The organism is Variovorax sp. NFACC27, assembly GCF_048301545.1.
GTDB lineage: Bacteria > Pseudomonadota > Gammaproteobacteria > Burkholderiales > Burkholderiaceae_C > Variovorax > Variovorax gossypii.
The window spans coordinates 6174070-6287463 of sequence record NZ_CP157613.1 but is presented as its reverse complement, the minus strand read 5'-3'; the positions used below and the strand labels follow the sequence as shown (position 1 = coordinate 6287463).

At 69.1% G+C, this 113394-nt stretch carries 100 protein-coding genes (2 of these 100 cut by a window edge); 57 read left to right on the top strand and 43 right to left on the bottom strand.

All coding sequences use genetic code 11. The features are described from left to right. The 14 genes from ABL840_RS29410 to ABL840_RS29345 all read left to right on the top strand — a co-directional run. A protein-coding gene (locus ABL840_RS29410; RefSeq protein ID WP_093199808.1) for a LysR family transcriptional regulator crosses the window boundary here: on the top strand, positions 1-30 show its final stretch. The gene continues 972 nt to the left of window position 1, outside the view; the window shows 30 of its 1002 coding nt (coding positions 973-1002); the start codon falls outside the window, past its left edge; the stop codon is at positions 28-30. Between the two features lie 75 nt (positions 31-105). Then, positions 106-1506: an NCS2 family permease gene (locus ABL840_RS29405; protein WP_093199811.1), complete on the top strand. Its 1401-nt coding sequence runs from the start codon at positions 106-108 to the stop codon at positions 1504-1506. Positions 1507-1620: 114 nt separating this feature from the next. After that, entirely contained in the window at positions 1621-3159 is a 1539-nt protein-coding gene (locus tag ABL840_RS29400; RefSeq protein WP_093305519.1) for an ABC transporter ATP-binding protein, read from the top strand. Continuing rightward, a complete protein-coding gene (locus ABL840_RS29395) occupies positions 3152-4300 on the top strand; it encodes an ABC transporter permease (RefSeq protein ID WP_093199815.1) in 1149 nt (382 codons plus the stop codon). Before ABL840_RS29400 ends, ABL840_RS29395 begins: the two co-directional genes overlap by 8 nt. Positions 4301-4302: 2 nt before the next feature. Continuing rightward, entirely contained in the window at positions 4303-5223 is a 921-nt protein-coding gene (locus ABL840_RS29390) for an ABC transporter permease (protein WP_093199818.1), read from the top strand. 49 nt (positions 5224-5272) lie between these two features. After that, on the top strand, positions 5273-6445 hold the full coding sequence (locus ABL840_RS29385; protein WP_093199820.1) for a BMP family ABC transporter substrate-binding protein: 1173 nt from the start codon (positions 5273-5275) through the stop codon (positions 6443-6445). A 92-nt stretch (positions 6446-6537) separates the two neighbouring features. After that, entirely contained in the window at positions 6538-7041 is a 504-nt protein-coding gene (locus ABL840_RS29380) for a hypothetical protein (RefSeq protein ID WP_093305517.1), read from the top strand. Between the two features lie 216 nt (positions 7042-7257). After that, positions 7258-11295, top strand: coding sequence for a TOMM system kinase/cyclase fusion protein (locus ABL840_RS29375; protein ID WP_093305515.1), 4038 nt, complete (start codon positions 7258-7260; stop codon positions 11293-11295). A gap of 18 nt (positions 11296-11313) precedes the next feature. Then, complete coding sequence (locus ABL840_RS29370; RefSeq protein WP_093305513.1) at positions 11314-12096, top strand: BMA_0021/BMA_0022 family TOMM bacteriocin; 783 nt, start codon at positions 11314-11316, stop codon at positions 12094-12096. A 64-nt stretch (positions 12097-12160) separates the two neighbouring features. Then, entirely contained in the window at positions 12161-12979 is an 819-nt protein-coding gene (locus ABL840_RS29365) for a class I SAM-dependent methyltransferase (protein WP_093305511.1), read from the top strand. Beyond that, positions 12972-15176, top strand: a complete 2205-nt coding sequence (locus ABL840_RS29360) for a TOMM precursor leader peptide-binding protein (RefSeq protein WP_176947573.1) — start codon at positions 12972-12974, stop codon at positions 15174-15176. Before ABL840_RS29365 ends, ABL840_RS29360 begins: the two co-directional genes overlap by 8 nt. 21 nt (positions 15177-15197) lie before the next feature. Continuing rightward, complete coding sequence (locus ABL840_RS29355; protein WP_093199835.1) at positions 15198-16136, top strand: FHA domain-containing protein; 939 nt, start codon at positions 15198-15200, stop codon at positions 16134-16136. Between the two features lie 99 nt (positions 16137-16235). Then, positions 16236-16892 (top strand): hypothetical protein, encoded by a 657-nt coding sequence (locus tag ABL840_RS29350; RefSeq protein WP_256228401.1) that lies wholly within the window; start codon positions 16236-16238, stop codon positions 16890-16892. A gap of 132 nt (positions 16893-17024) precedes the next feature. Then, positions 17025-17396, top strand: a complete 372-nt coding sequence (locus ABL840_RS29345; protein WP_418116048.1) for a hypothetical protein — start codon at positions 17025-17027, stop codon at positions 17394-17396. A 135-nt stretch (positions 17397-17531) separates the two neighbouring features. Here ABL840_RS29345 and ABL840_RS29340 read toward each other — a convergent pair whose 3' ends face one another. The 5 genes from ABL840_RS29340 to ABL840_RS29320 form a co-directional block, all read right to left on the bottom strand. Beyond that, complete coding sequence (locus tag ABL840_RS29340; protein ID WP_093305507.1) at positions 17532-17924, bottom strand: nuclear transport factor 2 family protein; 393 nt, start codon at positions 17922-17924, stop codon at positions 17532-17534. An 89-nt stretch (positions 17925-18013) separates the two neighbouring features. Continuing rightward, the gene (locus tag ABL840_RS29335) at positions 18014-19294 is read right to left on the bottom strand and encodes an NAD(P)/FAD-dependent oxidoreductase (protein ID WP_093305505.1); all 1281 of its coding nucleotides are present in this window, start codon (positions 19292-19294) and stop codon (positions 18014-18016) included. Next, on the bottom strand, positions 19291-20052 hold the full coding sequence (locus tag ABL840_RS29330) for an amino acid ABC transporter ATP-binding protein (RefSeq protein WP_093199846.1): 762 nt from the start codon (positions 20050-20052) through the stop codon (positions 19291-19293). The genes ABL840_RS29335 and ABL840_RS29330 overlap by 4 nt, the downstream gene beginning before the upstream one ends. Then, positions 20049-20720 (bottom strand): ectoine/hydroxyectoine ABC transporter permease subunit EhuD, encoded by a 672-nt coding sequence (gene ehuD / locus ABL840_RS29325; protein ID WP_093199848.1) that lies wholly within the window; start codon positions 20718-20720, stop codon positions 20049-20051. Before ehuD ends, ABL840_RS29330 begins: the two co-directional genes overlap by 4 nt. A gap of 14 nt (positions 20721-20734) precedes the next feature. Then, complete coding sequence (locus ABL840_RS29320) at positions 20735-21502, bottom strand: ABC transporter substrate-binding protein (protein ID WP_093199851.1); 768 nt, start codon at positions 21500-21502, stop codon at positions 20735-20737. 195 nt (positions 21503-21697) lie between these two features. Between ABL840_RS29320 and ABL840_RS29315 the strand changes: the two genes are divergently transcribed. Both ABL840_RS29315 and ABL840_RS29310 read left to right on the top strand, forming a co-directional pair. After that, on the top strand, positions 21698-22501 hold the full coding sequence (locus ABL840_RS29315) for an IclR family transcriptional regulator (RefSeq protein WP_093305503.1): 804 nt from the start codon (positions 21698-21700) through the stop codon (positions 22499-22501). 84 nt (positions 22502-22585) lie between these two features. After that, positions 22586-23647: an adenosine deaminase gene (locus ABL840_RS29310; RefSeq protein ID WP_093305501.1), complete on the top strand. Its 1062-nt coding sequence runs from the start codon at positions 22586-22588 to the stop codon at positions 23645-23647. Here the strand turns inward: ABL840_RS29310 and ABL840_RS29305 are convergent. Further along, positions 23608-24915, bottom strand: a complete 1308-nt coding sequence (locus tag ABL840_RS29305; protein WP_093305499.1) for an MFS transporter — start codon at positions 24913-24915, stop codon at positions 23608-23610. The two genes, ABL840_RS29310 and ABL840_RS29305, sit on opposite strands and share 40 nt — an antisense overlap. Before the next feature lie 106 nt (positions 24916-25021). On the opposite strand from ABL840_RS29305, the gene ABL840_RS29300 reads away from it, so the two are divergent. From ABL840_RS29300 to ABL840_RS29285, 4 genes are all read left to right on the top strand, one after another. Further along, on the top strand, positions 25022-26047 hold the full coding sequence (locus tag ABL840_RS29300; RefSeq protein ID WP_093305497.1) for a LysR substrate-binding domain-containing protein: 1026 nt from the start codon (positions 25022-25024) through the stop codon (positions 26045-26047). Continuing rightward, a complete protein-coding gene (locus tag ABL840_RS29295) occupies positions 26013-26819 on the top strand; it encodes a helix-turn-helix domain-containing protein (protein WP_093199862.1) in 807 nt (268 codons plus the stop codon). Before ABL840_RS29300 ends, ABL840_RS29295 begins: the two co-directional genes overlap by 35 nt. 116 nt (positions 26820-26935) lie before the next feature. Beyond that, positions 26936-29473, top strand: coding sequence for a penicillin acylase family protein (locus ABL840_RS29290; RefSeq protein WP_093305495.1), 2538 nt, complete (start codon positions 26936-26938; stop codon positions 29471-29473). 141 nt (positions 29474-29614) lie between these two features. Next, positions 29615-32098, top strand: coding sequence for a penicillin acylase family protein (locus ABL840_RS29285; protein WP_093305494.1), 2484 nt, complete (start codon positions 29615-29617; stop codon positions 32096-32098). Positions 32099-32125: 27 nt separating this feature from the next. On the opposite strand, the gene ABL840_RS29280 is transcribed toward ABL840_RS29285, so the two are convergent. Then, positions 32126-33370 (bottom strand): MFS transporter, encoded by a 1245-nt coding sequence (locus ABL840_RS29280; RefSeq protein ID WP_093305492.1) that lies wholly within the window; start codon positions 33368-33370, stop codon positions 32126-32128. 110 nt (positions 33371-33480) lie between these two features. Next, positions 33481-34326: a hypothetical protein gene (locus ABL840_RS29275; RefSeq protein WP_093305490.1), complete on the bottom strand. Its 846-nt coding sequence runs from the start codon at positions 34324-34326 to the stop codon at positions 33481-33483. A gap of 315 nt (positions 34327-34641) precedes the next feature. Here ABL840_RS29275 and ABL840_RS29270 point away from each other — a divergent pair, with 315 nt between their 5' ends. The 3 genes from ABL840_RS29270 to ABL840_RS29260 all read left to right on the top strand — a co-directional run bounded on the left by ABL840_RS29270 (position 34642) and on the right by ABL840_RS29260 (position 37723). Continuing rightward, entirely contained in the window at positions 34642-35589 is a 948-nt protein-coding gene (locus ABL840_RS29270) for a GlxA family transcriptional regulator (RefSeq protein WP_093305489.1), read from the top strand. A gap of 108 nt (positions 35590-35697) precedes the next feature. Next, positions 35698-36513, top strand: a complete 816-nt coding sequence (locus ABL840_RS29265; protein ID WP_093305487.1) for an SDR family NAD(P)-dependent oxidoreductase — start codon at positions 35698-35700, stop codon at positions 36511-36513. A gap of 100 nt (positions 36514-36613) precedes the next feature. Next, positions 36614-37723, top strand: a complete 1110-nt coding sequence (locus tag ABL840_RS29260) for a BMP family ABC transporter substrate-binding protein (RefSeq protein ID WP_093305485.1) — start codon at positions 36614-36616, stop codon at positions 37721-37723. Here the strand turns inward: ABL840_RS29260 and ABL840_RS29255 are convergent. The 3 genes from ABL840_RS29255 to ABL840_RS29245 all read right to left on the bottom strand — a co-directional run bounded on the left by ABL840_RS29255 (position 37720) and on the right by ABL840_RS29245 (position 39904). Next, complete coding sequence (locus ABL840_RS29255; RefSeq protein ID WP_418116047.1) at positions 37720-38409, bottom strand: nucleotidyl transferase AbiEii/AbiGii toxin family protein; 690 nt, start codon at positions 38407-38409, stop codon at positions 37720-37722. The two genes, ABL840_RS29260 and ABL840_RS29255, sit on opposite strands and share 4 nt — an antisense overlap. A gap of 28 nt (positions 38410-38437) precedes the next feature. Then, positions 38438-38908 carry a helix-turn-helix transcriptional regulator gene (locus ABL840_RS29250; RefSeq protein WP_093305607.1) on the bottom strand — a complete coding sequence of 157 codons (471 nt, stop codon included), beginning with the start codon at positions 38906-38908 and terminating at the stop codon, positions 38438-38440. A 114-nt stretch (positions 38909-39022) separates the two neighbouring features. Continuing rightward, complete coding sequence (locus ABL840_RS29245) at positions 39023-39904, bottom strand: LysR family transcriptional regulator (protein ID WP_093305481.1); 882 nt, start codon at positions 39902-39904, stop codon at positions 39023-39025. A gap of 104 nt (positions 39905-40008) precedes the next feature. Here ABL840_RS29245 and ABL840_RS29240 point away from each other — a divergent pair, with 104 nt between their 5' ends. The 6 genes from ABL840_RS29240 (at position 40009) to ABL840_RS29215 (ending at position 46199) form a co-directional block, all read left to right on the top strand. Further along, the gene (locus ABL840_RS29240) at positions 40009-40614 is read left to right on the top strand and encodes a short chain dehydrogenase (protein WP_093305479.1); all 606 of its coding nucleotides are present in this window, start codon (positions 40009-40011) and stop codon (positions 40612-40614) included. Continuing rightward, positions 40611-41603 (top strand): hypothetical protein, encoded by a 993-nt coding sequence (locus tag ABL840_RS29235; protein WP_418116046.1) that lies wholly within the window; start codon positions 40611-40613, stop codon positions 41601-41603. The genes ABL840_RS29240 and ABL840_RS29235 overlap by 4 nt, the downstream gene beginning before the upstream one ends. A 76-nt stretch (positions 41604-41679) precedes the next feature. Continuing rightward, the gene (guaD, locus tag ABL840_RS29230) at positions 41680-42966 is read left to right on the top strand and encodes a guanine deaminase (protein WP_093305477.1); all 1287 of its coding nucleotides are present in this window, start codon (positions 41680-41682) and stop codon (positions 42964-42966) included. A gap of 76 nt (positions 42967-43042) precedes the next feature. Beyond that, complete coding sequence (gene dcd / locus ABL840_RS29225; RefSeq protein WP_093199891.1) at positions 43043-43609, top strand: dCTP deaminase; 567 nt, start codon at positions 43043-43045, stop codon at positions 43607-43609. A 110-nt stretch (positions 43610-43719) separates the two neighbouring features. Then, on the top strand, positions 43720-44604 hold the full coding sequence (locus ABL840_RS29220) for a neutral zinc metallopeptidase (RefSeq protein WP_093305475.1): 885 nt from the start codon (positions 43720-43722) through the stop codon (positions 44602-44604). Between the two features lie 131 nt (positions 44605-44735). Then, entirely contained in the window at positions 44736-46199 is a 1464-nt protein-coding gene (locus ABL840_RS29215) for a DEAD/DEAH box helicase (protein WP_093199897.1), read from the top strand. A 235-nt stretch (positions 46200-46434) separates the two neighbouring features. Here ABL840_RS29215 and ABL840_RS29210 read toward each other — a convergent pair whose 3' ends face one another. The 5 genes from ABL840_RS29210 to ABL840_RS29190 form a co-directional block, all read right to left on the bottom strand. Further along, complete coding sequence (locus ABL840_RS29210; RefSeq protein ID WP_093199899.1) at positions 46435-46668, bottom strand: hypothetical protein; 234 nt, start codon at positions 46666-46668, stop codon at positions 46435-46437. Between the two features lie 139 nt (positions 46669-46807). Next, positions 46808-48439, bottom strand: coding sequence for a rhodanese-related sulfurtransferase (locus ABL840_RS29205; protein WP_093305474.1), 1632 nt, complete (start codon positions 48437-48439; stop codon positions 46808-46810). Then, on the bottom strand, positions 48436-49050 hold the full coding sequence (locus ABL840_RS29200; protein WP_093305472.1) for a cysteine dioxygenase: 615 nt from the start codon (positions 49048-49050) through the stop codon (positions 48436-48438). The genes ABL840_RS29205 and ABL840_RS29200 overlap by 4 nt, the downstream gene beginning before the upstream one ends. Further along, positions 49047-50030 (bottom strand): ABC transporter substrate-binding protein, encoded by a 984-nt coding sequence (locus tag ABL840_RS29195; protein WP_093305471.1) that lies wholly within the window; start codon positions 50028-50030, stop codon positions 49047-49049. The genes ABL840_RS29200 and ABL840_RS29195 overlap by 4 nt, the downstream gene beginning before the upstream one ends. Beyond that, positions 50027-51268 (bottom strand): acyl-CoA dehydrogenase family protein, encoded by a 1242-nt coding sequence (locus ABL840_RS29190; RefSeq protein ID WP_093305469.1) that lies wholly within the window; start codon positions 51266-51268, stop codon positions 50027-50029. Before ABL840_RS29190 ends, ABL840_RS29195 begins: the two co-directional genes overlap by 4 nt. 111 nt (positions 51269-51379) lie before the next feature. On the opposite strand from ABL840_RS29190, the gene ABL840_RS29185 reads away from it, so the two are divergent. The 8 genes from ABL840_RS29185 to ABL840_RS29150 all read left to right on the top strand — a co-directional run bounded on the left by ABL840_RS29185 (position 51380) and on the right by ABL840_RS29150 (position 59130). Then, positions 51380-52381 carry an ABC transporter substrate-binding protein gene (locus ABL840_RS29185; protein ID WP_093305467.1) on the top strand — a complete coding sequence of 334 codons (1002 nt, stop codon included), beginning with the start codon at positions 51380-51382 and terminating at the stop codon, positions 52379-52381. 38 nt (positions 52382-52419) lie between these two features. Beyond that, positions 52420-53541 carry an LLM class flavin-dependent oxidoreductase gene (locus ABL840_RS29180; RefSeq protein ID WP_093199914.1) on the top strand — a complete coding sequence of 374 codons (1122 nt, stop codon included), beginning with the start codon at positions 52420-52422 and terminating at the stop codon, positions 53539-53541. A gap of 149 nt (positions 53542-53690) precedes the next feature. After that, positions 53691-54518, top strand: coding sequence for a class II aldolase/adducin family protein (locus tag ABL840_RS29175; RefSeq protein ID WP_093305465.1), 828 nt, complete (start codon positions 53691-53693; stop codon positions 54516-54518). 16 nt (positions 54519-54534) lie between these two features. Beyond that, positions 54535-55536 carry an ABC transporter substrate-binding protein gene (locus ABL840_RS29170; protein ID WP_093305463.1) on the top strand — a complete coding sequence of 334 codons (1002 nt, stop codon included), beginning with the start codon at positions 54535-54537 and terminating at the stop codon, positions 55534-55536. A 17-nt stretch (positions 55537-55553) separates the two neighbouring features. Further along, positions 55554-56507: an ABC transporter substrate-binding protein gene (locus ABL840_RS29165; protein WP_093305602.1), complete on the top strand. Its 954-nt coding sequence runs from the start codon at positions 55554-55556 to the stop codon at positions 56505-56507. 85 nt (positions 56508-56592) lie between these two features. Next, complete coding sequence (locus tag ABL840_RS29160; protein ID WP_093305462.1) at positions 56593-57282, top strand: fumarylacetoacetate hydrolase family protein; 690 nt, start codon at positions 56593-56595, stop codon at positions 57280-57282. A 101-nt stretch (positions 57283-57383) separates the two neighbouring features. Beyond that, positions 57384-58301 carry a helix-turn-helix transcriptional regulator gene (locus ABL840_RS29155; protein ID WP_256228416.1) on the top strand — a complete coding sequence of 306 codons (918 nt, stop codon included), beginning with the start codon at positions 57384-57386 and terminating at the stop codon, positions 58299-58301. A gap of 115 nt (positions 58302-58416) precedes the next feature. After that, positions 58417-59130: a GNAT family N-acetyltransferase gene (locus tag ABL840_RS29150; protein WP_093305460.1), complete on the top strand. Its 714-nt coding sequence runs from the start codon at positions 58417-58419 to the stop codon at positions 59128-59130. A 27-nt stretch (positions 59131-59157) separates the two neighbouring features. On the opposite strand, the gene ABL840_RS29145 is transcribed toward ABL840_RS29150, so the two are convergent. Then, complete coding sequence (locus ABL840_RS29145) at positions 59158-60003, bottom strand: symmetrical bis(5'-nucleosyl)-tetraphosphatase (RefSeq protein WP_093305458.1); 846 nt, start codon at positions 60001-60003, stop codon at positions 59158-59160. A 23-nt stretch (positions 60004-60026) separates the two neighbouring features. On the opposite strand from ABL840_RS29145, the gene ABL840_RS29140 reads away from it, so the two are divergent. From ABL840_RS29140 to ABL840_RS29105, 8 genes are all read left to right on the top strand, one after another. After that, positions 60027-61340, top strand: coding sequence for a hemolysin family protein (locus tag ABL840_RS29140; protein WP_093305456.1), 1314 nt, complete (start codon positions 60027-60029; stop codon positions 61338-61340). A gap of 10 nt (positions 61341-61350) precedes the next feature. Next, a complete protein-coding gene (locus tag ABL840_RS29135) occupies positions 61351-62346 on the top strand; it encodes a lipopolysaccharide kinase InaA family protein (protein WP_093305454.1) in 996 nt (331 codons plus the stop codon). Positions 62347-62387: 41 nt separating this feature from the next. Beyond that, positions 62388-63368: a hypothetical protein gene (locus ABL840_RS29130; RefSeq protein ID WP_093305453.1), complete on the top strand. Its 981-nt coding sequence runs from the start codon at positions 62388-62390 to the stop codon at positions 63366-63368. A 19-nt stretch (positions 63369-63387) separates the two neighbouring features. Beyond that, positions 63388-64740 carry an adenylosuccinate synthetase gene (locus ABL840_RS29125; protein ID WP_418116045.1) on the top strand — a complete coding sequence of 451 codons (1353 nt, stop codon included), beginning with the start codon at positions 63388-63390 and terminating at the stop codon, positions 64738-64740. A 20-nt stretch (positions 64741-64760) separates the two neighbouring features. Further along, the gene (locus tag ABL840_RS29120; RefSeq protein WP_093305450.1) at positions 64761-65186 is read left to right on the top strand and encodes a hypothetical protein; all 426 of its coding nucleotides are present in this window, start codon (positions 64761-64763) and stop codon (positions 65184-65186) included. Positions 65187-65243: 57 nt separating this feature from the next. Further along, positions 65244-65780, top strand: a complete 537-nt coding sequence (locus ABL840_RS29115) for a GrpB family protein (protein WP_176947572.1) — start codon at positions 65244-65246, stop codon at positions 65778-65780. Between the two features lie 31 nt (positions 65781-65811). After that, the gene (locus ABL840_RS29110) at positions 65812-67680 is read left to right on the top strand and encodes a sensor histidine kinase (RefSeq protein WP_093305446.1); all 1869 of its coding nucleotides are present in this window, start codon (positions 65812-65814) and stop codon (positions 67678-67680) included. Between the two features lie 64 nt (positions 67681-67744). Continuing rightward, positions 67745-68047, top strand: a complete 303-nt coding sequence (locus ABL840_RS29105; protein ID WP_256228418.1) for an I78 family peptidase inhibitor — start codon at positions 67745-67747, stop codon at positions 68045-68047. 46 nt (positions 68048-68093) lie between these two features. Here the strand turns inward: ABL840_RS29105 and ABL840_RS29100 are convergent, their stop codons facing one another. After that, complete coding sequence (locus ABL840_RS29100; protein ID WP_093305444.1) at positions 68094-69890, bottom strand: YadA family autotransporter adhesin; 1797 nt, start codon at positions 69888-69890, stop codon at positions 68094-68096. 240 nt (positions 69891-70130) lie between these two features. Here ABL840_RS29100 and ABL840_RS29095 point away from each other — a divergent pair, with 240 nt between their 5' ends. Continuing rightward, entirely contained in the window at positions 70131-71069 is a 939-nt protein-coding gene (locus ABL840_RS29095; protein WP_093305442.1) for a hypothetical protein, read from the top strand. Between the two features lie 21 nt (positions 71070-71090). Here ABL840_RS29095 and ABL840_RS29090 read toward each other — a convergent pair whose 3' ends face one another. Next, complete coding sequence (locus ABL840_RS29090) at positions 71091-72113, bottom strand: GlxA family transcriptional regulator (protein WP_093305440.1); 1023 nt, start codon at positions 72111-72113, stop codon at positions 71091-71093. 42 nt (positions 72114-72155) lie between these two features. Between ABL840_RS29090 and ABL840_RS29085 the strand changes: the two genes are divergently transcribed. Then, positions 72156-73310 carry a DJ-1/PfpI family protein gene (locus ABL840_RS29085; protein ID WP_093305438.1) on the top strand — a complete coding sequence of 385 codons (1155 nt, stop codon included), beginning with the start codon at positions 72156-72158 and terminating at the stop codon, positions 73308-73310. A gap of 92 nt (positions 73311-73402) precedes the next feature. Beyond that, positions 73403-75040: a phospholipase D family protein gene (locus ABL840_RS29080; protein ID WP_093305436.1), complete on the top strand. Its 1638-nt coding sequence runs from the start codon at positions 73403-73405 to the stop codon at positions 75038-75040. Positions 75041-75070: 30 nt separating this feature from the next. On the opposite strand, the gene ABL840_RS29075 is transcribed toward ABL840_RS29080, so the two are convergent. After that, complete coding sequence (locus tag ABL840_RS29075) at positions 75071-76981, bottom strand: GspE/PulE family protein (RefSeq protein ID WP_093305434.1); 1911 nt, start codon at positions 76979-76981, stop codon at positions 75071-75073. Positions 76982-77136: 155 nt separating this feature from the next. Here ABL840_RS29075 and ABL840_RS29070 point away from each other — a divergent pair, with 155 nt between their 5' ends. Both ABL840_RS29070 and ABL840_RS29065 read left to right on the top strand, forming a co-directional pair. Beyond that, positions 77137-77481, top strand: a complete 345-nt coding sequence (locus ABL840_RS29070; RefSeq protein ID WP_093199958.1) for a hypothetical protein — start codon at positions 77137-77139, stop codon at positions 77479-77481. An 80-nt stretch (positions 77482-77561) separates the two neighbouring features. Beyond that, the gene (locus tag ABL840_RS29065; protein WP_093305432.1) at positions 77562-77942 is read left to right on the top strand and encodes a phosphopantetheine adenylyltransferase; all 381 of its coding nucleotides are present in this window, start codon (positions 77562-77564) and stop codon (positions 77940-77942) included. 12 nt (positions 77943-77954) lie between these two features. On the opposite strand, the gene ABL840_RS29060 is transcribed toward ABL840_RS29065, so the two are convergent. The 10 genes from ABL840_RS29060 to ABL840_RS29015 form a co-directional block, all read right to left on the bottom strand. Beyond that, positions 77955-78416, bottom strand: coding sequence for a GNAT family N-acetyltransferase (locus ABL840_RS29060; RefSeq protein ID WP_093305600.1), 462 nt, complete (start codon positions 78414-78416; stop codon positions 77955-77957). 60 nt (positions 78417-78476) lie between these two features. Further along, positions 78477-79436: a CobW family GTP-binding protein gene (locus ABL840_RS29055; RefSeq protein WP_093305430.1), complete on the bottom strand. Its 960-nt coding sequence runs from the start codon at positions 79434-79436 to the stop codon at positions 78477-78479. Next, entirely contained in the window at positions 79436-81145 is a 1710-nt protein-coding gene (locus ABL840_RS29050) for an amidohydrolase (RefSeq protein WP_093305598.1), read from the bottom strand. Before ABL840_RS29050 ends, ABL840_RS29055 begins: the two co-directional genes overlap by 1 nt. Positions 81146-81150: 5 nt before the next feature. Further along, positions 81151-82188, bottom strand: coding sequence for an ABC transporter ATP-binding protein (locus ABL840_RS29045; RefSeq protein WP_093305428.1), 1038 nt, complete (start codon positions 82186-82188; stop codon positions 81151-81153). Further along, complete coding sequence (locus tag ABL840_RS29040; protein ID WP_093305426.1) at positions 82185-83240, bottom strand: ABC transporter ATP-binding protein; 1056 nt, start codon at positions 83238-83240, stop codon at positions 82185-82187. The genes ABL840_RS29045 and ABL840_RS29040 overlap by 4 nt, the downstream gene beginning before the upstream one ends. Continuing rightward, the gene (locus tag ABL840_RS29035; protein ID WP_418116044.1) at positions 83240-84133 is read right to left on the bottom strand and encodes an ABC transporter permease; all 894 of its coding nucleotides are present in this window, start codon (positions 84131-84133) and stop codon (positions 83240-83242) included. Before ABL840_RS29035 ends, ABL840_RS29040 begins: the two co-directional genes overlap by 1 nt. A 14-nt stretch (positions 84134-84147) precedes the next feature. Next, the gene (locus tag ABL840_RS29030; RefSeq protein ID WP_093199972.1) at positions 84148-85125 is read right to left on the bottom strand and encodes an ABC transporter permease; all 978 of its coding nucleotides are present in this window, start codon (positions 85123-85125) and stop codon (positions 84148-84150) included. A 15-nt stretch (positions 85126-85140) separates the two neighbouring features. After that, entirely contained in the window at positions 85141-86757 is a 1617-nt protein-coding gene (locus tag ABL840_RS29025) for an ABC transporter substrate-binding protein (protein WP_093305422.1), read from the bottom strand. A 219-nt stretch (positions 86758-86976) separates the two neighbouring features. Beyond that, positions 86977-88473, bottom strand: a complete 1497-nt coding sequence (locus ABL840_RS29020) for an FAD-dependent oxidoreductase (RefSeq protein ID WP_418116043.1) — start codon at positions 88471-88473, stop codon at positions 86977-86979. 30 nt (positions 88474-88503) lie between these two features. Next, positions 88504-88908, bottom strand: coding sequence for a nuclear transport factor 2 family protein (locus tag ABL840_RS29015; protein WP_093305420.1), 405 nt, complete (start codon positions 88906-88908; stop codon positions 88504-88506). A 151-nt stretch (positions 88909-89059) separates the two neighbouring features. On the opposite strand from ABL840_RS29015, the gene ABL840_RS29010 reads away from it, so the two are divergent. The 4 genes from ABL840_RS29010 (at position 89060) to ABL840_RS28995 (ending at position 94106) form a co-directional block, all read left to right on the top strand. Next, positions 89060-90598, top strand: coding sequence for a PLP-dependent aminotransferase family protein (locus ABL840_RS29010; RefSeq protein ID WP_093199978.1), 1539 nt, complete (start codon positions 89060-89062; stop codon positions 90596-90598). Positions 90599-91401: 803 nt separating this feature from the next. Then, the gene (tauA, locus tag ABL840_RS29005) at positions 91402-92415 is read left to right on the top strand and encodes a taurine ABC transporter substrate-binding protein (RefSeq protein ID WP_093305418.1); all 1014 of its coding nucleotides are present in this window, start codon (positions 91402-91404) and stop codon (positions 92413-92415) included. A gap of 16 nt (positions 92416-92431) precedes the next feature. Then, the gene (locus tag ABL840_RS29000) at positions 92432-93220 is read left to right on the top strand and encodes a taurine ABC transporter ATP-binding protein (protein ID WP_093305416.1); all 789 of its coding nucleotides are present in this window, start codon (positions 92432-92434) and stop codon (positions 93218-93220) included. Beyond that, on the top strand, positions 93213-94106 hold the full coding sequence (locus ABL840_RS28995; protein ID WP_093199990.1) for an ABC transporter permease subunit: 894 nt from the start codon (positions 93213-93215) through the stop codon (positions 94104-94106). Before ABL840_RS29000 ends, ABL840_RS28995 begins: the two co-directional genes overlap by 8 nt. Here ABL840_RS28995 and ABL840_RS28990 read toward each other — a convergent pair. Further along, positions 94024-95046, bottom strand: a complete 1023-nt coding sequence (locus ABL840_RS28990) for a LysR family transcriptional regulator (RefSeq protein ID WP_093305414.1) — start codon at positions 95044-95046, stop codon at positions 94024-94026. The genes ABL840_RS28995 and ABL840_RS28990 overlap by 83 nt on opposite strands. A 349-nt stretch (positions 95047-95395) precedes the next feature. Between ABL840_RS28990 and ABL840_RS28985 the strand changes: the two genes are divergently transcribed. Then, a complete protein-coding gene (locus ABL840_RS28985) occupies positions 95396-95707 on the top strand; it encodes a hypothetical protein (RefSeq protein WP_418116042.1) in 312 nt (103 codons plus the stop codon). Here the strand turns inward: ABL840_RS28985 and ABL840_RS28980 are convergent. After that, entirely contained in the window at positions 95700-97178 is a 1479-nt protein-coding gene (locus ABL840_RS28980) for an HD domain-containing phosphohydrolase (RefSeq protein WP_093305594.1), read from the bottom strand. The genes ABL840_RS28985 and ABL840_RS28980 overlap by 8 nt on opposite strands. Positions 97179-97348: 170 nt before the next feature. Between ABL840_RS28980 and ABL840_RS28975 the strand changes: the two genes are divergently transcribed. Continuing rightward, a complete protein-coding gene (locus ABL840_RS28975) occupies positions 97349-97936 on the top strand; it encodes a DUF308 domain-containing protein (RefSeq protein ID WP_093305412.1) in 588 nt (195 codons plus the stop codon). 250 nt (positions 97937-98186) lie between these two features. Beyond that, positions 98187-98738 carry a GDSL-type esterase/lipase family protein gene (locus ABL840_RS28970; RefSeq protein ID WP_093305410.1) on the top strand — a complete coding sequence of 184 codons (552 nt, stop codon included), beginning with the start codon at positions 98187-98189 and terminating at the stop codon, positions 98736-98738. A gap of 47 nt (positions 98739-98785) precedes the next feature. Here ABL840_RS28970 and ABL840_RS28965 read toward each other — a convergent pair whose 3' ends face one another. The 11 genes from ABL840_RS28965 to ABL840_RS28915 all read right to left on the bottom strand — a co-directional run. Beyond that, positions 98786-99211 carry a low affinity iron permease family protein gene (locus ABL840_RS28965; RefSeq protein WP_093305408.1) on the bottom strand — a complete coding sequence of 142 codons (426 nt, stop codon included), beginning with the start codon at positions 99209-99211 and terminating at the stop codon, positions 98786-98788. Positions 99212-99341: 130 nt separating this feature from the next. Beyond that, complete coding sequence (locus tag ABL840_RS28960) at positions 99342-101198, bottom strand: FAD/NAD(P)-binding protein (protein ID WP_176947571.1); 1857 nt, start codon at positions 101196-101198, stop codon at positions 99342-99344. Continuing rightward, positions 101188-102117, bottom strand: a complete 930-nt coding sequence (locus tag ABL840_RS28955) for a DMT family transporter (protein WP_093305404.1) — start codon at positions 102115-102117, stop codon at positions 101188-101190. Before ABL840_RS28955 ends, ABL840_RS28960 begins: the two co-directional genes overlap by 11 nt. Beyond that, a complete protein-coding gene (locus ABL840_RS28950) occupies positions 102110-105154 on the bottom strand; it encodes an AMP-binding protein (protein WP_093305403.1) in 3045 nt (1014 codons plus the stop codon). Before ABL840_RS28950 ends, ABL840_RS28955 begins: the two co-directional genes overlap by 8 nt. Then, positions 105151-106950 carry an NAD(P)/FAD-dependent oxidoreductase gene (locus tag ABL840_RS28945; protein WP_093305401.1) on the bottom strand — a complete coding sequence of 600 codons (1800 nt, stop codon included), beginning with the start codon at positions 106948-106950 and terminating at the stop codon, positions 105151-105153. The genes ABL840_RS28950 and ABL840_RS28945 overlap by 4 nt, the downstream gene beginning before the upstream one ends. Then, positions 106947-107972: an ABC transporter ATP-binding protein gene (locus ABL840_RS28940; RefSeq protein WP_093305399.1), complete on the bottom strand. Its 1026-nt coding sequence runs from the start codon at positions 107970-107972 to the stop codon at positions 106947-106949. The genes ABL840_RS28945 and ABL840_RS28940 overlap by 4 nt, the downstream gene beginning before the upstream one ends. Before the next feature lie 4 nt (positions 107973-107976). After that, positions 107977-108990 (bottom strand): ABC transporter ATP-binding protein, encoded by a 1014-nt coding sequence (locus ABL840_RS28935; RefSeq protein WP_093305397.1) that lies wholly within the window; start codon positions 108988-108990, stop codon positions 107977-107979. Then, complete coding sequence (locus ABL840_RS28930; protein ID WP_093305395.1) at positions 108987-109898, bottom strand: ABC transporter permease; 912 nt, start codon at positions 109896-109898, stop codon at positions 108987-108989. The genes ABL840_RS28935 and ABL840_RS28930 overlap by 4 nt, the downstream gene beginning before the upstream one ends. Continuing rightward, entirely contained in the window at positions 109895-110872 is a 978-nt protein-coding gene (locus tag ABL840_RS28925) for an ABC transporter permease (RefSeq protein ID WP_093305393.1), read from the bottom strand. The genes ABL840_RS28930 and ABL840_RS28925 overlap by 4 nt, the downstream gene beginning before the upstream one ends. Positions 110873-110910: 38 nt before the next feature. Next, positions 110911-111939: a M14 family metallopeptidase gene (locus tag ABL840_RS28920; RefSeq protein WP_093305392.1), complete on the bottom strand. Its 1029-nt coding sequence runs from the start codon at positions 111937-111939 to the stop codon at positions 110911-110913. Beyond that, positions 111936-113394: the 3' portion of an ABC transporter substrate-binding protein gene (locus ABL840_RS28915; protein ID WP_093305391.1), read on the bottom strand. 134 nt of this gene lie beyond the right edge of the window; only the last 1459 of its 1593 coding nucleotides appear in the window; its start codon lies off the right edge, out of view — the gene reads right to left on this strand; it ends in the stop codon at positions 111936-111938. The genes ABL840_RS28920 and ABL840_RS28915 overlap by 4 nt, the downstream gene beginning before the upstream one ends.

Sequence of the window (113394 nt, the reverse complement as noted above, 5' to 3'; positions counted from 1 at the left end):
CCCGCCGCACCTGAAACCTCGGATCCCTGAGAAATCCCCGTTCGCGCCGGCGTCGTGAGCGGGGTCAACGATGAAACCGCCACTACAACAGCTGGAGACAAGCGAATGAGTACGTTTGAACAGGCGCCGAAAGGCGCCGAGCCCCGCGCGCCGGGGCATGTCGAGTCCGCGCGCCCGCGTGCGGCTGTGGGCAGCGCAAGCGGCTCGGGTCTGCTTGAACGCCTGTTCAAGCTCGACGCGCACAACACCACGGTGCGCACCGAAGTCATCGCGGGGCTCACCACCTTCCTGACGATGGCCTACATCATCTTCGTGAACCCGTCGATCCTCGGCGACGCGGGCATGCCGAAGGGCGCGGTCTTCGTGGCCACCTGCCTCATTGCGGCGCTGGGCACGCTCATCATGGGCCTGTACGCCAACTACCCGATCGCGATGGCGCCGGGCATGGGCCTGAACGCCTACTTCTCCTACGTGGTGGTGCTGGGCATGGGCTACACATGGCAGGTGGCGCTGGGCGCGGTCTTCATCTCGGGCTGCCTGTTCCTGATCGTCACGGTCACGGGGCTGCGGGAGCTTTTCATACAGGGCATACCGCAGTCGCTGCGAACCGCGATCACGGTGGGCATCGGCATGTTCCTGGCGCTCATCGCACTGAAGAGCGCGGGCGTGGTGGCCGCTTCGCCCGCCACCTTCGTCACGCTGGGCGACCTGCATTCGGCGCCGGTGATCCTGGCGACGCTGGGCTTCCTCATCATCGTGGCGCTGGACAAGCTCAGGGTGCGAGGCGCGATCCTGATCGGCATCATCACCGTGACGGTGCTGTCGTTCTTCTTCGGCGGCAACAAGTTCCACGGCGTGTTCGACGCGCCGCCGTCCATCGCTCCCACCTTCATGCAGCTGGACATCCTGGGCGCGTTGAAGGGCGGCATCCTGAACGTGGTGCTGGTGTTCTTCCTGGTCGAGATGTTCGACGCCACCGGCACGCTGATGGGCGTGGCCAAGCGCGCCGGCCTGCTGGTGCCGGGCAAGATGGAGCGCATGAACAAGGCGCTGCTGGCCGACAGCGGCGCGATCTTCGCGGGCTCGCTGCTCGGCACCTCGAGCACCACGGCCTACGTGGAAAGCGCTGCCGGCGTGCAGGCGGGCGGCCGCACCGGCCTCACGGCCGTGGTGGTGGCGCTGCTGTTCCTGGCCTGCCTGATGATCTCGCCGCTGGCGGGCTCGGTGCCGGCCTACGCCACGGCTCCGGCGCTGCTCTTCGTGGGCTGCCTGATGCTGCGCGACCTGGTCGAGCTCGACTGGGAAGACACCACCGAGGTGATCCCGGCCGCGGTGACCGCGCTGGCGATGCCTTTCACCTACTCGATCGCCAATGGCCTGGCCTTCGGCTTCATCACGTACGCCGTGCTGAAGCTGTGCACCGGGCGGGCACGGGAAGTGCATGCGATGGTCTGGGTCATCGCAGCCGTGTTCCTCTTCAAGTTCGCCTACATCGGCGGGCATTGAAGCAGTGAGCTGAGCGGAGCGCCGTCGGGCGCCGAGGGTGCGGGGACACGCTATTAAACTGATAGCTGTTCCCGCTTTGTTGCTGATGAACGAGACAAATCCACGAAACCCGGCATGACAACCCCCAGACTCCAGCTCGCGAACATCACCAAGCGGTATCCCGCGGTGGTGGCGAACAGCGACATCTCCTTGAGCGTCGCGCCCGGCGAAATCCATGCCGTGCTCGGCGAGAACGGCGCCGGCAAGTCGACCCTGATGAAGATCATCTACGGCTCGGTGAAGCCCGACGAAGGCACGGTGATGTTCGACGGCCACGCCGTCAACCTGCGCAACCCGCAGCAGGCGAGGGCGTTGGGCATCAGCATGGTGTTCCAGCACTTCAGCCTGTTCGACACGCTCACCGTGGCCGAGAACGTCTGGCTGGGCCTCGACAAGTCGCTGCAGCTGGCCGAGGTCACGCGCAGCATCACCGCCAAGGCAAGCGAGTACGGCCTCGACATCGACCCGGCGCGGCCTGTGCACACGCTGTCGGTGGGCGAGATGCAGCGGGTGGAGATCATCCGCGCGCTGCTCACCAACCCCAAGCTGCTGATCCTCGACGAGCCGACCTCGGTGCTCACGCCGCAGGCGGTGATCAAGCTCTTCGCCGTGCTGAAGAAGCTCTCGTCCGAGGGCTGCAGCATCCTCTACATCAGCCACAAGCTGCACGAGATCCAGGAGCTGTGCAGCGCCTGCACCGTGCTGCGCGGCGGCAAGGTGACGGGGGTGTGCAATCCGCAGAACGAGAGCACGCAGTCGCTGTCGCGGCTGATGATCGGCAGCGAACCGCCGCCGCTGCAGCACCGGCCGGTGCACGCGGGCGCGGTGGCGCTGCGCGTCGACAGGCTGTCGCTGGCGCGCGAGGACCAGTTCGGTGTCGACCTTGACGGCATCTCCTTCGAGGTGCGTGCGGGCGAGGTCGTCGGCATCGCCGGCGTGTCGGGCAACGGCCAGAAGGAATTGCTCTACGCGCTGTCGGGCGAGGACGTGCGCGCCGAGGCGCCGATGGTCCGCGTGTTCGACAAGCCCGCCGGCCGGCTGCGTCCGCGCGCCCGCCGTGCGCTGGGCCTGCATTTCGTGCCCGAGGAGCGGCTGGGCCGCGGCGCGGTGCCCACGCTGGGACTCGCGCACAACCTGCTGCTCACGCGCGGCGAGGCCGTGGGCCGGGGCGGGTGGATCAGCACCGGCGCGCTCGAGCGGCAGGCCAAGGCCATCATCGAGCGCTTCAAGGTCAAGGCTGGCGGGCCGAAGGCGGCGGCGCGCTCGCTCTCGGGAGGCAACCTGCAGAAATTCATCGTCGGGCGCGAGATCGACGCGAACCCGAAGCTCTTCATCGTCTCGCAGCCGACCTGGGGCGTGGACGTGGGCGCGGCCGCGCTGATCCATGCCGAGATCCTCGCGCTGCGCGACGCGGGCTGCGCCGTGCTGGTGATCAGCGAGGAGCTCGACGAGCTGTTCAACATCAGCGACCGGCTGCACGTGATCGCCAAGGGGCGCCTGTCGCCTTCGATCGACCGGGCGGCTGCCACGCTGCCGCAGATCGGCGAGTGGATGAGTGGCTTGTGGCAGGGCGCGCAAGGCGCCGGCAAGACCACGGAGGCGGCCCATGCTTAAGCTCGAACCGCGTCCGGAGCTTTCCCGCTTCTGGAGCTATGCCTCGCCGATCCTGGCGCTGCTGATCACCGTGCTGATCGGCGTGGCGCTGTTCGCCGCGCTCGGCAAGGACCCGGTCAAGGGCCTGCTGGTGTTCTTCTACGAGCCCATCAAGAACGGCTACGCCATCGGAGAACTGATGGTGAAGGCGACGCCGCTGCTCATCATCGCGCTGGGGCTGGCGGTGTGCTTCCGCTCCAACGTTTGGAACATCGGCGCCGAGGGGCAGTTCGTGTTCGGCGCCATCGCGGCGGGCGGCGTGGCCCTGCTGGCCGACAAGAACACGGGGCAGTGGATCGTCGTGGCCATCCTGCTGGCGGGCATCCTCGGCGGCATGGTGTGGGCGGGCATCGTGGCGCTGCTGCGCGACAAGTGCAACGCCAACGAGATCCTGGTGAGCCTGATGCTGGTCTACGTGGCCACGCTGCTGCTGGGCTACATGGTCTACGGGCCGTGGAAGGACCCGCACGGCTACAACTTCCCGCAGACCAAGACCTTCGAGGCGGTCACGCAGATTCCGCGCCTGTTCAAGGGCTCGCGCGTGAGCATCGGCCTGGTGATCGCGCTGGTGGGGGCGGGGGCGCTGTGGGTTTTCCTGTTCCGCACGCGCGCGGGCTTCGCGCAGCAGGTCGGCGGACTGGCGCCGGCGGCCTCGCGCTATGCCGGCTTCTCGGCGCGGCGCGCGGTGTGGATCGCGCTGCTGACCTCGGGCGCGGCGGCCGGCCTGGCCGGTGCGCTCGAAGTGGCCGGGCCGCTCGGCCAGCTCACGCCCTACGTGCCGGCGGGCTACGGCTTCGCGGCCATCATCGTGGCCTTCGTCGGGCGGCTGCATCCGGTGGGCATGATCTTCTCGGCCATCCTGATGAGCATGTTCTACATCGGCGGCGAGCTCGCGCAGTCGCGGCTCGGCCTGCCGAAGTCGCTGACCGGCGTGTTCCAGGGGTTGCTGCTGTTCACGCTGCTGGCCTGCGACACGCTGATCGCCTACCGTATCAAGCGCAAGGCGGCTGCGAAGGCTGCTTCCTCCATGACCACCGCCTCGCTGCAGGCGAGCACGCCCATTACCGCACCCGTCGCGCGTGCCACCGAAGGGAGCAACTGACCATGGAAAGCTACGCACTCCTGCTGGGCTCGACCCTGAGCGCGGGCACCGTGCTCGCCATCGCGGCGCTGGGCCTGCTCATCAACGAGAAGGCCGGCATCGTCAACCTCGGCGCCGAGGGCATGATGCTGTGCGCCGCCATCGCGGGCTTCGCGACGGTCGTCGTCACGCACAACCCCTGGCTGGGCTTTCTCGCCGGCATGGCGGCGGGCGCGCTGCTCGCGGCCTTCTTCGGCGTGCTGGTGATCTGGCTCAACACCAACCAGTACGCGACGGGCCTCGCGCTGAGCCTCTTCGGCGTGGGCTTCTCGGCCTTCGCCGGCATCAGCTTCGTGCAGGCCAAGCTGCCGGAAAGCGCCTCGTATGCCATTCCCGTTCTGGGCGACCTTCCGCTGGTCGGGCCGGCGCTGTTCCGCCATCACCCGATGGTGTATTTCGCGGTGGTGCTGACCTTCGCGCTGATCTGGTTTCTCTACCGCACGCGCGCCGGCCTGGTGCTGCGCTCGGTGGGCGAATCGCCCGAGTCGGCGCATGCGCTGGGCTATCCGGTGCGGCGCATCCGCTTCATGGCGGTGATCGCGGGCGGCGCGCTGTGCGGGCTGGCGGGCGCGTACCTCTCGACCGTCTACACGCCGCTGTGGGTCGAGGGCATGGTGGCCGGCCGCGGCTGGATCGCGCTGGCGCTCACCACCTTCGCCACCTGGCGGCCGGTGCGCGTGCTTCTGGGGGCCTACTTGTTCGGCGGGGTGTCGATGCTGGGCTTCCACCTGCAGAGCAGCGGCGTCGACGTGCCGGCGCAGTTCCTCAGCATGCTGCAGTACATCGCGCCGATCGTGGTGCTGGCGCTGATCTCGCGCAACCCGGCATTCATCCGCGCCAACATGCCGGCTTCCATCGGGAAACCGTTCTACCCCGGCTCATAATCGCGTTTTTCGTTTTCCCGCCAACCTGTCCTTTTGAGGATTTCCGACAATGAATGATCTGAACAAGCGCTCCCTGCTCAAGCTGGCCGCCCTCACGGCGGTCGCTTCGGCGGCCCTGATCGGCTGCGGCAAGAAAGAAGAAGCGGCAGCACCGGCCGCGGCACCCGCGCCGGCCCCGGCACCCGCCGCTGCGGCTCCGGCCCCGGCAGCGCCGCTGAACATCGCATTCGCATACGTCGGCCCGGTTGGCGACGGCGGCTGGACCTTCGCGCACGACAACGCACGCAAGGCGCTCGAGAAGGAATTCGGCGACAAGATCAAGACCACCTTCGTCGAGAGCGTGCCCGAGGGCGCCGACGCAGAGCGCGTGTTCCGCGACATGGTCGGCCAGGGCAACAAGCTGATCTTCGGCACCACCTTCGGCTACATGGAGCCCATGCTGAAGGTCGCGGCCGACAACAAGGAAGTGAAGTTCGAGCACGCCACCGGCTACAAGACCTCGGACAACATGCGCACCTACGACAGCCGCACGTACGAGGGCGCGTACATGGCCGGCATCATTGCCGGCTCCATGACCAAGAGCAACACGCTGGGCGTGGTCGGCTCGGTGCCGATCCCCGAAGTGCTGCGCAACATCAACAGCTTCACGCTGGGCGCGCAGTCGGTGAACCCGAAGATCACGACCAAGGTCGTTTGGGTGAACGAGTGGTTCAGCCCGCCGAAGGAAACCGAGGCAGCTACCGCCCTCATCAACGGCGGCGCCGACGTGCTGTTCCAGAACACCGACTCGCCGGCCGTGCTCAAGACCGCGCAGGAAAAGGGCAAGCGCGCCTTCGGCTGGGACTCGGACATGACCGCCTACGGTCCCAAGGCCCACCTGGCGTCGGCCACCATCAACTGGGCTCCGTACTACATCAAGGCCACCCAGGAAGCCCTGGACGGCAAGTGGGCCACCGGCCAGGCCTGGTGGGGCGTGAAGGAAGGCGCGATCGACCTCGTCTCCATCGCCGAGGACGTGCCGGCCGAGACCAAGGCCAAGGTCGAGGAAGTGAAGAAGGGCCTGAAGGACGGCAGCTTCGTGATCTGGAAGGGCCCGATCCTCGGCCAGGACGGCAAGGAAGTGGTCGCCAAGGACGCGGTGGCCGACGACAAGTTCCTCTCGGGCGTGAACTTCTACGTCAAGGGCGTGGAAGGCAAGGTGCCGGGCGGCGACAAGAAGTAATCGCAACGGACAGGGCGCTCTGCGCCCCGGGCCATCATGGGTAACGCCGTGATGGCTTTTTTTTGCCCGAAGGAATGGGAGGGAAAGAAAAAATGGCTTCTGCAGTGGGGGGGGTCTTTCGACGGTGCGCGGCGCGTCTCGGCGCGCTGCTTGTCGCGGCCGGCATGGCTGGCGCGGCGTGGGGAATGGATGCCGCCGAGCGGCGCTCGATACTCGACGCGGCGCGCCCGGTGGCGGCGCGCGATGCCGGGCAGCCGGTGAAGATCAAGGTCGATGTCCTGAACGTGGATACCGGCTGGGCAGTGCTGGTCGGCGAACTGGTCTCGCCGTCGGGCGGCTCGCCCGATTGGGAGAAGGCCGGGCAATGCCATCCGGCCCTGGACAAGATGCTGTGGGTGGTCCTGAAGAAATCCGCGGGTGCATGGAAAGTCAGGCACATCGACATCTGTGCCAGCGAACCTCCCTACTGGTATCTCGACAGCCTATACGGGGGCCTCGTCTGGCCCTGCGGTGTTTACGCTGGCCTCGACGCCGGTTCGGAGGACGGGCCCCTCGAAAAACAGTGCCGGGCGCAGAGGGTGCGCCGTCGCCCGTGACCGGCGCGCCGCCTGTATCGCTGCGCGTATACACCGAAAAGTTCTAACAGCCCGCACGTGTTGCGGGTTTTCTTTTTTTAAGGGGTTACCTACCTGAAACCTCCCAGCCTCCGCTAAAGTAACAATTAGTGTCACTATTGCGTACCGTCGCAGGGCGGAACGCAGCCCGAGGCAAGTCCCGGAGGACCATCAACGCTCCATCACGACGAGACTGAAATGCAGGACGCAGTCACCAATCCCACGCACGCGGCGTCGCAGCCGAACTTGTCCGATTCGCTGGAGATCCCGGGCTACGAGTTGCTGGAGGAGCTGGGCGCGGGCGGCTACGGCACCGTGTATCGCGCGCTGCAGAAGAGCACGGGCACCGTGGTCGCGATCAAGGTCGTGAAGCTGCAGGTCGGCAGCCAGCGCGTGGCGCGCTTCCATCGCGAGACCAAGCTCTGCGCCTCGCTGCACCACCCGCACATCGTGCAATTGCTCGACAAGGGCGAGCAGGGCCCCAGCGTCTACGGCGTCTTCGAATACGTGCCGGGAGAAACGCTCACCAGCCTGATCCGCCGCAAGGGCTCGCTGACGGCCACCGAAACCGGCCACCTGATGGCCGAGGTGCTCGACGCGCTGGACTGCGCGCACAGCGCGGGCATCGTGCACCGCGACCTGAAGCCCGACAACGTGATGGTCACGTTCACCGGCGCAGTCCCGCACGCGAAGGTGCTCGACTTCGGCATCGGCACCGTCATTCCCTCGAACAGGGGCGACGAGTTCCCCACGCTCACGATGACCGACGAGGCCCTGGGCACGCCGGCCTACAGCGCGCCCGAGCAGCTGCGCGGCGAGCCGCCCGGCGTGAAGTCCGACCTCTACGCGTGGGGCCTGATGTTCATCGAGTGCCTCACCGGTGCGCCCGCCATCCGCGGCGCCTCTGCGGCCGAGATCCTTCACCAGCAGCTGAGCCCGCAGGAGGTGCAGCTGCCCGCCGAGATCGCCGGCCATCCGGTGGCTTCCGTGCTGCGCCAGGCCCTGAGGAAGAAGGCCGCCGACCGTTGCGATTCGGCCGCCACGCTGCTGGCCGAACTCGGCCGCCTGCGGCTGGACGACCTCGTCGGCGTGCTGCGCTCGGCCAAGCAGGCTCAGGACGACGCACTGGCGCAGACCGTCATCACCACGCGCGGCTTCTCCGAGAAGCGCCAGCTCACCGTGCTGTGCTGCAGCGTCTCGGTGTGGCCCGACGCGGCCGACGACGAGAGCGCCGACGACGCCTTGCCTTCCGACATCGAGAACCTCGAGCTGCTCCAGCGCAACGAGCTGGCGCTGTTCTCCGAGACCGCCACGCGCCGCGGCGGCCTGCTCGCGGGCACGCTGGGCGACCGGATGATCGTGCTCTTCGGCTACCCGCACGCCAGCGACACCGACGCGCGGCAGGCCGGCAGGACGGCCATGGAGCTGATCGCGCTGAGCCGCCAGCGCTCGGCCGCCATCGAGCAGGAGCACGGCGTGCACCTCGGTATCCGCATGGGCATGCACACCGGCATGGCGATCGTCGCCGCCGGCGAGATCCCGTCGGGCCATGCCGTCAACGTCGCGGTGCGGCTCGAAGGCGTGGCCGACACCGGCACGCTGCTCGCGAGCGAGAGCAGCTACCGGCTGCTGAGCCGCCACGCGCGCTTCGACAAGGCCGGCACCGTCACGCTGCCGGGGCAGTCCGGCGGCGTCCAGACCTACCGCCTCGGCGGCGAACAGCAGGCACCGGCGTCCGACGGTTTCGCCGAGCAGGCGCTGCACAAGGCCTGCATCGGCCGCGAGCCCGAGCTGCAGCAGCTGCGCTCGGCCTGGGCCCAGGCCCGCGAGGGCCAAGGCGGCGCGGTGTGGATCCGCGGCGAGCCGGGCATCGGCAAGTCGTGCCTCGCCGACGTGCTGCGCGATCAGGTCGCGAAGGAAGGCCTGCAGACCGTCATTGCGCAGTGCCAGCCCGAGAACCAGAACAACGCGCTCACGCCGTTCCTCGCGCTGCTGCGCCAGCGACTCGACGCAGCCCCCGACGCCGCCTCGCCCGATGCGCGGCGCGAGTACCTGCGCGAAGCCCTGCACGCCGCCGGCTGCGACGGCGAGGCGGTGCTGCCGATCTTCTGCGCGTGGCTTTCGCTCCCGCTGGGCGACCGCGCGCCGAGCCAGATGTCGCCGCCGATGCAGAAGGCGCTGCTGCTGCAGTCCACCGCGCAGTGGCTGCTGCACATGGCCGAGTCGGCGCCGCTCCTGCTGCTGCTTGAAGACGTGCACTGGGCCGACCCCACGACCATCGAGTTCGTCGAGCAGCTGATCGCGCAGCTGCCGCAGCGGCGCGTGCTGCTGGTGCTGACCGCCCGCCCCGAGTGGGTGAAGCCCGACGCCGTGCAGGCCGAATGCATCGAGGTGCGGCGGCTCGAAGACACCCAGGCCGCCGAGCTGGCGCGCCAGGCGCTGGCGCCCAGGGTCGTCGCGCCGCAGGTCATCGACAACGTGGTCGCGCGCACCGACGGTGTGCCGCTGTTCATCCAGGAGATGGCGCGCATGATGCTCGACGCCTACCTGGTCGAGAAGGACCACGTCTGGGTCTTCAAGGACACCGCGCAGCCGGCCGCCATTCCGGTCACGCTACGGGACTCGCTGGTCAGCCGCTTCGACCGCCTGGGCCCCGTCAAGGGCCTGCTGCAGCTGGCGGCCACCATCGGGCGCCAGTTCGAGGCCGAGCTGCTGTGCGCCTGCTCGGGCAAGACCGCCGAGACCATGGACCGGGACATGGCCGTGCTGCTCGACGCCGGCCTCGTCGCGCCGGCCGGCCTGCCGGGCAGCTTCATCTTCCGCCACGCGCTGATTCGCGACACCGCCTACGAAAGCATGCTGGTCGCGCAGCGCCGGCAGCTTCATCGCAACGTCGCGCAGACGCTGATGGACAGCCAGCCGCAGCACGTGGCGAGCGAGCCGGGCAGCGTGGCCCAGCACTGGGCCGACGCGGGCGAGCATGCGCAGGCCGTGGCGCTGGCGGTGCGGCAGCTGCGCATCACGCAGCACCGCTCGCTCAACGACGAAACGATTTCCTACGCCCAGCACATCGACAGCTGGATGGCGCACCTGGAAGGCGAGGCGCAGCGCGAGGCGCGGCTCGACGTGAACAGCTACGTCACGCAGGCGATGATGAACAAGTACGGCTGGGCGCACGCGCAGGTGGTCGATCGCATCGCGCTGTCGCAGGAGCTCCTGTCCGACGAGGTGCCCCGCGAGAAGCAGGTGCAGCACCTGTGGACGCTGATCACCTTCCACCACGTGGCGAGCAACCGCGCCGAGGTGCAGCAGCTGAGCAACCGGCTGCTCGACCACGCCACGCAGCAGCAGGACCAGGGCGTGTTCGTCGCGGCGCAGACCTACCTCGGGCTCGCGCACTATTCCGACGGCTACTTCGAGCGCGCCGAGCAGTCGCTGAGCGACGCCATCGAGGGCTACAACCCCGAGGCCCACGCGCACCACGCCGCCGACTTCGGCTTCGACACCCGCGTGTGGGCGACCACCGGGCGCGCCCTGGTGCGCTGGTTCGCCGGCCACGACGCGGCCGCGCGCGCCGACGCGACGAACTCCGTGCGCTGGGCCCGCGAGATGTCGCACATCCCGTCGCTGAGCATGGCGCTGCTGTACCAGAGCCTGGGCCACCAGGCCCGCAACGACAAGGCGCGCGCGCTGGTGAGCACGGGCGAGCTGCTGGGCATCACGCAGCGCTACGGCCTGCCGGCGTTCCAGGGCTACGCGGAAATCATCCGCTGCTGGGCCACCGGCGACGTCGACAGCATCGCGCAGGCCGACGGCTGGATCCAGGCGCTGTGGGGCATGGGCTGCCGCTATTGCCAGACCTACTACCGCGCCTTCGCCGCCGACACGCTGGCCGCCAACGGCCGCTGGAACGAGGCGCTGGAGCGCATCGACGAATCCCTGCGCCTGACCGACGAGCTCAAGGAAGGGCTCTACCGCTCCGAGCTGCACCTGCAGAAGGCCCGCTACCTGCAGGCAGCCGGCGGCGATCGTGAGGCCGTGGCTGCGTGCTTCGCGAAGGCTGCCGAAGTGGCGCGCGAAGGCGCCAAGCACAGAACCGAATACGAGGCCCTGGCGGCGTTGCAGGCACTGGCGGATTCCGCCGCGCCCGACGTTGCCGCGCGCCTGAAGGATCTGGCCGCGCTGCGGCCGGAATTGCCCGCGCGCATGCCCGTGCATGCGCCAATTTCTTCTTGAACCAAGGATGAAGTCACCATGACCTTTCAAAGCCAAGCCGGCGAACCGTTGCTCGAATTCCGCCTTGCCTACCTGCGGGCCATTGCCAAATCGTGGCAGGACGACGCCTACCGTCGCACCTTGCTCGATGCGCAGGACATCCAGCCGCTGCTGCACGAGGACTTCGCCCTGCCGACGCAGTGGCCGATGCTCGACGTGAAGCTCTTCCAGAGCCCCGATCCGGACCAGCGCGCCGAATGGAAGCCGATGCTGACGGCCGGTTGGGTCGGCCCCGACGATTCCTTCGTCATCGTGCTGCCGCAGGCGCCGTCCTCGCTTGCCACGGAAGCGCTGGCCGCCTACTACCAGCTATTCCCGAACTTCATGGGCCCCGCCGCCGGCTTCGAGCCGCCCTCCGGCCTCCTGGGTGGCGCGCTGCCCACCGGCCTGGGCATTCCCGGCGGCGGCGATGGTTCGCTGCTGGCCTTCGGCGGCGTGGTGCTGCGCGCGATCGCACTCGCATGGCAGTCGCCCGAGTTCTTTTTCGACCTCACGCGCAACCCCGATGCCGACAAGGCGCCCGTGATCAGCCAATGGCTGGGCTACAACAACCCGTTCAACTTCAAGATCCTGTTCACGACCAATTCGGCCTTCACCTGGGATGCGGCCACGGGTGTATGGAACCTGAAGAACGCCAACGGCACGCTGATCAAGAACAGCATCGTCCTCAACTACCCGACCGCGCCGGTGGAAGAGAACCTGCGTCCGATCGCGCTGACCTCGTACAACAACACGGGCGACGCCTATCCGTTCACCTGCTGAGTCAGCGGCCGGCCACCAAGGGCCGGTAGAAGAAGCAGGGGCGGGGAGCGCGCTGCAGGGCGCGATGGCCACGCTCCTGCTGACCCTGGCCGCGCGCGCCCGTTCGGGCAGCGTGGCCGATGCTTCGGTGTTTTCCGATCCCGAGGCGCGGCGCATCGCGGCGTCGCTGCCTTTCGACATCTCGGGCTACGCGGCGGACGAGGCCTTCGTCAGGAGCATCGTCCTGCGCGCCGCCTTGTTCGACCGTTTCGCGGCCGAATTCCTTTCCGCCCATCCGGACGCCCTGTGCATCTCGCTGGGCGCCGGCCTCTGCACGCGGCGCAGCCGTCTCGACGCAGCCCTGGTGGCGCGCTCGAGCTGGCTCGACATTGATCTGCCGGATGCCGTCGAGCTGCGGCAGCGCCACATCGCGCGCGCCGAAGGCGAGAGCGAGCTCGCATGCTCGGTGCTCGACCCGAGCTGGCTCGACGCCGCCGGCCTGCCCGGCGAACGCCCGGTGCTCGCGATGCTGGAGGGCGTGTGCCCCTACCTGCCGCAGGCCCCGCTGGAGGCCCTGCTGCGCAGCCTCGCCGGGCGCTTCGAGCATGCGAAGACCCCGTGCGTCCTCGTGCTCGACCACGTCCATCCGGTGCTCGCGCGCCAGTCCATGGCCGTGGGCGGCATGCGGCTGCCGGTGGTGTCGGGCTTCGAGAACGCGGCGCAGATCGCCGGCCTGCATCCGTCGATGCGGGTGCTGTCCGAAGACCACATCTACGCGCAGTTCTCGGAACGCCACAGCCTGTTCGAAGCGGCGTTCCGGGCCACGACGGGGGCCTGGCCCTACGGCGTGGTGCGTCTCGGGCTGGGTCCGCAAGACGACGAAGGCGATGAAGGCGATGAGTGAGGGCCCGGGCAAGGGCGCCCCGCCCGATTTCTTCGGCAACGTCTTCCGCTGGCACGACAGGTTCCTGCCGCCCGTGGTGCTGCGGGACCGCGTGCTGCTGGCGAGCGAGAACGACCTGCTGGTGCTCGGCTCGCCGGGCGTGATGGCCGTCGAGCGCGTGCTGCGCGAAGGCATGAGCCTCGAGGCGCATTGCCGTGCCGAGGGGGCGGCCGCGCCCCTCGCGCAGATGCTGCATGCGCTGGAGGCACTGGCGCGCCAGGGGCTCGTGCGGCCCGCGGCGACGGACGGTGCCGACTTCCATTTCGTGCCCGATTATTCGAAGGAGCATGCGCGCACGGCGCTTTCCGGCGACGTGGACGTCGTCGTGCTGTCGGGCGCGGTGAGCGGCGAGGCGGCGAGCCGCTGGGGACAGGCCCTGTCGCAAGGGCTGCCCGGCGGCACCGGCCTCACGCTCGTATTCTGCGACGACTACCTCGACCCCAGGCTCGGCACCATCGATGCGCAGCAGCGCGCCTCCGGTCGCGCCTGGCTGCTGGTCAAGCCGACGGGCGAGCAGGCGATGGTCGGCCCCGTCTTCAGGCCGGGCGCGACGCAGCCCGGCCCGTGCTGGCATTGCCTCGCTCACCGCTGGCTCAGGAACCGTCCGGCGCGCGCCTGGTGGCAGGCTCGGCACGGCAGCCCCGACATCGGACTCCCGGTACGGGCAGATGCCGGGCTGGTCGGCGAGCGGCTCGACCGGCTGCTGCCCGCCGCGCTGCGCATCGTCGCCCACGCGGACGAGGCGCAGGTCGAGGTGCTCGATTCGCCGCAGCCGCACCCCGTAGCCACCCGTCCGCAATGCCCGCACTGCGGAACGCCGGGGATGGTCGCGCGGCGGCAGCGCGAGCGCGTCGTGCTGGCGCCGGGCCTGCCCACCGCCAGCCACGACGGCGGCTGGCGCACGGTGCCGGCCCCGGTCACGGTGGAGCGGCTCATGCGCCACGTCAGCCCGCTGAGCGGCGTGATCGCGCGCATCGTGCCGCTCAATGCGGAGGCCGAGGGCGCGCTGACGGTCTATCGCAGCGAGATCTCCAGGACGCCGCCGACCGGCGACGACGAGCTTCCCGGTGTGCTGACCCAGGTGTGCCTGGGCAAGGGCATGTCGATGGCCCAGTCCCGCGCCAGCGCGCTGTGCGAGGCGGCCGAGCGGCATGCCGCCTTCTTCCAGGGTGACGAGGCGTGGGTGATCGCGCCTGCGTCGGAACTCGACGCGCGCTGCATCGAGCCGCAGGCGCTGGCCGTCTTCAGCGAGCGGCAGCGCGCCGGGTTCGATATCCGCAAGCCGCCGCACGCCGTGGCCCCGTCCGCTGCCCGGCAGCAGCAACAGCTGCCTTCCTGGTGGACCCCGGCCTGGTCGCTGACGGCCGATGAGCGCCGCTACCTGCCGCTGTCCTTCTGCTTCGCCAACGCGCCGGCGCAAAGCCAGTTCCACGTGAGCTGGACTTCGAACGGCTGCGCGGCGGGCAACACGCGCGAGGAAGCCATCCTCCAGGGCTTCCTGGAGCTGGTGGAGCGCGACGCCGCCGCCGTCTGGTGGTACGGCCGGGTGCCCAGGCCGGCGGTCGACCTTGGCGGCCTGCCGGACGAGATCCGGCAGCGCATCGAACGCACCTGCGGCCCGCGCTGGGAGCGCTGGGTGCTCGACATCACGCACGACTTCGGCATTCCGGTGGTGGTCGCCGTCGGCCGGCACCTCGACACGGGCGCCTGGGCCATCGGCTTCGGCTGCAGCCCCGATCGCTCGCTGGCCTGCGAGCGCGCGCTCACCGAAATGAGCCAGCTGATCGCGGCCGGCAAGACTCTTGCGGTTCAGGCCGACGAAGGCGCGGAGGAGGGCGCGCCGCCGGCCTTCCTCATGCCGGCGGGCACGGCCGGAGCCGCGACCTTCGAGTCTGCCGCGCCTGGGGAGAGGACGGACATCGCCGCCGAGATCCTCCGGTGCGTGGGCATCGCCGCCTCGCTCGGCCTGGAAACCATCGTCCTGGACCACACCCGCCCCGACGTGCCCCTGTGCACGGTGAAGGTGGTGGTGCCGGGGCTTTGCCATATCTGGCCGGAGCTTGGCAATCCGCGCCTGTACCGCGTGCCGGTCGACCTTGGATGGCGCGACACTCCGGTGCGTGAAGCCGACCTGAATCCGCAGGCGCTTTACGTCTGATATCGCGAAGGAGAAGAAAAGATGGCCATCTTCAGGAACAAGCTCGACCGGCGACCCACCGTGCTGCGGCCGGTGCATGCCTTCGGTCGCCGCGCCTCGGTGTGCCAGACGGTGCTGCAGGCGCCGGACGTGTCTCAGGTCCACGCGCTCGTGCGCTGGAACAGGCACACCTGGGAAATCGTCGACCAGAGCCGCAACGGCACCACGATGAACGGCGAGCGCCTCGCCAGCGGCCGTTGGACCGCGCTGTCCGCGGGCGCCGAGATCCGCATGGGCGTGGGCGACGAGTCGGTCTGGATCGCCGACGATCTGGCTCCGCCGGCCACCTGCCTCTTTCCCGTCGAGGGCGCCGGCGCCATGGTGTCGCTGAGCCTGCGCGAGAACCTGCTGCCGGACGACCAGCAGCCCGAGGCGAACGTCTACTTTCAGGACGGCAAGTGGATGCTGGAGCACATCGACGGCATCGAGCACCTGGGCGACGGCGCCATGGTCCGCACCTCGGGCAGCACCTGGGAGTTCGTGCTGTGCGACGACCTGGCCTTTACATCCGAGAACCCGATCGCCGCCCCGGCGCCGGCGGCGGCGGACGTGGCGCTGCACTTCGACGTCAGCCAGAACGAGGAGCACACGAGCCTGAACCTGGTGGCCGAGGGCAAGTCGGTGCCGCTGGGCGAGCGCATCCATCACTACACCCTCGTCACGCTGGCGCGCCTGCGCCAGAAGGACGCCCAGAGAGGCCTCGCGCCGCAGAGCCAGGGCTGGATCGGGCTGGACGAGCTGTCGCGCATGCTGGGCGTGGAGCCCTCCTACGTGAACATCCAGATCTTTCGCGCCAAGCACCAGATCCTGAATGCGCTGCCGCCGCACCTGGCGGAGCCGCCGCTGGTCGAGCGGCGCCGCGGCAACGTGCGCCTCGGTAACTACCCTTTCGAGATACGTGGCGGGGCGCAACCTCTGTAATCTTCTGTAATTCCGTTCATCCCCTGCACTCCCTAGAGTGACAGCACTCCGGAGCCATCGTGGCCCGGACTGTCAATCACTTGCTTGTGGGAAGTTGCCATGGGAATGATCTACTCCGTCGCGGTCAACAACCATGCGAGCCATCCGGGCTGCTTCATGGTGTTCCAGAACGACCCGACGCAGTTGGCGCCGAACGCGCTGTCGCTGGCCTGGTTCGTCAGGTACTCGAACCCGGGCCCGAACTCCCGCGTCAAGTTCCAGTGGAGCGTCGACACCGGCTTCTCCTGGGCCGAAACCGGCGAGCTGCAGCCCGGCGCCCAGTTCACGCCCACCGAGACCTACGTGCCGAGCGGCCCGAACAACAAGATCACGCTCGACTGCAATCGCACTTACCGGTTCATGAACGCCACGCAGGGGCCCGAGCAGTCGCGCTTCTATCTGGCGCAGTCGGCGGGCATCCCGGCCCGGTCGGCGGCCGCCGTGGGCGTGACCATGGGAGGCAGCACGGTGTACGCGGTGCAGGCGCGTCCCAACCAGAATCTGGTCATCGCGCCGCATCCGAAGTACTTCCTCGCCTACGGGGACTACCAGGAAGGCGACGTGATCGACGCGAGCTCGATCAACAACCCGCTGGAGCTGCGCTACCCGCCCGGCGTCTACGCACTGACCACGACGCTGAACGCGGACGACACCTGGGACCAGCCGGAGAGCCTGGCCCATTCGAACGCGAGCCGCCTGCGACTGCTCGCGGCCTGAAATTACTGCTGTCACACCTCCCGGTTCCGTTGAGGACGACGACCATGAGACCAACACGCCATGCTGCAAACCATCATTTCCCCATTTCTCGCGCCGCGTCGGTTGTTGCCAGCGAACTTGCGGAGTCCGGCCATGTGCCCGCAGCAAGCCGCGGTTGAACGGGTCGCGATGCGGCGCGTGTTCATGGTGCCCCCGGGCGCGCGCCTGGAGGATCCGGACGTCGACTGCCTGCCCATGGCCGAAGCGGTCTGGGAGCGCGGCTACACGCTCGTGATCGACGAGGTCAAGCGCGGCCTGCTGCAGGACTTCTGGAAGAACTACTACGGCGCCTCCGCCGAGATGGCGATGTCTGGCAACCGGCTGATGGAACTGCGCAAGGACATCATGGCGATCACGCCCGACTGCCTGGGCGAGCCGGCCGTGTTCCAGTTTCTCGTGCAGCTGACCCGCATGTGCGTGCGCGCGTACAGCGTGCAGGGCACGCTGCAGGTAATCGCAGAATAAATAGGCTCTCCCCCCAGGCTTCGCGCACTTCGTGTCGCTGCGCCAACCCCCTCGCCGGGGGGCGACACCGGCGGCCCGGCGAAGCCGGTTCCGCGGTGTCCCGCGAATGGGGGCGTGCGGGAGAGCCGGGCGAGACTAGGAGCCGGCTGCCTGCAGCTGCGCCCCCATCTTCTGGTGGATCAGGTTCACCGCCTTCAGCGGACGCAGCATCACCTTGAACTCGGTGATCTTTCCCTCGTCGTTCCACTTCATCATGTCGACGCCGTTGATCTGGATGCCATCCAGCTCGAGCGCGAATTCGAGCACCGCGTCGCGTTCGGACCGGAGCTCGCGCACGTAGCGGAAGCTCTCGTTGAAGAAGACCTGGAAGGCGGCCGCCAGGTATTTCTTCGTGATGCCCTTGCCGGCCTGGGGTGTGTGCACCACCGGCGAATGAAAGACGGCGTTGTCGTCGAGCAGGGCATCGAGCCCCGCCACGTCGCGTTCCTTGACGAGCCGGTGCCAGGTGGCGAGGGTGTCGATCGGCATGGGTCTCCTGAGGCTGTTGTGGTCGATGCCCGCCATTTGACGCACGCGCGCGCCGCATGGCAAGGCGTCGCGCGCGCCTAGGCGACTCTTCAGGCCAGCCGGTCGAGCAGGCTGTACCAGGCCACGCCGCCGGCGATGTAGAAGCGCTGCAGGCCGTGCAGCGGGATCGGTTGGATGGGAGTAACCGGATAGGGAAAGCCGTCCCGCGAGCCCGCGATCCGTGCCGCCACGTGCCTGCCCATGCTCGTCGCCAGCGCGATGCCGCGCCCGTTGTAGCCCAGCGCCACCGTCACGCCCGGCGCGGGCGTGTGCACGTGCGGCATGAAGTCGCGCGTGACCGCGATGCGGCCGGCCCAGCGGTATTCGTAGCGCAGCGGCCCGAGCTGGGGAAACAGCAGTTCGAGCGAGCGCTCGAGGTGCGCGAAATCGGCCGGCCCCGCCGGGTCGGCGAAATGGCCGCGCCCCCCCATCAGCAGCCGGCCCTGCGCGTCCTTGCGGAAGTACAGCAGCAGGCGTTGCGAGGTCGAGGCGGTTTCCCCACCCGGCAGGATGGCGTCGGCCGCGGCGCCTTTCAGCGGCTCGGTCGCGACGATGAAGCTGTTGGCGGCCAGCACGGTGCGCTGCAGCTTCGGCCACAGCGCGCCGGTGTAGCCGTTGGTGGCGATCAGCACCTGCTCGGCCGTGACGCTGGCGCCGGTCGAGGTGCTCGCGTGCCAGTGCGAGCCGCGACGCTCCAGTGCCGTGACTTCGGTGCCGCCGTGCACCGACGCGCCCGCCGCTTGCGCGGCGCACACCAGCCCGCGCGTGTAGGCCAGCGGCTGGATGCTGCCGGCGCGGCCGTCGAGCCAGCCGCCCGCGAAAGCCTCGGTGCCGAGCCGTGCGCTGACCGCGGCGTGGTCGAGCTGCTCCGTGCGGACGCCGAGCTTCGCCCACTGCCTGGCGCGCGCATGCAGGCCGGCGACGTCCTTCGGCGAATAGGCCACCTGCAGCCAGCCGTTGCGCACCGGCTGGCAGTCGATGCCGTGGCGCGCGATCAGCTCGAACACGAGATCGGCCGAGCGCGAGACCGCATCGATCAAGGGCTCGGCCCGCTCCGGGCCGTAGATGCGGACCAGGTCTTCGGGGTCGTGCTTGAGCGAAGGATTCACCTGCCCGCCGTTGCGCCCCGAGGCACCCCAGCCGGGCTCGTGCGCCTCCAGCACGCAGGCCTGCACGCCCGCTTCCGCCAGATGCAGCGCGGCCGAAAGGCCCGTGAAGCCGCCGCCCACGATCAGCACGTCGACCTTGCGCGATTCGGCCAGCGGCGGTGCCGGCGGGGCAGGGGGAGCGGTATCGGCCCAGAGAGAAGGAGGCAGCGCGCGAACGCTCATGCGCGCACCTCCGCGGACGCAACGGCACCAGATGGATGCAGCACGCGCCGCAAAAAGTCTTGCGTGCGAGCCTGGCGCGGCGCACCCAGCACCTGCGCGGCGGGGCCTTCCTCGACGATGCTGCCGCTGTGCAGGAAGCACACGCGATCGGCCACCTCGCGCGCGAAGCCCATCTCGTGCGTGACCACGATCATGGTCATGCCCTCGTCGGCCAGCGCGCGCATCACGCCGAGCACGTCGCCGACCAGTTCCGGGTCGAGCGCCGAAGTGGGCTCGTCGAACAGCATGGCCTCGGGCTTCATCGCAAGGGCGCGGGCGATGGCCACGCGCTGCTGCTGCCCGCCCGAGAGCTGCGCCGGGTATGCCTGCGCCTTCTCGGCCAGGCCCACCTTGGCCAGCAGCGCCAGAGCTTCCTCGCGCGCCTGCGCCGCGCTCTGGCGCAGCACGTAGACCGGGCCTTCCATCACGTTCTCCAGCACCGTGCGGTGCGGGAACAGGTTGAAGCGCTGGAACACCATGCCCATGCGGCTGCGCAGCCGGTGGATGTTCGGCGCGTTGCGGTCCACGCGCTCGCCGAAGGCGCGGATCTCGCCGCCCTCGTACGACTCCAGCGCGTTGATGCACCGAAGCACGGTCGACTTGCCCGAGCCCGAAGGGCCGATCAGGCACACCACCTCGCCCTTGTCCACGTGCAGGCTCACGCCCTGCAGCACGCGGTGCGCGCCGAAGCGCTTTTCGAGTCCCTCGACGTGGATCATGGTTGTTTCCTCCCGGCGGCGAAGCGCTTCTCGAGCCGGCGCAGGCCGTACACCAGCGGCAGGCTCATGAGCAGGTAGAGCAGGGCGACCAGCGTGTAGACGGTCATGTTCTGGAAGGTCGACGAGGCGATGAGCTGGCCGGCGCGCGTCATCTCGGCCACGGTGATGGTCGAGACCAGCGAGGAGTCCTTCAGCATCATCACCAGCGTGTTGCCGTAGGGCGGCAGCGCGATGCGGAAGGCCTGCGGCAATATCACGCGCCGCATGATCAGCGCCGAGCGCATGCCCATGGCCTGCGCGGCCTCGCGCTGGCCCGGATCGACCGCCTCGATGCCCGCGCGGAAGTTCTCCGCCTGGTAGGCCGAGTAGGCGATGCCCAGGCCGATCACGCCGGCCTGGAAGGCCGTGAGCTGCACGCCGAACTCCGGCAGCACGAAGTAGATGTAGAAGAGCTGCACGATGATCGGCAGCCCGCGGATCACGTTGATGACCACCGTGGCGGCCCAGGACAGGGCGCGCACCGGCGAGAGCTTCATCAGCGCCAGGGCCAGGCCGAGCAGGCTGCTCAGCAGGAAGGAGAGCACGGTCACCTGCACGGTGACCACCGCGCCCTGCAGGAGGATCGGCAGGAAGTCCTGCGCGTGCTGGAGGAAGGTGGGGGCAGCCATCGGTCAGCGCGCCTTCAGATGCCCCACTTCTGGACGATCTTTGCCAGGGTGCCGTCGGCCTTGATCGACGCGATCGCCTTGTTGATGCGCGCCAGCGTCTCGGTGTCGCCCTTGCGCACCACCAGGCACACGTCGCCCACGTTCACCGGCTTGTAGCTGTCGACCAGCTTCACGCCCGGGAAGGTGTTCTGGCGGATCTGGTAGGCCATGATGGGCTGGTCGCCGAGGCCGGCCTTGATGCGTCCGAGCGAGAGGTCGCGCGTCATGTCGGCCACCGAGTCGTAGCTGCGCACCTCCTTGAAGATGCCCTTCTTGTTCAGCATGTCGAGGAACACGGTGCCGACCTGCGCACCCACCACCTCGCCCTTGAGCTCGTCGAGCGAGACATACGCACGGGCGTCGTCGGCCTTGACGATCAGGCCCTCGCCGTACGAGTACACCGGGTCGCTGAAGTCGACCACCTCCTGGCGCGCCGGCGTCTTGAGCATGGCGGCCGAGACGATGTCGATCTTGCGTGCCGTGAGCGAGGGAATCAGCGCCGAGAAAACCGTCTGCTGCACGTTCACGCCGAAGCCGCCCGCCTTGCCCACGGCGGTGACGGTGTCGACCATCATTCCCTGGATGCTGTTGGTCTTCACGTCGAGGAAGGTGAAGGGCACGCCAGTGGCCGTGGCGCCCACGTTGTAGGTCGGCGCGGTGCCCTGCGCGGCCGCCAGCGAGGCGGCGCCGGCGATGCAAAGACCCAGGGCCAGGCGATGAAGGCGGCGAACGATGCGGTTCATGGAAGCACTCCTCGAAGGAAGGAAAGTTGAAGGAAAAGGAAAGTGGAGGTGAGCGAAAAAGTTCGGCATCCGCGATGCAACATGCATGCCAATATTCGATTCTTTTGAATCTCTAATCAATAAATGAAAACCACTAGTCGAATCTAAAGAATCGATATTCGATATTTCAAAGGACTGTGGCTATACTTCGCAGCCATGGACGCCACACCCGACACAGCCGCCGAAGACAGCCAGAGCCTGCTTTTCAACCAGTCGCTGGAGAAGGGTCTGGCCGTGCTGCGCGCCTTCAGCGCCCGGCGCCGCACCATGACGCTGGCGGACGTGGCCGAGGCCACCGACATCACCAAGAGCTCGGCCCAGCGCATGGTCTTCACGCTCGAGAAGCTGGGCTACGTGCGCAAGCACCCGAAGACGCGGCGCTACCAGCTCACGCCGCGCGTCATGGAGATCGGCTTCAACTACCTCGCGGCCCATTCGCTGATCGACGTGGCCAACCCCTTCCTGTCGGAGCTGACCAAGGTGACGACCGAAACCTCCTGCCTCACCGAGCCCGACGGGCTGGACATGGTCTACGTGGCGCGCTTCGTCAGCGCGCAGTTCGTGCCGGTGCACATGCCCATCGGCAGCCGCATTCCCATGTACTGCACCGCTTCCGGGCGCGCCTTCCTGAGCGCGCTGCCCGAGGAAGAGGCGCGCTCGCTCATCGAGGCGTCCGACCGAGTGGCCCACACCATGCACACCCGCACCGGCGTGGACGAGATCCTCGAGGCGCTGCGCGAGGCGCGCCAGCAGGGCTTCGCGACCAATGCGGAAGAACTGTTCCTTGGCGACATGACCATCGCTGCGCCCGTGCTGGGCGCCCAGGGCCGCCCGGTGGCGTCGGTGCACGTGGTGGCGCCGACGAGCCGCTGGACCATGGAGGAGGCCGTGCGCAGGCTGGCACCCACGCTGCTGCTGTGCGCTCGCTCGCTCACCAGTTCGGCGCGCAGCATCGACTGAGGCCTATACGTTTTCGTACATCGCGCGGTCGGTGGCTGGCTTTATGCTTTGCGGGATCACAACGCGGCAGCAGCCCCACCCACCATGACCGATTTCCGCCCCATCTACGACAAGAGCTTCGACCGCATCGCAGCCGACCGCCTGCCCGCGCTGCTGCGCGCCATGCCCAAGGCCGAGCTGCACATGCACATCGAGGGCTCGCTCGAACCCGAGCTCATCTTCGCGCTGGCCCAGCGCAACGCCGTGTCCATTCCCTACGCGAGCGTCGAGGAACTGCGCAAGGCCTACGCCTTCACCAACCTGCAGAGCTTTCTCGACATCTACTACGCCGGCGCCAGCGTGCTGCTCAAGGAGCAGGACTTCTACGACATGGCCTGGGCCTACCTGGAGCGCGCCGCCGCCGACAACGTGGTGCGCACCGAGATGTTCTTCGACCCGCAGACGCACACCGCGCGTGGCGTGTCGATGGAAACGGTGGTCAACGGCCTGCACCGCGCGTGCGCCGATGCGCAGGCGAAGCTGGGCGTGAGCGCGGCGCTCATCCTGTGCTTCCTGCGCCACCTGAGCGAGGAAGAAGCTTTCGAGACGCTGGAGCAGGCGCTGCCCTACCGCGACAAGTTCATCGGCGTGGGGCTCGACTCGAGCGAAGTCGGCCATCCGCCGGAGAAGTTCGCGCGCGTGTTCGCGCGCTGCCGCGAGCTGGGCTTCCACCTCGTCGCGCACGCGGGCGAGGAAGGTCCGCCGGCCTACGTGTGGAGCGCGCTCGACGTGCTCAAGGTCGAGCGCGTCGACCACGGCGTGCAGAGCACCAAGGACCCCGAGCTGATGAAGCGGCTCGCGCAGGACCGCATTCCGCTCACCGTGTGCCCGCTGTCGAACCTCAAGCTCTGCGTGTTCCCCGACCTGTCGAAGCACAACCTCGGCGCGCTGCTCGACGCGGGGCTGGTGGCCACCGTCAACTCGGACGACCCGGCCTACTTCGGCGGCTACATGAACCAGAACTTCACCGAGACCTTCTCGGCCACCGGCCTGAGCGTGCAGCAGGCCTGGCAGCTCGCGGCGAACAGCTTCGAGGGCAGCTTCATCGACGCGGCCGCCAAGCGCGCCTACGCCGACCGGCTCAACGCCGTCTTCGCGAGCTTCTGATCGGCCGCGGCGGGCCGCGCCACCAGCAGCGGCATCGCCACCAGCGCGCAGGCGCTGGCCGCCAGCCACACCAGCGGCCAGCCCTGCAGCGCCAGCAGGTGCGGAATGGAGAAGGGCGTGACGAAGCACACCAGGAACACGCTGGTGTTCGCCATGCCCAGCGCGGTGCCGGCACGCGCCGCGCCCGCCAGCGTGGCCAGCTCGGTGTAGGCCACGCCGTGCCAGGCCGACACGCACACGCCGCTCACGCCCAGCAGCACGACCAGTGCGATGCGCAGCGCCGCTGAATCGGCGGCGTGCGTGCCGGTGGCCAGCGCCAGCGCTGCGAGGCCCGCGAACAGCAGCACGGTGAGTGCGCTGCAGACGCGCAGGTAGGCCGGCCGGTTCCTGTTGCGGTCGGTCCAGCGGCCGCTCCACACGCGCATGACCATCGCGCCGACCTGCACGAACACCATCGTCGCGGTGATCGTCGCGAGGCCCGCGTGGCCGAAGTCGTGCAGGAACACCGTGCCGAAGGAGAGCACTGCGAACTGCGGCGCGCAGAGGATGCCGATGCCGGCCACGATGCGCCACACGCGAGCGTCGCGCAGCGGGCCGGTTTTCGGGGCGGCCGTTGCTTCCACGGCCTTGCTGCTGCCGCGCGGCGCAATCGGCGGCTCGTGCACCCACGCCCAGCTCATCGCCGCGCTCAGCGCGCACAGCAGCGCCAGCAGGCCGTACAGCGCCGCGAAGCCGAAATGCAGTGCCACGAAGGGCAGCACCAGCGCGCCGATGCCGCCGCCCATCGGCACGGCGGTCTGGCGGATGCTCATTGCAAGGCCGCGCTCGCCTGCATCGAACCACGTCATCACCGCGCGGCCGCTGGCGCCGTTGACGCTGCCGCCGAGCAGGCCGACCAGCAGCAGTCCGCCGCCCAGCAAGCCCAGCCCCGGAATGTGCGCGCCATCGGGTGCGGCCCACAGCGCCATCGCAACGAGCGCGACGGCGGTGCTGCCCAGGCCCGTCAGCAGCACCGGCCGGTCGCCCCAGCGGTCGGTCAGCAGGCCCCAGGGCAGTTCGCTCACCGCGATGCCCAGGCCCATGAGGCCGAGTACCAGCCCGAGCGTGGTGTTGTCGAGCTGGTAGCCGGTGCGCATCAGCACTGCCGTCATCGGGATGCCGCTGAAGGCCACCGAGAAAGCCGCGTTGGCGGCGACGCCCGCCGCCAGCACCTTCCAGCGGTGGCGCGGCGAGAACGAGGAAGAGGAGGAGGGGAGGGATTGCGTCATGTTGCGGCGCAGTTTCCGCCGCCGCAAAGGTTTTGAAAATCAGAAAATAATGCGCGAACCGTCCTGAAAATATGGACGATCAAGGCAACCACCGGAAGGACCCGAAATGAGCCAGGTGATGTTCGATCTCGACGTGCTGCGCACCTTCTCCACCGGCGTCGCGCTCGGCAGCTTCGCGCGCGCCGCCGACAAGCTGGGCCGCTCGACCTCCGCGGTGAGCGCGCAGCTGAAGAAGCTCGAATCGCAGGCCGGCACCGCGTTGTTCCGAAAGGCCGGCCGGGGCCTGGAGCTCACCGACGCCGGAGAGACGCTTTTGGCGTACGCGCATCGCCTGCTCGAGCTCAACGACGAGGCCAGCGCCGCCATGCGCGGTGTCGACCTGCAAGGGGCGGTGCGGCTAGGGCTGCAGGAAGACTTCGGCGAGACGCTGCTGCCCGCCGTTCTCGGCCGCTTCGCGCGCGCGCATCCGAAGGTGCGCATCGAGGCCTGCGTGGCACGCAGCGCGGAGCTGCGCGAGCGGCTCGAGCTCGGCCAGCTCGACCTGGCATTGGCGTGGGACGCGGGCGACCAGCCTCTGTCGCCGTATGCCGAGCGCGTGGCGCGCATGCCGCTGCTGTGGATCGGCCCGAGGGTGCCCGAGCGCGTCGATGCACCGTGGTGGACGGAGCGCGAGCATCGCGGCGCCGCGCGCCAGGCCAGGAGCAAGGAGCCGCTGCCGCTCATCATGCTCGACGCGCCGTGCCCGCTGCGCGAGATCGTCATCGCCGCGCTCGACCGCGCCGGCGTGCCCTGGCGCCGCGCCTTCGGCAGCGCCAGCCTGTCGGCGCTGTGGGCCGCCGCCTCGGCCGGGCTGGGCCTCACGGTGCGCACGCCCTTCGGCTTGCCCTCGCACGTGAGCGTTCTCGACCGCTCGGTGCTGTCGCTGCCTGCGCTGCCGCAGATATCGCTCGTGCTGTATCGCGCGCAGGCCCATCCGGAAGCACCCGCGAGCCGCCTGGCCGCGCTGCTGCTGGAGGCCGTTCGCCGGCAGGTGCAACCTGCCGGCCTGCCGATGCGTGAGAATCCGCCGCTGGAGACAAGAACAAAAGTGATACGGCATGGCAACGCAAAACTTCCTGCACCTGTGGGATGACAGGTTCCTCTACATCACACCGGCCATCCAGTCGGGCCTGACGGCCCGCTCGTCGGCCACGCTGCTGGCATCGGTCAGCGGGCATCCCTTCATGCTCGAGGCGGTCGACGGCACGCGCGTGCACTGCACCGCTGCGCTGGTGGCGCCGCATGTGTCGCGGCGGCTCGACGTCGACGGCTGTGGACTGCTTTCGCTGAACCTCGACCCCGCCTCGAGCGCCTACCGCATGCTCGCCAGGCGCATGGGCGGCCACGGCATCCAGCCCATCGACGCGCGCCGCTTCGGCGGGTTGCGCGACGAGTTCGAGCCGGCGCAGCATGGCGTGCTGCCCAGCGAGCGGCTGCAGGCGCTCAGCGCGAAGATGGTCGAGGCCATCACCGAGAGCGCCGAGCTCGCGGTGCCGCTCGATCCGCGCATCGACCGCGTGCTGCAGTCCATCCGCGCGCACGCGGGGCAGATCGCGCTGCGCGATCTCGCGGCCGTGGCCTGCCTCTCGCCCGACCGCCTCACGCATCTGTTCGCCGAGCAGGTGGGCGTGTCGGTCAAGCGCTATGCGCTGTGGACCAAGGTGCGCCGCACGGTGCAGCAGTTCACCGGGCAGCGTTCGCTGACCGACGTGGCGCTGATCAGCGGCTTCACCGACGCGGCGCACATGAGCCGCACCTTCCAGCGCTACTTCGGCCTGCCGCCGTCGTTCCTCGCGAGCCGCGTGCGCGTGACGGCGGACGAGCATGCGTCGCACGCCTGGGGCCAGAACGCGCCGCTGCACTGAGGTCCCCTAAACCTAAAGGAAGCCTTAAGCAATGCAGCGGCTGCGTACAAGCCGCGGGCCGCGAGGCTGCCTAAGCTCTGGGACGCTCCGCCAAGAGAGCATCAACTGGAGACATCATGAGACTTTCGATCCGTCGCGGCGTCGTGCCGCTGTCGTTGCTCGCGCTCGCCGCCGCGGCCGCCCTCACAGCCTGTGGAGGCGGTGGTGGCGGAGGCAGCGGCTTCCTGTTCTTTCCCTCTTCGCCATCCACGCCGACGAACCCGCCGGCCGAGGGCGCCTACAAGGCCGAGATCCGCCGTACCGCGATGGGCGTGCCGCACATCAAGGCCGACGACTGGCCCGGCGTGGGCTACGGATACGGCTACGCGCAGGCGGAGGACGACCTGTGCACCATGGCCGACTCGTTCCTCACCTACCGCGGCGAGCGCTCGCAGTACCTGGGCGCCGACGCGAAGCTGGTGGCCAGCAGCACCATCGGCCAGCCGGCGAACATCGAATCCGACTTCTTCCATCGGCATGTCATCTCGGCCGACGTGCTGAAGAAGATGATCGACGCGCAACCCGACAACCTGAAGAAGCTGGTCGAGGGCTTCACCGCCGGCTACAACCGCTACGTGCGCGACGTGAAGGCAGGCGGCACCGCGCATGCGGCCTGCCGCAACGAGGCGTGGGTGCAGCCCATCACCACCGACGACATCTACCGCCGCATGTACGCGGCCAACCTCGCGGGCGGCTACAGCAACTTCCTGGCGAACATCTCCAGTGCGACGGCGCCCGCGGCCACCGGGCCGACCAAGGTCTCCGCGCGCGGCCATGGCAGGAAGGCGCCGGCGGTGCACGTCGCGGCGCTCGACTACAAGACGCCCGAGCTGCAGGTGGGCGGCCACGAGGGCGTGGGCAGCAACATGATCGGCTTCGGCACGGCAGCCACAGGCGACGCGAGCCCGCTGCTCTTCGGCAATCCGCACTGGTACTGGCGCGGGCCCGACCGCTTCTACCAGGCGCAGCTCACCATTCCGGGGCAGCTGAACATCAGTGGCACCTCGTTCCTGGGCATTCCGGTGATCCTCATCGGCTTCAACGACAACATCGCGTGGAGCCACACCGTGTCGACCGCGCGGCGCTTCGGCTTCTACCAGCTGCAGCTGGCATCGGGCGACCCGACCAGCTACATGCGCGATGGCGCGGCCGTGAAGATGCAGCCCTCGACCATCACGGTGAAGGTCAAAGGCACGGACGGCGCGACGACGCAGGTCACGCGCACGCTCTACAAGAGCGAGTACGGTCCGATGGTCAACCTGGCGCCGATGAACGCGGGCCTCGCGTGGAGCCAGACCATGGCCTTCGCCATCCGCGACATCAACGGCGAGAACTACCGCACCTTCCGCAACTGGCTGCGCTGGAACCAGGCGAAGTCGCTCGACGAGTTCATCGCCATCCAGCGCGAAGAAACCGCCATTCCGTGGGTCAACACCGTGGCAGTGGGCCGCGGCAGCGCCAAGGCCTGGTATGCCGACATCGGCGCGGTGCCCAACGTGTCGCCGGCACAAGTCACCGACTGCACCACGCCGGCGGGCGCGTCGATGCAGGCGACCCTGCCGCGCGTGCCGATCTTCGACGGCTCGCGCAGCGCCTGCGACTGGCAGACCGACGCCGACTCGGCGCAGAAGGGCGCCATCGGCGCCTCGCGCATGCCGAACCTGCAGCGCGACGACTACGTCGCCAACATGAACGACAGCTACTGGCTCGCCAACCCGAAGGCCCCGATGACCGGCTATCCGGCCATCATGGGCCCGGCGGGCACCGAGGCCGTGAGCTTCCGCACCCGCATGGGCAATCTGCTCGCGCAGGGCCGCATCGACGGCAGCGACAGCTACGGCGCCAAGGGCGCGACGCCCGACACCGTGAAGCGCATGGTGCTCGACAGCCGCGTACTCACGGCCGAGCTGTTCAAGGCCGACGTGCTGCCTGTGGTGTGCGACGGCTCGCCCATCGCCGTCAGCAAGGATCCGCTGACCAACGAAGCCATCGGCCCGAGCATCGACGTGGGTGCCGCCTGCACCGCGCTCTCCGCATGGAACGGCACCGGCGTGAGCGGCGCGAAGGGTGCGCACCTGTGGGACGAGTTCTGGAGCCGTGCGTCGAAGATTCCGGCCGCCTCGCTCTACACCGTGGCCTTCGATCCGGCCGATCCGATCACCACGCCGCGCGGCCTGAACGTCGCTGCCGCCACGCAGCTGCGCGAGGCCTTCGGTGCAGCCGTGGCGCGCGTGCAGGCCAGCGGCTACGCGGTGGACGCACCGCGCGGCGACTACCTGTTCGCCACGCGCGGCGGCAAGAAGATCCCGCTGTACGGCGGCTGCGGCGGCCCGGGCTACTTCACCATCGCCTGCTCGGAGAACCGGCTCGACAAGGGCGGCTACACCATGGACGGCAATCCGAACGGCAACAGCTACATGCAGGTCGTGCGCTTCCCCGACGGCGGCGTGGAGGCCCACACCTTCCTGACCTTCTCGCTCTCGGACGACCCGGCCTCGGCGCACAACGGCGACTACACGCGCGCCTACAGCGAAGGCAAGTGGCTCAAGGTGCCGTTCTCCGAGGCGGAGATCAAGGCCGACGCGAGCTACACCAGCAAGTCGATCGCCGAATGACGATGAAGACCTGAAGAAGCAGGGAGAAGGGGGCGCGCGTGGCGCTCACCCGCCACCGCTCTTAAGATCGGCGGTGAACGCGCCACGCACGCCCTTCGTCGCCCACGCAGCTGCGTTCCTCATTCACAACAGGAACACTGCATGCGCCCGAAACTTCAAGGCGGCCTCGGGCCGCTTCTTCTCGTGCCCGTCGTCATGGCCCTCGCGGCCTGTACCGGCATTGCCGACCGGTCGGCACCTTCGTCGTCATCATCTTCTTCTTCTTCAATTTCTCTCCAGGATTCCCCGTCCCGCACCGGCTACCAGGCCGAGATCCGCCGCACCGCCATGGGCGTGCCGCACATCAAGGCCGACGACTGGGCCGGCGCGGGCTACGGCTACGGCTACGCACAGGCACAGGACGACCTGTGCACCATGGCCGACGGCTTTCTCACCTACCGCGGCGAGCGCTCCGAATTCTTCGGCGCCGAGGCCCGCCTGCCGGCTGCCAGCACCATCGGCCGGCCGACGAACATCGACTCCGATTTCTTCCACAGGCAGGTGATCGGCGCCGAGGTGGTCGATGCCATGGCCCGCGCGCAGCCGCCCGCCATCCAGCGCATGGTCGAAGGTTTCGCGGCGGGCTACAACCGCTACCTGCGCGACCTGAAGTCCGGGGCCGCCGGCAGCGCCCACGCGGCCTGCCGCAACGAGGCCTGGGTGCGTCCGGTGAGCGCCACCGACATCTACCGCCGCATGTACGCCACCAACCTGGCGGCGGGCTACAGCAACTTCCTCTCGAACATCGCGAACGCGGCGCCTCCCGCCGCAGGGGTGTCCTCGAACGGAGCGCACGGCGCGCAACTGCAGCCGCTGGCGCTGCAGGTCGGCGGCACGGCGGGCGTGGGCAGCAACGTGATCGGCTTCGGCACGGCCGCCACTGGCGACGCGAGCCCGCTGCTGTTCGGCAATCCGCATTGGTACTGGCGCGGTCCCGACCGCTTCTACCAGGCGCAGCTCACCATCCCGGGCAGGCTCGATGTGAGCGGCACCTCGTTCCTCGGCGTGCCGGTGATCCTCATCGGCTTCAACAACGACGTCGCGTGGAGCCATACGGTGTCCGCCGCGCGGCGCTTCGGCATCTACCAGCTGCAGCTCGCGCCCGGCGACGCCACCAGCTACATGCGCGACGGCACCGCCGTGAAGATGAGGCCCTCGACCATCACAGTGAAGGTGAAGGGCGCCGACGGCACGCTGACCCAGCTCACGCGCACGCTCTACGCCTCGGAGTACGGCCCGCTGGTGAACCTCGGCGCCATCGATCCGGCGCTGGCCTGGAGCCGCAACACCGCCTTCGCCATCCGCGACATCAACGCGGGCAACTTCCGCACCTTCCGCACGTGGCTGCGCTGGGCGCAGGCGAAATCGCTAGACGAACTCATCGCCGCCCAGCGCGAAGAAGCTGCGATTCCCTGGGTCAACACCGTGGCCGTGGGCCGCGGCAGCGCAAAGGCCTGGTATGCGGACATCGGCGCCGTGCCCAACGTCTCGCCCGAGCAGGCCGCGAACTGCACCACGCCCGCCGGCAAGGCCATGGCGGCGGTGCTGCCGCGCGTGCCGGTGTTCGACGGCTCGCGCAGCGCATGCGACTGGCAAAGCGATGCCGATTCCGTGCAGAAGGGAGCAGTCGGCGCCTCGCGCATGCCGAGCCTGCTGCGCGAGGACTACGTCGCCAACATGAACGACAGCTACTGGCTCGCCAATCCGAAGGCGCCGCTCAAGGGCTATCCGGCCATCTTCGGCCCGGCGGGCAGCGATGCGCAGACCTTCCGCACACGGCTGGGCCACCTCATCGCGCAAGGGGCGGGCAAGGGCGCGACGGTAAATGCCGTCGAGCGCATCACGCTCGACAGCCGCGCCTACACCGCCGAACTGTTCAAGGGCCCCGCGCTCGACATGGTGTGCGGCGTGCCCCGCATCGAGGTGAAGGGCGACGCGCAGACCGGCGAGGCGTTCTCGCCGCCGCGCGGCGTCGACACCGCTTCCGCCTGCGCGGTGCTGAAGGCCTGGAACAACACCGGCGCCGCCACGGCGCGCGGCGCCCATGTGTGGGACGAGTTCTGGGCGCGCGCCTCGCGCCTGCCCGCCGACAGGCTCTATGCGGTGCCCTTCGACGCCGCCGACCCGATCGGCACGCCGCGCGGCCTCAAGCCCTCTGCGGCCGACGAGCTGCGGCAGGCCTTCGGTGCGGCAGTGCTGCGCGTGCAGGCCAGCGGCTACGCGCTAGACGCGCCGCGCGGGGAAACCCTGTTCGTCACGCGCAACGGCCGCAGGATCCCGTTGTCCGGCGGCTGCGACACCCAGGGCTACTTCACGGTCATGTGCTCGGAGAACCGCCTCGACAAGGGCGGCTACGCCATGGACGAGAACCCCAACGGCAACAGCTACATGCAGATCGTGCGGTTCCCGGCCGCAGGCGTGGAGGCGCATACCTTCCTCACCTTCTCGCTGTCGGACGATCCGGCGTCGCCGCACCATGCCGACTACACGCGGGCCTACAGCGCCGGCAAGTGGCTGCGCATGCCGTTCTCGGAGGCGGAGATCAAGGCCGATGCCGGCTACAGCAGTCTGACCATCCGCGAGTGAGGCGACACGGAAGCTGGCGAGGCTTCCTCAGCGCCGCTTCGCCAGCCAGTTCCATGCGGCGCCGGCTGCCATCAGCACGCTGGTGCCAAGGAACACCGCGCGCATGCCGACATGGCCGCCCACGAAGCCGCCCAGCAGAGGGCCCGCCACCTGGCCTGCGTACTGCGCCGAGGTCGAATAGCCCAGCATGTTGCCGGCCACCCGCTCGGGCACGTTGTGGCGGATCACGCTCGCGATGCACGGCAGCAGGCCGCCGAGCGACAGCCCCATCAGGAAGCGCAGCACCACCAGCTGCCAGCCCGACGTGACGAAGGCCTGCGGCACCAGCAGCAGCGCCGACACACCGAGGCAGCCGACGATCACGTTCCAGTGGCCCACGCGGTCGGCCAGCTTGCCCAGCCGCGAGGCCGAGAGAATGCTGCCGAGCGCCGCCGCCGACATCACCAGGCCGGCCATCATCGTCACGCGGTCCGGGTCTTCGAGCAGCGTGGCCACGTAGACGGTGATGATCGGCTCGATCGACATGTTCGCGAGCATCAGCAGCATGCCGGTGAAGAGCATCGCCGCCAGCGGGCGCTTGTCGGGTACGGCGGCCCAGCCGGTCTGCCCGGAGGCGTCGCCCTGCTGCCTTCGGGCGGAAGGCGTCTTTCGCTCCTCGCGGATCAGGAAGGCCGTTGCGAGAAAGGCCACGAAGATGATCGCGCCCGCCGCGAAGAAGGTGTTGCGGATACCGACCAGCGGCGGCAGCGCGCCACCGATCAGCGGCCCCACGAGGTTGCCCGCCATGATCGCCGACGACATCGTGCCCAGCGCCCAGCCGGTGCGGTCCTTGGGCGTCTGCGTGGCGACAAGCACCATCGAGCCCGAGGCATAGCCGCCGAGCAGCCCCGCCAGCAGCCGCAGACCCACGAGCTGCCACACGTTCGCCGCGAGCCCGATCAGCGCCATCGCCACCGCCATGCCCAGGCTCGCGCGGATCAGCATCGGCTTGCGCCCGTAGCGGTCGGCCAGCCGACCCCACAGCGGCGCCACCAGCGCGGCGCTCAGGAAGGTGGCGCCGTACGCCGCGCCCGACCACTGCACGATGGCCGCATGGTCCTTCACGCCCAGCTGCTCGACATACAGCGGCAGGAAGGGCAGCAGCAGCGTCATCGCGATGATGGTCGTGAAGGAGCCGAACATGCAGACGGCGAGGTTGCGCTGCCAGTGTGCGTTGGCGCCCGTCTCGGCTGGCGGTGCGCCTGTTGTCGTGGTCGTCGTCGGATGCGTCATGGGGAACGCCCATTGTGGGACGACGCATGAGGGATGGCGCTTGCCGATTGGTGGGGGCACCCATCGTGCGAAGCGGGGGCAGGGGCCCGCACGGCCCCCGAGGCACCCCTTCAGCGGTTCTTCACTTGCGTGCGGGCGAACTCGAACACCGAGGTCTTCCCGCTGGCCGTCACCTCGAGCCGGATCAGGTCGTTGGCCTGGGGCTGGGGATCGCAGCAGTTCTTCAGGATGAGGTCGCCGGTCACCATCTGCAGCGGCTCCACGGTGTTCAGCTGCAGGATGGAGTTGGCCGACTGCTCCTGATTCTCGGCGTTGTATTCGATCTGCCTGATGCCCAGCACGGTGGCACCACCCACTGCCGCACCGGCCAGCATGCCGGCGACGGGGTCGTACACGCGCACGGTGTTCGAGCCGGCAAAGCTGGTCACGCCGCGGCGGCCGACCACCGAGCCGGAGTAGTTCGAGCGATAAGTCTGGCGCGAGGCGCCGTAGGCGGCAGCGCCCGCGGCCAGCCCGCCGATGATCGCCAGCGCGACCTGCTTGGCCTGCTTCTCCGACTGGATTTCCGCGATCCGCTCGTTGTACGTGTAGATCTGCACCGGGGCGCCGCGGAAGTACGCCTTGATGTTGTCGGTGCTGAAATTCACCGGCTCGGCGGTGTTGTTGGCATAGCCGATGGTGAAGGTCGGCTGCGTCGGCCCTTGCATCTTGAAGCGCGAGTAGACGAAGAGTTCGCGCGTTTCATCTTTTTCGGACAGCGTGCCGACGCCATCGGTGTACTTCAGCGTCTGCGGCACATCCTTGCCGGGGCGGGGCGTGTACGAGATGTTCGCCGTGGAGCAGCCGCTGACGAGAACGGCGAGTGCGACGAAGCAGCAGGTCTTGCGTGAGACCGCGCCTTGCTGGTTGAGTAAATCTCCAATTTGGCGCGGCAAGGCGCTGTCGAAAGCGATCACGAGAACTCCGTTTGTTGTGCTTGTTGGGCCAGGCGACCGAACTGACCGGAACCTGACCGCACAATCGTAACCTTGCGTATCAAAATGTCAGCAGAGAGTTTCCTGTTGCGGGCTCGTGCACCGAAATGGGGAATGGGTTTTGTGAAATTTTTCACGAATCAAAGCAGGCAGAGAGTGCCGCGGAGGTTTCGGCCATGCAGCGCTGCGGTAACGGGCGGTCTTTGCGTGTGAGGTCTCCCTTCCGCACGCGCGGTCGGTGCGAGTCACCTAAGCTCACGTCCTTCATCGCCCAAAACCTCTTTTCAGGACATCGCCATGAAACGCATCGGCGTGCTCGTCTTCCCCGGTTTCCAGATCCTCGACCTCGCCGCCATCGCAGCCTTCGAGCTCGCGAACATCCATGCGGGCAAGCCTGTCTACCAGGTCGAGCTGTTGTCGGAAGAGGGCGGCCCCGTGGTCAGCTCGTCGGGCGTGAGCACGGACAGCAAGCGCTTCGGCACGGCGAAGTTCGATACGCTCATCATGAGCGGCGCGCTCTTCATCACGCCCACTTCCGAGAAGATGTGCCGCTTCCTGCGCGCGGGGCTGCGCAACGCGCGCCGCGTGACCAGCATCTGCACCGGTGCCTTCGGGCTGGCCGATGCGGGCTTGCTCGACGGGCGCCGGGCGACCACGCACTGGTCCTTCGCGGGCGAGCTGCAGAAGCGCCATCCCGCGGTCAAGGTGCAGCCCGACCGCATCTTCATCAACGACGGACCGGTGTGGACCTCGGCCGGCATGACGGCGGGCATCGACCTCGTGCTGGCGCTGGTGGAAGAAGATCTCGGCGTGGAGGCGGCGCGCTTCGCGGCGCGGAAGCTGGTCGTCTACCACCGCCGCGCGGGCGGGCAGTCGCAGTATTCCGCGCTGCTCGAGCTGGAGCCCAAGTCCGATCGCATCCAGCAGGCGCTGGCGCACGCGCGGGCCAACCTGCGCGAGACGCTGTCGGTGGAGGAACTGGCCGAGGTCGCGCACCTGAGCCCGCGCCAGTTCAGCCGCGCCTTCAAGGCCGAGACCGGCCAGACGCCCGCGCACGCCGTGGAGAACCTGCGCGTGGAGGCGGCACGTGCGCTGATCGACGAGGGCAGCCTCGCGCTCGCCGTGGTCGCTCGCGAGACGGGCTTCGGTGATCCCGAGCGCATGCGCCGCGCCTTCCTGCGCACGCTGGGGCAGCCGCCCCAGAGCGTGCGCCGGGTGGCCCGGCGGGAAGCCGCCGTGGCCTGAGCGCCTGATGTCCTGAAAAGTGGCTTATATGACATTTACGCCATAGCCCTGCCGGAAGAGACTTCCCCCATGGCCGCGCATACCGCGCGGCGAAACAAAGGAAGCTTCATGACCACTGCAACTTCAGCAAATCCCGGCAAGGGCACGGCCCTCGTCACCGGCGCGTCGTCGGGCATCGGCGCCGTGTACGCGGATCGCCTCGCGCGGCGCGGCTTCGACCTGATCCTGGTCGCACGCAATCGCGGGCGCCTCGAGGCACTGGCCGCGAAACTCACGCGCGAGACCGGCCGCAAGGTCGAAGTCCTGCCAGCCGACCTCACCGACCGGAAGGACATCGCGCTCGTCGAGGCCGCGCTGCGCACCCGCGGCGACATCACCATGCTGGTGAACAACGCCGGCTTCGGCGCCGCCGCGCCGCTGCTCGGCTCGGACATCGAGAAGATGGCGGAAATGATCGAGCTCAACGTGAGCGTGCTCACGCGGCTCACCTACGCGGCCGTGCCCGGCTTCGTCGAGCGAGGTGCCGGCACGCTGGTGAACATCGCCTCCATCGTGGCGATCTCGCCCGAGACGCTCAACGGCGTGTACGGCGGCAGCAAGGCCTTCGTGCTCGCGCTGAGCCAGTCGCTGCAGCATGAGCTGAAGGACAAGGGCGTGCGCGTGCAGGCGGTGCTGCCCGGCGCGACGGCCACCGAGTTCTGGGGTGTCGCGGGCGTGCCGATGGAGCACCTGCCCAAGGAGATCGTCATGACTGCGGAAAACATGGTCGACGCGGCCCTCGCGGGGCTCGACCAGGGTGAGCAGGTCACGATTCCCGCGCTGCCGGATCTCGCGGAGTGGGATGTCTTCGACGCGGCGCGGCGCGCGATGTCGAGCCGGTTGTCGGCGACGCATCCGGCATCTCGCTACGGCGTTGCCAGCTAAGTGCCGGCCTGAGACCGCGGCACTAAAATCTTCACCCCGCAGCAGGGCGTCCCGGCCTGCTGCGGGGTTTTGCATTTCCGGGGCCATGTAGAGGAACACCATGTACAAAAACCTCGCGGGCCGCGCCGTTCTGGCGCTGGCAGCCGCCTGTTTTTTATCTCCCGCCTTTTCGCAGACACAACAGCCGCAGCAGCCGAAGACGCCGCTGAAGATCGGCTTCGTCTACGTCACGCCCGTCACCGATGCCGGCTGGGTACGCCAGCACGAGGAAGGCCGCAAGGCCGTCGACGCGGCGCTGGGGGCGAAGGTCAAGACCACCTATGTCGAGAACGTGGCCGAAGGCGCCGATGCCGAGCGCGTGATTCGCGATCTCGCGCAGCAGGGCAACACGCTCATCTTCACGCCCAGCTTCGGCTACATGGAGCCGACGATGAAGGTGGCGAAGGACTTCCCCGACGTGAAGTTCGAATCGATCACCGGCTACAAGACCGCGCCCAACGTCGCGACCGCCAATGCACGCTACTACGAGGGCCGCTACCTGGCGGGCATCGCGGCGGGGCGCATGACGAAGACCGGCATCGCAGGCTACGTCGCGGGCTTTCCGATTCCGGAGGTGCTGCAGGGCATCAACGCCTTCACCCTCGGCATGCGCTCGGTGAACCCGGCCGCGCAGGTGCGCGTGGTGTGGCTCAACGAGTGGTTCGATCCGCCGAAGGAACGCGACGCGGCGATGGCGCTGTTCAACCAGAACGCCGACGTGGTCGCCTTCCATACCGGCTCCACCGCGGTGATGGCGGCGGCGCAGGAGCGCGGCAAGCTGGCCGTGGCCTATCACTCCGACATGCGCAAGATCGCGCCCGACGCGCAGATCGTCGCGGTCACGCACCAATGGGGCGGCTACTACACGCAGCGCGCGAAGGCGGTGCTCGACGGCAGCTGGAAGAGCGGCAACCTCTGGGGCGGCGTGAAGGAGGGAATGATCCGCGTCGGCGACTTCGGCACGAAGGTGCCCAGGGCTGTGCAGGACGAGGTGCTGGCGCGGCAGAAGGACATCGCCGCGGGCAAGCTGCAGCCGTTCCGCGCCGCCGCGGCCGACGTGCGCGACAACGAGGGCCGCACGGTGATCGCCAAGGGCACGCAGCTGAGCGACGAGCAGATCCTGAAGATGAACTGGCTGGTGGAGGGCGTGCAGGGGCGCGTGACGCGCTAACCCAGCCGACCGGCGCGCGGAGTACGAGGCAACAGGGCCTTGATGCGCTGACGAAGCAGCGCGGGCGTGGTGGACGGCGTCATCTGCAGCACGGCCATGCATCGGTCCATGCGACCCGGCCGAGTAAGCAGCGCCTCGGCGGCCTTTGTGAGATCGGCATCGATGCTGTCGCCATAGGCGCGACCGGCCTTGATCTTCGCCTGGCGCAAAAGCGACGCGCCGGGTTTCATCATGGCCAGATCGATGATGTCGCGGCTGAAGACGCTGTCGTCGGCCCAACGGTCAGAGTTTGCGAGCAGCTTGCTCGCTGCCATGTCGAGCGGCGTGAGGGTTGCAATGTCGTCGATACGGTCCTCTGCGCCCGGCAACTCAAGTTCGATGCGCGCCTCGAGGGCGATCTCGAACTTGATCTCGATGTCGCTCACGAGAACCGACGACCGGATGCCGTACTGGTCAGCGCGTAGTTCAGCCGACTGCCGGATCTCGCAGCCGCGTCGGGCGAGCGCTCCGAGACCTTGAGTTCCCGTGATCAACTGGCGCAGGTGGCGATAGCCATCGATATCGGATACGAGAAAGTCGATGTCTACGGACTCGCGGTACTCGCCATGGCGAAGCGCAATGGCGGTGCCTCCGCCGAAGAGGCAACGGTTCTGGGCGAGCAGGTTTGCGTCGAGCGAAGCAAGCACTTGAGCGACGCGTTGATGGTGTGGCCGTTCAAACATTCAATGGCTTTCTGCCGAGGATGCGCGCAAGGTCTTGCAGCAGTTGGCGTTCTTTCGCATCCAGCATGGATGTGTCGACGTGGCGCCAGTTGCGCTCGTAGGTTCCCCATGCCTCTTCAGGCGTGAGTTCGGTGGCTGGAGCCAATTGCCAGGCAAGCCGGCGCAACTGGGGGTAATCGGCAATTCGAATACCTCCCGGGAGCGGTGCGAGGTCGGGCGGCTCCGTGGACATCACCACATCGACATCGAGACCCAAGGCCCCCAGCGCATTCATGTAGGCGCCCATCGTGACCGAGGGTTCGCCGCGCTCGATTCTGTGCAATGTCATGCGGGACATGCCCGCCGCCTCTGCAGCGGTGGTGGCGCTGACCTTCAGAGCCTTGCGACGCGCATGAATACGGCGGCCGAACGCTGCGAGGCGTTTGTCTGTTGCGGCGCTTGTTGGTGGAGAGGTGGAGGGCACGATGTATCTCATATTAGACAGTTTTGGGTATTTGTCCACAATGAGAGGCATTGAATGCCCTGAATGCCACCAGCCTGAACCCCAGTCGGCTCTGGATGCATGTTTCTCGTTTCTTCAGCCCAGCCGCTCGACCACGAAGTCGACGAAGGTCCGCAGCTTGGCACTCGGGCGCGCTTCGGGCAGCCGTATGATGTGCACCTGCCGCGTGGGCAGCTCCCAGTCGGGCAGCAACTGCACCACCTGGCCCGATGCGAGCGCGGGCCCCAGCAGCGCATCGGCCTGCACGATCACTCCCACGCCGGCCATCGCCGCGGCCAGCAATGCCTGGCCGTTGTTGGTGGTGAGCGGCCCGCGCACCGGCACGTGCACCGTCTGGCCGTTGCGCGTGAAGCGCCATGAATGGTTCGGCCCCCAGGCCGCGAAGCCCAACAGTGGGAAGGCCTCCAGCTCTGACGGGTGCTTCGGCTGCCCGTGGCGCGCGACCCATGCCGGGCTCGCCACCGCGTACATGCGCGCCAGCGCGAGCGGTCTTGCGATGAGCCGCTCGTCGATGGCCGCGCCCGAGCGGATGCCGCAGTCGAAGCCTTCCTCGGCCAGGTCGACCACGCGGTCGTTGAGGCTCAGGTCCACCTTCACCTGCGGGTAGGCGGCGATGTATTCGCCGATCACCGGCGTGAGGCGGTGCGCGCCGTAGGCCACGGGCGCGGTGACGCGCAGCACGCCCTGCGGCATGGCGCGCAGCGACTCGGCCACGCCGTCGGCCGTGTGCACGCTGGCCAGCACGTCGCGGCAGCGTTCGAGATACGCGGCGCCGATCTCCGTGAGGGAATGGCGGCGCGTGGTGCGCTCGAGCAGGCGGGCGCCCAGCTGGTCCTCGAGCGCACGGATGTGCTTGCCGACCATCACGGCCGAAAGGTCGAGCGCCTCGGCGGCGGCGGCGAAGCTGCCCGCGTCTACTGTCGCGACGAAGACTTCCATGGCGCGGAGCTTGTCCATATTACGAACTCCTGATTTCGAATGATCGAACCGGAAGGCAATTTATCAAATGGATGGTTCGCAAAACAATCGCCGCTTGTTGATTCACTCTGGCGAGGTTTTCCATGAAGGTTCTAGTTGTGGGCGCGACGGGCGCGGTTGGCAGCGCGGTGGCGCAGGCGCTGGATGCGCGAGGCCACGAGGTGATTCGCGCGGGTCGCACGCGCGGCGACCATCAGGTCGACATCACCAGCGATGCCAGCGTCGAGGCGCTGTATGCGGCGGTGGGGCGCGTCGATGCGATCGTCTCGACGGCGGGCGGGCTCTTCTTCGGGCCGCTGTCTGAAATGCGGCCGGCCGACTTCAACGTCGGCCTGCAGGACAAGCTGCTGGGCCAGGTGCGGCTCGCGCTGCTGGGCCAGCATGTGCTGCGCGATGGCGGCTCCATCACGCTGACCACGGGCGTCGCGGCCGACGATCCGGTTCGCGGCGGAGGCAACGCGGCCGCCGTGAATGCGGCGGTCGAGGGCTTCGTGAAGGGCGCGGCGATCGAGCTGGCGCGCGGTCAGCGCATCAACGCGGTGAGCCCGACGCTGCTGACCGAATCGGTGGCGGCATACGGCGCGCTCTTTCCGGGCGTCGAGACCGTACCAGCCGCGCGCGTGGCCCTGGCCTATGTGCGCAGCGTCGAAGGTCCTCTGACGGGGCGCGTCTTTCGCGTATGGCAATGAGGAGCGGGCGTTCACGGCTTGCAGGCGCGCTGCTTGCGCTCTCGACGACGGCGGCCGTCGCTGCCCCGCCCGTGGTGCAGGCGCTGCCCGAAGACTGGTATCCGGAAAGCGTGGCCATCGGGCCCGACGGCGCCTTCTACGTCGGCAGCTGGCGGCAGGGCGCGGTCGCGCGGCTGAAGCCGGGCACGGCGCCGAAGGCCGAGGTGCTGGTCAAGCCGGGCGCCAACGGCCTGGCGAACGGGCAGGGCGTGCTGGTCGATGCCGGGCATGGGGACTTGTGGATCTGCTCGGGCAACATCGGCTTCACCACTGTGCCGTCGACGCCGAGCGCGCTCAAGCGCTACGACCTCGCCACGGGCGCACCGCGTGCGAGCTACGCGATGCCCGACGACGGCTACTGCAACGACCTCGCGCAGGACGCGCGCGGCAATCTCTACGTGACCGACTCCTACCACCCGCGCGTGCTGAAGCTCGCGCCGGGCGCCGATTCGCTCGCGGTGTGGAAGGAGGATCCGGCGCTGGCCGGCCCGGGGCCGTACAAGGGCCTGAACGGCATCGCCATCGACGGCGGGCGCGAGGTTTACGTGAGCCTCGTGGCGGCCGCTTCGTACCTGCTGCGCATCGGCCTCGGCGCGGACGGCAAGGCTGGCGAGGTCACGCGCATCGAGGCGCCGCGCGAGCTGAAGAACGTGGACGCGATCCGCGCATGGAAGCCCGGGAGGCTCGTGCTGTTCGAAAGCAATGCCTTCGGCGAAAGGCCCTACGGCGGGCAGATCACCGTGGCACGCATCGAAGGCGCGAAGCTCGGCCTGCGGACGGTGGTGGCGGGGCTCAACGATCCGTCCTCTGGGGCGGTGTGGGGCAACCGCGTCTACTTCATCGAGTCGAAGTATTCGCTGCTCACGAAGCGCAAGGACGGAGATGGGCCGGTGCCGACGGGCGTGCCCTTCGACATCCAGTCGCGCGCGTTGCCTGTGTCGCCGAGGTGAGTGCGCTGCGCATATAGCACTCATATGCGCATGGAAATTGCGGCGGGGCGGGGGTGGATTACCCTCCGCACCCACGATGAAAAAAGCCTACCGCGCCTCCCTCCTGCGATTCGACGCCTCCGGCAAGCCCGTTTTCGATGAGGACGGCCTGCTGGTCGTCGCCCCCGATGCCACCGGCCGCCAGCGCGTGCTCGACGCAGGCAGCCATGCCGACGTCGCCGCGCGCCACCCGGGCGCGCACACGACCCACCTGCCGGGGCGCATCCTCGCGCCGGGCTTCGTGGACATGCACATCCACTATCCGCAGACCGACATCATCGGTTCGCCCTCGCCGGGGCTGTTGCCCTGGCTCGAGAACTACACCTTTCCCGCGGAAAGCAGGTTCGCCGACCCCGCGCATTCGAAGGAAGTGGCCGAGTTTTTCCTCGACGAACTGCTGCGCAACGGCGTCACCACCTCGCTGACCTTCGCGACCTCGCACGTGGCCTCGGTCGATGCGCTCTTCGAGGGCGCACAGCGCCGCGGCCTGCGCCTGATCACCGGCAAGGTGCTGCAGGACCGCAACTCGCCCGACGGCGTGCGCGACCAGACCGAGCAGAGCCTGGTCGACACCGAGGCGCTGATCCGCAAGTGGCACAACGTCGACCGGCTGGGCTATGCGATCACGCCGCGCTTCGCGCCTGCAAGCACCGATGCGCAGATGCACGGCGCGAGCGAACTGGCCGCGAAGTACGCCGACACCTGGATCCAGTCGCACGTGGCCGAGAACCGCGACGAAGTGAAATGGGTGCGCGAGCTCTACCCGAAGGCGCGCTCGTATCTCGACGTGTATGCAGGCTTCGGCCTGATGCGCGAACGTGCCGTGTACGCCCACTGCATCTACCTCGACGACGCCGACCGCGCCCTGCTGCGCGAGACGAAGACGGCGGCGGCCGTGAGCCCCACGAGCAACCTGTTCCTGGGTAGCGGCTTCTTCGACTTCGGCGCGGCCGACCGCATGGACTACCCCTACGGGCTGGCCAGCGACGTGGGCGGCGGTACCAGCTTCAGCCCCTTCCACACCATGATGGCCGCCTACTACGTCGGCCGCGAAGGGCAGACCAAGGCCGGCCTGAGCATCGCGCCATCGGAACTCTGGTGGCGCCACACCGGCGGCGCGGCGCGCGCGCTGGGGCTCGACGGCGTCGTCGGCAACCTGCAGCCGGGCTGCGAGGCCGACTTCCTGGTGCTGAACCCCGCGGCCACGCCGCTGCTGGCGCGCAAGACGAAGCAGGCGAACTCGCTGGAGGAAATGCTCTTCGCGATGATCGTGCTGGGCGACGACCGGCTGGTCGAGCGCGCGGTGATCTCGCAGGCGCTGTAGCCCCCGCGGCGGCGGGCGGGGTGGCCGCGCGTGCCACAATTCGCCCCCGATTTCCCCGCAGCAGCAGCGAGCGCATATGAGCATCAAGAGCGACAAATGGATCCGGCGCATGGCCGAGAACGAAGGAATGATCGACCCCTTCGAGCCGGGCCAGGTGCGCGAGGCCTCCGGCCACAAGATCATCAGCTACGGCACCTCGAGCTACGGCTACGACATCCGGTGCGCGCCTGAATTCAAGGTCTTCACCAACATCCACAGCACGGTCGTCGACCCGAAGAACTTCGACGAGAAGAGCTTCGTCGACATGCACGGCGACTACTGCATCATCCCGCCCAACAGCTTCGCGCTGGCGCGCACCGTCGAGTACTTCCGCATCCCGCGCAACGTGCTGACCATCTGCCTGGGCAAGAGCACCTATGCGCGCTGCGGCATCATCGTCAACGTGACGCCCTTCGAGCCCGAGTGGGAAGGCTACGTGACGCTCGAATTCAGCAACACCACGCCGCTGCCCGCCAAGATCTACGCGGGCGAAGGCTGCGCGCAGGTGCTGTTCTTCGAGAGCGACGAGGTCTGCGAGACCAGCTACAAGGACCGCGGCGGCAAGTACCAGGGCCAGCGCGGCGTCACCCTGCCGAAGACCTGAGCGCTTTCGCGGTATTCCTGGCATACCCGCTTACAGGGGCGGGCGGCTTCCGAAGTACCATCCTGCGACCGCCGGCAACTACTCCTGCAAAGGCCGGCAAGGAGAGCGCGATGAGATGGGAAGGCAACGAACAATCGGACAACGTCGAGGATCGCCGTGGTGAAGGCGGCGGAGGCGGTGGCGGCGGCTTCATCGGCGGCCGTGGCATCGGCATCGGGACCATCGCGGTCGCGCTGATCGCCGGCTGGGTCTTCGGCATCAACCCGCTCACGGTGCTGAGCCTGCTCAGCGGCGGCGGTGGCCCCGCCCAGGTGCAACAGCAGCAGGGACCAGCGCCCAAGCCGCCGTCGAACGACCGCGAGGCGGCCTTCGTCTCCACCGTGCTGAAGAACACCGAAGTGGTCTGGACGAACATCTTCCGCCAGAACGGTGGCACCTACCATCCGCCGCGCCTCGTGCTGTTCCGCAACGCGACGCCCACGGCCTGCGGTACCGGCCAGTCGGCCATGGGCCCGTTCTACTGCCCGGGCGACCAGAAGGTCTACATCGACCTCGGTTTCTACGACACGCTCAAGAACCAGCTCGGCGCGCCGGGCGAGTTCGCGCAGGCGTATGTCATCGCGCACGAAGTCGGCCATCACGTGCAGGACGAGCTCGGCATCACCGCCAAGGTCGACGGCATGCGCAGCCGCCTGAGCCAGACCCAGAACAATGCGATGAGCGTTCGCGTCGAGCTGCAGGCCGACTGCTTCGCGGGCGTGTGGGCCCACCATTCGCAGGAGTCGAAGAAGTGGCTCGACCCGGGCGACATCGAGGCCGCCATGAATGCCGCGCAGAAGATCGGCGACGACGCCCTGCAGCGCTCCGCGGGCCGCGCGGTGGTGCCCGACAGCTTCACCCACGGCTCCAGCGCGCAGCGCCAGCGCTGGTTCGGCGCGGGTTATCAAAGCGGCGACATCAAGGCCTGCGACACCTTCAACGCACGCAGCCTCTAGGCCGCGGTCTTCCGCAGGTGTTGCAGTTGCTGATTTGATTGCTATCGAATAAATAGCAATTCCGCTCGCGCGGGCGTTGTCATGCCGCAGTCACTGCCGTTTTTTGCGGCAATGCGACAATAGCGGGCTCAATGACAAGCTCCTTCTCCAATCTACTGCTGGCGGAACCGCTGGCGCGCGCCGTGGCCGAAATGGGCTACGAGACCATGACACCGATCCAGGAGCAGGCCATTCCGGTCGTGCTCGCGGGCCAGGACGTGATGGGCGCCGCGCAGACCGGCACCGGCAAGACGGCGGCGTTCTCGCTCCCGCTGCTGCAGCGCATGCTCAAGCATGAAAACGCCTCGACCTCGCCCGCGCGGCATCCGGTCCGGGCCCTGGTGCTGCTGCCGACGCGCGAGCTGGCCGACCAGGTCGCGCAGCAGATCAAGCTGTACGCCAAGTACACCAACCTGCGCAGCACGGTGGTGTTCGGCGGCATCGACATGAAGCCGCAGACGCTGGAACTGAAGAAGGGCGTCGAAGTGCTGGTGGCCACGCCGGGCCGCCTGCTCGATCACATCGAAGCGAAGAACGCGGTGCTCAACCAGGTCGAGTACGTCGTGCTCGACGAAGCCGACCGCATGCTCGACATCGGCTTCCTGCCCGACCTGCAGCGCATCCTGAGCTACCTGCCCAAGCAGCGCACCACGCTGCTCTTCTCGGCCACCTTCTCGCCCGAAATCAAGCGACTGGCCGGCAGCTACCTGCAGAACCCCGTCACCATCGAAGTGGCCCGGCCGAACGAAACGGCCTCCACCGTCGAGCAGCACTTCTACAGCGTGGCCGACGACGACAAGCGCCGCGCGCTCAAGCAGATCGTTCGCCAGCGCGGCATCACGCAGGCCTTCGTGTTCGTCAACAGCAAGCTCGGCTGCGCGCGCCTCGCGCGATCGCTCGAGCGCGACGGTCTTCGCACCTCGGCGCTGCACGGCGACAAGAGCCAGGACGAGCGCCTGAAGTCGCTCGCCGCCTTCAAGGCCGGCGAGGTCGACCTGCTGGTGTGCACCGACGTCGCGGCCCGCGGTCTCGACATCAAGGATGTGCCCGCGGTCTTCAACTTCGACATTCCGTTCAACGCGGAAGACTACGTGCACCGCATCGGCCGCACGGGTCGCGCCGGCGCATCGGGCCTGGCCGTGAGTTTCGCCAGCGGCGGCAACGATGCCCGCCTGGTGGCCGACATCGAGAAGCTGATCAAGAAGAAGATCGAACTCGAGCCGGTGGAGTTCGAGGAAGACCGCCCGCGCGGTCGCATCAACGACGGGCGCCGTCACTGGCGCGAGGAAGGCGAGTCGGGCGATGCACGCGACGTGCTCGATCAGCCTCGCGAACGCCGCGACGCCGACAGCCGCCGCGGCGGCGGGCGCCCGCACCGCGCTCCTTCGGCGCCGCGCGACCCCTTCTTCGACAAGCCCTACGAGCCGGGCCAGCCCGACGCGACGCCCGCATGGGAAGCCGCCGCCAAGGCCGCAACGCCCACGCGCGGCATCTCCAGCAACATCAAGCCCAAGCGCAAGGTCGCCGCCCTGTTCAAGAGCGCCGAGCCGAGCTGAGTTGAGTCGAACCGAGGCCCCCATGCTGCGTGGGCCTCAGGTAGTGATCCCCCTTCGCGAAACACCGAGGAACCGGCTCTGCCGGGCCTCAGGTGTTGCCCCCGGAAGGGGGTGGAGCAGCGACACGGAGTGCGCGGAGCCTGGGGGAGAGCCTAGTGCTCCGGGCCTCAGGTGTTGCCCCCGGTAGGGGGTTGGCGAAGCGACACGAAGTGCGCGGAGCCTGGGGGAGAGCCAATCACCTCCAGCCGCGATGCCAGCCGTATTGCGGATGGTGCCAGCCCCAGCCATAGCGCGGGTGGTAGGCCCACACGAAGCCGATGCCGGGCGACACGTAGGTCGGTGCCACGTAGGCCACGCCAGGAGGCGCCGCGTACACGGGGGCAGGTGCGGCAGGCGCGACCACACAGCCGGTGAGCGTGGCCGCCAGCACGGCGGTGGCGGATACTGCAAGAAGAGGAGTGAATCTCATGGCGAAGCTCCTGGACGAGTTGTTGTCGGTGTGAACCTCCAACGTCGCCACGTATCGCCGGATGACGGCCTTTACCCGGGCTACACACTGTGACCGGCGTGTCGTCTTCCTTTCAGATTCCTTTCGCCGGTACCAGTCTTCAGATCACAGCGAAATGGTGCGTGCCATCGCGCCCCAGCTGCTCCACCAAACCGAACTCCCAATCCAGGTAGGCCTGCATTGCCTCGGCGGGCGCATCGGTGCCCTCGTAGGGGCGGCGATAGCGGTCGGTGCGCGCGGTCGCGAGGCGGGTCTCACCGCTTTCCGCTTCGAGGCCTGCAGCGAACCATGCCGCGTTGCCGCCGGCCAGCACCAGCACTTCGGCATCGCCCTGGCCGCGCGCGTCGAGCAGCGCGCGCAGGTCGGCGGCCGCGTAGCGTGCGAGAAGGCTGCTGCCGCAGGTCAGCACGTAGCGCTGCGAGGCCGGGACGGTGGTGTCCAGTGCCTGCGCCAGCTGCGCGCGGATCGCATACCAGGCGCCCGGAATGTGGCGCTTCACGTAGTTCGCGCTGGTGGTCACGTCGATCACCGCCGTGCCGGACTGCTTCTTCAACAGTGCCGCGAGTTCCCCGGGCGCGATCTCGCCCACCGTGGCGGCGACCGGCGGATATGCGCTCGTGGGAGCGGTCGTCTCGACCAGGTCCGCCGCCGTGGGTACCACGTCCGGCACGTAGACCTCCCAGCCCATCTGCGCGAGCCACGAAGCACTCATCGATGCGCGCACGCCATCGTCGTCCGCCAGCACGATGCGCGCGCCGCGCACGGGCACCTGGTGATCCGTTTCCTGCACCAGCTGCCCGCCGGGCGCATTCGCGAAGCCGGGCAGATGGCCTGCCGCATATTCCTCGGGCGTGCGCACGTCGAAGCGGTACACGGTGCGACCCGGCGTTTCCAGCGTCTGCAGCGCGCCCAGCGCGATGCGGCGCACGCCGGCCAGATCGGCCACGCGCCGCGCATCGACCTGTGCCTGCGCGCGATGTGCCTGCGACACGGCGGCAGGCGCCTGCCGGCTCGCGCCATGGTCGAGCACCTGCCCCGCGAGCTTCCAGCCGATGGTGCCGTTGCGCAGCGCCGCCACCGGGTTCGGAATGCCCGCGTTCACCAGCGACTGCGTGCCGATGATGCTGCGCGTGCGACCCGCGCAGTTCACGATCACCCGTGTCGCCGGATCGGGCGCCAGCTCGCGCACGCGCAGCACCAGCTCCGCGCCCGGCACGCTGGTGGCCGAGGGGATGCTCATCGTCTGGTATTCATCGAAGCGGCGCGCATCGAGCACCACCACATCGGCCTTGGCATCGACCAGCGCCTTCACCTCTTGGGCGGAGAGCGACGGCGTGTGCCGTTCATGCTCGACCAGTTCGCCGAAGGACTTGCTCGGCACGTTCACGTCGCGGAACAGCTCGCCGCCCGCCTTGCGCCAGCCTTCGAGGCCGCCCTCGAGCAGATGCACGTTCGTGTAGCCCAGCGCGGCGAAGGTGCGCGCGGCCTGCGGCGCGAGGTCGGTGCCGCCGTGCTCGCCGTACAGCACGATGAGCGTGTCGCGCCGCGGAATGCGCCGCCAGGCCTCGATCTCGATGCGCGACAGCGGCAGGTTCGCGGCCCAGAGCGGGTGTTCCTGTGCGAACGGGTCTTCCTCGCGCACGTCGAGCAACGCGGTCTCGTCGCGGGCGATGAGCCGCTCGCGCACGGCGGCGAAGGAAAGAACGGGAAAGCTGGTGGCGGTCGTCGTCATGCGTCTGTCGAGGCTCTGAGTTCTGCGCTGCGGTCCCACAGGTTGGGCAGCAGCGTGTTGGAGTATCCGGAGACGAAGGGCTTGCGGCCGCCCTCCGCCGGGTAAGTATGCCGCCGCACGGCGCCGATGTTCGCGCCGTACACGTGGATGCTGATCGAGACCCGGTCGGCGTGCGCGTTGTGCACGCGGTGCAGGTCGCCGACGGTGGGCGACACCGCCTCCACCTGGCCGGCGTCGAGCCGCACCGCCTCGCCATGCGGCCGGGCGTTCCCGTCGGCGCCCAGCGCATAGCCCTGGCTGTACTCCGAGCCGCGCAGCATGCCGATCAGCCCCCACACCGTGTGGTCGTGCACCGGCGTGGCCTGCCCCGGTCCCCACACGAAGCTCACGACCGAGAAGCGCTCGGTGCTGTCCGCGTGCAGCAGGAACTGCCGGTAGTACACGGGGTCCGGCTGAGCGAAGGCCTCGGGCAGCCAGTCGTCACGCGATACCAGCGTGCGCAGCAGCGCGCCGCCTTCCGAAAGAATGCGCGGCTCGTCGGGCGCGCTGTCGAGCAGCCGGCCGAAGGCGCCGACGAATTCGCGAAGAGGTGTCAGGGAGGTTGTTGTCATGCGGGGCGTTTCCAGACGCCAGTGTCGGTGATTGCGCGCACGTCCACCCGCACCGGCAGGATGCCGTCGCGCGCCGAGCGGTCGGCCACGGTCTGCAGCGCGGCGATGTCGGCCTCGCTCACAGGCCGGCCCGCCACCGAGGCGCGCGCGGTGATGATGCGCGACGACTCGATGGGCAGCCGCGTGAGCTGGCTGTAGGCCTGCGCATAGGCCTCGGGGTTGGCCAGCGCCCAGTCGCCCGCGCGGGCCAGCCTGTCGAGGAACTGCACGATGGCCGTGCGCTTTGCCGGATCGGCCAGCGACGATTCGGTGGCCGTGATGAAGCCCAGCGCGGTGTTGATGCCGCGCCCGTCGCGCAGGATGCGCCCGCCCTGCTGCAGGGCGATGGTGTAGTAGGGGTCGAAGATGGCCCACGCGTCGATCTGCTTGGAGGCGAAGGCCGCGGCCGCGTCTGTGGGCAGCACGAACTTCACCGTCACCTCCTCGCGCTTCACGCCGGCCTCTTCGAGCGCACCGTAGAGCTGGTACTGCGAGATGCTGCCGCGCGCCGACGACACGATCACCGTCTTGCCGCGCAGGTCCGCCACGCTGCGCAGCGGCGAATCGGGCTGCACCACGATGCCCAGCGAATCGGCCTTGCCGACGCGCGTGGCGACGATCTTCAGCGGCGTCTTGCCCACGGCTGCGGCGAGCACGGGCAGGTCGCCGGCCATGGCGGTATCGACCGCCGCGCCACGCTGCGCCTCGAAGAGCGGCGCGGCGCCCTGGAAGTTGGCCCAGCGGTAGGCGAAGGGCGCGCCCTCGAGGGCGCGCGAGGCCTCGAACAGCGAGCGCAGGCCGCCGGCCTGGTCGCCGAGCACCAGCGAAGTCTGGGCTTGTGCAAAGGCACGCAGCGAGCCGGTGGCGGCCAGCGACAGCGCTGCGCCCTGTTTCAGCCAGCCGCGCCGCGAGGCCTTGGGGAAGAAGAGGGCAGACGTCATGCTGCAGCTCCCGCAGACAGCAGCGCGCGCTTGCCAGCCGCGACCAGGATCGCGTCGTTCTGCGGCGTGTGGATGCGGCTGCACAGCACGTCGCGATAGTGCCGTTCCAGCGGGTTCTGCCGCGTGAGGCCGTGGTTGCCGCTCAACTGCAGGGCCAGCTCGACCACGCGGATCGCATTGCCCGTCACCGTGTACTTGAGTAGTCCGCTGTCGGCGGCTGGTTGCGCGTGGCCGCCGTCGACCGCGGCGGTGGCTTCGTCGAGCAGCACGCGGTTGGTGCGCAGCAGCGCCTCGATCTCGCCCACGTGCTCCTGCACGCGCGGCAGGCTGGCCAGTGGCGAGCCGAGGCTGCCGGGCGCGCGTCGGTTCAGGAAGCCGACCAGCCAGTCGCGCGCGGCATGGGCCACGGCGTCGTAGAGGCTGCCGAGCAGCACGGTCATCCATGCCTGCTGGGTGGCATGGGCGTCGATGTCGGTCTGGCTGCCTGCATCAGGTGCCCAGTCGGCCGGCCGGCGCAGGTCGACCGCATGGTCGGCGTCGATGGCGACGTTCTCGAACACCACCTCGTGGCTGCCGGAGGCACGCAGGCCCAGGTGGTCCCAGCTCGCGATCACGCGCACGCCGGGCGCGTCGCGCGGCACCAGGAACACGCCGGTGCGCGGGTCGGGCTCATCCGTTCGGGCCCACACCGCGAGCCAGCTCAGGCCCTCGATGCCGGTGGTGTAGAGCTTGTGGCCGTCGATCTTCCAGCCGTCGCCGTCGCGCCGGGCAACCGTGCCTGGCAGGCCGCCGCGGGCCGGCGAGCCCAGGGCGGGCTCCACGCGCAGGGCGTTGATGAGCGCGCCGTTCGTCACCGCGTCGCGCGCCACGCGCTCGCGCAGGTGCGCGGGCCAGCGGCTGTCGGAGCGCGCCAGCGCGTGGTGCTGCAGATAGGTCATCGTGAGGATCAGCGCCGTGGCCGGCTCGCCGCGCGCCACGGCCGAGATCGCGCGCCGCGCCGCAGCCAGGGTGGCGCCGCCTCCGCCGTGCTCGGCAGGCGCGACCAGCCCGATCAGCCCGTGTGCCTGCAGGGCAGTGAAGTTCTCGCGGGGAAACGCGCCGCTCAGGTCGTGGTCGGCCGCCGTGGCCGCGAACTGGGCGGTGAGGCGGGCCAGCACGGCTGTATCGAGGGTGGCGATGGCGGCGGGGGCGGGATGTTCAGGCGCGCCCGGCGGGCGGCGCAAGGGGAGTGCACTCATGGTTCTCCCACGGTAGCGGGCCACCTGCCGAGCGAAAACGACGCTTCCCGCATATGCAAACTCGTTTTTCTGCGTTCGCTTCCATGCAGCGTCTGGTTACGGTCAGGGTGCATGAAATCAGACTTTCCCCTGGACCGGCGCCGCCTGCTGCAGGCCGCCGCGGCGCTGGCCGCGACCGGCTCCGCCGGCTGGGCGCAAGCCGCCGCACCGTCGCGCGATCTTTCCGGCATCACGCTGCGCGTGGGCACCTACAAGGGCCTCTGGCGGCCGCTGCTCACCGCCTCGGGCCAGGCCGACACGCCCTACAAGATCGACTGGCGCGAACTCAACAACGGCGTGCTGCACATCGAGGCCATCAACGGCGACGCGCTCGACCTGGGCTCGGGCAGCGAGATTCCGCCGGTGTTCGCGGCGCGCCAGAAGTCCAGCGTGAAGCTGGTGGCCGTCACGCACGAGGACCTGAACAACCAGGCCACGCTGGCACGCAAGGATGCGCCGATCCGCAGCATCGCCGACTTCAAGGGCAAGCGCGTGGGCTACGTGCGCGCCACCACTTCGCACTACTACCTGGCCAAGCAGCTGGCCGAGGCGGGCCTCTCGTTCAGCGACATCCAGGCCGTGAGCCTCACGCCTTCCGACGGCCTCTCGGCCTTCGCGCGCGGCGATCTCGATGCCTGGGCCATCTACGGCTACAACGGCCAGCTCGCGCGCACCCAGTACGGCGCGCGCGTCATCAAGACCGGCGTTGGGTACCTCTCGGGCAACTTCCCGATCTACGCCAATCCGCGCGCGCTCGACGACCAGCTTCGCCGCGCCGCGCTGGCCGACCTGCTGCAGCGCCTGCAGCGCTCGTTCGCGTGGATCAACGGCAACTTCCTGGCCTACGCCCGCGCGCAATCGGCCGAGACGCGCGTGCCCGTGGGCGACATCGTCGAGCTCTTCAACCGCCGCAGCGGCGACTACAGCCTCGGCCCCGTGAGCGATGCGGTGGTGCGCAGCCACCAGGACGTGGCCGACACCTTCCTGAAGATCGGCGTGCTCGACGGCCCGGCCGATGTGAAGCCCCTGTGGGACCGCAGCTTCGAGAGCGTGCTGCGCCTGCCCGCCGCCTGACAACCACCTCCCATGCAAATTCAAACAAGGACAGCACCATGAGCCAGCCACAGCAAGACGGCGTCGTCGAATTCATCGGAATGATCCAGGGCCAGAAGGTCTCGGAGATCCACGCGGCCAAGGGCCCCTCGCTCGACCGCGACTACGTGCGCGCCTTCGCGCAGGCCCACGAGACCGCCGGCTTCGACCGCGTGCTGGTGCCGCACCACTCGACCAGCCCCGACGCCACGCTCACCGTGGCCTATGCGGCCTCGGTCACCGAGCGCATCCACTTCATGCTGGCGCACCGCCCCGGCTTCGTCGCACCCACGCTGGCTGCGCGGCAGTTCGCCTCGCTCGACCAGTTCAGCGGCGGCCGGCTCGGCGTGCACTACATCTCGGGCGGCTCCGACGAGGAACAACGCCGCGACGGCGACTGGCTCGACCACGACCAGCGCTACGCCCGCACCGACGAGTACCTCGAGGTGCTGCACAAGGTGTGGACGGCGGAGAAGCCCTTCGACCACGAAGGCGCGCACTACCGCTTCCAGAACGCTTTTTCCGAGGTGAGGCCGGTGCAGACGCGCAACGGCAAGCCGCACGTGCCGGTGTATTTCGGCGGCGCATCCGAGGCCGCCATTCCGGTGGCGGGCAAGTATGCCGACGTCTACGCGCTGTGGGGCGAGTCGCTCGACCAGGCGCGCGAGCTGACGACCCGCGTGCGCGCGGAAGCAGCGAAGCACGGGCGCAGCGTGCGCTTCTCGGTGTCGTTCCGTCCGATCCTGGCCGAGACCGAGGAGGCCGCATGGGCGCGCGCCGAGAACATCCTCGCCGAGACCAAGCGACTGCGCGTGGTGCAGGGCTACAACCGTGGTGGCCCGCAGCAGAGCGAAGGCGCGAAGCGCCTGCTGGCCGCTGCAGAAAAGGGCTCGCGGCTCGACAAGCGGCTGTGGACGGCGGTCGCGCAGGAGATCGGCGGGCGCTCCAACAGCACCGCGCTGGTCGGCACGCCCGAGCAGGTGGCCGATGCGCTGCTCGACTACTACGACCTGGGTGTGACCACCTTCCTGATCCGCGGCTTCGACCCGCTGGAAGACGCACTGGACTACGGGCGCGAGCTGATCCCGCGCACGCGCGAACTGGTGGCGCAGCGCGCAGCTTCCGTCCGCAAAGCCGCCTGACCCGATGAGTTACTCCCTCCCCCTCTGGGGGAGGGCAGGGGTGGGGGCAAGCGGCCTCGGACAGCGTCACGGCGTTGAAGCCGTCACGCCCCCATCCCGACCTTCCCCCAGAGGGGGAAGGAGCAAAAACAGAACACCCAGGAAAACCAATGAGCGCAGTTCTCTCCATCGACCGCAACGCGGCCCAGCAACCGCTGAAGCTCAACCCGAACCCGCAGCAGAAGTACTGGTTCGACCCCGTTCCGCCGCGCACCACCGTGCAGGCCGAGCGCCGCCACCGGCAGGAACGCCTGGCAGGTGCCTTCCGCCTCTTCGCGCGCTTCGGCTTCGCGCAGGGGCTGGCCGGCCACATCACGGCGCGCGACCCGGAGCTCACCGACCACTTCTGGGTCAATCCGCTGGGCATCCATTTCTCGCGCATCAAGGTGTCCGACCTGCTGCTCGTCAACTCGAAGGGCGAGACCGTCATCGGCGACAGGCCGCTGAACAAGGCCGCCTTCGCGATCCATGCGGCCATCCACGAGCACAACCCGAAGATCATCGCCGCCGCCCACACGCACTCGACCTACGGCAAGGCCTGGTCCACGCTGGGCCGCAAGCTCGACACGATCACGCAGGACAGCTGCGTGTTCCACGACGACGTGGCGCTGTTCGACGACTTCACCGGCATGGTGGTCGACACCAGCGAAGGCGACCGCATCGCCCATGCGCTGGGCGACAAGAAGGGCGCCATCCTCAAGAACCACGGCATCCTGACAGCCGGCCCCACGGTGGAAGCCGCCGCGTGGTGGTACATCGCGCTCGACAACGCCTGCCACACGCAGCTGCTGGCCGAGGCCGCGGGCAAGCCCCAGCCCATCGACGAGGCCACCGCGCGCCACACGCACAGCCAGATCGGCGGGCCCGAAGGCGCCATCCACTCCTTCGACAGCCTCTATGAAGGCCTGGTCGAGGCCGAACCCGAACTGCTTCTCTGACCCGAGTCCCACGACGATGAACCTCACTCTCTCCCGCCGCGGCGTGCTGCGCGCCGGCGGCGCCGCCGCCGTGGTCGCCTCCGGCGGCCTGATCGCCTCGCAGGCCTTCTCGCAGCAATCCCGCAAGCTCACCTTCGCCTGGAACGCCTCGGCCTTCTGCCTTTCGCCCGTGGTGGTGGCGCAGGAGCGCGGCTACTTCGAGCGCAACGGCCTGCAGGTCGATCTCATCAACTACACCGGCTCCACCGACCAGCTGCTGGAGTCGCTCGCCACCGCCAAGGCCGACGCGGCCGTGGGCATGATCCACCGCTGGCTCAAGCCGCTCGAATCGGGCTTCGACGTGAAGATCGTCGGCAGCTCGCACGGCGGCTGCGTGCGGCTGGTGGGCGCGAAGAGCGCGGGCATCACCGATCTCGCGAGCCTGAAGGGCAAGACCATCGGCGTGTCGGACATCGCGAGCCCGGGCAAGAACTTCTTCTCGATCCTGCTCGCGAAGAACGGCATCGACGCCGAGAAGGACGTCGTGTGGCGCCAGTACCCGGCCGACCTGCTCGACATCGCGGTGAAGAAGGGCGAGATCCAGGCCATTGCCGACGGCGACCCCAACATCTACCTGATCGAGAAGCGCAACCAGGGTGCCTACGTCGAGGTGGCGAGCAACCTCTCGGGCGAATACAAGGACAAGGTCTGCTGCATCGTCGGCGCGCGCGGCGAGCTCGTGCGCAAGGACAAGGGGACCGTCGCTTCGCTGGTGCGCTCCATCGTGCAGGCGTCGGACTACGTGGCCGAGAACCCGAACGAGTCGGCCAAGCTCTTCGCCAAGTACTCGCCCAAGGTCGCGGTGGAAGACCTGCGCGCACTGCTGGGCACGCTCACGCACAAGCACCACCCGGTGGGCCGCAACCTGCGCGACGAGGTCGAGTTCTACGCGCGCGACTTCCGGGGCGTGGGCGTGCTCAAGAAGACCACCGACCCGGCCCGCTTCGCCGAGCACGTTTCCTTCGATCCCCTGGCATGAACAGCAGCCGCATCCGCATGAACCACAGTTCCCGTCGTCAGTTTCTCGTTCAAGGCACGGCCGTTGCCGCCGCCATCGCATTGCCCGGCGCGGTTTCCGCGCAGGGCCGCCCGGTGCTCAAGGCCGGCGACCAGAAGGGCGGGCTGCGCGCGCTGCTCGAGGCGGCCGGCGGGCTCGAGGGGCTGGGCTACGACATCCAGTGGTCGGAGTTCCCGGCCGCCGCGCCGCTGGCCGAGGCGCTCAATGCCGCCGCGGTCGACTCGGGGCCGATCGGCGACGCGCCGCTGATCTTTGCCCTGGCTGCAGGCACGCGCGTGAAGGCCATCGGCGCGAACCGCTCCGACTCCTACGGCACGGCGGTGCTCGTGCGGCCCGATTCGCCGCTGAAGACCGCCGCCGACCTCAAGGGAAAGAGCGTCGCGACCAACCGCGGCTCCATCGGCCACTACGTCACGCTCAAGGCCATCACCTCGGCCGGCCTCAAGCCCGAGGACGTGAACCTGCGCTTCCTGGCGCCGGCGGACGCCAAGCTCGCGCTCACGCAGGGCTCGGTCGATGCCTGGGCCACCTGGGAGCCCTACACCGCGCTGGCCGAGGTCAGCAACCATGCGCGCGTGCTCGTCAGCGGGCGCGGGCTGCTGCCGGGGCTGAGCTATCTCGCGGCCACCGACAGCGCCATTGCGGCCAAGCGGCCAGTGCTGCAGGACTTCCTGCAGCGCGTGGTGAAGGCGCAGCTCTGGTCGTACCGCAACGTCGATGCCTATTCGGCCGCGCTGGCGCGCATCATCGGCATTCCGCCCGAGGCGGCGAAGCTGCAGTTCGAGCGCCGCCAGCAGAAGTGGGTGGCCATCGATGCGCAGGTCATCGCCGACCAGCAGGGCACGGCGGATTTCTACCGCCAGGTGGGGCTCATCAAGCAGCCGCTGGACGTCAAGGGCACCTTCGACACCGGCTTCGGCGTGGCCGGCTGAACGAGGAGCGCAGGACCGTAGCTGAGTCCAAGACTCGCGTAGATGCGTCCCCGGGGCGCGGGGCTGCGCTGGCTAGAGTCGTCCCATGACTTCCTACGCCATTTCCCCCGCACCCGTTCATTCGCTGCCCATCCAGGGCGAGCAGGCCCGCTTCCCGGTCAACCGCATCTTCTGCGTGGGCCGCAACTACTCCGAGCACGCCCGCGAGATGGGCCACAACCCCGATCGCGAGCCGCCGTTCTTCTTCATGAAGCCGGCCTCGGCCATCGTGGCCGACGGCGGCGAGTTCGCCTACCCGACGCTGTCGAGCGATGTGCACCACGAGATCGAGCTGGTGGTCGCGCTCAAGACCGGCGGATCGAACATCGCCGCGGCGGACGCGCTCGGCCACGTGTACGGCTATGCCGTCGGCCTCGACATGACCCGCCGCGACCTGCAGGCCGAAGCCAAGAAGATGGGCCGCCCCTGGGACACCGGCAAGGCCTTCGACGGCTCGGCACCCTGCGGCGAGCTGGTGCCGGTGGCCAAGGCCGGCCACCCGGCCAAGGGCGAGATCCGCCTCGATGTGAACGGCGCGCAACGCCAGGTCGGCGACCTCGCCGACATGATCTGGAACGTGCCCGACACCATCGCCTACCTTTCGACCCTGTTCACGCTGCAGCCCGGCGACCTGATCTTCACGGGCACCCCGGCCGGCGTGGCGGCCGTGCAGCGCGGCGACCGCATGCGCGGCAGCGTGGCGGGCGTGGGCGTGTTCGAGGTCGCGGTCGTCTGACACTGAAGACCGCGCGCGCATCGGATCTGCTGGGCGTGGCCGGTTCGCCGGCCCGCAAGTTGGCGTACCCTCGCAGGCGAAAGACGAAGACGCCTGCCCCGATGCGCCCCTCCACACCCACGTCGGTCCGAACCTACGGCATGCACGAGCGTGCCGACCATCTCGACTTCGACATCCGCTTCCAGGGTGCGCGCAACGAGCTCACGCTGCCGCACCGGCATGCGTATTTCCAGATCCAGGTCGGCATCGAGGGCAGCTCGCAGCAGTCCATCGGCGGCGAGGTGCGCCCCTTCGGACCGCGCCACCTGAGCTTCGTGCTGCCGTACCGGGTGCACGTGATCCCGCATCCGCCCGACGCGCTGTACTGCATCGTCAACTTCGACCAGCGCTTCCTGTGGCCCGAGCTCGACGTCGACGCGCTCGACCTCGAGGACGTGTCGCTCGCGCGCCATCCCGAGCTCGCGCCTTTCCTCTTCCAGGAATACGTCGACTTCGCCTTCGACGAGGCCGACTTCGGGCGCATCCGCGGCTGGCTCGACGAGCTGCATGCGCTGAACGCCAGCCGCAGCTTCGGTGCCAAGACGGCCATGCGCGGCATCCTGCAGCAGATCATCGGGCTGGCCTGCATGCGGCAGGAGCAGGCGCTGATGCGGCTTTCGCTCCAGCACGACGGCAAGACCTCGCAGCACGACGCATTGCAGCGCGTGGTGCGCTACGTGCGCGACAACCTCGACAAGCCGCTCTCGCTCACCGACGCGGCCGCCGCCGCCTTCCTCTCGCCCAACTACCTCGCCAACCTGCTGCGCAAGGAAACCGACCGCACCTTCACCGACCTCGTGACCGAGCGGCGCATCGAGCGCGCGAAGGAGCTGCTGTCTTCCACCTCGCTGCTGGTGCGGGAGATCGCGCACCAGTGCGGCTTCACCGACGAGGCTTACTTCAACCGGCGTTTCAGGCAGGTGGTGGGGACCACGCCGCGCAACTTCAGGCGCGACCACGTGGTGGGGTCGCGGGGCTAGCTGAGAGGCGCCGTGGCCCCATGAGATCGGGCCGTGGTGGCACTTTTCGTGGCGCCACGAAGCGGGTACGTTAGCGTTTTCCGTTTCCTGCTTCCTTCCGAAAGAGTCCCCGCTCATGCCAGTCCGACACAACGAGTTCGGCCAATCCATCGGCCCCGACCTGCCCGAATGGACCCCGCGCTCCCTGCCGCCGCGCCGCACCCTCGAAGGACGCTTCTGCCGGCTCGAACCGATCGATGCCTTCAGGCACGCCGACGACCTGCACGCCGCGTACGCACAGGCCCCTGACGGGCGCGACTGGACCTACCTGGGTGTCGAGCGGCCCGCCGACCTCGACGGCACCCGGGCCTATGTGGAGCGCATCGCGAAGAGCGCCGATCCGATGCATTTCGCCGTCGTCGACAGGAAAAGCGGCCGCGCCGTCGGTTCGCTGGCGCTGATGCGCATCGACCCTGCCAACGGGGTCATCGAGGTCGGCACCGTCAATTTCTCGCCGCTGCTCAAGAACACGCCGATGTCCACCGAGGCGCAGTACCTGCTGATGAAGCTGGTGTTCGACGAACTGGGCTACCGCCGCCATGAGTGGAAGTGCGACGACTTCAACGAGCCCTCCAAGCGCGCGGCCCTGCGGCTGGGCTTCAGGTACGAGGGGCTCTTTCGCCAGGCCGTGATCTACAAGGGCCGCACGCGCGACACGGCGTGGTTCTCGATCATCGACGGCGAGTGGCCGGCGCTGCGCACGGCCTTCGAGCGCTGGCTGGCGCCCGGCAACTTCGACGAGAAGGGCGGCCAGCGCATGTCGCTCGACAAGTTCCGGCTGCCTTCCTGACGCGGCCGCCGCCGGAACGGGCCGGCGCTACTTGCCGGGCTTCTGGGCCTGCTCGCACTCGACCTGGATCAGCTCGCGCTCGTCCAGCGTCGCGCCGATGCGCACCGCGCTCAGGCAGCCGCCCCACACGCAGCCGGTGTCGGTGGAAAGCAGGTCGGGCCGCGAGAGCCAGCCCAGCGTCGACCAGTGGCCGAAGGCGAGCGTCGCATTCGCCGTCTTGCGCCCGGGCACGTCGAACCAGGGCATGTAGCCCTCGGGCGCGTTGGAGGCGCTGTCCGTGACCTCGAAGTCCATCACGCCGCCGGCCGTGCAGAAGCGCAGCCGCGTGAGCGCGTTGACGATGGCGCGCAGCCGGGCGTTGCCCGTGAGCGTGTCCTGCCACTGGGCCGGCTCGTTGCCGTACATCGACATCATGAATTCGCCCAGCGCCGGCCCGCGCAGCACCGATTCGACCTCGGAGGCCAGCACCAGCGTCTCGCCCACCGTCCATTGCGGCAGTACGCCCGCGTGCACCATCAGCAGGTCGCCGCTGCCTATGCGCATGTGCAGCGCCATGTGCTGGTTGCGCAGCCATTCGAGCAGCTCCTCGGCGTCGGGCGCGGCCAGGAGCTCGCCCAGCGTGTCCTTGCGCCCGGGCTTGCGCGCGCCGTGTGCCACGCCCAGCAGGTGCAGGTCGTGGTTGCCCAGAAGGCTCAGGGCGGAGGCGCCGTAGCCCCGTATGCGGCGCAGCACGGCAAGCGAGTCGGGGCCCCGGTTCACCAGGTCGCCCAGCAGCACGATGGTGTCGCGGCTGGGGGAGAAATCGATCTTCTGCAGCAGGCGCCCGAGGGGGGCGTCGCAGCCCTGCAGGTCGCCAATCAAGTAAAGTGCCATTCCCCCATTCTCTCCCGCAGTTCATGGATGTCTTCCTCCTGGCCTTGCTGACCACGCTCAACGCGTTGTTCGCAATGTCCGAAATGGCCCTTTCCACCAGCCGGCGTGCTCGTCTCGCGGCCTTGGCCGAAACGGGGGACACCGGCGCGGTGGCCGCGCTGAAGCTGATGGAGGCGCCCACGCAGTTCCTCTCGACGGTGCAGATCGGCATCACCTCCATCGGCATGCTCAGCGGCATCGTGGGCGAGGCGGCCTTCGCCGAGCCGCTCGCGGTCTGGATGGAAAGCGTCGGCATGGGCCGCGGCACCGCGAGCATCGCCTCCACCGCCGTGGTGGTGAGCTGCATCACCTTCTTCACGATCATCTTCGGCGAGCTGGTGCCCAAGCGCATCGGCCAGCTGTACCCCGAGCCGGTGGCGCGCTGGGTGTCGCGCCCCATGCGCGGACTGGCCAAGGCGGCCAAGCCCTTCGTGTGGCTGCTGGCGGGCGCCACGGCCACCACGCTGAAGGTGCTTCGCATCGACGCCAATGCGGCCCGCTCGGTGACCGAGGAGGAAATCTCCGCCAGCCTCGAGGAAGGCGTGGACGCCGGCGTCATCGAGCAGCACGAGCACCAGATGGTGCGCAACGTGTTCCATCTCGACGACAGGCGGCTGTCGTCGCTGATGATCCCGCGCGCCGACATCGAATGGCTCGACGCCTCCTTCACCGTGCAGCAGGCGCTGCAGAAGGTGGCCGACGCGGGTGCGCTCAACCTCGTGCATTCCTGGTATCCGGTGTGCCGCAATTCGCTCGACGACGTGGTCGGCGTGATCAGCGTGGCGCATCTGCTGCGCCTGGGCCCCGCGCATTCCGGCGTGCTGGGCCAGGAGGCCACGCCCGCGGTGTTCGTGCCCGAGACCCTCACCGGCATGGAACTGCTGGAGCAGTTCCGCGCCCGTGCCGGCCGCCTCGTGTTCGTGGTCGACGAATACGGCGTGGTGCAGGGCCTCATGACCCCGCGCGACCTGCTCGAGGCCATCACCGGCGAGCTGCAGCCCGGCATGCAGACCGATGCCTGGGCCCACCAGCGGCCCGACGGGCTGTGGGAGCTCGACGGGCTCATGCCCGTGTCGGAACTGCGCGCGCGCCTGGGCATCCGCGAGCTGCCCGACGAGGAGCGCGGCCTCTACAACACCATGGCCGGCCTGCTGATGGCCGTGTCGGGCCACCTGCCGGAGGTGGGCGAGCACATCGACTGCGCCGGCTGGTGCTTCGAGATCGTCGCGCTGGAGGGCCGCCGCATCGACCGCGTGCTGGCCTCGCCCGACCCGACGGCGCCGCCGAAGGAAGAGTAGGGCGCGGGCCATGCTGTCGCTGCAGGCCCTGAGCTGCCCCCAATGCTCCGCGCCGCTGCCGCGCGCCGCCCGTTGGCGCACTGTGAACTGCAGCTACTGCGGCACCGCCGTGGTGCGCGGCGAGGAGATCGTCGAGCGCGAGAGCTTCCGCGCCGCGCTGCGCAGGGCCAATGCGGACGTGCCCGGCGGCCGGGTGCTCGTGTGGCGCGGCGCGCGCTACCGCGTGCTGGCGCCGCTGGCCACGGGGGAGCACGGCGAAGTGCTGCTGGCAGAACGCCTGGGCGCGCTGCCCGAACGCGTCACCTTCAAGCTCGCGCGCGACAGCTCCGCCGACGGCGTGCTGCAGCGCGAAGGCGTCGTGCTGCAGGCCCTGCAGGACCTTTCCGTGCCCGGTGCGGCCTACTTCACCCGCCGCCTGCCGCAGCCGCTGGGCACGGGCGTGGCCGCGGGGCTGGCGAGCGCCCTCGGCGATGGCTCCCGGCAGGCGCTGGTACTGCGCCACCCGACCGGCTTCTGGGGCAGCCTGCAGGACGTGCAGCAGGCCAACCTGCAAGGCATCGATCCGCGTCATGCGGTCTGGATCTGGCGGCGCATGCTCGAGGTGCTGGCCTTCGTGCACGGCGCGGGCTGGACGCATCGCGATCTTTCCCCGGCCCATGCGCTCGTGCATCCGCGCGACCATGGCGTGCTGCTCATCGGCTGGTCGCGCGCGCAGCACGCCACCGGCGCGGCTCACGATGCCGCTGCGGCGCGCGATCTCATGCAGGCCGCATGGACCGTGCGCGCCGTGCTGCATGGCGGCGCGGCGGGCGAGCCCGGCCTCGGCGCCCATACACCCGCGCCGCTCGCCGCCTTGCTGCGCGAGTGCAGCGAAGACGCCGCCGCCTGCCGGCGCCTCGGCGCGCAGGGCATCGAGCAGGCTCTTTCGGCCGCGTCGCGCGAAGCCTTCGGCGCACCGAGGTTCGTCCATTTCGATCCGGCGCCCGCACCGCGCGCCGGCGCCTGAATCAACGCAACACGCACGACAGTCACAGAGGAGCAGAACCCATGGGCTACGGAAACTACTCGCACGCCGCCCACACGGCACTCATCGCCGACCGCGCCAGCCGGTCCGGCGCGGAGGTCTTCACGCAGCGCACCACCCACCCGCTGATGAATCCGCACGGGCTCAAGGTGCGCGAGTCGCGCGACAACGCCGACCACCCGAATTCGCTGGGCATCGTCTTCGCGCTCGACGTGACCGGCTCCATGGGCGACATCCCGCAGACCCTGGCGCGCCGCGAGCTGCCCACCTTCATGAAGCTGCTGACCGACTGCGGCGTGGCGGACCCGCAGCTCATGTTCATGGCCATCGGCGACGCCAACTCCGACCATGCGCCCCTGCAGGTGGGCCAGTTCGAGTCGACCGCCAACCTCATGGACCAGTGGCTCACCTGGAGCTACCTCGAAGGCGGTGGCGGCGGCACCGGCGAGGAGAGCTACGAGCTGGCCTTCTACGTCATGGCGCAGCACACCGACATGGACTGCTGGGTCAAGCGCAGGAAGCGCGGCTACCTGTTCGTCACCGGCGACGAGCTGCCGTACCCGGCCGTCTCGCGCCACCAGATCGAAGGCCTCGTCGGCGAGAAGCTCGACGAGGACATTCCCATCGAGGAAGTCATCGCCGCCGCGGCCGAGACCACGAACCTGTTCTTCCTGATTCCCGACGCGCAGCGCCGCCGCCGCTGCGAGCCGCGCTGGCGCGAGCTGCTGGGCGATCACGTCATCTGCATGGACTCGCCCGACGACGCCTGCGCCGTGGCCGCCGGCATCGTCGCCCTCACCGAGAAGGCCGTGCCCAGCCTCGAGGCGCTGGCCGGCGTGATGAGCGCCACCGGCATGGAAAAGGAGCGCGTCGGCGGCGTGCTGCACGCGCTCGACGGCTATGCGGCGCTGCTCGATCCGTCGGCATCGCGCCGTGCGCATCCGGCCGTGGCCGCCGCGGCCTCCGGGCCGCGCTCGTCGTGGTGGAAGCGGCTCTTCGGTTGACGGCATCGACGGCTGCCGCGTGACCGCCACCGACCCGGCAACGCCCACGCGCTACGTCTCGCTGCTGGGCCTCGGCTTCGGCGACTGCGGCAAGGGGCTCTTCACCGACCACCTGTGCGGCGAGCTGCAGGCCCACACGGTGGTGCGCTTCAACGGCGGTGCCCAGGCCGGGCACAACGTGGTGTTGGCCGACGGGCGGCACCACACCTTCTCGCAATTCGGCGCCGGCAGTTTCCATGCGGGCGTGGGCACGGTGCTCGCTAGCCCGGTGGTGGTGCACCCCACCGCGCTGCGCGTCGAGGAAGAGGCATTGCGGCGCGCGGGCGTGGCCGATGCGTTCTCGCGCCTGCTGGTCGACGCGCGCTGCCGCGTGACCACGCCGTTCCACCAGGCGTCCGGCCGCCTGCGCGAGTGGGCGCGCGGGGAGGAGGGCGCGCACGGCAGCTGCGGCGTGGGGGTTGGCGAAACCGTGCGGCATGCGTTGGCCTCGCCCGGCGAGGCTTTGTTCTACGGCGACCTGACCCGGCCCGCGTCGGCGCTCGAGAAGATCGAGGCACTGCGCAACGCCTTGTTGGGCGAGTTCGCCTCGCTCGCGGTCCCCTCGCATGCCGATGAGGCACAGGAACTCGCCATGCTCCGCGACAACACGCTCGCCCGTCGCTGGCTCGGCGCCGTGGCGCCTTGCCTCGCGCAGTCGCCGCCCGCGAGCGCGGACCGCATCGCCGAGCGCCTCGCGCGCCCCGGCGCCGTTGTCTTCGAGGGCGCGCAGGGCGTGCTGCTCGACGAGTGGCGCGGCTTCCATCCGCACACCACCTGGAGCACGATTTCGGCCGCGGCGGTCGAGGCCGTACTGCGTGACGCGGGCATCGACGCCACCGTGCAGCACCTCGGCGTGCTGCGCAGCTATCTCACGCGCCACGGCCCCGGCCCGTTGCCCACGCACGATCGCACGCTCGATGCCCGGCTCGCAGAGCCGCACAACTCGGACGACGGCTGGCAGGGCGTGTTCCGCAGGGGGCATCCCGACGCGGTGCTGCTGCGGTATGCGCTCGACGCGGTCGGGGCGCTCGACGGGCTGGTGGTGAGCCACCTCGATGCCATCGGGCGCGCGCAGCTGCGGTGGTGCGCGGGCTATCGCACCGTCGACGAGGGCCGCCTCTCGTCGCTGCCGCTCGGCGGCGTGCGGGACCTCGATCACCAGCAGGCGTTGACGCAGCTGCTGCAGGGCGCCGAGCCCATCTACGAGCCGCACCTCATCGCCACGCCGCACGCATGGGTGGAGCATGCCGAAGCGCTCGGCGGCCTGCCTGTTCGCTTCGGCGCATTCGGGCCGACGCGCGAAGCCGTGCGCGCGCGCAAGCATCTGCCCTGATCGTTCGTGAAAGAAATTCCGTGGACTACAACATCCCCCTGGTCGCCGGTGCCGTGCTCAGCGCCATTGCCGCGCTGCTGCACGTCTGCGTGATCTTCGGCGGACCGGCGTGGTACCGCTTCTTCGGCGCGGGGGAGCGCATGGCCGCCGGCGCGGCGGCCGGGCACCTGTATCCGGCGCTGGTCACGCTGCTGATCGCAAGCGTGCTGGCCACGTGGGCCGCGTACGCGCTCTCCGGGGCAGGGGTGCTGCAGCCCTTGCCGCTGCTGGCTTTTGCACTGCCGGCGATCACTGCCGTGTACCTGCTGCGGGGGCTTGTCGTCGTCGTGCTCTTCCTGTTCGACAGGCGGCGGCTGACGGCCTTCTGGGTGTGGAGCTCGCTGATCTGCCTCGTGTACGGCGTCGTCCACCTCGTGGGCCTGCTTCAGGTTTGGGACAGGCTCTGACGCCGGGGCACGAGCCGGCGTCGCTGCAGAATGTCCGCCACACCTGAAAGTCCCGAGATGACGATCGACCCATTCGACGAAGGGCTCCAGCACCGGCACATCGTGCCGTACGACCCCGCCTATGCCGAAGTCTTCTCCCTCGTGCAGGAGTACGCGCGAGGGTGCATCGAAGGCGTCGAGCTCGTGCACATCGGCAGCACGGCGGTGGTCGGTCTGCGTGGCAAGCCCATGGTCGACATCACGGCCATCACCGCGCGCGAGAACCTGCGCGAGGAGCAGAAGATCTTCGAGCAGGCCGGCTTCCACCGCAGGCCGGTGTGGGTGGACAAGGACGAGAAGCCCTATGTCTGCGGCTCCGTGCTGCATGGCGGGCGGCGCTTCAACGTCAACATCCACATCTGCCATCGCGGCGATCCGGTGCACAAGGATTCGCTTGCCTTCATCGACATCCTCGAGCGCCGGCCCGACCTGCGCCGCAGGTACGAGGAGGCCAAGGACCGCGCCCACGCCGTGGACCCTGCCGATCCGCAGATCTACAACCGCGAGAAGGAGGCAGTCATCAGGGAGATCGAGGCGCAGATTCCAAAAGCCTGACGACGACGCAGCCTCCCTTACACTGCCGCCCATGCGTGCGCAGGGCCCAACTTCCTCCGCGTCGAACGACGCGGTCGCAGGCGCGGAAGCCGTGCCCGGCCCCGCCGACTCCCACGCCCAGCTCGTTCGCCAGCGCCTCCTGCGCCGCATGTTCGTGATGGGCCCGCCCACCGTGCTGACGGCGCTTGCAGCGGCCATCGCGATGGCGGGCGTGTTCTTCTGGATGACCCGCGGCCTCGGCGCACTGGCGTGGGGCATCGTGATCTGCACGCTGCTCGGCCTGCGGCTGGTGTTCATGCGCTGGAACGCACGCCTGTATCCCGAGCCGGAATTCACTCTGCGCCAGCCCGACGGCGCATGGCGCTTCATGCTGCCGCTGGGCGCCTACATGTCGATGTGGACGCTGGCGCCCTGGGCGCTCATGCCGCCGGGCACCGAGTCGCCCATGCGCATCCTTATCCTGCTGCTGGGCATGTTCGCCGTGCTCATGGGCTCGGTGCCGGTGATCGCCACCTGGCGCGCGATGGTCCCGGTGGTCACCATCCCGCTCACGCTGGGCGTGGTGACGCGCTTCGCGTGGATGGGCGGCACGGACGGCTGGTTCGCCTGCGTGGTCGGCCTGCTGTTCGGCGGCTCGATGGCGCGCTACGCGCTGTCGCAGCACCAGCTCATCCGGCGAAGCCTCTCCGACCAGATCGACAAGGAGCTGCTGAGCGAGCAGCTGATGCGCCAGTCCTTCGAGCTGCAGCGGCTCAACCGCGAGCGCAGCCGCTTCTTCGCCTCGGCCAGCCACGACCTGCGCCAGCCGGTGCATGCGCTCGCGCTGTTCTCGCGCTCGCTGGAGCGCGACCTCGCGGACCACCCGCTGGCGCCGGTGGCGGGCCGCGTGGTGCAGGCGACCGACGCCGTGAGCGGCCTGCTCAACGCGATGCTCGACATCTCCAAGATCGACGCGGGCACCGTGGTGCCCCAGCCCGTGGAGATCGCGGTGGACCCGCTGTTCCTGCGGCTGGCGCAGCTCTTCGAGCCGAGGGCCCAGGAGGCGGGGCTGTCGCTGCGCTTCCACACCGCGCCCGAATGGCTGCAGACCGATGCCGACCTGCTGCTGCGCGTGCTGACCAACTTCGTCGACAACGCCCTCAAGTACACGCGACGCGGCGGCATCCTCGTGAGCGCGAGACCGCGCGGCGACCGCCTGCGCCTGGCCGTGTGGGACACCGGCCTGGGCATCGCGCCCGAGCACCTGCCCCATGTGTTCGACGAGTTCTACCAGGTCGACAACCCGCAGCGCGACGTGGCGCGCGGGCTGGGCATCGGGCTGGCCATCGTCAAGCGCCTGGTCGACCTGCTCGGCGGCGAGATCGGCGTGCGCTCGCGGCGCGGCCGCGGCAGCGTGTTCTGGGTCGACCTGCCGCGCCGGCCGCCGGCGCCCGCGGGCCTGGTCCTCGCGCCCACAACGACACCTGCGCCCGCCAGTGCCGAAGCGAACGAATCGCCGCTGGTGCCGCCCCGCGTGCTGCTGCTCGACGACGAACAGCCGGTGGGCGAGGCGGTGCGCATGTGGCTGGCGCCTTATTGCGAACGCATCGAGATCACGTCCCGGCTGGCCGATGCCGGCGCGAAGGTGCGGGCGACGCCGGAAGGCTTCGACGCCTTCATCATCGATTTCCGGCTGGCCGACCCGCAGGACGGCATCCAGGCGACGGCGGAGCTGCGCAAGCTGGCCGGGCGCCACGTGCCCACGATCCTGGTCACCGGAGACACCGATCCGGAGCGCGTGCGCGCCGCCTACGCCAGCGGCCTGGTGGTGATGTTCAAGCCGGTCCAGCCCGAAGTGCTGCTGCGGACCCTGCACCAGATCATTCATGACGGCGAGAAGGAGTCGCGGGCGACGGGTTGACCGATCAGCCCGGTCAGGTTGGAATGCCGCAAGGACTCCTCGTATTTCCAGGAAAGGACCTGCCTTGAAGCTCGATTCGAAACTGATTCCGGGCGCAGCCCTGGCGCTGACAGTCCTGTCGATGACCGCCTGCGGGACACCGAAGGCGAAGGACGACGCCCCGGCCGGGGCCTGCCGGCCTGACGCTGCCGCCGCCCTGGCGGGCAAGAACGGCGTCAGCGACGCCGAAGCGCGGCAGATGACCGGCGCCTCCATCGTTCGCCAGGTCCAGCCCGGACAGCCCGTGACGATGGACTACCGACGCGAGCGCGTGACGATCGAGACGGATCCGAAGACGGGCAAGATCGTTCGAGCCTACTGCGGGTAGGCAGGGGCGGTGGGGCTCCAAGCTGGCGTTTCGCGGTGTCCCTCTCTCACCACGCATACCCCGCCTGCACCCGAGCCGCCACCCGGCTGCCGCTCCCGCTGCTGGTCGCGGTCGAAAGCCCCACGCCCAGGTTCAGGTTGTCGTTGACCTGGTAGCCGAAGGCGACACCCACTCCCGACGCGCCCGCGTAGCTGCCGACGGCGGCGCCCATCCATTTCCTGCCTGCCGGCAGCGTCGGCATCGACGGCATGGCCAGTGCCGCCGCGACGCCTTGCGCGGCGAAAGCGTTCGCCTGGCTCGTCGCGTTGGCCACGGCCTGCTGCAGCTGGCCGAGGTTGACGGCGTCGGTGGGCAGCACGCCGGGCGCGACATTCGTGATGCCGCGCAACTGGTTGGTGGCTGCATTGCCCACCGACACGGTGTTGTCGCGATCTGCCACGGAGCCCTGGCCCAGCGCCACCGAGTTGCTGCCGCTCGCCAGCGTGTTGGCGCCCAGCGCGACGGCGTTGTTGCCGGTGGCCACGGCGTTGTTGCCCACCGCCGTGGTGGGGTCGGCCAGCGCCTTCGCGCCCGCGCCGATGGCGACCGAGCCCGCGTGGTCGGCCTGCGCGCCGTTGCCGATGGCCACGGTGTTCTCGCCGTTGGCCTGCGCATTGGTGCCCATCGAGGTGCTGCCCGCGCCGCTGGCGCCGGCGCCCGTGCCGCAGGCCACGGAGCCGCTCGCGCTCACGGCGCATACGCCGCTCGACAGGGCCTGGTTCATCAGCGACTGCAGCGCATTGACCTGCTGCACGGTGAAGTTGTTCGCGGTGGTGATGGCCGTCTGCTGCGCCTGCTGCACCTGGCCGACGTTGGCTGCGTCGGTGCTCGCCTGGCCGGCGGCCACGTTGTTGATGGTGGTGCCGGTGCCGCCGTTGGCGTTGAGCTGCAGCGTGGTGCCGCCCGCGCCGTACTGCGCCGAGTTCTGCGCGAGGCCCAGGGCCGTGTTGGAGGTCTGCTGCACGGTGTAGAGCTGGCTGCCGTTGACGGCGTCGGTGCTGGTGGCGCTCACCGTGCCCGCGCTCACGTTGACGAGGGTGCGCGTCTGGCCCGCCGAGCCGAAGGAGACCGTGTTCGCCGTGGTGGCGACCGAGTTGGCGCCGATGGCGACGCTGTTGGTCGCGCCGCTCGCGACCTGGCTGCCCGAGCCGATGGCCACGCTGCTGGCGGCCAGCGCCGATGCGCCGGCGGATCCGTTGTAGGCGCCGCCGATCGCCGTGCTGCCATCGCCCGATGCCACCGCGCCCCGGGTGGTGCCCGAGGCGCTGCCGATGGCGATCGCCGAAACGCCCGATGCCTGCGCGCCGCTGCCGCCGGTCTGGCCGGTGAAGCCGCAGCAGCCGTTGCCGCCCGTGCCCCCGGCGCCGACGGCGATGGCGCCACTGGCCGAGGCGCTGGCCCCGGTGCCGCCGGTACCGCCGGTGCCGCCGGCCGTTCCGTAGCCGCCGGTACCGCCGCCGCCGATGGCGGTCGCGCCGCCCGCGGTGGCGCTGGCGCCCGCGCCGCCCACGCCGCCGGTCGCGCCGGAGTTGGAGGTGCCGCCGCTGCCGCCGGCACCCACCGCGGTTCCGCCGTCCGCCGTGACGGTCGGCGCGGCGCCACCGGCTCCGCCCGTTCCGCCGGAGTCCGCCACGCCCGTGCTCCCGGCCGTTCCTCCGACGAAGCCGTCGGCGAAGGCGCCGCCCGCGGCGAGCAGGGCGATGGCGGGCCAGTACCGGAGCGCGCGCCGCAGCCGCCGCCGTGGCCGCTGGCGGCCTCCGGTGGCTTCGATGGGGGCGCCGCTGGCATCGGCCTGAGTGAACATGGTGTTTCCTGTGATGAAGAACGAGAACGACAAGACAGCGGCGAACGCGCCGGACGCGGGCGAGTGTGTCGTTTCGTTTCCAGCGCATCCATACCCGAAAACAAGTAAATCGGGCCTGCCGGCATAGGCGCGGCGCTCGTTCCGCCGGTGCGCGCCAGCGGAACGCGTGACCAATTCATGAGAGGCAAAAAGTATTCATCCGACGCAGACTCGGCGCCTCCCGCTTCCAAGGTTCAGCGCATGCCCAAACTCGTCGACTACGTCCGCCAGAACTTCCCCATCGATCTGCAGCGCGCCAAGGTCCGCCATGCGATCCAGTTCGGGGATGGGCTGGGCCTCGGCCTGATGAGCCAGGAGCTGTCCGAGGGTGAATGCCGGGGTATCGTCGACAAGGTGGTGCTGAAGCCCGCCGGCGGCGGCCATCGCCATGTGCGCTTCGTCGGATTCAACCAGGAGCGGGTCGACGAGCTCGGCGCCTGTCTCGACATCGCGCTGGTGATGCTGCGCAAGGCCAGGGCCGATGTAGGCCTGCACACGTGGCCGGGCAAGACGAACTACGAAACCATCTTCGGCTCGCGTGCGTGGCACGGCAGCAGCGCGACCCGCAAGGCGGGCATTGCCGCCGGCAATGCGGCGGCCGAATCAGGATTCATGTCGCGATCGAAGTACGTGCGGGAAAAGCTCGGCCAGATGGAGGCCGACCTGAGGGACCCGCGCTGGATGCTCTACGACAGCAACGAGAGAGGCGACGCCGCCGCCTTGAAGGGCGGGCGAGGCGGCTATCTCATGGCGATCGGGCCGTCATTTCCGAAGGGAACCGCCGGCCACTTCCATGCCGGCGTGCTGATCCACGAGGTGGGCCACAACCTCGGGCTCGCCGACGTCTGCGGCGAGTGCCAGCAGCACCGGCTGCTGCTGGATGCGGCGCACTACACGCCTCGCGCCGATGCCGACATTCCGCAGTGCACCGGCAACAACGCGCACGGGCCGCTGGCCGCTTCGGGAAGGGGGCATTTCATCGGATCGAAGCAGGTGAAGCGCCTCGCCGAGCGGCACAAGAACGCCACCATCTACAACACCGACTCCTACCGCTGGTACTGCTACGCCTTCTTCAGGAACGAGGTGGACGCGGGCATCGCGACGCACAAGGCGCTGTCGGCGGCAGTGGCCGCGGCCTGACGATCAGGGGCGTCGGCCCGTTCACCGGCGGGCGGAACCGCCTTCGTCGCGATAGGCCTGCGGCGTCTGCCCGTGCTGCCTCGCGAACGCGCGCTGCAGCGCGTCCACCGAGCGGAAGCCGCTGAGGCCCGCGATCTTCTGCTGCGTCCAGCCCGTCTGCCGCAGCAGCTGCGCGGCGGCGGCCACGCGGGTCTGCTCGACGAAGCGCGCCGGCGTGCAGCCGGTCTGGGCCGCGAAGGCGCGCGCGAAGTTGCGCGGGCTCATCCCCGCGCGCGCGGCTATCGCCTCGACCGACAGGTCTTCCTGCGGATGCGTGCCTATCCACGCGACCAGCTCGCGCAGCCGGTGGCTGGCCGTGGCCTGCGCCTCGAGCGCCTGGCTCAGCTGCGGCTGCTCGCCGCCGCGCAGCATCGGCAGCGCCAGCGTGCGGGCGATGTCCATCGACACGGCGTGGCCCAGGTCGTCTTCCACCAGGGCCAGCGCGAGTTCGATGCCGGTGGTGACGCCGGCCGAGGTCCACATGGGACCGTCCTGCACGTAGATGCGCTCGCGCTGCACGCGCACCTGCGGGCGCAGCTGCTGCAGCATGTCGCAGGCGCTCCAGTGGGTGGTGGCCTCGCGGCCGTCGAGCAGGCCGGCGGCGGCCAGCGCGAAGGCGCCGGTGCACACGCTGCCCACGCGTCGCACGCGCGGCGCGACTTCGGCGATCCACGCGCTCACGTTCTGCTCGAGGATGGCGAAGCGCACGGAAGGCTCGTCGCCGCCGGCCACGATCAGTGTGTCGATCTCCGCCGGCAACTGACGCAGCGCCAGCGTGCCGGCGAAGCTCAGTCCCCCGTTGGTGAGTACGCTGCCGCCGGCCGGCGACGCGATGTGCAGGCGGTAGGTGCCGGGGCGCATCTGCTCGGCCTTGCTGAAGACGCTGGCCGGGCCGGCAATGTCGATGGCCTCGACGCCGTCGAACGCGACCAGCACCACCACGCCGGCGGCGCCATGGCTGGCAGGAACCGCGGTTTCTTCGTCCTTGTGGGGCAGGGTGGGCATTCGTACTCTCGGGGCATTGCCTGCAGTCATGGAGAAACGTCGATGTTCACCGGGTCATTTTCACGCGCGCTGGCTGCCGCCGGTATGGCGGTGCTCGTTTTCGCGGGATGCTCCGCCGGCGCGCCGCTGCCGTCACCGGCGCGCGACGACACGGCCGCGCTCCAGCGCGACCAGCAGGCCTTCGTCGATGCGATGAAGCCGCGCAACCCGGGCGGCAGCCGGCCGGTGATCGCCGTGCTCGCGTCCAACGACGGCACCGAAATGACCGACCTGCTGCTGCCGTACGCGGTGCTCAGCCGCGCCGACATCGCCGAGGTGCGCATCGTGGCACCGCGCGCCGGCCGCGTCGACCTGTTTCCCGCGCTGCAGGTGGACGGCGCGCAGGACTTCGTCGGCTTCGACCGCGCGCATCCCGCGGGCGCCGACTACGTGATCGTCCCCGCGATGCTGAAAGAAGACGCACCCGAGATCACCGCCTGGCTGCGGCGGCAGTCGCAGCAGGGCGCGCGGGTGATCGGCGTGTGCTCCGGCGCGCTGGTGGTGGGGCAGGCCGGCCTGCTCGACGGCCGGCGCTTCGCGGGCCACTGGTTCGACCGCGGCAAGCTGCTCGAGCGCCACGCGGGCTCCACGCACCTGCCGCACCGGCGCTACCTGGTGGACCGGGGCGTGGCCACCACCACCGGCATCACCGCGTCGGTGCCCACGATGCTGGCGCTGGTGGAAGCCATCGGCGGGCGCGAGAAGGCCTCCACGCTCGCGGGCGAACTGGGCGTGGCCTCGTGGAGCCCGGTGCACGACAGCTCGCCCTTCGGCCTCGACGCCGGCAAGCGCGTCGCCTACCTGCTCAACAAGGCCGCGTTCTGGCGCGTCGAGCGCTGGAGCGTCGAGGTGCGCGACGGCATGGACGACGTCTCCCTCGCGCTGGCTGTCGACGCATGGGAGCGCACCGGGCGCGTGCGGGTCGAGGCCGTGTCGGCCTCGGGCCCGGTCAGGCTGCGCAGCGGCCTGGTGCTGCTGGCCCGGCCTGCCACTGCCGGTGACGCGCCACGGCCGCTTCTGACGGCCGCGCTCAAGCCGGTGCCGCAGCTCGACCGTACGCTGTGCGAGATCGCCGGCCGCCATGGCGACGCCCGGCGCGAATGGGTGATGCAGGAGATGGAATACCCGACACGGGGCGCCGCCGCCTGCCCCGGCTGACGCGCACCGGGCCGCGTCATACTCTCGGCCGGATCGTCCCTCTCCCCAGGGGCCGGGACGATGGTCCAACCGAAGAGCCGGGAGCAGAAGAAATGACAACCACATGCTGGCGCGCGCCCCTTGCCGCGCTCGCGCTCGTCTTCTCGATGTTGATGGGCGCATGCTCCAGCCTGCCTCCGCGGGTGTCGGAGCGGCCGGTCGCCGCCATCGCCGACTTCCGCTCCACGCCGCTCGATGCGATCACGCGGAAGGTCCTGCCCGGGAACGAGCAGGCGGACGACCGCTCCGGCTTCCAGCTGCTGCCCTACGGCCCGACCTCGTTCGCCACCCGCATCGAGCTCGCGAAGCTCGCCACCCGCAGCCTCGACGTGCAGTACTACCTGCTGGCCGCCGACAACACCGGCCGCGCCCTGATGCGCGAGCTGCGCGACGCGGCGCAGCGCGGCGTGCGCGTGCGGCTGCTGGTGGACGACCTCTACACCACCGGCGAAGACGAACTGCTGCTCGCGCTCGCCAGCTACCCCAACGTGCAGGTCCGCCTGTTCAACCCCTTCCCCGGCGGGCGCGGCAGCGACCTGACGCGCTTCATCAGCTCGGGGCTGGAGTTCGGTCGCATCAACCGGCGCATGCACAACAAGCTCTTCGTGGCCGACAACGTCGCGGCCGTGGCGGGCGGGCGCAACATGGCCGACGAGTACGTGATGAATGCCTCCGGCAGCAACTTCATCGACATGGATGTCTTCGCGGCCGGTCCGGTGGTGCGGCAGCTCTCGGACGAGTTCGACCACTACTGGAACAGCGAGGTCGTCTACCCCGTGGGCCGCATCGCCAGCAGCGCGCTCACGCCCGGGCAACTGCGGCAGAATTTCGACAGGCTCACGGCCGCCGTGAAGCCGCCCGAGGCGCCCCGCATCCCGCCGGACGGCAGGATCGCCAACCCGGTCGACGGCGAGCCGCACAGCCTGCCGCTGGAAATGCTGCCCATGCTCAACCTGCCCTTCGAGCTGGCCGAGGACCGGCTCAGCCCGCTGCTGTGGGCGCATGCGCAGGTGCTGTTCGATCCGCTCACCAAGACCGAGGGCCTCAACGAGCGCGAGAACTCCATCAAGGGCACCGTGACCGAGGGCGTGATCCAGTGGTTCCGCACCTCGCACTCCAGCATCAAGATGGTGTCGCCGTACTTCGTGCCCTCGGACGCGGCCGTGGCCAACCTCGCGCAGGCGCAGGCCGCCGGCATCCGGATCGAGCTCGTCACCAACTCGCTGGCCTCCACCGACGAGCCCTGGGTGTACGTGGGCTACTGGCCGCACATCCACAAGCTGCTGCAGTCGGGCGTGGCCATCTACGAGCTGAGCCCCACGCTGAGCGTGAAGCGCGGCAAGCTGGGCATCTTCGGCCGCCGCACGGGCGCGCTCCACATGAAGAACGGCATCGTGGACAGCAAGCAGGTGTTCCTCGGCTCGATGAACCTCGATCCGCGCTCGGCCCATCTCAACACCGAACTGGGCCTGATCATCGACAGCCCCGACATGGCGCGGCAGCTCGACAGCTTCGCCGACGCGGGCAGCGCCTACCGGCTGCGGCTCGATGCCACGGGCCGGGGCATCGAGTGGGTGGAGCAGGACGACGACGGCAAGGAAACGGCCTACGACGTGCCGCCCGAGACCACGGCGTGGCAGCGGCTCAAGCTGCGGCTGGTCGCGCCGTTCATTCCGCTGAGCCTGCTGTAGGCCGGCGGCAGGGGCCGCGGCCGCGCGCTCTCAGGCGTTGCTGGTCGCGCGCACTTCCTCGATGGTGGTCTGCCCGGCCAGCACCTTCTCGATGCCGTCCTGCCGCAGCGTGCGCATGCCTTCCTGCAGGGCGGCCTGCTGGAGCTCTTCGGCGCGCGCGCCGGTCTGCACCAGGCGACGCAGCGACTTCGACATTCCCATCAGCTCGTGGATGCCCACGCGCCCCTTGAAGCCGGTGTCGCCGCAATGCTTGCAGCCCTTGCTCGTGTACGTGTGCAGCCGCCCGTCGCGGCCGTGGCGCTGCACCCAGCCGGCCAGCACCGCCTTGCGCTGGCCCGGGTCGTGCTGCTGCGCGCCGCCGAAGGCGTGCATGTAGTCGTTCAGCAGTTCCTCGACCGTCTCGGGGCTCGCGGGCGTGCTGGTGGTGCACTGCGTGCACAGGCGCCGCACCAGCCGCTGCGCGAGCACGGCCAGCAGCGAGTCGGCGAAGTTGAACGGGTCCATGCCCATGTCCAGCAGGCGGGTGACGGTCTCGGGCGCGCTGTTGGTGTGCAGGGTCGAGAGCACGAGGTGGCCGGTCAGCGATGCCTCGATGGCGGTCTTGGCCGTTTCCTCGTCGCGGATCTCGCCGACCATGATCACGTCCGGGTCGGCGCGCACGAAGGCGCGCAGCGCCTTGGCGAAGGTCCAGTCGATGCGAGGGTTGATCTGCACCTGCCGCAGCCCGGTCTGCGTGATTTCCACCGGGTCTTCGGCGGTCCAGATCTTGCGCTCGGGCGTGTTGATGTGCATCAGCGCCGAATGCAGCGTGGTCGTCTTGCCCGAGCCCGTGGGGCCCACGCACAGCACCATGCCGTAGGGGCGCTCGACCGCCTTCGTCAGCTGCGCGAGGTTGTCGGGCGAGAGGCCCAGCCGGTCCATCGGAATGGGCTTGGCCGAGGCCAGGATGCGCATCACCACGTCCTCGAGCCCGTTGTTGGTGGGAATGGTCGCCACGCGCAGCTCGATGCGGTGCTGCGGCGAATACCTGGTGAAGTTGATCTTGCCGTCCTGCGGGTTGCGCTTCTCGCTGATGTCCAGGTCGCACATGATCTTCACGCGCGCGACGATGGCGTTGCGGTAGCTCGGCGGCAGCTCGAGATAGGTGTAGAGCAGGCCGTCGCGCCGGAAGCGGATGCGCGTCTTCTCCTGGCCGGGATAGCTCTCGATGTGGATGTCGGAGACGCCCTCGCGGTGCGCCTCGATGATCATGCTGTTGATCATGCGCACCAGCGAGTTGTCCGACTGCTCGATGGGCGCCTCGCTCGGCGGCGCGGCCACCGTGCCTTCCTTCTCCAGCGTCTGCAGCAGCTCGCTGGTGCCGGCCATGTCGAAGTCCAGGGGGCGCGACGGGTCGGTGTCGATCTGGAAGGCGCCGGGCACCGTGCTCGCCGTGGACTCGCCGATCTTCTCGTAGGCGCCGAGCAGCACGCCGTCGAGGTCCAGGCAGTGCCCGACGACCGGCGTGACCTTCATCTGCGCCATGAACTCCACCTCGTCGAGCGCCGTGTGCCGGCCCGTCGGGTCGTCGACGGCGACGACTAGGCGCCCCTCGTGCACCATCAGCGGCATGAGCTGCAGCCGCTTGGCCACCGCATGCGGCAGCTTGCGCAGCGCGTCGGCCGTCGCGGGAAACAGGTGCAGGTTGACCAGCGGATAGCCCATCTTGCGCACCAGCGCCGTCTGCAGCTGGCTGCGGTTCACCACGCCCATGCGCACCAGCGTCTCGCCCAGCGGCACCGTCGGCTCGAGCTTCTGCCGCTCGAGTCCTTCGCGAAGCTGCGCCTGCGTGATCATGTCCAGCGCGATGAGCGCCTCGCCGATGCGCGCGATGGGCGTGCGGCTCTGGGCTGCGAGCGCGCTGAGCAATTGCTCGGGCATGACGACTTCGTTGTTGGACATCGGTGCGTTCTCCTTCCTGTCTGGTTTCCGGCACGCATCGTAGAGCCTGATCGAGTCGCTTGCCATTCGTTTTGTCATTGAGTACGCAAGTTCTCAATGCTGAATTTCCTCCCGTCCTACGCGCGTTGATCGCCGCTTGCCCAAGGATGTAAACAATGCGTCAACTGATGATTCTTGCGACAACCTTGGGGTTCGGCGTGCTCGGCCTTGCAGCGCGGGCGGAGCCCATCAAGGTGCCCGTCGACAGCGACGAGAAGGGCTCCGTCTACATCGCGCCAAACGTAAACCCGACCGAGACCTCGGCCACCGTCAACGGCACCACCGTCGGCGTGCAGCGCCCCGACGGCAGCGGCACCTACATCGGCACAGACACCTCCACGCCGAGGCCAACGTACTCGCTGGGCGCGAGCACCGGGGGCAACGTGTCGTTCTCGGGCGGCGTGAAGTCGGACGGCAAGGCCAACAACGGCGTCAAGGCCGGAGTGACCATCAAGTACTGAGAAACACCGAAGACCGCGCATGCGGCTTCATGACCTCGCAGGTCATGGCGCGACGACGGGTGCCCGCATAGAAACGGGGCATGCGCTACATCGTCCCTGTCGCTCTCTTTCTCGTCGGCCTCATCCACGTCCTCCCGCTTGCCGGCGTACTGGGCGTGGCGCGGCTGCACGGCCTGTACGGCATCGGCGTAGAGGAGCCGAACCTCGAGATCCTGCTGCGGCATCGCGCGGTGCTCTTCGGGCTGCTCGGTCTGTTCCTCTGCCAGGCCGCGTTCCGGCCGGCTCATCAGGCAATGGCGCTGATCGCGGGGCTCGCGAGCGTCGCGTCGTTCCTGCTGCTGGCGGTGATGGTGGGCGGGTACAACGCGCAGCTCGCCAGGGTCTTCGCGGTCGACGTGGTGGCGCTGGTGCTGCTGGTCATCGCAGGCGGCGCATTCCTGTACGCGAAGGACCGCGCCTGACCGGCCGCGTTCTCAGACCAGCGTGCCGTAGACGATGAAGCCGTCGTGCGTCGCGACCTTGTCGTAGAGCGTGCGGCCCGCCGTGTTGGTCACGTGCGTCTGCCAGTACACGCGGTGGCCGCCCGCGAGCTTCACGCGTTCGTACACACCGTTGATCAGCTGCCGGCCGACGCCCCTGCCGCGTTCCGAAGGCAGCGTGAACAGATCCTGCAGGTAGCAGGTCGGCTCCAGCCGGGTGGTGCTGCGGTGAAAGAGGTAGTGCGTGAGCCCGACCAGCTGCCCGTCGCGCTCGGCGACCAGCGCGTGCACCGGCTCGTAGGCGTCGAAGAAGCGCTGCCAGGTGGCCTGCGTGATCTCGTCGGCGAGGGCAGTCGGGCCCTCGCGGCCGTAGAAGGCGTTGTAGCCGTCCCAGAGCGGCTTCCATGCCGCGTAGTCGTCGGGCGTCGGTGGGCGGATCAGTAGGGAGGAACTCATGTCGTCGGTGGCCTGCACGTTGGAAAACGTGCGATTGCAACACGACGGGCGCGGCGGCGCTCAGGCCGCGAAGAATTCCTTCAGCATCTTTTCAGGCAACTGCCCTTGCAGGCCGATGGCGACGACGCCGGCGCTGGCCAGCCCCGAAGGCGGTGCGGCCTTGCGCAGCGAACCATGGCGACCCGCGTACTGGACTTCGGACCACTCGTCGCCGCCGGCGCCATGTCCGGTGCGCAGCAGGCCCTTGAGCCGAAGCACGCCCGGCGGCATCTCGCGCAGCCAGGCGCGCAGCGTGGCGGCCGGGATCATCGCCCCGGGCTGCGCGCTCCAGGTCTGGAAGATCGCGCCGTGGTCGGGCGACCCATGGTCGTGATCGTGATCGTGGTCGCAATCCGGGCCGCATGCATGTGGCGCGAGGGCGGATTGCGGCAACCCCGACAGCAGCGCCAGCGGCACCGCAGCCTCCGTGGTCTCGATGCACGGCGTGCCGGGCGCGCTGGCTTCCACCCAGGCCTTCGCCGCGGCCAGAGCGTCGGCCGATGCGATGTCGGCCTTGTTCAGCACCACCAGGTCGGCCGATTTCAGCTGCCGCGCCAGCGTGTCGGCCAGCAGCGGGTCCGTCGACTGTCGCGCGGCCACGCTCGCATCCACCAGCACGATCACGCCTTCGAGGCTCAGCTCCGGCGCCGCCATGCCGATCTGCGCGATGCGCCACGGGTCCGACACGCCGCTGGCCTCGATCACCACAGCGTCGAAAGGCGTCTTCGCTTCGATCACCTCCACCAGCGCGCGGCCCAGGTCGTCGCCGATCTGGCAGCACACGCAGCCGTTGGTCAGCGCGGTGGTGTCGCCGTGCGTGGCGGCGATCAGGTCGGCGTCGATGTTGAGCGCGCCGAAGTCGTTCACCAGCACCGCCATGCGCAGGCCCTTCGCCTCGCGCAGCCAGCGGTTGAGCAGCGTGGTCTTGCCCGCGCCGAGAAAACCGCCGATGACGGTGAACGGAAGTCGCCTTGCCGGCATCACGCGCCCTGGCCCCCCTGACCCCCCTGACCCCTCTGCGCCTCGAACACGCGGCCCGAAAGCACCGTGCCCCATACGCGCGCATCCTTCAGCGCCACCGGGTCCATCTCCAGCGGGTCGTCTTCCAGCACGCAGAAGTCGGCGCGTTTGCCGCATTCGATGCTGCCGATCTCGCCGTCGAGCTTCAGCGTCCATGCCGCGCCGAGCGTGATGGCGCGAAGCGCCTGCGGCACGGTGATGCGCTCGGCCTCGCCCAGCAGCCGGCCCTTGGGCGTGATGCGGTTCACGGCGCACCACGCGGTGAAGAGCGGCCCGAGCGGCGTCACCGGCGCGTCGGAATGAATGGCCAGCGGCACGCCGGCCGCCAGCGCGCTGCCGCAGGCGTCGAGCCGGTTGGCGCGGTCCGGGCCCATGGTCATCTCGTAATGCTGGTCGCCCCAGTACCAGATGTGGTTGGCGAACAGGTTGGCGCAAAGGCCCAGCGATGCCATGCGGCGGAACAGCGGCGCGTCGATCATCTGGCCGTGCTGCAGCGTGTGGCGGTGGTCGGGGCGCGGCGCGCGCGCCAGCACGCGCTCGATGGCATCGATGGCCACCTCGCTGGCCTCGTCGCCGTTGGTGTGCGTGTGGATCGTGAGGCCCGCGCGGTGGTAGGTCTCGAAGTCCGCCTCGTACTGCGCGGGCGCGGTCACCCAGATCCCGTTGGGCGCGCCGTTGAAGTGGCCCGGCCAGCGCAGCCGCGCCGAGAAGCCCTGGATCGATCCGTCGAGCATCATCTTCACCAGGCCGTATCGCAGCCGGTCGGTGTTGCGCGGCACCAGCGACTTCACGTGCTCCGCACCCTGCGCGGCCCCGTGCGTGCCGTGGAAAGCCTGGAACGCGGGCAGGATGCGCACGCCGAAGCCGTCGTCGCCCGTGGCCTTTTCCAGAACGCCGCAGTCCTCGGGCGTGAGCTTGTTGACCAGGTCGGTCGCGGTGGTCACGCCCTGCAGGCAGGCCAGCCGCGCGAAGGAGCGCACGCCGGCCTCCGTCATCGGTGCGAGCAGGCCGGCGTTGCCGATCTTGCGCAGCACCAGAAACATCGCGGCCGGCTCCTGCAGCTCGCCGGTGGGCTCGCCTTCGCTCTCGCCATCCGCGAACTTGACCACCCCTTCCACCTCGTTGTCGCGCGTGATCTCGGCAATGCGCAGCATCGTGCTGTTGACGTTCATCAGGTGGCCGTTGGCGTGGCCGATGACGATGGGCCGCGTGCCGCTCGCGCGGTCGACGTGGCGCACCGTCATGCGCTCGCCGCCGAAGTAGATCGGATCGAACCCCCAGGCGACGAGCGGCTCGCTGTCGGGAATGCCGTCGGCCGTCATCTTCGCGGCGACTTCGCTCAGCCGCGAGACCACCTCGTCCATCGAGCGAAGGCCGCTCCACACCTTGCCCTCGGGGTCGCGACGGTCGAACCAGCCGAGGTACGTCCAGTCCCACATGCTGCCTTCCTTCAGGTGGCAGTGGCCTTCGATGAGACCGGGCATCAGCACCTTGCCGGCGAAGCGCTCGTCGAGCGTGAAGGGGCCCCAGCCCTGCATGTCCGCGAGCGCGCCGACGGCCAGCACGCGGCCGTCGCGCACCGCCACGTGGGTGGCGTGCGGCTGCATCGGGTTCATGGTGATGATCTTGCGGGCGGCGTAGATGGTGGTCGTGTTGTTCGCTTGGCTCATGGCATTCATGGCGATTCGGGAATCGAAAGAGGAGGGTGCGGCAGCCCGTCGACGACGTCGACGCGCCTGCAGCGTACCCAGTGATCGGGCGCGACCTCGCGCAGCGGAGGCAGTTCCGCCGTGCAGGCCGCTTCCGCCACCGGGCAGCGGCCTGCGAAGCGGCAGCCCTTGGGCGGGTCGATGGGGCTGGGCGGGTCTCCGCTCAGCTTGATGCGGTTGGCCGCGCGCCGCCGCCCGCCGCTCACCGTGGGCACCGCTGACATCAGCGCCACGCTGTACGGATGCAGCGGCCGCGCGAAGAAGCTGCGGCGCGGCGCGCGCTCGACGATCTGGCCGAGGTACATCACGGCGATGTCGTCGCAGATGTGCTCCACCACCGCCATGTCGTGCGAGATGAAGAGGTAGGTCAGCCCCAGCTCGCGCTGCAGCCGCGCCAGCAGGTTCAATATCTGCGCGCGGATGGCGATGTCGAGCGCGGACACCGGCTCGTCGCACACCACCAGCTCCGGGTTGGTGGCCAGCGCCCGTGCGATGTTGATGCGCTGGCGCTGCCCGCCCGAGAACTGGTGCGGAAACAGATGCTGCTGCTCCGGCCGCAGGCCCACCGCCTCGAAGAGCTCGGCCACGCGGCGCGTGCGCTCCTCGGGCGTGCCCACCCGCATCAGGTCGAGCGGCGCGCGCACGGCGGCGCCCGCGCGCTCGCGCGGATTCAGCGAGGAGAACGGGTCCTGGAAGATGATCTGCATGCGCGTGCGCGCCTGCCGCAACGCCTCGCCCTGCAGCGCGCCCAGGTCGGTGTCGCCCAGCTGCATGCGCCCCGAGGTGACCGGCGCGAGCCGCATCACCGCCAGCGCGGTCGTGGTCTTGCCCGAGCCCGATTCGCCGACCACCGCGAGCGTGCTGCCGCGCCGCACCGAGAAGGAAACGCCGTCCACCGCCTTCACCACCTCGGGCGTGCGGCCCCAGCCGGCCTTGCCGCGCGGAAAGTGCACCTTCAGGTCGTCGACCGAAAGCAGCGTGTCGGTCTTGCCGATGAACGTCATGCGGCCTCTCTTTCGGGTTGGACTGCCGCAGCCTCTGCATGCAGCCAGCAGGCGGCGCCGTGCGGCACGCCGGCAGCCACTTCGCCATGCACCGCGAACATCGGCGGCACCTCGGCCGCGCAGCGCGGCATCGCGCGCGGGCAGCGCTCGCGAAAGGCGCAGCCGGTGCCCAGCTCCCAGATCGAGGGCACCACGCCGGCGATCTCGGCCAGGTCTTCGCGCTCGCCGTCGCCGTATGCCGCGCTGCTGCCGAGTTCGGGCAGGCAGTCGATCAGTCCGCGCGTGTAGGGGTGGCCGGGCTCCGACAGCACCTGCTCGGTGGTGCCCTGCTCGATGACTCGGCCCGCGTACATCACCATCACGCGGTCGGCCATCTCGGCCACCGCGCCCATGTCGTGCGTGATGAGCATGATGGTCGTTCCCTTCTCGCGCTGCAGCTCGCGCAGCAGGTCGAAGATCTGCGCCTGCACCGTCACGTCGAGCGCGGTGGTGGGCTCGTCGGCAATCAATATGTCGGGCCGGCAGGCCAGCGCCATCGCGATCATCACGCGCTGGCGCATGCCGCCGGAGAGCTGGTGCGGATACTCGTCCACGCGCCGCTCCGGCGCCGGAATACCTACCTGCCGCAGCATCTCGATGGCGCGCTGCCGCGCCGCGTGCGTGTTCATGCCGGCATGCAGCTGCAGCGATTCGCCGATCTGGTCGCCCACGGTGAACACCGGGTTCAGCGATGTCATCGGCTCCTGGAAGATCATCGAGATGCGATTGCCCCGCACCTCGCGCATGCGGGCGTCGGTGGCCTGCACCAGGTCTTCGCCCTGGAACAGCACCCGGCCGCCGTGGATGCGCCCCGGCGGCGATGGAATGAGCCGCAGCAGCGCCAGCGCCGTCATGCTCTTGCCGCAGCCCGACTCGCCGACCACGCACAGCGTCTCGCCGGCGCGGATCTCGAAGTCGACCCCGTTGAGCACCAGCGCCTTGCCGCGCCGCGTGCTGAACTCGACGTGCAGGTCCTGCACGCGCAGCAGTGTGTCTTCGTCGTGGTGGGGCATCAGCGCTCCCTCAGTTTCGGGTTGAGGGCGTCGTTCAGGCCGTCGCCGATGAGGCTCACGGCAAGCACGGTAATGAAGATCGCGGCGCCGGGGAAGGCCACGGCCCACCAGCACGACAGCACGTACTGGCGGCTGGAGCCGATCATCAGCCCCCAGCTCATCTGGTTCGGATCGCCCAGGCCGAGGAAGGAGAGTCCTGCCTCGAACAAGATCGCCGCGCCGATGGCCAGCGTGGCCGACACCACCAGCGGCGGCAGCGCGTTCGGCAGGATCACCTTCCAGATGATGCGCGCGTCGCGCGCGCCGATGGCCCGCTCGGCCCGCACGAACTCCAGGCCGCGGTACTTCATGAACTCGGCGCGCGTGAGCCGCGCGGTGCCGGTCCAGCTCACGATGCCGATGGCCAGCGTCACCGTCACCAGCGTGGGCGAGAACAGCGTCACCACCACCATCGCGAACAGCAGCGCCGGCAGCACCTGGAAGAACTCGGTGAGCTTCATCAGCGCGGCATCGACCTTGCCGCCGTAGTAGCCTGCGAAGGCACCGAGCGTGATGCCGATCAGCACCGACAGCAGCGCGGCCACCGCGCCCACCAGCAGCGTGGCGCGCCCGCCGTAGATCAGCGCGGTGAGCACGTCGCGGCCGAGGTAGTCGGAGCCCAACCACGCGTCTTCGCTGAAGGGCGGCGTGAGCGGCGCGGCCTTGATCTCGAACGGGTCGGCCGGGTAGAGCCACGGCCCGAGGCTGGCCACCAGCAGCACGACGATCAGCATCGCCATGCCGGCGATGGCCGCCGGGTTGCGCAGGAACATGCGCATCGCCTCCATGCCCGGGTGCTCGACGCGCACGACGGGCCTGGGGGATGCGGCGGCGGTAGCAGCAGCGGTGGGCATTGGAATCACCTTGCTCATGAGGCCTTGATCCGCGGATCGATGAAGCGATAGCACAGGTCGGTGAGCTGGTTCATCACCACCACCACGATGGAGGAGAAGAGCAGCACGCCGAGGATGGTCGGGTAGTCGCGCCGCAGCACCGACTCGAAGGCCAGCCGGCCGAGGCCGGGCCAGTTGAACACCGTCTCCACCAGGATCGCGCCCGCCAGCACGTTGCCGAACTGCAGGCCCAGCACCGTCACCACCGGCAGCAGCGCGTTGCGCAGCGCGTGCTTGTAGAGCACCACCCGGTCGGCCAGGCCCTTGGCGCGCGCGGTGCGGATGAAGTCGGAGCCCAGCACGTCGAGCATCGACGAGCGCGCGAGCCGGCTGTACTGCGCGAGATACACCAGGCTCAGCGTGAGCGTGGGCAGCACCAGGTGATGCGCCACGTCGAGCATGTCCGCGAAGCCACCGCCGCCCGTCGAGTCGATGGAACGCATGCCAGCCACTGGCAGCACGGGAAACACCGAGGCCAGCAGGATCACCAGCATGATCCCCAGCCAGAACACCGGCGCCGCGAACCCTACCAGCGACAACACGGTGATGAACTGAGAGAGCAGTCCATTCGGCCTGCGCGAAGACAGTACGCCCAGCGCGGTACCCACGAAGAAGGCCAGCAGCACCGCGCTAAGCACCAGCAGCAGCGTGGCGGGTACGCGCTCGGCGATCATGCTCGTCACCGGCAGGTTGAAGAAGTACGAGTAGCCCAGGTCGCCCTGCGCCACCTTGCCGAGGTACACGCCCAGCTGCACCGGCAGCGAGCGGTCGAGTCCGTACTGCGTGCGCAGCTGCGCCATCAGTTCGGGCGACATGCCGCCGCTGGCGCCCGCGATGGTTTCCACCGGGTCGCCCGGCGCCGCGTGCACCAGCACGAAATTGAGCACCACCACGGCCAGCACCAGGCCCAGGGCCTGGAGCAGCCGCGAGGCGGCGTAGCGAAGCGTGCCCATGATGTTGCCGCCCGCTTACTTCAGGTACACCTCGTCGAGCGGCGACAGCGGCCCCCAGATCGTGACCGGCACATTCGCCACCTTCTTGCTGGTGATGGTGTGGTACGGCACCTGGTTGATGAACTCGATGGGCAGCTCGTCGGTCACGATCTTCTGGAAGGTCGCGTAGTAGGCCTTGCGCTGCGTCGGGTCGATCAGGCCGCCGGCGGTGTTGAGCAGTTCATCGACCTTCGGGTTGGCATACGACTGGGTGTTGGTCCAGACGATGGGCTTGATGTTGGTCGACAGGTAGGTGCGGTGCACGCCGATGATCGGGTCGCCCCAGTTGAACACCGTGTCCATCGACAGGTCGAAGTCGTGCGAGGCCAGCCGCTTGGCCCAGGCCGGGAAGTCGGCCGAGGCGCGCACCTCCACCGTGATGCCTACCTTCTTGAGCTGGCCGCGGATGTACTCGGCCACGTTCTTTTGCTGGTCGTCCGCGCCCGGCAGGTAGTCGATGGTGAGCTTGAAGCGCTCGCCGCCCGCGCCGGCCTTGTAGCCGGCGGCGTCGAGCATCTCGCCGGCCTTCTTCAGGTCGAGCGGGTAGCGCACCAGGTCGGGCACGGCGAAGGGGCTGCTGGCCACCAGCGGCCCGTCGGAGACGGTCGCGAAGCCGCCCATCAGCGCCTTGGCGATGAAGTTCTTGTCGATGGCCGTGGCGATGGCCTTGCGCACCTGCACGTCCGAAAGCGGCTTCTTCGCCGTGTTGAAGGCCAGCCAGTTGAGTGCGCCGATGCCGTCGTAGCCCTTCGGCGTGAGCGACACCCTCGGGTCGTTCGCGAAGCGCTTCAGGTCCGTGGGCAGCGTGGCGAAGGGCAGCATCTGGATGTCGCCGCGCTCCAGGCCGAGCACCAGGCTCGCCATGTCGGGCGTGACGTTGACGATCACCTTGTCGAGGTAGGGCCTGTTGGGCAGGAAGAACTTGTCGAAGCGTTCCAGCACGATGCGCTGCGCGGGCTTGAACTCCGTCACGCGGAACGGGCCCGAGCCCACCACGTCGGTGGTGTTGCGCGGGTGGTTCTTCAAATCCTGCCCGTCGCCGTAGATGTGCTTGGGAAGAATGGGGCACAGCGCGGGTGACATCGCGAGCACGATGGCCGGGTGCGGCACGCTCATGCGGATGACGGCGGTGTAAGCGTCGGGCGTCTCGACCTTTTCGACCGGCCCCATCATCGTCGTGAACGGGTGGTTGGCCTTGATGGCCATGATCGAGAAGGCCACGTCGGCCGAGGTCACGGGCTTGCCGTCGTGGAACACCGCGTCCTTGCGCAGTTTCAGCGTGAGCGACTTGCCGTCGTCAGCCAGCTTCCACGATTCGGCCAGGTAGGGCTGCGGGTTCCACTTGTCGTCGAAGCGCAGCGGGCTCGCGAAGATCTGCGTGGAAGGCATGGCCGTGGCAATGCCCGACTGCACCGCGCCGTTGAGGTGCCGCGGCGTCTGCGTGCTGCCGATCACCAGCGTGCCGCCGCGCTTGGGCTCCTCGGCCGCGGAAGCGGGCAGCGGAAGCAGGATGCTCGCGGCCAGCAGCGTGGCGGAGAGCAGGGTGGTGCGGCGCGTGAGCAGGGGAGGAAGAGGAGGGAGCGGGAGCTGCATGACAGGACCTCGGAGAGTTCGACACAGGCAATCGGGACTCGGTCCTCATCAAGGCAAGGACCTTGTGTCGAAGATAGGCGCTGGGTGCATGCCGGCGAAGAGCCAACCCGGCACGACTCGCAGGGCCAGAAGGGGCGGGTTTGCCCCGTTGTGCGGCGGGGCATGCGCCACTTCGGGGAATGCGCGCAGGCGGTGCGTCGCGCTCCCCGTCGAAGCTCGCTATTTCTCGTCGCGCAGCCAGTACCACTTGTAGAGCATGCGCTGCCCGATGCGCCGGAAGGGCGCGAACGCACGCGACTCTACAACCCCCAGCACATTGGGAAAGGGCAGCTGCGAGCCGTAGATGGGAAGCTCGAACACCTCCTTGCCCGCGTCCTTGCCGGCCACGCGCTCGGCCAGCCGCTTGCCGGCCCAGGTCGAGAACGACACGCCGTTGCCGCCGTAGCCCACCGCGTACCAGATCTTCTTGCTCGCGTCGGGCTGCGTGATGCGCGGCATCATGTCGTGGCTCATGTCCACCCAGCCCCACCACGAGTAGTCGATGCGGATGCCTGCCAGCGGCGGGAACTTGCGCGCGATGGCGTCGGTGAGCAGCTTCAGATGCATCGGGCCCTCGGCGTCGGCGCCGGTCACCGCGCTGCGGCTGCCGATCTGCAGCCGGTTGCCGTCGAGCAGCCGGTAGTAGAAGCGCAGCGTGCGCGTGTCGGTCAGGAAGGTCTTCGAGCGGAAGTTGGTGGCCTGCAGTTCCGCGTCGCTGAGCGGGCGCGTGACCACCGAGTTCGACAGGATCGGCATGATCCGGTTCTTCAGCATCGGGTTGAGCGCCTGCCCCGTGTAGCCGCCGGTGCACACCGCCACGCGGCGCGCGCGCACCACGCCGGCGGGCGTCTGCAGGTGGTGCACGCCGTCGATGGTGTGCCAACCCTGCACAGGGCTCGATGTGTGTACCTTCACGCCCAGCGCGCGGGCGCGGCGCATCAGGCCGAAGGTGAACTTCAGCGGATGGATGCCGATCCCCTCGGCCTCGTACATTGCGCCGACCGTCTCGCGCTCGTCGCAGTAGTCGCGGCGCACTTCCTCCGCGCTCATCATGCGGGTGGCATAGCCGAACTTCTCGCGCATCAGCCGCGCCTCGGCATCGAGGATGGGCAGCTTCTCCGCGCGGTGCGCGAGATAGAGGTGGCCGCCGTCGTGCGCATCGCAGTCGATCTGCGTGGTGAGGTGGCGGAAGTTCTCGAAGCCGCCGCGTATCTCGGCGTCGAGCTTCTTCGCGGTGTCGAGGCCCCAGCGCTCGATCCACTGCGAGCGCTTGAGCCGTCCGCTGGCGTTCTGGCCCTGGCCGCCGCTGCGGCTGGAGCAGCCCCATGCCGCCTGGTTGGCCTCGAGCACCGTGGCCTGGATGCCGTGTTCCTGTGCCAGGTACAGCGCGGTCGACATGCCGGTGGCCCCCGAGCCGATGATGGCCACGTCGACATCGATGTCGCGCAGCAGCGGGCCGTCGTCCTCCGGCGGCGTGCCGGCGCTGGCGACCCACCAGGTGGGCGCATAGGCGCGGCCGGCGCCGGGGTCGGGGGCGCGCAGCGGGTCGTACTGCGGGTCGTAGGGGCGGAAGGGCGCCTGCGGCGGCGATTGCTGCTGTTCGATCACGCTGTCTTCGATGGTCGCGCTGGCGGTGGCATTGGCGGCGACGAGGCGCACGGTGCCTGTCATGGTCATGAAGGGCTCCAGGAGAGGAAGAACGGGGGCCTACTTAGCGGTGGGCAGGTTCGGCCGTGCCTTGCGGAACACGTTCTTCAGGTGGATCTTTCCGTCCTTGAAGGTGAAGACGTCGATGCCGTCGGTCTCGATGCGGCTGCCGTCGGCCGCGGTGCCGGTGAAGGTCCACTGCGATGTGCCGAAGTCGCCATGCACGAAGTGCACGCCGTTGTTCCATTGCGCGTCGGGCACCGTGGCCCATGCGGCGGCGAAGGCCTTGCGCACCGCTTCGGTGCCGACGTGGCGCGTGCCGCAGGCGTCGGGGCCGGCGGCGGTCTGGAAGATGCAGTCGGGCGTCATGAAGCTCATCAGCGCCTCGATGTCGTGGCGGTTCCAGGCGTCGCTGAAGGCGGCGAGGGTGTCGGTGGTCACTGTGGCGGTACTAGAAGAAGACATGGCGTTTGCTGCACGAAGGCTCGGGAATTCGATGAGGCAAGCGTAGGCAGCGGCCTGCCCGCGCGATAGGGCCAGTTGGTGGGATTCGACCGAGCCAGAGCGCCACGGATGCGCCACGGATTGCACGCGCTGCCCTAAACTGCGGCGCACCATGCCCCCGAATCCGCGAGCCATCCAGTGGGCGCAGCTCTTCGCGCTGCCCGATCAACCGGCGCTGCCGCTTCAGGCCCGCCTGCGGGCCGCCGTGGTGCAGGCCATCCTCGAAGAGCACCTGGTGCCGGGCGCCTCGTTGCCTTCATCGCGCGAACTTGCAGCGCTGCTCGGCCTGAGCCGCAACACCGTCACCTCGGCTTACCTGCAGCTCATCGACGAAGGCTTCCTGGAAGCGCGTCCGCGCAGCGGCGTCTTCGTGGCGCACGGCGCTCGCCCCCTCTCGGCTGTGCATGCCGAGCCGCTGGTGGGCCGCAGCGGGCAGGCGACCCAGCCGCCGGACTGGTCGGGGCGCGTGCTGCGCTCGCTGGTCGACAAGCCCACGCTGTCGAAGCCCGACCAGTGGCGCGACTATCCGTACCCTTTCGTCTACGGCAACTACGACCCGCAGCTGTTTCCTACCGAAGACTTCCGCGAATGCTGCGCGCGCAGCCTGGCGCGCTCGCAGCTGCCGCACTGGACACCGGACTTCGAGACCGACGACGTGCCCGACCTGATCGAGCAGATCCGCACGCGCTTGCTACCCAAGCGCGGCGTGTTCGCGCTGAAGGAAGAGATCCTCGTGACCATGGGCGCGCAGCATGCTTATTACCTGCTGGCCGAGGCGCTGTTTGACGAGCAGACCCGCGTGGGGCTGGAGGAGCCGGGGCATCCGCATGCGCGCAACAGTTTTTCGCTGCGGCAGCCGAAGTGGGTGGAGGTGGATGTCGATGAAGATGGGCTGGTGGTCGATGCGCTGCCTGCTGCGGACTACCTGTTCGTTACTCCCTCGCACCAGAGCCCCACGACTGCGACGCTGAGCCTGGAGCGGCGGCAGTGGCTGCTGCGCAAGGCCGAACTGCAGGACTTCGTGATCATCGAGGACGACTACGAGGCGGAGAACCTGTATGAAGGCACGCCGATGCCGGCGCTCAAGAGCCTGGACAAGACGGGGCGGGTGATCTATGTGGGCTCTGTGTCGAAGAGCCTTTCGCCTGCGCTGCGGCTGGGGTTCATCGTGGCGCCGCGGGCGTTGATCAAGGAGCTGAGGGTGATTCGGCATGCGATGGTGCGGCATCCGAGTGCTTTTCTGCAACATGCGTATGCGCTGTTTCTCTCGTTGGGGCATCACGAGTCGCATGCTCGGCGGGTTAATCATGCGATGCAGGAGAGGTTGGCTATTGCGGCGCAGGCACTGCGGGATCATTTGCCGGACTTTGAGTTTCGGTTGCCTTCCGGAGGGGCTTCGATATGGGTGCAGGCGCCTACCTGGGTGGATGCGACTGAGTTGGCGTTGATGGCTCGCAGCCATGGGGTGTTGATTGAGGCGGGGGATGTGTTTTTTGCTCGGCCTCCTTATCCTTGTCCGTTTTTTCGGTTGAGGTTGTCTTCTATTGCTGCTACTCAGATTCCTGCCGGGATTCGGGCTTTGGGGATGGCAGTAGAAGAGTTGGCTTTGGCTCGGGGGGAGTCTCGGGTCGCCGGGCGGCGGATGCACTGAGTTGTTTTTCTTTCCGGGGCCGGGTCTCGCCCCGGCAGGCGACCTACTTTTCTTTGCTTCGCCAAAGAAACGTAGGCAAAAGAAAGGCGACCCTACTGTCTGTGTCCCTCCGCTTCGCTGCGGGCAACCTGCGGTGCTCGCGTTTCGCGGGGTCCGCAGAACTCGCTTCGCTCAAACAGCTGCGGCCCTTATCCCTCCTACGTCTGCGCTCCTCGGCACAGCCAGAAGGGAGTTGGAACACCCGGGCCTTTGCTTCGCTCGGCCCCCAAGGCACAGCAAGCGCTTTGCGCTTGCTGTGCTTGGAATGGGGAGTCGGGTTTGGCGAAGCCGCGGGGCCTCAATGCTCGGCCGAGCGAAGCGAAGGCCAGTCCAGGCAGTTCGGTAGCCGAGCGTAGCGATGGCTCGGTTCGCTCCCCTCTGGCTGCGCCGAGGAGCGCAGCGTTTGAGGGATAAGGGCCGCAGCTGTTTGAGCGCAACGCAGTGGAGCGAGTTCTGCGGACCCCCTCCTACGTCGAGCACCGCAGGTTGCCCGCAGCGAAGCGGAGGGACACAGACAGTGGGGTCGCCTTTCTTTTGCCTACTTTTCTTTGGCGAAGCAAAGAAAAGTAGGTCGCCTGCCGGGGCGAGACCCGGCTCCGGGAAGCAAACTCCCCAAGACAAGATGCACCGCCCCCGTGCAGAACGCACCACAACAAGGGTATTCACTCACCGACTGGCTCCATGCCGACACAGTCGCTGGTACTTCCTGGCTGCTCCCGATGGGTGCAAAGTCGCGGCGAGATTCACCCACCCGGAGAAACCAGATGACCATGTCCCGCCGTCTCCCCCTCCAGTTCGCCATCCTGGCAACCACGCTCGCAGCCCTGTGCGGCACGGCTTCCGCCCAGCAAGCCAAGGAAGTCACCTTCGCCCACCAGGACATGCTGGTCCCCCTTCGCCTGGTCATGGAATCCGGCGAGGTAGAAAAAGCCACCGGCTACAAGATCAACTGGCGCATGTTCTCCGGCGGCGGCGACGTGATTCGCGCGATGGCTTCAGGCGACGTGCAGATGGGTGAAACCGGCTCCAGCCCGCTGACGGCCGCGGCCAGCCAGGGGCAGGACATCAAACTGTTCTGGATCTCCGCCGACATCGCGAACGCCGAAGCGCTCATCGCGCGCAACGCCTCGGGCATCAACAGCATGAAGGACCTGGCCGGCAAGAAGGTGGCCACGCCCTTCGTGTCGACCGCGCACTACCAGCTCATGGCCGGCATGAAGATGGACGGGGTCGACGCCAAGAGCGTGAACGTGATGAACATGCGCCCGCCTGAGATCGCGGCCGCATGGGAGCGCGGCGACATCGACGCCACCTTCATCTGGGACCCGGTGCTTTCCAAGATCAAGTCCACGGGCAAGACCATCGCCACCTCGGGCAGCATCGGCAAGCGCGGCGCACCGACCTTCGAGGGCATCGTGGTCAACGCGAAATGGGCCGCCGCCAACGAGGCCTTCATGGTCGCCTTCGTGAAGGCGCTCAACCGCGCGAACGAGGAATACAAGGCAACGGGCAAGAGCTGGACGCCCGATTCGCCGCAGACGAAAGCGATGGCCAAGTGGACAAAGGCCGACCCGAAGGACGTGGGCCCGGCGATGGCGCTCTACACCTTCCCGACCATGGCCGAGCAGGTCTCGCCCACATGGCTGGGCGGCGGCGCCGCCAAGGCGATGGCGAACACGGCCGTCTTCCTCAAGGAGCAGGGCCGGGTGCAGGAAGTGAAGCCCGACTACAGCGCCTACGTGACGACGGTGTACGTCGACAAGGCCATGGGCAAGTGACGAAGGGCAAGACGAGATGCCCACGCTCGACATTCGCGACCTGACGGTCAACTACGCGGTCAAGGGCGGCACGCTGCAGGCGCTGGCGCCCGTGAACCTCACGATGCACGACGGCGACTTCGTCGTCGCGCTCGGCGCCTCGGGCTGCGGCAAGACCACGCTGCTCAACAGCATTGCGGGCTTTCTTCCGCCGTCGACCGGCGAGATCCTGCTCGACGGCAAGCCGGTGGCCGGCCCCGGCGCCGACCGTGGCGTGGTGTTCCAGAAGCACGCGCTGATGCCATGGCTCAACGTGCGCGACAACGTGGCGCTGGGCTTGCGGCTCGGCGGCATGGGCAGGGCCGAGCGCGACCGCATCGCGGAAGAAAAGCTCGGCCTCGTCGGGCTGCAGAAGTACGCCGACCGCGCCGTGTACGAGCTCTCGGGCGGCATGCAGCAGCGCGTGGGCATTGCGCGCGCACTCGCCAGCGATCCTGCCGTGCTGCTCATGGACGAGCCCATGGGCGCGCTCGATGCGTTCACGCGCGAGCAGGTGCAGGAGATTCTTCTGCAGGCCTGGTCCAAGTCGAACAAGATGGTGTTCTTCATCACCCACTCGGTGGAAGAGGCTCTCTTCCTGGCCACGCGGCTGATCGTGATGAGCCCGAGCCCGGGGCGCATCTCGCACGTCTACGACGACGTTCCGTTCTCGCGCCAGTACCTCTCGCACGGCGATTCGCGCAAGGTGAAGTCGGAGCCCGATTTCATCCGCATGCGCGAGGAGGTCTTGTCGATCATTCATCATCGCGAGGTTGCCCATGCCTGAGGTGTCGATCGCATCCCCCGTCGCCATGACGCCATCGCCTTCCAAGCCCGCCGCATCGCCCGCACCCGCGACGCCAGCGGCAGGCGCCAAGCTCAAGACCAGCTCCTTCAAGGTGCCGGGCGAAGGCTCGAGCCTGACGATCAGCATCGTCACGGTGATCGCGCTGGTGGCGCTGTGGTTCGTCGTCACCAACATGGGCTGGGTCAAGCCGCTCTTCCTGCCGACGCCGCAGGCGGTGTTCCAGCAGTTCTACGAATACCTCACCGGCCAGGCCAACGACAAGCCGCTGTGGCAGCACTTCCTGGCGAGCATGTTCCGCGTGTTCTCGGCCTTCCTGCTGGCCTGCGTCACGGCCATTCCGGTGGGCATCGCGATGGGCATGAGCCGCTTCTGGCGCGGCATCTTCGATCCGCCGCTGGAGTTCTACCGGCCGCTGCCGCCGCTGGCATACCTGCCGCTCATCATCATCTGGTTCGGCATCGACGAGCTGCCGAAGGTGCTGCTGATCTTCCTGAGCTGCTTCGCGCCGCTGGCACTGGCCGCGCGCTCGGGCATGCGCAGCGCGTCGCAGGAGCAGATCAACGCTGCGTACTCGATGGGCGCGAGCTACATGCAGGTGATCCGCCACGTGATATTGCCGTCGGCGCTGCCCGACATCCTGGTGGGCATGCGCATCGCCATCGGCTTCGGCTGGACCACGCTGGTGGCCGCCGAGATGGTGGCGGCCAACATGGGGCTGGGTCAGATGGTGCTGAACGCGTCGAACTTCCTGCGTACAGACATCGTCATCATGGGCATCGTCGTCATTGGCGTGGTGGCTTATCTTTTCGACCTGCTGATGCGGTGGCTCGAGCGGCGCCTTGTGCCTTGGAAAGGGCGCATGTAACGGGTGGCGGCGGTGCCACCGTCACGGGCACCGGCGGCGGCAGGGCCGGGCCTTCGGTGAGCGCTTCCATCGACTGCTCGAGGTAGTCGAGCATCGCGCGCATCGCGGCGCTGTTGTGGCGGCGCTGCGAGTAGGCCGCGTACAACCAGTGCTCGCGCGGCATGTGGTCGCGCAGCACCGGCACCAATGCCCCGCGTTCCAGGTGCGACTGTGCCAGCGGCTCCGGCACGTAGGCCACGCCCACGCCGCGCAGCGCCAGCTCGATGAGCGCGACGGCGTCGTTGGCCTCCATGCGGCTGTGTACCGGCACCTCGTAGGGCTCGCCGTCGGTCTCGAAGGGCAGGTTGGTGGTCTGCTTGGCCGAGAAGCTCAGCACGTCGTGGCGGCCCAGGTCCTCGGGCACCTGCGGCATGCCGCGCTGCGCCCAGTACGAGGGCGCGGCGCACACCACCATGTCGAACTGCACGAGGCGGCGCACGATCAGGTTCATGTCGTCGATGCGCCCGCCGGTCAGGTGGATGTCGATGCCTTCCTCGATCAGGTCGAGGTCGTCGTTGGTGAACACAAGGCTCACGTACACGTCGGGGTAGCGCTTGATGAAGCCCGCGATCACGTCGGAGAGCCAGCCGGCGATCAGCCCGTGCGGCGCACTCATGCGCAGCCGCCCGCGCGGATGCGAGCCATGCGCCTGCAGGTCGTTCAGCGTGTTCTCGGCCATCGTCACCAGCTGCGTGCTGCGTTCCAGCAGCACCTGGCCTGCGTCCGTCAGGCTCAGGGATCGGGTGGAACGATTGAGCAACCGCACGCCGCTTCGGGTTTCGAGTTCGGCCACGTAGCGGCTCACCGTGGCCTTGGACATGCCCAGCGAGATCGCTGCGCGGGAAAAGCTTCGCCTGAAGGCGACTTCGCGGAATGTTTTGATGAGGTCCAGACCGTCCATGGTGGCTGGATTGTTCCAGCTTCCGGGATGAGGCCGTCGGGTGTAGGGGCATCGCCGATTGGGGGGCGATCGATGAATACCTCCGTAGCTATACTGCGCGCCGTCACGTCAAAAAGAGGCGTGATCGGGCTTGGACTCCCGTTGAAATCGCTGCGACGCAAGCCGCAGTCACCCCGCAGGGTATGCGGCTTTGTCGTTCGTGCTTCCAGTTTTGGCGGCTCGATGGGCGGGCGCAAGCCCGGCCGGTTTCACGCAAGTGGTTTCCCGGTAGTCCAACCCGTCGAGCCGCCGCCCCCGCTTGGACTCGGGTGCGTCGGTTTCAGCAAACCGAAACCCTTGGAGGCCGTTCATGGCTGCATCCGCTCGCGCGTCCGCGCCTGTCTCTTCATTTCCCGAATCTTCTTCTTCCGAAGCCGCAGGTGTCGAATCGCTCGCCCTGCAGGCTTGCGACGACGTCGAGAGCCTTCACGAGGTGCGGCACGCGTATGCCGGTCTCGAAAGGCTCATCGGTCCGCAGCGTGTGAACGAGACGGAGGAGGTCTGCTCCAGCCGCTCCGAACTCAGCGCGCTGGTGCGCGTCGTCAACGAGGAACTGCGTCGGCGCATCGAGGCGGCCGAGGGCACGCTGCAGTCGTTGCGTGCCGCCGTGGCGGCTAGATGAGCCCCCTGGTCGCGGCCTTCAGCGTCGCGGCCGCGCGGGTCGTGCACCCTAGCTTCTGGAACAGGCGCTCGACATGAGTACGCACAGTGCTCGGGCTGATGCCCAACGCACGGGCGACTTCCTTCGTGTTGTGCCCCTGGCTGATGCTGCGCAGCACTTCGAGTTCGCGCTGTGAAAGAGACGCGTCGCCTTGTGGCGGCGCAACGGGCTTTGATGATGAGGCGCCCGGCAGGACGCATGCGAGCAGCGCCGTGACGACTTCCTCGTCGAAGCGGCCCGCCTTGGCGTCTTCCTTCATGCAGTCGAGCGCCTGCGCCTCCGTGAGTTCAGGCCGCCACGGACGACGGGTGCGATGCGATTGCCACTGCTGGGCCGCCGCGACGATCTGTCCCTCCAGCGGCATCGCCGAGCCCGAACGACCGCGGAAGTGGCCGGAGCCATCACGCCGCTCGAAGGCGAAGGACGCGATCTCCGCTTCCGCCGCGAGGCCGTCGATCTGCCCCGCGGCGCGGGAGGTCCAGTACGGCACGAGCCGCACACGCTCCAGCGACGAAGCCGGCAGCGGCTCGGGCGCATTCCAGATGGCGTTGGGAACCGCCGCCCGCCCGATGCCGTGGATCAGGCCGGCCTTGTAAGTGCGGTGGCACGCGGCTTCGTCGAGGCCCAGGTGCGCGCCGCAGTCCCGTGCCAGCCGGGCCACGCGGCGCGAGTAGCCCGTCATCCAGGGCAGCTTGAGGTCGATCACGTCGCCGACGAGCTCCAGGCCCATGCGCCGGAGCATCGAGGCGGGCTGCTCCGCGGGCTCGGTCCATGGCGCAACGGGGGAATCCAGCTCCTTCATCCATGCCGGTGCACGGGGCGAGCTCGCGTCGACGAGAAAGGCCGGGTAGAGGCTGTCCGCGCGCCCGCAAGCGAGCGTGAGCGCTTCGTCGATTCCATAGAGGCGGCCGAAGATCTCAAGATCGCTCGCCAGCGCCACGACGTAGGTCGCGAGCGGAACCTCGTTGCCCTGCAGCACGCCGGGGATGCCGCTGCCGTCGTAGGCCTCGAACACCGCGCGCAGAGCCGCTTCGGTCTCGTGGCTCAACCCCAGCGTATTGGCGATGTCGCCCGCGATCTCGCAATGGATGTCGGCCATGGCCAGCACGGCGTCGGGCACCGGCCCGCTGATGTGCGGCTGGCGCATGCGGGGTGCCGGCGACGCGAGCAGGGCGCGCCGGCCCTGCACGTCGTCTTCGAGGAAGTCGGCGAACTCCTGGGCATTGGCGGTGCAGCCCGACCAGCGCAAGAGCGCGACATGCCGCACGGCCTCGACCTGGGCCGCGTCGCAGCCGGCTTCGGTTGCGATCTTCCCGGCCAGCCAGGCCGTGCGCAGCGAATGGTCGGTCGGCTGGCCCATGCTCAGGTCGCCGATGAAGGCCAGCGCGCGGACCGCGTCGAAAACGGTGATGGTCGTCGTGTCGTCGGACATGGGGCGTGGATCGCTGCGGCGGGCACGCAGCATCGCACAGTTCGGCTTGTGCTCCTGTCGGTCATCCGACGGATACCGCGTGAGGCGACGGCGCAGAAGAATCGTTGCACCGTTTGCTCCTCAATGAGCGGCAACCTTCTCAACTCGCGGCTCTTGCCGCCCTTCCTGCCATGTCCGACGCCTTGAAAACCGAATCCCAGCGAGCCGCCTGGCTGCGCAATTACTACCTCGTTCGTGCCGCCTTCTCCTTCGCGTGGGTCGCGGCGGTCTTCACCGTCGCCAGGCAGTCGCCCGCCCTGGCGGCCGTGCTGCTGATCGTCTACCCCGCCTGGGATGCCCTTGCGAACCTGCTGGACGTAAGGATGACGGGCGGCGTCAAGGCCAATGCCACGCAGTTGATCAACATCTGGATCAGCGCGCTGGTCACGCTCGCGGTGGCGGGCGCCTTCGTGTTCGAGCTGAAGATCGTGCTGGCGATCTTCGGAGTCTGGGCCATCGTCGCAGGCCTGCTGCAGCTGGCGACGGCCGTGCGTCGCCGCAGGGACAACGGGGGGCAGTGGGTGATGATGCTGAGCGGCGCGCAGTCGGCGCTGGCCGGCGGGTTCTTCGTGGCGCAGCAGGGCGGAAGTGCGCCTGTGCTTCAAACGATCGGGGGGTATGCGGCGGTCGGGGCCGTGTACTTCCTGATTTCGGGGCTGATCGTCCTGTTCCGGGAGAGCAGGCGGGGCGCTCGAGGCCTTGCTTCCGGGAAAGGCTGATCGTTCCCGCCAGCCTCGAGGCCATCTCCACAATTTCCCCTCGATTGCTCCCTAATGTCGGTGGGTGCCTCATCCCACCCGACTTTCCCCCCGTATTCCGCTCCGCCGGGCGAGACGGCGTCAGATCGCCATCGCCGCGGTCCTGGGCGCTGTGCTCGCCGCCGGCTGTTCGCCATCCCGTGTCGCGCCGCTGGAAAACCGCGCCCTCGCGGTGCCGGCCGCGGCTGCGCCGGGGAACGGACCCGCAGGCATGCCCGCCGCGAAGCCCGAAGCCGTCTGCAGCGTCGAGCTGTACGGCGACTCGATCCTTCATGGCGGCTACCTGGGCGACAAGCGCCTGCAGGAGCCGCCGGCGGCCGCGCTGCGCAGGCTGCGCCCGCGATACAAGGTGGTCGATCGGTCGGTCAACGGCGAGACGGCGAGTGCCCGGTCGGCTTCGTTCGCGGGCGAGGAGCGCTCCGGCCGCATCGTGGTCATCGAGCACGGGCTCAACGATGCCATGCAGGGGCTGCCCCTGGATGCGGCGCTGCGCGCCATGATCGTGAAGGCGAGGGCGGAGGGCCGTCACGTGGTGCTGACCGGCCTGTCGCGCACGCTGACCGGGGCGCAGGTCCGTGCGCAGGGCGACGCGGTCGTGCGGCGCGTGGCCAGGGACATGGCAGTGCCCTTTGCCGACTGGGGCAGCGTGCCGGTGCAACCCACCGAAATGGCGGACATCCTCCATCCTGCGCAGGCCTACTCCGCGCGGCTCGTCGAGCACCTCGCGAGGGTGTTGGACACCGTCGCGCCCGAGTGCGCCTAGGGCCCGTTCGGGCAGAGCGCGCTCGAGCCACTCGTGCGCCAGCCCCTTCAATGCGCCTGCGGCCCAGGCTGCGTGTGTCCGCGCCGGCGGCGTTCGGCGCGGGTGCGTTCGAGCGTCGCCTGGCTCTTCCTGGCCGCGGCCTCGCATTGCGCGTGCAGCGCGCTCAGCTCCTCGTCGGTGAGTTTCTCGATGCCCATGAACTCGTTGTGCGCGGCCGATGAACGGATGAGTTCGTCGAGCTTGGTCTGCAATGCCGCGCCGTCGCGGTTCTGGGTGTTCTGGATCAGGAACACCATCAGGAAGGTCACGATGGTGGTGCCGGTGTTGATGACCAGCTGCCAGTTCTCCGAGAAGTGGAAGACGGGCCCGGCCGCGGCCCACGCGATGACGAGCAGCACGCAGGCCAGGAAGGTGGCGGGGCTTCCCGCGACGTGCGCGATCCTGTTGGCGAAATGGGCGAAGAGGCGGTCCATGGCTGAAATCTCCTGCCCCGCAAGTTGACCGAAGCGGCATCGTTGCCACGTCGTCCGCCGCCGCGAGTGGGGCTTCTCGAAGATCCCGAAGCGTCGTCGGTGCGCGCCGTACGGCTCCTTCGGAGCAAGGTCAGTCGCGCTCGAGCGCCGGCGTGCCGGTTGTCCGCGCGCCCTCGCGGTGCGCGGATGCGAGCCGCTCCCACAGGGCGTCGAGCGCGGACTGCACGCTGTCGAAGACCCGCGACCGGCTCTTGGGCGAAGGCAGGTAGTGGTTGAAGTAGCGCAGTCCTTCGGTGGGCACGCCGAGCAGCGTGAGCTGGTGCACCGGCAAGCCTGTCGCATCGAGCGGATGCCCGATGGTGTCGGTGCGCGGCACCCGCCTTCGCGTGTCCTCAGGGGGCACCGGTGCCGTACCGGCGCAAAGGCCCGAGCGGTAGAGCGCGGCGAGCAGGGAGTCGTCCGCGATGTCGATCGCGCCGTGCCCCGCGCGGCCATGCACCAGGTGGTCGAGACAGGCCGCGAAGGGCGTTTCGAAGGCGCTCGAGCGAGCCCGCCAGACACCGAGCGCCGCATCGCGCTCGAGCATGGGCGCCGGGCCGAGATCGGCGCGCAGCAGGCCGGCGCGCATCAGCGCCAGCCATTCGAGCCCGCGCGCTATCGGCGGGCCCACGACCAGCTGGGAGATCCGTGGCGCCACCATGTCGAAGAAGCGATGGCGAGACGCTGGCGCGAGCGCGTCGAACTCCACCGCCTGGCGGATGAAGCCGCGCAGCACGCGCAGAAGCTCCACCGCGTACTTGTACGGGCTGTGCGCCTCGCCCTTGCGCGCCTCCTCCACGTCGAAGCGCAGGCGCGCCGCGAAGGCGGCGTTGAAGTCCGCCGCGCCGGGAAATGAAGGCGAGGGCGCGGGCGCGAGCAGCGTCTCGGGCGAGAACTCCGCCATCGACGGCAGGGCCGCTTCGCAGAAATCCTTGACCTCGGCCGGTGCGAGCACTGCGAGCGCACGCCTGCAGGCTGCGGCCGCGTAGGCCCCTTGCGACAGCGTCAGCGCACGCATCAGGTAGGCGGCGCGCATCTCGGCCGCGAGCACCGCCAGCAGGTCTTCGTCGAGCTGCAGGCCCGCGGGTCCACGGGCCGCCCGCCGCAAGGCCAGGTAGGCCTCGGTGCAGAAGATCGGCGCGAAGCTGCCCGACAGGTCGAGCGATTGCGCGGGCCGGCATGCGAACGGCGTGCCGCTGCGGGAGTGCACGAACATCACCGGCTCGCGCCCGCCCGGCAGGTAGTGCAGCATGCCGTCTTCCTCGCGCACGAAGCGTCCGCCGCGGCCCACGGTGAGCGCGGCGACCACGTCGACCGCCGCCAGCCCGGTGCCCGAGATGCCCACCGCCGAGCCGGCTTCGATGCGCGCCTGGAGCGGCGCCAGCGGGTACGGATCGATCGGCTTTGCCGGCGACGGAGCCTGCCCGCCGGCGGCATGCGCCAGCCCGTGGCCCGTGCAGAGGAAGACATGGTCCACGGTGAGCGCCGAGCCGTCGCCCAGGCGAACGCGCGCCTTCGCGCCGGCCGCGAGCGAGACGTCGAGTGCCCGCTGGCGCACCTGCAAGATCCCCATGTGCGACGGCGCGTTGTCGCACAGCACCGCGTGCACGTGGCGCAGGTAGTCGCCGAAGAGGGCGCGCGGCAGGAAGCCGTTGGCATCGGCCTCGATGTCGCGCGCCTCGCGCAGCCAGTCGATGAACGGCATGGCGCCCGTGAGCGGCGGTTCGCCGAAGTGGCGCGCGCTGAAGCTGTCGAGCTGGCCGGTGACGGTGTTGAGCAGCAGGAAGTCTTCCTGCTGCGGCTTGTGCAGGCCCGGTCCCGGCTCGTCGGGGTCGATCAGGTGCACCGTGAGCGCGAGCCGCGGCTGCCGGCGCGCGGCGGTAACCAGCCGGTCGAGCACCGCCAGGCCCCAGGGGCCGACGCCGACGATCGCGATCTCAGCCCGCACGGCGCAGCTCCCGGCCCGGCCTGCCCGGCCGCGTGACAAGCACCACGCCGGCGACGATCAGCGCGCTCGCGGCCAGCAGGCTCCAGCTCAGGGGCTCGGCAAGAAAGACCACGCCGAACGCCACGCTCACCAGCGCCCGCAGATAGGCGTTGCTGGTGGTAGTGACCGGGCCCAGCGTGCGGATCAGCCGGAAGAAGACCACGCTGGCCAGCGCGGTCGACAGCAGCGCGAGGGCCAGCAGCGCCAGCGTGGCCTCGAGGCTGGGCGCGAGCGTCCAGGGCCGGTCGAGCGCGAGGCTGAACGGCAGCATCGTGGCCCCGCCGCACAGCAGCGAGCCGGCCGCGGTGACCACGGCGGGCTGATCGCCGAAACGATGGCCGAACACCGCGCCACACGCGTACGACGCACTCGCGCCCAGCACCGCCATGGACGCCAGGAAGTCGCTCTGGCCCAGCGCGGCGATGGAGGAACCGTGCCCGACGATCCCGGCGACGCCCGCGAGCCCGAGCAGGACGCCCAGGAACTTCGTGAAGACGAAGGGCGCCGAGCCGACGACGAACACGGCAAGCAGGAAGGCGAACAGCGGCACGGTCGCGTTGAGCACGCCCGCGAGCCCGCTCGCGATGTGCAGCTCGCCCCAGCCGATCAGCGTGAACGGCAGCGCGCCCTGCAGCAGCCCCTGCACCCAGAGCGCTCCCCAGCGGCCGGCGCGCGTCGGGAACGCGAGGCCCCTGGCCAAGGCCACCACGCCCAGCAGCGCGCCGCCGAGCAGGATGCGCACCGCGGCCAGCGTGGCCGGCGGAAAGTCGGCCACCGCGACCTTGATCAGCGTGAAGGAGCCGCCCCAGAGGATCGACAGCAGCACCAGCAACAGGTATTCGCCCATCGGCGCAGGGTTCATGGTCGGCTTCTCAGGCATGGCTCAAGGCCTCCAGGTGCGTGCAGTAGTCGGTGAAGCACTCCTCGACCGTGGCCGGCGTGAACAGGCCGGCGCGGTACTGGATCTCGATGTGCGTGGCGTCGTGCCATCCGCGGATCAGCATGAGCAGGTCGTACTTCAGCCGGTAGCCGCGGTCCGCGTGCCGCACGGTCGCGAGAGCGGGTGCATCGCCCGTCGCCTGCGGCATGAAGTTGAGCGAGAAGCCGGTCAGCGGGTTGCGATCCGCATCGAAGGGCACGCCGAGCTCGTCGAGGATCTGGTCGAACTGCAGTTCCTGGTTGCGCGCGGCGAGCGCGATGCCGTCGTGCACGCTCTCGACCAGCTGGCGTGCCGGCAGCGCGCCCAGGCGCTCGACGCGCAGCGGCACCAGGTTGATGAAATCGCCGATGGTCTGCGCGACCTGCGGATGGGCGCGGCCGGCCAGCGGCGTCACGACCACCAGGTCGTCGCATTCGGTCAGCGTTGCGAGCCAGCGGAAATACGCGGCCACGTACAGCACGTAGGGCGTGCACTTCAGGCGCCGCGCCGCCGCGCGGACCGCGTCGCGCAGCGTGCCGTGCAGGGCGGCCTCCATCGCGTGGCAGCGTTGCGGATCATCGCAGCGCAGCCTGTCCGGCAGGTAGCGGTGGCGGTAGGGCGCGCCGAACGATGCGCGCAGGTGCGCGCGCGCGGCGTGCGCCGAATCGTTGCGCGCGCCGGCCCAGGCTGCGATGTCGCGTATCGACGGCGGGGCATCCGTGGCCCAGGGCCGGCCGGCGAGGCGGTCGGCCAGTTCGCGCGCGAGCAGGCCCTGGCTGGTACCGTCGCTGACGAGGTGATGAACGGTCCACAGCAGCCGGCGCCGCTGGCCGGGCAGGGCGAGCATGGTGGCGCGAAAAAGCGGCGCATCGGCGAAGAGCGCGATCTCCGCCTCGCCCTCGGCCACCCGCATCGCGTCGATGCGCTGCGCGAGTGCCGCCGCGTCGAGCGCGCCCAGGTCGCATTGCGCCACCTGGACATCCGCCGTCGCCACGATCGTCTGGCGCACGGTGCCTTCCTCGTCATGGCCGAAGCGCAGGCACAGGCTGTCGTGGCGCAGCGCGATCTCGGTCAGCGCACGGCCCACCGCATAGGCATCGACGCCGTCGGGCAGCTCGAACAGCGCCACCATGTTGCACCAGTTGCGGTTGCCGCCGGCGCAGAAGGTGCGGAAGTAGCGCCGCTGCTGCGGGCTCAGCGCGAACCAGCGGGTGCGCGGCGCGGGCGGGATCGGCGCCGGCGCGAAGGAGCCGGCCGCCTGCAGCTGCTGTGCCAGCTCGCGCGCGGTGGGCGCATGCATCAGCAGCAGCGGTTGCGCATGCACGCCGAGCTGTGCTTCGAGCTCGGCGCACAGCCGCATCGCCGCGAGCGAGTCGCCGCCGAGCGCGAAGAAATCGTCGTCGACGCCGACCTGCGGCTGTTGCAGCACGCGCGCGATCGCTGCGGCCACGCCGAGCGCGAGTTCGTCGGCGTCCGCTTCGGTGGTGGTGGCCGCGGTGCGCGACGGCGGCATGGGCAGGCGTACGCGATCCAGCTTGCCGTTGGGCGTGAGTGGCAGGGCATCGAGCGCGATCAGGTGGCCCGGCACCGCCGCCGCCGGCAGGCGCTCGGCGAGAAAGGGCCGCAGGCGCCGGCGCACGGCCTGCGCATCGGACCGCGTGCAGAAGTAGCCCACGAGCTGTGCTTCGCCTTCCTCGTTCTGCATGCACACGACCGCGGCGTCGATCACCGCTTCGTGCGACTGCAGCACCGCCGCGATGCCCGCGGGCTCGATGCGGGTGCCGAGGATCTTGACCTGGTGGTCCTTGCGGCCGCGCAGGTGCAGCGCGCCGCTCTCGTCGAGGAAGCCGAGATCGCCGCTCAGGTAGGCCGGCAGCCCGTCGAGCTCGATGAAGCGCGTCGACGAGGGCTCCGCAGGGTCCAGGTAGCCGAGCGAGCCATGCACCGTGCGGATGGCGACCTCGCCGACGCGGCCCGTGTCGAGTGGCTGCAATGCCTCGTCGAGGATGCTCACGCCCACCTCGGGCAGCGGCAGGCCGCAGCACTGGATGCCCTCGGGCGCGGGGTCGGGCACGCGGGCGCAGAACTTCGCGAGCGTGGTCTCGGTGGGGCCGTACAGGTTGTAGACCGCGCTCGCCGGGAATGCCGCGCGCCAGCGTCCCACCAAGGCACCACCCAGCGGCTCGCCCGCGAACAGCGTGTGGCGCAGCGTGCCGTTGCAGGTACCAGAGGGCAGGCCCGCCAGGCAAGCCTGAGCCAGCGAAGGCACCGTGTGGAGCACGCTGACGGCCATCGCGGCCAGCCAGTTGGGCATCTCGGCCGGCGTCATCGGTGAATCAGCCGGTGGCAGGCAACCGGTCACGCCCGCCACGATGGGCAGCAGCAGGTCGCGCAGCACCACGTCGAACGACAGGCGGGTGAGAACGCCAACGCGGTCGCCGGGCTGCAGGCCGAGCATGCCGGCCTCCCACGCCAGGAAGTGCGCGAGCCCGCCGCGCCGCCCGAGGATGCCCTTGGGCCTGCCGGTCGTGCCGGAGGTGAAGAAGATGTAGCAGCCGGCGTCGGGCGCGACCTCGGGCAGGCCCAGGTCGTCCAGCGTCCAGCCTGCTTGCGGCATCGGCACGCCCACGACGCATCTGATGCCGGCTGCGTCGAGCGGTGCCTGCTCCGCGAACTCGATCGCCAGCTTGGGGGCCGACGCATCCACCATCGTCTGCTTGCGCGCGCGCGGCAGCGCCGCATCGACCGGCACGGCGACCACGCCTTCGAGCAGGCAGCCCACGAGCATGGCCACCAGGCCGCGCGAAGCCACGCCATGCAGCACCACGCGGTCGCCGGTCTTCATGCCCTGCCGGCGCAGCAACGCCACCTGCGCGACCACGAGCGCTGCGAACTCGTCGCGGCGCATCGAGCCTTCGGCATCGATCCACATCGTCGTCGCCCCGCCGCGCAGGCCGTCGCGCAACAGCGCGGTGAGCGATGTCTGGCGCGTGCTCACAGCGTCACCTCGAACACGTCGGCAAAGCGCCGTGGGTGGTAGAGCGTGTGCATGGCGTGCGGACGCGTCTCCAGCGCGCAGGCCACGGCCTCGGCAACGGCCGGCGATTGCGCGAAGCCGCCGGTGTTGTGGCCGCCGCTGAGCACCAGCTTGCCGCCCGTGTCGCTCTCCTGTACTTCCAGCACGCCCAGGCCGGAGGGCGTCCAGGGGCGCACGCAGAAGCCGGGGCGCTCGCCGAGCATGCCGGCCTGCCGGGCACGCCGGAACTTGTCGGCGAACAGTTCCTCCGCTGTCTCCATCACGCAGCGCGCGAGCTCGGGCAGGTCGGCCAGCCGCACGTCGTCGGCCGAGACGCCGACGAAGCCATGCCCCGAGCTGCAGTGCAGCACCGGCCGCCCAGCGGCGTCGCGGCCCGGCACGACGTTGGCGCCCTGGGCCGCCTCGCCGCTGGCGAATGCGCGCCGGCGCACCTTCAGCGGCGTGTTCAGCGCGGCGCCGTCGTTCGGCAGCGTGACCCACATGCCGACCATCGCGCCGATCGCGGCCAGTCCCTCGGTTCTCGTGGAGAGGGTGCGCGCCTGTGCGCCGGGCGAGAGCACGTAGTGGTCGGCGCGCCGCAGCTTGCCGTCGACCACGATGCCCGTCACCGCGCCCGAATCCGCGTACCGCACCTCGCTCACCTCCTGCTGCCAGTGGAAGCGCACGCCAAGGCGCTCGAGCAGTGCGATCAGGTTGCGGCAGAACGAGACGATGTTGAGCGAGAAGCCCTGCACTTCGAGCGCGCCCGCGATGGCGCCGCTGTCGATCGCGTCGCCCAGCGCGGGCTCCCGCTCGCGCAGCCGTGCAAGCGGCACCTCGCCGAGCAGGGCGCCGATCTCGGCCTCGGCCGTGCGTCCCGCGTGCAGTGAAGCATCGCTCGGGTAGATGCGCAGCAGCCGCCCGACATGGTGCGTCTCGCGCAGCAGTTCGGGGTAGAGGCTGAAGATCTCGCGCCACAGCCGGTGGCTCTGCCGGTTGAAGCCGACGATGTCGTTGCCGTACAGCAGCGCCGCCCAAGGCGGCACCTGCTCGAGCTGGCCGATCCAGCGGCGGTCGGTTTCCGACAGCGACTCGTAGCTGCGCGACAGCCATCCGTCCTGCCCGATCCCGAGGCGAAAGCGCGACAGGTCCTGAGGCGTGTACAGCGGCGAGCAGGCCAGGTGATGGCGCGACTCGTTGTACGAGAAGATGCGCGCGTCCCTTCCGCCGAAGGTCGCGCCCGCGCGTCCGGGATGCTGTTCGCCGTGCCCGCGCGGATCGGCCATGCGATCGAACACCGAGACCCGATGGCCGCGTCGGCACAGCGCCAGCGCCGTGACCAGGTTGACCACGCCTGCGCCCACCAGCATCACCTCGCCCGGCGCGTTCGCCGAAGCGCCGGCGGGCAGCCCGGGCCGCGGCCGGCACAGCGATTCGGCGAGCACGAAGGCTTCGTACTCGGCGCGCTCCCAGGTCGATCCGGTGGCGAAGGCGCAGCGTGCCGCGAGCGCCGAGGTGTCGATGGCGGCCCGCGAGGACGCGAGGCCGCAGAAGACGAAGCGGCAGGCGGGGAGATCGGTGGCGAGCCCGGCCGCGACGGCCGTCACCAGCTCGAACTGCGACTCGCGCGCGATCACCACGTCGGGCGCGAGCGCTGCGAGCTCGGATGCAACGTGCTGCGGCGCCTTGGCCGCGAGATCGGGCCGCAGCACGATGTTGCGCGCGACGAAGACATCGACCGATGCCCGCGCGAGCCAGCACATGACGACGATCTTCATGCGCCGCCTGCCCGCTCGATCAGATGGCAGGCGACCCAATGGTCAGCACCTACGCGCGCGAGCGCCGGTATCTCCTCGGCGCAGCGTCGCGTCGCGCGCGGGCAGCGCGGATGGAAGTGGCAGCCGCGCGGCGGATTCAACGGCGAGGGGATCTCGCCCTGGATCGCCACGAAGGCCTTCTTGCGCACCTCCAGCTTCGGCGCTTCGGCCAGCAGGCCTTCGGTGTAGGGATGCAGCGGCTGCTCGAACAGCGCGTCGGCGCCCGCCGACTCGACCACACGGCCGAGGTACATCACCACCACGCGGTCGCTGATGTGCCGCACCACGCCGAGGTCGTGGCTGATGAAGAGATAGGTGAGGGCGAGCTCCTCGCGCAGCGCCATGAACAGGTTGATCACCTGCGCCTGGATGGACACGTCGAGCGCGGCCACGGCTTCGTCGCAGATCAGCAGCCGGGGCCGCACGGCCAGCGCGCGGGCGATGCCGATGCGCGCGCGCTGGCCGCCCGAGAACTGGTGCGGGAAGCGGCGCATGAAGCCGGGGTCGAGGCCGACCTTCTGCATCAGCGCAGCCACGTGCGCCTCCTGGTCCCCGGCGTCGACCAGCCCGTGCGCCACGGGCGCCTCGCCGATGATCTGGCGCACCCGCATGCGCGGATTGAGGCTCGCATACGGGTCCTGGAAGATCATCTGGACGCCGAGCATGTCGCGCCGGTGCTCGCTCGCCGAGAGGCGACGCTTGCGCAGCTCGGCGTTCTCGCCCTGCCACCAGCGCTCGCCCTCGCTCAGCGACTGCAGCCCCGCGGCCATGCGCCCGAGCGTCGACTTGCCGCAGCCCGATTCGCCCACCAGCCCCACCACCTCGCCGGGGCGCACGGCGAGCGAGACGCCGTCGACGGCGTGGACGGTGCGCGACGGCATCGGGGCACCGAACAGGCGCGCGATCTTCGCCGCGGCATCGGGCTTGCGGACGAAACGCTTGGCGCTGGCGCGCAGTTCGAGCAACGGGGTGACGGTGTCCATGGTGTCAGTTCGCAATCGCACAGGGAGAGGGCAGGGGCGCCGGGTGGAAGCAGCGCAGCCTGCGGCCGTCGAGCGCCACCAGCGGCGGCTCGTTGCGGCAGACCACGTCCGCGCTGGCGCAGCGCGCCTGGAATGCGCAGCCTTGCGGCAGCGCGAGCAGCGAGGGCGTCATGCCCGGGATCTGCTGCAGCGGGCGCCCGCGCGGGTTGCGCGACGGCGCGCTGGCGACCAGCCCGCGCGTGTACGGGTGGCGCGGCCGGTCGAGAACCTCGGCCACGGGGCCCTGCTCGACGATGCGCCCGGCATACATCACCGAGACCGTGTCGGCCAGCCCCGCCACCACCGACAGGTCGTGCGAGATCCAGATCAGCGCGGTGCCCGAGGCGCGGCACAGGCTCTGCATCTGCGCGAGGATCTGGCCCTGCACCGTGACGTCGAGCGCCGTGGTCGGCTCGTCCGCGATGATCACGTCGGGCTCGTTGAGCAGCGCGATCGCGATCGCCACCCGCTGGCGCATGCCGCCGGAGAACTGGTGCGGGTAGGCCAGCAGCCGCTCGTGCGGCGACGGGATGCCGACCTTGGCGAGCGCCGCGGCGGCGCGTTCGCGCGCCACGCGCTCGCTGACCCGGTGGTGCGCGCGCACCGCCTCGATCATCTGCGTGTCGATGCGCAGCACCGGGTTCAGCGTCATCATCGGATCCTGGAAGATCATCGCGATGCGATTGCCGCGCACGCCCTGCAGCGCGCGAGGAGACAGGCGCCGCAGGTCGAGCACCTCGCCGTTGCGCGGCGCGAGGCGCAGCCGGCCCGCCACCACCTGGCCCGGCGGGTCGATCAGCCCGATCAGCGAGTAGCCCGTCATCGACTTGCCCGAGCCCGATTCGCCGACCAGGCCCATGATCTGGCCGCGCTCGATCGAGAACGACACGTCGTCCACGGCCTTGACGATGCCGGCGCGCGTGGCGAACTGCGTCTTCAGGCCCTCGACGAGCAGCACGGGTTGAGATGTGCTCGTCATTGTTTCTGCAGCCTCGGGTTCGACACGTCGCGCAGCTGGTCGGCGACGAGATTGATGGCGAGGATCGTGAGAAGCAGCAGGACGCCGGGGTAGAGCGACATCCAGTACTTGCCCGCCAGCAGGTATTGCTGGCCGTTGGCGATCAGCAGGCCGAGCGAGGGCTCGGTGATCGGCACGCCCAGCCCCAGGAAGGACAGCGTGGCCTCCAGCGAGATCGCGTTGGCCACCTGCAGCGCGGCCACCACGATCACCGGCGGCAGGCAGTTGGGCAGCAGGTGCCGCAGGACGATGCGCGTATCGCTCAGCGCCAGGCCCTGCGCGGCTTCGATGTATTCCTTGCGGCGCTCGACGAGCGCCGCGGCACGCACCGTGCGTGCGTAGTAGGCCCATTGCACCGCCACCAGCGCGATGGCGACATTGCCGACGCCCGGCTTGAGTACGGTGACCAGCACCAGCGCGACCAGGATCGCGGGAAACGACAGCTGGATGTCCACGATGCGCATGAGCAGCGCATCGAGCCGGCCGCCGGCGTAGGCCGCGAGCAGGCCCAGCGTCGCGCCCAGCGAAAGCGCCGCGAGCGTGGCCACCACGCCGATGCCCAGCGAGATGCGCAGCCCGTAGAGCATGCCCGAGAGCATGTCGCGGCCCTGGTCGTCGGTGCCCAGCAGGTAGAGCTTGCCCTGGCCGGCGGCATCGTTGCCGCCGTGCGAGCCCGGCGGCAGGCGCGAGTCGAGGATGTCGAGCTGCGCGAGGTCGTACGGGTTCTGCGGCGCGAGCAGGGGCGCGAACAGCGCGGCGAGCATCAGCGCCAGCAGCACGGCCGCGCCGAGCACGGCGAGCCTGGAGCGGGCGTACTGCCGCAGCAGGCGGCGCAGGGGGGGGGCGTCTTCTTCGAACATGGTCGTCATGCGCTTTGTTCGTCGAGCCGCACGCGCGGATCGAGGCTCGAGTACGCGATGTCCACGAGCAGGTTGAGCAGGGTGAACATCGACACCACCACCAGCAGGTAGGCGACGATGACCGGGCGGTCGAGCGAGCCGATCGACTCGATGATCAGCTTGCCCGCACCGGGCCAGACGAAGATGGTCTCGGTCACTGCGGCGAACGCGACCAGCGCGCCGAACTCCAGCGCCACCACCGTCACGATCGGCACGAGGATGTTCTTGAGCACGTGCACGCCCACCACGCGCGCCGGCGAGAGGCCCTTGGCGCGGGCGTACTTGACGTAGTCCTGCGTCAGGGCCTCGTGCGTGCTGGCCCGGGTGAGCCGCGTCACCAGCGCGAGCTTGAAGAGCGCGAGGTTCACCGCCGGCAGCAGCAGATGCTTCCAGCCTTCGGCGCTGAAGATCGACAGCGAAAGCCCCAGCACCTCGCGCGTCGGCCCGCGCCCGCCCGCGGGCAGCCAGGCCAGCTGCACCGCGAACACGACGATGAGCATCAGCCCGACCCAGAAGGTCGGCAGCGAGAAGCCCAGGATCGAGCCGGTCATGATGCTCCTGCCTATCCACGAATGAGGCCGCAGGCCGGCCCACAGTCCGAGCGGCACGCCCAGCGCGATGGCGATCAGCATCGCCACGCAGGCCAGTTCGAGCGTGGCGGGAAGCCGCTCGAACACCAGCGAGATCGCGGGCACGCCATGGACGAAGGAGTTGCCCAGGTCACCGCGCAGCGCGTGCTGCAGGAAGTTCCAGTACTGAAGCGGCAGGGCCTGGTCCAGGCCCATGGCCCGCACGAGCCGCGCGCGTTCGGCCTGATCGGCGTCCATGCTGATCAGGATGTCGGCGGGATTGCCGATCAGGTAGACGCTGGCGAACACCAGCATCGACATCGCAAGCAGCACGCCGACGCTCTGCGCCAGGCGGCGAATCACATAAACCAGCATGAAGGTGAAGGTCCTGTATCGAGGGTTGCGCGTGCGCCCTAGGGCGCGAGCACCGGCACGCGTTGCATCAGGTAGCCGAGGCAGTCCTGTCGGATGGCGCGCAGGTCGCGCGTGAACATGGCGGCGACCGCGTGCGTCGAAAGGCAGACGTCGGCTCCCTTGCGAACCAGCATGCCGGCGATCGCCTCGCCGTCGAGCCGGTAGGCGCGAAGCGGTTCCGTGTCGGGGTGAGACAGCGTGGTGGCGATCACGTGGCCGGGCTCGAGCGCGCGGAAATTGAAGGATTCGATCTCCGGCGGCAGCTGGAGGTCGGCGGCCTGGCCGTCGCAGCTCAGCGTGAGGCCCTCGGCGACCTTGAGCATCGCGAAGGCCTGGTAGATGTCGATCGCCTTCGCGTCGTCGTGCGCGGTGCCGTCCCCGAAGTCGTCGGCGAGGCAGCGTTCGATGAGCGTCGCGGCCTGTGCCACGCCCTCGGCGTTGCCGATTTCCCCGCATTCGCAGCACACCGTCGGGCAGATCGGCGTGAACGCGGCGCCCAGCGATTGCGGCGCCTGGATGAGCACCGCGAGCGGCGAGAACATGCGCGCGAGCCGCAGATGCTCCGCACCGGTCGAGCTCAGGCAGGAATAGAGCGGATTGCGCCCCGAGTTGTTGTGCAGGTCGATGGCCAGGAAGACCTCGCGCTCGCGCATCGCTTCCATCACGCGTGCCGCCATGCGCTGGTGCGGCGTGGCCGGCGCGGCGATCGGCCAGATGCGGTTGTAGTCCGGCTGGTCTTCCAGCCGGCGCACGCCGGCGCGCGCGGCCTCCACGTTGCCGACGAAGATCGAGAGGGCGCGAGGCAGCGGCTGGTTTCCGAACTTCGCGAGCACCGATTGCAGCGCCAGCAGGCCCGCGTCTTCGTTGCCATGCAGCAGCACCGAGACGAACACCGGCCGGGGCCGCACACCGGGCAGGTGGATCAGCGTCGGTGCCGGCAGCACCTCGTGCAGCGTGCGCGCCGAAGCGCCCATGAACGCGGGGGGCAGGTGGTCGAGCACATGCGGCAGGTCGGACATGTCGCTCACTTGCGGTCCTCCGCCTCGGCATGGACCTGCTGGGCCTGCGTGAACTCGTCGACGCGCGGCACCATCGTGAGGCCCTTGCGCGCGGCCCAGGTCGAGACCTGGTGGTACAGCGGAATGATCGCGTAGTCCTTCTTCAGCGCGAGCGCGGTGGCGTTGCGCAACAGGGCTTCGCGCTTCGCGTCGTCGACGGTGTTGAGCGCTTCGTTCAGCAGCGCATCGAACTGCGGATTGCTGTAGCTGCTCCAGTTGGTCGCGCCCATGCCGCGCTCCTTGTCGGGCGTGGCGAGCAGGCCGCGCAGTGCGCCCGATGGCTCGCCGCCGCCCACGCCCCAGCCGAGCAGGCCGAAGCCCAGTTCCTTCTTCGAGGCGCGCCCGACATAGGTCGCCATCGGCGAGACCTGCACCTTGGTCACGATGCCGCCGCGGGTGAGCATCTGGCCGATGGCCTGCGCGACCTGCTTGTCGTTGACGTAGCGGTCGTTCGGCCCGAACAGCGTGAGGCCGAAGCCAGCGGGATAGCCCGCCTCGGCGAGCAGCTGCCGCGCGCCCTGCACGTCGACGGCATCGGGCTTGAGCTCGGGGTTGAAGCCGAACATGCCGCTCGCGGCCAGGTTGCCGGTGGGCACGCCGAGCTGGTCGAGCACGCGCTCGGCCAGCACGCCGCGGTCGATCAGCTTGGAGATCGCCTGGCGCACGCGCGCGTCCTTCAGCGGATTGCGATCGAGCGGCTTGCCGTCCTTGTCGGTGACGAAGGGCGAGGTATCGCGATGGTCGGTGTAGAGGAACATCACCCGGCTCGACACCTTGGTGAATACGCTCAGGCTCTTGTTCTGGCGGAACTGGGAGACCAGGTTGGCCTGCACGTTCTCCACCAGGTCCACGTCGCCCGACAGCAGCGCCGACATGCGCGCCGATTCGGCCGGCAGGGCGCGCAGCGTGACGCCGGACCACGCCGGCTTCGGGCCCCAGTACCCGTCGAAGCGCGCGAACTGCACGCCGGTGCCGGGCGTGAACTTCACGAGCCTGAAGGGGCCGGTGCCGGCTTGCACCTTCGCCTGGTTGAAGTCGTCGCTGGTCGCCTTCTCGGCCGACTTGCGCGAGACGATGAAGATGCGCGTGAGGTCGTTCGGCAGCAGCGGCGCCGGCGTGGCGGTCGTCAGCTGCAGCGTGAGGCGGTCGACGACCTTCTTGCCCGTGATGGCGCGCGTGTAGGCAGCGAACGAGCTCGGGCTGTTGACGATGGTCGCGGGACGCTCGAGCGAGAACACCACGTCCTGCGCGGTGAGCGGGCTGCCGTCGTGGAACTTCACGCCGTCGCGCAGCTTGAACTCCCAGGTGGTGTCGTCGATGGCGCGCCACGAGGTTGCGAGCGCGGGTGTCAGGCGTGAGTCGGCGTCGAGCGCGACGAGGGTTTCGTAGGCGTGGCTCACCACCGAGCTGATCGCATCGTTGTTC

Coding starts and splice junctions, on each gene's coding strand:
- ABL840_RS29405 (WP_093199811.1), top strand. CDS start 106: ATGAGTACGTTTGAACAGGCGCCGAAAGGCGCCGAGCCCCGCGCGCCG.
- ABL840_RS29400 (WP_093305519.1), top strand. CDS start 1,621: ATGACAACCCCCAGACTCCAGCTCGCGAACATCACCAAGCGGTATCCC.
- ABL840_RS29395 (WP_093199815.1), top strand. CDS start 3,152: ATGCTTAAGCTCGAACCGCGTCCGGAGCTTTCCCGCTTCTGGAGCTAT.
- ABL840_RS29390 (WP_093199818.1), top strand. CDS start 4,303: ATGGAAAGCTACGCACTCCTGCTGGGCTCGACCCTGAGCGCGGGCACC.
- ABL840_RS29385 (WP_093199820.1), top strand. CDS start 5,273: ATGAATGATCTGAACAAGCGCTCCCTGCTCAAGCTGGCCGCCCTCACG.
- ABL840_RS29380 (WP_093305517.1), top strand. CDS start 6,538: ATGGCTTCTGCAGTGGGGGGGGTCTTTCGACGGTGCGCGGCGCGTCTC.
- ABL840_RS29375 (WP_093305515.1), top strand. CDS start 7,258: ATGCAGGACGCAGTCACCAATCCCACGCACGCGGCGTCGCAGCCGAAC.
- ABL840_RS29370 (WP_093305513.1), top strand. CDS start 11,314: ATGACCTTTCAAAGCCAAGCCGGCGAACCGTTGCTCGAATTCCGCCTT.
- ABL840_RS29365 (WP_093305511.1), top strand. CDS start 12,161: ATGGCCACGCTCCTGCTGACCCTGGCCGCGCGCGCCCGTTCGGGCAGC.
- ABL840_RS29360 (WP_176947573.1), top strand. CDS start 12,972: ATGAGTGAGGGCCCGGGCAAGGGCGCCCCGCCCGATTTCTTCGGCAAC.
- ABL840_RS29355 (WP_093199835.1), top strand. CDS start 15,198: ATGGCCATCTTCAGGAACAAGCTCGACCGGCGACCCACCGTGCTGCGG.
- ABL840_RS29350 (WP_256228401.1), top strand. CDS start 16,236: ATGGGAATGATCTACTCCGTCGCGGTCAACAACCATGCGAGCCATCCG.
- ABL840_RS29345 (WP_418116048.1), top strand. CDS start 17,025: ATGTGCCCGCAGCAAGCCGCGGTTGAACGGGTCGCGATGCGGCGCGTG.
- ABL840_RS29340 (WP_093305507.1), bottom strand. CDS start 17,924: ATGCCGATCGACACCCTCGCCACCTGGCACCGGCTCGTCAAGGAACGC.
- ABL840_RS29335 (WP_093305505.1), bottom strand. CDS start 19,294: ATGAGCGTTCGCGCGCTGCCTCCTTCTCTCTGGGCCGATACCGCTCCC.
- ABL840_RS29330 (WP_093199846.1), bottom strand. CDS start 20,052: ATGATCCACGTCGAGGGACTCGAAAAGCGCTTCGGCGCGCACCGCGTG.
- ehuD (WP_093199848.1), bottom strand. CDS start 20,720: ATGGCTGCCCCCACCTTCCTCCAGCACGCGCAGGACTTCCTGCCGATC.
- ABL840_RS29320 (WP_093199851.1), bottom strand. CDS start 21,502: ATGAACCGCATCGTTCGCCGCCTTCATCGCCTGGCCCTGGGTCTTTGC.
- ABL840_RS29315 (WP_093305503.1), top strand. CDS start 21,698: ATGGACGCCACACCCGACACAGCCGCCGAAGACAGCCAGAGCCTGCTT.
- ABL840_RS29310 (WP_093305501.1), top strand. CDS start 22,586: ATGACCGATTTCCGCCCCATCTACGACAAGAGCTTCGACCGCATCGCA.
- ABL840_RS29305 (WP_093305499.1), bottom strand. CDS start 24,915: ATGACGCAATCCCTCCCCTCCTCCTCTTCCTCGTTCTCGCCGCGCCAC.
- ABL840_RS29300 (WP_093305497.1), top strand. CDS start 25,022: ATGAGCCAGGTGATGTTCGATCTCGACGTGCTGCGCACCTTCTCCACC.
- ABL840_RS29295 (WP_093199862.1), top strand. CDS start 26,013: ATGGCAACGCAAAACTTCCTGCACCTGTGGGATGACAGGTTCCTCTAC.
- ABL840_RS29290 (WP_093305495.1), top strand. CDS start 26,936: ATGAGACTTTCGATCCGTCGCGGCGTCGTGCCGCTGTCGTTGCTCGCG.
- ABL840_RS29285 (WP_093305494.1), top strand. CDS start 29,615: ATGCGCCCGAAACTTCAAGGCGGCCTCGGGCCGCTTCTTCTCGTGCCC.
- ABL840_RS29280 (WP_093305492.1), bottom strand. CDS start 33,370: ATGACGCATCCGACGACGACCACGACAACAGGCGCACCGCCAGCCGAG.
- ABL840_RS29270 (WP_093305489.1), top strand. CDS start 34,642: ATGAAACGCATCGGCGTGCTCGTCTTCCCCGGTTTCCAGATCCTCGAC.
- ABL840_RS29265 (WP_093305487.1), top strand. CDS start 35,698: ATGACCACTGCAACTTCAGCAAATCCCGGCAAGGGCACGGCCCTCGTC.
- ABL840_RS29260 (WP_093305485.1), top strand. CDS start 36,614: ATGTACAAAAACCTCGCGGGCCGCGCCGTTCTGGCGCTGGCAGCCGCC.
- ABL840_RS29245 (WP_093305481.1), bottom strand. CDS start 39,904: ATGGACAAGCTCCGCGCCATGGAAGTCTTCGTCGCGACAGTAGACGCG.
- ABL840_RS29240 (WP_093305479.1), top strand. CDS start 40,009: ATGAAGGTTCTAGTTGTGGGCGCGACGGGCGCGGTTGGCAGCGCGGTG.
- ABL840_RS29235 (WP_418116046.1), top strand. CDS start 40,611: ATGAGGAGCGGGCGTTCACGGCTTGCAGGCGCGCTGCTTGCGCTCTCG.
- guaD (WP_093305477.1), top strand. CDS start 41,680: ATGAAAAAAGCCTACCGCGCCTCCCTCCTGCGATTCGACGCCTCCGGC.
- dcd (WP_093199891.1), top strand. CDS start 43,043: ATGAGCATCAAGAGCGACAAATGGATCCGGCGCATGGCCGAGAACGAA.
- ABL840_RS29220 (WP_093305475.1), top strand. CDS start 43,720: ATGAGATGGGAAGGCAACGAACAATCGGACAACGTCGAGGATCGCCGT.
- ABL840_RS29215 (WP_093199897.1), top strand. CDS start 44,736: ATGACAAGCTCCTTCTCCAATCTACTGCTGGCGGAACCGCTGGCGCGC.
- ABL840_RS29210 (WP_093199899.1), bottom strand. CDS start 46,668: ATGAGATTCACTCCTCTTCTTGCAGTATCCGCCACCGCCGTGCTGGCG.
- ABL840_RS29205 (WP_093305474.1), bottom strand. CDS start 48,439: ATGACGACGACCGCCACCAGCTTTCCCGTTCTTTCCTTCGCCGCCGTG.
- ABL840_RS29200 (WP_093305472.1), bottom strand. CDS start 49,050: ATGACAACAACCTCCCTGACACCTCTTCGCGAATTCGTCGGCGCCTTC.
- ABL840_RS29195 (WP_093305471.1), bottom strand. CDS start 50,030: ATGACGTCTGCCCTCTTCTTCCCCAAGGCCTCGCGGCGCGGCTGGCTG.
- ABL840_RS29190 (WP_093305469.1), bottom strand. CDS start 51,268: ATGAGTGCACTCCCCTTGCGCCGCCCGCCGGGCGCGCCTGAACATCCC.
- ABL840_RS29185 (WP_093305467.1), top strand. CDS start 51,380: ATGAAATCAGACTTTCCCCTGGACCGGCGCCGCCTGCTGCAGGCCGCC.
- ABL840_RS29180 (WP_093199914.1), top strand. CDS start 52,420: ATGAGCCAGCCACAGCAAGACGGCGTCGTCGAATTCATCGGAATGATC.
- ABL840_RS29175 (WP_093305465.1), top strand. CDS start 53,691: ATGAGCGCAGTTCTCTCCATCGACCGCAACGCGGCCCAGCAACCGCTG.
- ABL840_RS29170 (WP_093305463.1), top strand. CDS start 54,535: ATGAACCTCACTCTCTCCCGCCGCGGCGTGCTGCGCGCCGGCGGCGCC.
- ABL840_RS29165 (WP_093305602.1), top strand. CDS start 55,554: ATGAACCACAGTTCCCGTCGTCAGTTTCTCGTTCAAGGCACGGCCGTT.
- ABL840_RS29160 (WP_093305462.1), top strand. CDS start 56,593: ATGACTTCCTACGCCATTTCCCCCGCACCCGTTCATTCGCTGCCCATC.
- ABL840_RS29155 (WP_256228416.1), top strand. CDS start 57,384: ATGCGCCCCTCCACACCCACGTCGGTCCGAACCTACGGCATGCACGAG.
- ABL840_RS29150 (WP_093305460.1), top strand. CDS start 58,417: ATGCCAGTCCGACACAACGAGTTCGGCCAATCCATCGGCCCCGACCTG.
- ABL840_RS29145 (WP_093305458.1), bottom strand. CDS start 60,003: ATGGCACTTTACTTGATTGGCGACCTGCAGGGCTGCGACGCCCCCCTC.
- ABL840_RS29140 (WP_093305456.1), top strand. CDS start 60,027: ATGGATGTCTTCCTCCTGGCCTTGCTGACCACGCTCAACGCGTTGTTC.
- ABL840_RS29135 (WP_093305454.1), top strand. CDS start 61,351: ATGCTGTCGCTGCAGGCCCTGAGCTGCCCCCAATGCTCCGCGCCGCTG.
- ABL840_RS29130 (WP_093305453.1), top strand. CDS start 62,388: ATGGGCTACGGAAACTACTCGCACGCCGCCCACACGGCACTCATCGCC.
- ABL840_RS29115 (WP_176947572.1), top strand. CDS start 65,244: ATGACGATCGACCCATTCGACGAAGGGCTCCAGCACCGGCACATCGTG.
- ABL840_RS29110 (WP_093305446.1), top strand. CDS start 65,812: ATGCGTGCGCAGGGCCCAACTTCCTCCGCGTCGAACGACGCGGTCGCA.
- ABL840_RS29100 (WP_093305444.1), bottom strand. CDS start 69,890: ATGTTCACTCAGGCCGATGCCAGCGGCGCCCCCATCGAAGCCACCGGA.
- ABL840_RS29095 (WP_093305442.1), top strand. CDS start 70,131: ATGCCCAAACTCGTCGACTACGTCCGCCAGAACTTCCCCATCGATCTG.
- ABL840_RS29090 (WP_093305440.1), bottom strand. CDS start 72,113: ATGCCCACCCTGCCCCACAAGGACGAAGAAACCGCGGTTCCTGCCAGC.
- ABL840_RS29085 (WP_093305438.1), top strand. CDS start 72,156: ATGTTCACCGGGTCATTTTCACGCGCGCTGGCTGCCGCCGGTATGGCG.
- ABL840_RS29080 (WP_093305436.1), top strand. CDS start 73,403: ATGACAACCACATGCTGGCGCGCGCCCCTTGCCGCGCTCGCGCTCGTC.
- ABL840_RS29075 (WP_093305434.1), bottom strand. CDS start 76,981: ATGTCCAACAACGAAGTCGTCATGCCCGAGCAATTGCTCAGCGCGCTC.
- ABL840_RS29070 (WP_093199958.1), top strand. CDS start 77,137: ATGCGTCAACTGATGATTCTTGCGACAACCTTGGGGTTCGGCGTGCTC.
- ABL840_RS29065 (WP_093305432.1), top strand. CDS start 77,562: ATGCGCTACATCGTCCCTGTCGCTCTCTTTCTCGTCGGCCTCATCCAC.
- ABL840_RS29060 (WP_093305600.1), bottom strand. CDS start 78,416: ATGAGTTCCTCCCTACTGATCCGCCCACCGACGCCCGACGACTACGCG.
- ABL840_RS29055 (WP_093305430.1), bottom strand. CDS start 79,436: ATGCCGGCAAGGCGACTTCCGTTCACCGTCATCGGCGGTTTTCTCGGC.
- ABL840_RS29050 (WP_093305598.1), bottom strand. CDS start 81,145: ATGAGCCAAGCGAACAACACGACCACCATCTACGCCGCCCGCAAGATC.
- ABL840_RS29045 (WP_093305428.1), bottom strand. CDS start 82,188: ATGACGTTCATCGGCAAGACCGACACGCTGCTTTCGGTCGACGACCTG.
- ABL840_RS29040 (WP_093305426.1), bottom strand. CDS start 83,240: ATGCCCCACCACGACGAAGACACACTGCTGCGCGTGCAGGACCTGCAC.
- ABL840_RS29035 (WP_418116044.1), bottom strand. CDS start 84,133: ATGCCCACCGCTGCTGCTACCGCCGCCGCATCCCCCAGGCCCGTCGTG.
- ABL840_RS29030 (WP_093199972.1), bottom strand. CDS start 85,125: ATGGGCACGCTTCGCTACGCCGCCTCGCGGCTGCTCCAGGCCCTGGGC.
- ABL840_RS29025 (WP_093305422.1), bottom strand. CDS start 86,757: ATGCAGCTCCCGCTCCCTCCTCTTCCTCCCCTGCTCACGCGCCGCACC.
- ABL840_RS29020 (WP_418116043.1), bottom strand. CDS start 88,473: ATGACCATGACAGGCACCGTGCGCCTCGTCGCCGCCAATGCCACCGCC.
- ABL840_RS29015 (WP_093305420.1), bottom strand. CDS start 88,908: ATGTCTTCTTCTAGTACCGCCACAGTGACCACCGACACCCTCGCCGCC.
- ABL840_RS29010 (WP_093199978.1), top strand. CDS start 89,060: ATGCCCCCGAATCCGCGAGCCATCCAGTGGGCGCAGCTCTTCGCGCTG.
- tauA (WP_093305418.1), top strand. CDS start 91,402: ATGACCATGTCCCGCCGTCTCCCCCTCCAGTTCGCCATCCTGGCAACC.
- ABL840_RS29000 (WP_093305416.1), top strand. CDS start 92,432: ATGCCCACGCTCGACATTCGCGACCTGACGGTCAACTACGCGGTCAAG.
- ABL840_RS28995 (WP_093199990.1), top strand. CDS start 93,213: ATGCCTGAGGTGTCGATCGCATCCCCCGTCGCCATGACGCCATCGCCT.
- ABL840_RS28990 (WP_093305414.1), bottom strand. CDS start 95,046: ATGGACGGTCTGGACCTCATCAAAACATTCCGCGAAGTCGCCTTCAGG.
- ABL840_RS28985 (WP_418116042.1), top strand. CDS start 95,396: ATGGCTGCATCCGCTCGCGCGTCCGCGCCTGTCTCTTCATTTCCCGAA.
- ABL840_RS28980 (WP_093305594.1), bottom strand. CDS start 97,178: ATGTCCGACGACACGACGACCATCACCGTTTTCGACGCGGTCCGCGCG.
- ABL840_RS28975 (WP_093305412.1), top strand. CDS start 97,349: ATGTCCGACGCCTTGAAAACCGAATCCCAGCGAGCCGCCTGGCTGCGC.
- ABL840_RS28970 (WP_093305410.1), top strand. CDS start 98,187: ATGCCCGCCGCGAAGCCCGAAGCCGTCTGCAGCGTCGAGCTGTACGGC.
- ABL840_RS28965 (WP_093305408.1), bottom strand. CDS start 99,211: ATGGACCGCCTCTTCGCCCATTTCGCCAACAGGATCGCGCACGTCGCG.
- ABL840_RS28955 (WP_093305404.1), bottom strand. CDS start 102,117: ATGCCTGAGAAGCCGACCATGAACCCTGCGCCGATGGGCGAATACCTG.
- ABL840_RS28945 (WP_093305401.1), bottom strand. CDS start 106,950: ATGAAGATCGTCGTCATGTGCTGGCTCGCGCGGGCATCGGTCGATGTC.
- ABL840_RS28940 (WP_093305399.1), bottom strand. CDS start 107,972: ATGGACACCGTCACCCCGTTGCTCGAACTGCGCGCCAGCGCCAAGCGT.
- ABL840_RS28935 (WP_093305397.1), bottom strand. CDS start 108,990: ATGACGAGCACATCTCAACCCGTGCTGCTCGTCGAGGGCCTGAAGACG.
- ABL840_RS28930 (WP_093305395.1), bottom strand. CDS start 109,898: ATGACGACCATGTTCGAAGAAGACGCCCCCCCCCTGCGCCGCCTGCTG.
- ABL840_RS28925 (WP_093305393.1), bottom strand. CDS start 110,872: ATGCTGGTTTATGTGATTCGCCGCCTGGCGCAGAGCGTCGGCGTGCTG.